Source organism: Bartonella sp. AD24XZML (assembly GCF_042196485.1).
Classification (GTDB): domain Bacteria; phylum Pseudomonadota; class Alphaproteobacteria; order Rhizobiales; family Rhizobiaceae; genus Bartonella.
The window spans coordinates 1-115343 of record NZ_JBHIQH010000015.1 but is presented as its reverse complement, the minus strand read 5'-3'; the positions used below and the strand labels follow the sequence as shown (position 1 = coordinate 115343).

Sequence of the window (115343 nt, the reverse complement as noted above, 5' to 3'; positions counted from 1 at the left end):
AACTTCATTATCCGCTGGGAAAGCACGAGATGTGACATCCTCTGCATAATTCTTGATTGCAATTTCCATGGCTTGTTCAAGATTTCCATAACGACGAACAAATTTTGGCACATGGGCACCATAACCTAACATATCTTCCATAACTAATACTTGCCCATCACATTGATTGGACGCCCCTATACCGATCGTAGGGATAGAAAGCTTATCTGTCAGTTTCACCGCTAAAGGTTCAACCATTGCTTCTAAAACAACAGCAAAAGCACCTGCCTCTTCAATCGCTACTCCATCTGCTTCAATTCTTTGCCAATCATTCTCCTTGCGTCCTTGTGTTTTAAAACCACCAAAACGATTCATTGCTTGGGGTGTAAGACCGATATGCCCCATCACTGGAATGCCACGTTTACACAAAAAATCTATTGTTTCGGCTATATAAACGCCACCTTCAAGCTTAACTGCACCACACCCCGTTTGTGCAAGAATGCGCGATGCATTAAAAAAAGCTTGCTCTGGACTTTCCTCATAAGATCCAAAAGGCATATCAATAACCACAAGAGCTTTTTGAGATCCACGCACCACGGCTTTCCCGTGTGAAATCATCATATCTAAATTAACAGGAAGCGTTGTCTCAAACCCATACACAACCATCCCAACGCTATCACCAACCAAAAGGATATCGCAATATGGATCAGCAATCCGCGCAGTATAAGCTTGATAAGCTGTTAAAGAAACAATTGGCTGTTGTCCCTTTCTTGCACGTATTTCGGAAGATGTTATACGCTTTACGGTTTTATGTACACTCATTTTCCACCCTTCTCTTGCAATATATATTGATCAATCAGCCTTACCTCACCAAAGCGGACAGTAAGAAGTAAAACTGCTGGTTTATTCAATGTTCCTCTAATCGCGCATAAAGTTTGCATATCCCGTAAATCTATCGCTTCAATGATTGCACGCGTTTCTTGTTGTAAAATATCATAAACAGTTTTGCATAATTTATCAACCGACCGTTCACCTTCATGGTAAAGCTTTTCAGCAGCTTTTCCACTTTCAGGAAGAATTTTGGCAGCTTTACGATCTTCTAATGTTAAAAGCTGATTGCGTGAAGAACAAGCTACACCATCTGACTCCCGTAGAATAGGAACTCCAACGATTTCAATAGGAAAAGCCAAATCTTCAACCATACGCCGAATAATTAAAATTTGTTGAAAATCTTTTTCCCCAAAAAAAGCCTTATCTGGTTGGACAATGTTAAAAAGTTTAGCAACAACGCTTGTTACACCACAAAAGTGCCCCGGACGTAATTTTCCCATCAAAATACGTGATAATTTTTTCACTTGCACAATTGTATCATTTCCTAGTGGCCACATTTCATCTACAGAAGGAGCAAAAACACATTCAACACCTGCTTCTTTTAACAAAGCACAATCGCCCTTCAAATCTCTTGGATATTGAGAAAAATCTTCATGAGGTCCAAATTGCTTTGGATTGACAAAAATAGAAACCACTACGCGATCACACATTGCTCTTGCATACTGTACTAATGCAAGATGACCATCATGCAATGCCCCCATTGTTGGAACAAAACCAATCGAAAAACCTAAACGTCGTTCCTCTGAAGTATATTGGCGAACTTCAGCAATTGTCTTTAAAATTCTCATTTTCCCATTCAATTATCATCAGATCAACAAATTAATGCCTGTACACCAAATTGGCGCTCAAACAATTGTATCAAATTCATGCGCACTGACGGCTGCTTTATATCTCGTGGCTCCCAGACATGACGCATAAGAAAAAAACCCGTCAGTATAAAACCATTTATTATATCACTAAAATCAGCAGGACGAGTCATTCTTTGTACAAGAAACTGTGGTAGAATAAGAAGCTTTTTTTTCCAAGGTTCTCCTGCTTCTTCACAGACAGCCCGACCAGATTTTGGTGATACGTAATGAAGCCTTTCCTGACGACCTGTTGCAGCACAACAAGATAAATCAAGACCAAAACCAAGTTCTTCAAGAAGCCGCATTTCAAAACGTACAAGCAATTCTGCATTTACAAATGGTTCATCAAAATTCTGCATAAAAAGGTGTAAAATATCATATAAAATGGGGTGCGGATCACGTTCGGGAAGAAGCCGCAAATGAAAAGCTATCAATTGCAAAGCATAAAGTGCTTCTGGTAGACAGATTAATCGTGCCGCATGTAAATCAAGAGCTTCAAGCCGGAAAAGTCCCAAATGTTCGTCTAAACGAGCCCACCATTCAGCCTCCACAAAATTTCCAGGTTGAAGAAGAGCTGCCATGCGACGCGAGCGCCCCCCTTTTACCACTCCCATATAACGACCATGTTCACGTGTCATAATCTCAAGAATAACACTTGTTTCACCATATTGGCGCGTACCAAGTATAACGGCTTGTTCTTTCCACTTCATTTTACTTTAATTATTTTTAAAAATCTTATTTTAAAAAATCCAATCCCATTTCACGATAACGTTCTGGATCGGTATCCCAATTATCGCGCACTTTCACAAAGAGAAAAAGATGAACCTTTTGATCCATAATTTCCATGAGTTCTTTACGTGCTGCTTGACCAATCGCTTTAATTGTATCGCCTTTTGCTCCTAAGACAATTTTTTTCTGACTCTCACGCTCGACATAAATAACTTGATTAATTTTAACGGAACCATCTGAACACTCTTCCCAGTTTTCTGTTTCAACCGTTGAGGAATAAGGAAGTTCATCATGAAGACGAAGAAAAAGTTTTTCACGCGTAATTTCAGCAGCAAGATGACGCATAGGCATATCAGAAATTTGATCTTCCGGATAATACCATGGTCCTTCCTGCATCATGTTACTCAACGCATGAAGTAAATCCTTGCAACCAGAACCGTTTAGAGCAGAAATCATAAATGTTTGCGCAAACTTTACACGTTCATTTATTTTAGTGGTTAACGCTAGAAGAGATGATTTAACAACTGTATCAACCTTATTAAGAACAAGAACTTTTTCTTGTTTCATATTGTTTACAATATCTAACATCATATCAACTTCATCCGAAAGACCACTTTGAGCGTCAATTAAAACAAGCAGAACATCAGCGCTCTTAGCCCCTCCCCAAGCAGCAGAGACCATGGCTCGTTCTAAGCGCTTATGGGGACGAAAAACACCCGGTGTATCGACCAACACAATTTGCACATCATCATGAATGACAATACCGCGGATTAAAGTTCGTGTTGTTTGTACCTTATGTGTTACAATTGAAACCTTTGTTCCAACCAATTGATTAACCAATGTCGATTTACCGGCATTAGGCATCCCAATAAGCACAACAAACCCAGAACGCGTTTTCATAACGTCACTCATGATTATTTTTTCCCACTGTTTTCCATACACCCTCTCGTCGCAAAATTTTTTCAGCTGCCATTCTTTCAGCATATCTTTTGGAGCTTCCCTGCCCAATCTCTGAAGCAAACCCAGAAATACTGACCTCTACCATAAAAACAGGATCGTGATCTGGACCTGAACGTTTTATAACCTGATAATGTGGTTGTGCATTGCCTTGGATATGCGCCCATTCCTGTAATTCTGTCTTGGCATCACGTCGACCAGCATCCATTTTCTTTGCCCTACTTTGCCAATATTTTTGAATAAAAGGGCGAACACTTTCCAATCCTCCATCGAGATATATTACGGCAATCAAAGCTTCCACGACATCTGCATGCATATTGATAAGTCGACGCCCCTCAAAATTTTTCATCTCAAAACCAACACGGATCATATCAGGAAGTCTCATTTCACGCGCAATATCAGCACATGTCTGTGCATTGACCAGATGATTTAAACGGACTGATAATTCACCTTCACTTGCCTGAGGAAAAAGTTGATACAGCATCTCTGCAATCAAAAGCCCTAAAACCCGATCCCCTAGAAACTCTAGTCGTTCATAATTCCCCTGTTCCGAATCTTGTACACTCGAGTGTGTTAATGCCTTCTTTAACCTCTCTTCATCTTTAAAACAATGCCCCGTCAGCTTGAAAAGCTGATCAATCATGAGACGTTTCATCGTTGTTTCCTTGCTTGATAAGCGGCAAATCATGAACCGTATTTATGAAAGAAAACAAACGTTTCCAACGCACATCAAATGGCCAGCGCCAAATCTGCCAAGCACTTGAACCATTACTGATAGAAAAGAAAATCACGCTCGCGCGACCAATAAGATTTTCTTCTGGAACATAGCCTACATCTAAACGACTATCATCTGAATTGTCGCGGTTATCTCCCATCATAAAGTAATGTCCTTGAGGAACTTCAAAGACTTCTGTATCATCAACTTTCGGGATGAAAGCTAAATCAAGTGTATCATAACTGACACCGTTAGGCATTGTCTCGCGATAAACCTCAACAGGATAGTTCACTTCCGTTATATCAGAATTATCAATCTCCCCCATAAAGTGACGTGAAACAGCCTCATCATTAATATAAAGGACACTTTGACGGACTTGTATACGATCACCTGGTAGCCCAACGACGCGTTTTATATAATCAATCTTCGGATTACTTGGTAAGCGAAAAACGACCACATCTCCACGTTGAGGTTGAGATGCCCAAATCCGTCCAGAAAAAAGAGGAGGAGAAAAGGGGATGGAAAAACGAGAATACCCATATGCATACTTAGAAACAAACAGATAATCTCCCACCAACAAAGTAGGACGCATTGAACCGGAAGGAATACTAAACGGCTGGAAAAAAAGTGTCCGAATAAACGCTGCTAAAAGCAAAGCCTGTATTAAAACAGAAATAAATTCAAGAAGCCCACCTTTTTTTTCTTTTTTATGCACTTTATCTTTTGGGATCATCACCAACTGCCTTCTCATCACAGATATAATTTTTTTCATCATAATATTCAAATAACAAAAGCACAATCTCTCACGCCATCTATCCACGTGGAAGTGCTTCGATAATAATAAATGCCTGTGCCCAAGGAAAATCATCTGTTATGCTAAGATGAATAACTGCATCATGATGAGGAGGTAATAACTTTTGAAGTTGCATTTGCGCACGATTTGTTAATTGCATTATTGGTTTACCAGATGGCAAATTAACTACCCCCATGTCTTTCCAATTGATACCACAAGCGATTCCCGTTCCTAAGGCTTTAGCACATGCTTCTTTCGCAGCAAATCTTTTTGCATAGGAAGAGGAGCTTTTTTTGAGATTTTCAGATCTATTTCTTTCAATATCCGTAAAAATCCGTTGGATAAAACGCTCACCATAACGAACCAACATTTTCTCAATACGTCGTATATCAACCAGATCATTTCCAAGACCAATAATCATAAGATATTACCCGATCTTTCTTACGATGAGCGCTTCTTTAAACGCCTTTTTTTATAATCTTTTGATATCGCTTTTGTTTAAAACGAACCGTTGCTCTGTAAACACCTATATAAGATAAACCACCAAAAACAATACCTAAAAGAGTTCCCCCTAAAATCATAGGACTCATAATTGTATCCCATGCGCCTTTAAAGAGGAGAGAGAGATTTGACAATGTCAAACCATTAAATAGAGCACGAATTTGCGAAAGAGAAATCTCTTTGACATCGCTAAAAAGTGATAAACAAAAATACCCTACTTTATAATCAGCCATGACAATCAATAAAAATGTGAGTGGATTAGAAAAAATTGTCCCAATGATTGCGGCAGCAAAGTTTGCACGCAAAAGCCAAGAAAAAAATATTGCCAAAATAATATGCAACCCAAAGAACGGTGAACAAGCTAAAAAAACGCCAACAGCAACCCCTAATGCTACTTCATGCGGTGTTGCTGATATACGCAAAATACGTTTATGTATGTAGCAAAATGAGCGAGAAAATGAACGACGTGGCCATAACCAAAGTCGAATACGCGTTACAAAATCTATTGGTTTTCGACGACGAAAAAGCATATGACTCTCAATATACATCTTTTGATGATGAAATAATCTATATCATCCAAATTAATCTTTTTAAGCTTTTGCACAAAAAAATAGAACGACAATTAAATATTTCGACTGCCTGGTTTAATCGCGGGAAGAACAGAAAGCTCTGCAGGAAGTGCATCACTAGCATAAGAGGTTATCTCGTATTCAGCAAGCGCAATCAATGGAACTCCAACATTGACCTTACCACCAGAACGATCAAGGATACATGCACTGGCCAATACCTCTGCTCCTGTTGTAACAAGCGCTTCAACAGTCTCACGAATGGAAAGACCCGTTGTTACAATATCTTCAACAATAACAACCCGTGCACCCTTCTTGATTTCAAAACGACGCAATTCAAAGATGCCATTTACACGCTCTACCCAAAGAGAAGGAACACCAAGGTGACGTGAAGTTTCATAGGAAGGAATAAGACCCCCAATTGCGGGACCAACAACATAGTCAATTTTTCCCTCGATAGATTTTTTGATTTTTTCAGCCAATCCACGACATAACTTTTCCGTCAAGTCAGCATGCATGAATACTTTCGCTTTTTGCATATAAGTCGCACTATGGCGCCCCGATGTTAAAATAAAATGCCCTTTTAGAATAGCATCTGCTTGTTTAAAAATATCAATGACATCTTGTGTATTCATTGCAAAATCTTTCTTTTTATCCATGAACCCGCCGTACTGTACTTACTGAACCTGCCTTTTTTAACTGAGAAAAAATACGATTCAAATGTTTTAAATCCCACACTTCCAAATCAATCATAATTTCTGTAAAATCTGGTGCTGTACGGATAAAAGATAAATTTTGGATATTGGCATCGTTAGCAGAAATTATTTGTGTAATTTCAGCCAAAGAACCAGGACTATTTACAACTAAAATATTCATCCGTGCAGGAAAACGTTCATTCATTTGGGCATCAATATCCCAGCGGACATCAATCCATCGTTCTGGCTGATCATCATACGCCATCAAAGCTGAAGACTGTATTGGATAAATAACAATCCCAGCTCCTGGCTGCATAATACCAACAATCCGATCTCCAGGTACTGCTCCTTCCGGTGAAAAACGTACGGGTATATCTCCACGGGTTCCTCTAATAGGCAAGGCTTTAGATTGATGATTCTCGACCATTGCATTCTTTTCATTTTCTGGAACTTTAAAAATCATACCTTGAGCATTTTCAATATTAAACCAACCTTCTTCCCCAGGCTTAAAAGATGACTTTTGTACCACACGGTGATCTTGATAATCAGGATAAACCGCTTTAATTACATCAGCGGAAAACAGCTCTCCACGCCCAACAGCAGCCAATACATCCTCTACATCTTTACGTGCTAAACGTGGCAAAACTTTCTTCAAAAGGTCTTTTGAAAATTGCTTTCCCATATATTCAAATGAACGCTCGAGAATACGATATCCTAAACCCGAATATTGTTTACGTACCGCTGCACGACTTGCTCGTCGAATAGCTGAACGTGCTTTACCCGTGACAACAAGAAATTCCCATGCTGCTGGCGGAATTTGAGCGTGTGAGCGAATAATATCAACCTCATCACCATTTTTTAATTTGGTCATTAAAGGCATAATACGACCATTGATTTTTACACCCACACAAGAATCACCGATATCTGTATGGACGGCATAAGCAAAATCAATAGGCGTAGCTCCTTTAGGAAAAGCAATTAATCGACCTTTCGGCGTAAAACAAAAAACTTGGTCTTGAAAAAGCTCAAGTTTTGTATGTTCTAAAAACTCTTCTGGATTATCTCCATCAGACAAAGATTGTATCGTTTGACGCAACCATGCATAGGCATTCGTTTCACTTGATAACTTCACAGTCGAATAATTGGAACCGTGCTCTTTATATATGGAATGAGCAGCAACCCCATATTCAGCAACTTCATCCATAGTAGCCGTTCTAATTTGCAACTCAACACGTTGTCTTGAAGGACCAACAATTGTTGTATGAATAGAACGATAATCATTTTGCTTTGGTATAGAGATATAATCTTTAAAACGACCAGGAACCATTGGCCATGTCGTATGAATGACACCAAGAGCACGATAACAATCATTCACGGACTCAACAATCACACGAAATCCAAAAATATCCGATAATTGTTCAAAAGATAATGCTTTACTTTCCATTTTGCGAAAGACTGAATAAGATTTTTTCTGACGGCTTTTAACATCTGCTTTAATGCCATGCTCGAAAAAAAGTTTTGTCAATTCATTTTCAATTGTGGAAAGCAAATCACGGTTGTGTTTCAATAATTCAGAAAGTCGATTTGTAATCGTACGATAACCTTCTGGATTTAAATAAAAGAAAGAGAGATCCTCTAATTCCTCACGCATATCCTGCATACCCATACGGCCTGCAAGTGGCGCATAGATATCCATCGTCTCCTCAGCAATTCGCCGACGTTTATCATCACGCATAACACCAAGGGTACGCATATTATGAAGACGATCAGCAAGTTTGACTAAAAGAACACGAACATCATCAGAAATAGCAATAAGAAGTTTACGAAGATTTTCTGCTTGTACGGCTTTCTTTGATACAAGATCAAGCTTATTAAGCTTTGTAAGCCCTTCAACCAACTTTCCAATTTCAGAACCAAAAAGCTGATCAATTTCTGCTCGTGTAGCGCTTGTATCTTCAATTGTATCATGCAAAAGAGCAACAGCAATCGTTGCCTCATCCAACCGCATATCTGTCAAAATAGCAGCAACTTCTAAAGGATGAGAAAAATAAAGATCACCTGACGCACGCTTTTGATGTGCATGCTTTTTCATTGCATAATCATAGGCCCTGTTTAAAAGAGCCTCATCTACGTCAGACTTGTAACGTTGAACACGCCCAACAAGCTCACACTGACGCATCATACGAGCATATCCTTTATCTTTTCACACCCCTAATCTTTATTGAACACGTCCTATTAATAAAAGACACGAAAAATAATTGCTCCTTACATGACAAAGTATCTTTACCCCTGTAACATAAATTGCTGCAATTAATAATCGTCACTTTTTTCTGGAACAACCAAACCTTCAATACCCGCTAAAAGCTCTTCTTCTGACATATGATCAAATGAAGTACCTTCTTCTTGCGACGACGTATTAAAAACACTTTCAGCTTCACCTGAATGGGTAATAAATCCACTTGCCATTTCTGGCTCATCTACTTCCACATGCTTTTGCAGCGAATGAATAAGGTCTTCCTTTAAATCAGCAGGCGACAATGTTTCTTCTGCTATTTCACGCAAAGCAACAACTGGATTTTTATCATTATCACGATCAACCGTAATCTGCGCTCCTTGTGAAATCTGACGCGCCCGATGACCTGCTAAAAGTACCAATTCAAAGCGGTTGTCAACTTTATCAATACAATCTTCTACCGTTACGCGGGCCATTTATGCCTCTTTCTCAAATAAAAAAATTTAATAGCGGATAAAGGAGTATATACAATAATCAAAATAAAACACAAGAAAAACAACACAAACTTTTATATTTTTTGATTAAAGAACTTATTTAAAAAAAATCTTGGAAAATTTATAAAAATGTATAACCTATTCATGCTCGTTATCAAAATTTCTTTTAAAAGCATTCCAATAGATTGACTTCAAACAAAGGACGGTCTTTCTTGACAAAATACTTGTCTGGAGTCCTTATCCTTTTAAAAAGAATACCTGCTGTTTAAATCCTTTGCAATAACAGCAGTCTTATACATACTTTTTATGATAATATCTTTATCTAAAGAGAGAATTTTTTCTTTGAACATCATGTGTATCGCACTCTTATTCATCGAATAAATTACTGAAAAATGACCTCTCTTTACACAATAATGAGCAATAAGTTTATATTAAACTTTCTGCTAAAAAAGTTTATTTATATTCATTATAGATTATAGATTGTTTATCAAAACATAACCCGTCATATACGCTATAAAGACTCAAAAAATAGAAAAACGATTGATGCCTAACACCATGAATAGCCAATTAACATCACTGTGCCCAGAACCACCCAAAAATTGCAATTTATGTCCGAGGCTTCATCAATTTATCGCTGGCTGGCGTGTAAAAGAACCAAGTTGGTATAACGCACCGGTGCACCCATTCTTTCCTTATAAAGGGCCAGATACAACACGCCTTCTTATTGTTGGGCTTGCTCCTGGATTACGCGGAGCAAATCGAACTGGACGTCCATTTACTGGTGATTATGCTGGGCACTTACTTTATTCAACTTTAAAAAAGTTTGGTTTTGCCCAAGGAACCTTTGAAGAAAGAGCAGACGATACTCTTGAACTTATTGATGCAGCAATTGTTAACTCTGTTCGTTGTGTTCCACCAGAAAATAAACCCACCGGTGCAGAAATTAACACGTGCCGCTATTTCTTCTCACCTCTTTTAACAAATCTTCCCAAACTTAAAGCCGTTATCACTTTAGGCACCATTGCGCACCATTCAACAATACGTGCCCTTAATGCAAAAGTTTTAGCTCACCCTTTTGGACACGGCGAAATCAATAACATCGGCAGATTACGCATCTTTTCGAGCTATCACTGTTCTCGTTATAATACAAATACTGGACGCTTGACAGACGCTATGTTTCACCAAATCTTTCAAGCAGCAAAAACATACTTAGATCAATGCTAAAACTGTTTTAAATAGCGCTATAAATAAAGGATATCTAGATCGCATCCGTCATCCATACCTTTTTAAAAGTCTTGCTTTTTCACGTCCCCAATCGCGTTTTTTTTCCGTTTCGCGCTTATCATGAAGCTTTTTCCCTCGCGCTAGAGCGATCTCCAATTTAACGCGCCCTCGTTCATTAAAATAAAGTTTGAGAGGAACAAGTGTCATTCCTTCACGAGACGTTGCATTAAAAAAACGTGCCATCTCACGTTTTGAAAGTAATAATTTGCGCAAACGTCGTGGTTCATGATTAAAACGATTAGCCTGCGTATATTCAGGAATATAGCTGTTTACTAACCATAATTCCCCATTCTCAAAACTCGCATAGCTTTCAGCAATATTGGCATGATTAGAACGTAAGGACTTCACTTCCGCTCCCTGAAGGACAAGACCAGCCTCGAGATTATTAAGGATTTCAAAATTAAAACGTGCTTTACGATTGTCAGCAATTATTTTCCGTACGGGCGCGTTCTTTTTTTTATTCATGGCTTTGTCAATATCATTTTATGCTTTTAAAAGACCAGCATGACTGAGGGCTGCATCAATAATCTTCTTTGTTCTTTCTGTTAATGGAACAATAGGAGAACGCACAGTATCACCACAAAATCCTAATTTTGCAGCAGCATATTTAATACCTGCTGGACTAGGTTCAATAAACACAGCACGATTAAGAGGCATCAAGCGATCATTTAATTCTCGTGCTGTTTTATAATCACCACGAAAACAAGCAGCTTGAAGCTCTGCACACAGCTTTGGAGCAACATTGGAGGAAACTGAAATACACCCCATACCTCCATGTGCATTAAAACCTAACGCTGTACAATCATCACCGGAAAGCTGTACAAAATCCTTCCCACACTTTTCACGTTGTTCACTAACGCGTTCAATTCTGCTCGTTGCATCTTTTACACCAATGATATTGTTAAAATCTTGATAAAGGTCTTTCATCGTTTCTACAGCCATATCGATAATAGAACGACCAGGAATATTATAAATTATAATTGGAATAGAAACAGCTTTGGCAATGGAAGAAAAGTGCTTGTATAAACCAGATTGATTTGGTCTATTATAATAGGGAGTGACAACCAAAACTGCATCTGCACCAGCTTTTTGCGCGTATTGTGCAAGCTCTACGGCCTCACTTGTGCTATTTGATCCCGCTCCAGCAACAACAGGAACACGCTTTGCAACCTGCTCAACACACAATTCTATAATCCACTTATGTTCTTCATGACTTAACGTTGCTGATTCACCTGTTGTCCCAACAGGGCTTACACCGTTAATCCCTTGTGTGATCTGCCATTCAACAAAATCACAAAACGCCTTCTCATCAATCGCGCCCTTATTATCAAACGGTGTGATAAGCGCAGTTATAGCTCCCTTGAGCATGATAAACTCCCTATAATGTTTGCTTTTATTTTTTTATAATCGCCTTTTATAAATTTTAAATAGAGCATAATCTTGCTCTATCATTGAAGCAAGATGAATTTCAAAAAAAGCCCCCATAAGATGAAAATGTCCCTCCTTAAATGTTGAACATTTCTTTAAAATAAGCCGTCTATATTAACGCGTTTTTCATGCTTGTGTTCTATAAATCCTTAAGTTTTTACAAAAAGCAAGGTCTCAAGGTCTTTTCTCTATGCGTGTATTTTCCACCTCTCTTTTCGTATCAACCTTTACTGCACTTATACTGGCAATAAGAATTTTATTTTCAAGTGCATACGCGCAAACACCACTTTTGCAAGGGAAAGTACCAATCCCTTTGGTTCGCCCTACTCCCTTTACCGCAAAAAAAGCTCAAGAATCTCTTCAACAGATACACACGACATCACACAATACTGCTACACTTCAGCAACTGAAAACTGGGCTAGATGCACTAGCAAACAACAATATTGCAAAAACAATAAATCTTCGTAATTCAATGGAAAAACATAGCCTTGATCGTCATATTTTGACATGGGCGCTGGGGGTGTCAAACCAAGCTAATATACCCAGTTCTGAAATATTTAATGCAATCAACATGCTAAAAGGATGGCCAGGTATAGAAACGATGCAACGCAATGCTGAACGTGCTTTTCTTAACGAAACCAACGTCACACGCGCAATCATCCAAAAATTTTCTCATCACCCGCCCCAAACAGCACAAGGGATGGCTCTTTTCGCTAAAGCACTTATCGCAACGGGACAAACCACTCGTGCCCAACACGTTATTGCGCCATGGTGGCATAAAACACAGCTTAATGCAAAAGAAGAAGTATTTGTTCTTAAAAATGCAAACGCTGCATTAAAACCTATTGATCATTTGAAACGCATGCAGTTTATGCTGTATGCACATCGTTTTGATTCAGCAGCACGCGTTGCAAAATTAGCCCATGCTCAATCTCTTTTTAATGCTTTTGTGGCCGTTGAAAAAAATGATCCTAGAGCTACACAAAAATTAAAAGCTGTAGAGAGATCTTGGCAAAAAGATCCTCTTTTTCAGTTTGCTCGAATACGCCATCTTCGACGAACAGAGCAATATGATGCAGCAGCAGCACTCATGATGAAAACATCAAAAGATGCATTCCGCCTTATGAACCCTCATTCATTGTGGAAAGAACAACGCGCCCTTTCTCGTGAAATGCTCGATTTAAACAAACCAAAAATTGCTTATCAACTTGTTACAATGCACACTGGTATAACATCTGCATTAGCCGTCGATGCTGAGTTTCATGCAGGATGGTATGCACTACGGTTTCTTCATAACCCTAAATTGGCAATGCAGCATTTTTCACGTATTCCTCAACTCTCTTCTTTACCTTTTTATGCATCACGTGGATATTACTGGATGGGACGAACAGCAGAAACGCTAAAAGAACATCAAAATGCCCAGCAATACTTTCATCGCGCAGCTCATTTTGGTGCAACTTACTATGGTCAATTAGCCGCTGCACGACTCAACCAAAAAAAGCTTAAAGTTTTCTTTCCCAAACCAACAACCGCTGAGCGACAACATTTTAGTGCACGAAAAGCGATCAAAGCAATTCAACGTCTTGAAGCAGCCGGCTATGCTGATTTTGCTAAATTTTTTTATAGAGAGCTCGGAAAAAAAATAGAAAGCCCCGGTGAATTAGCTCTTCTGGCTGTTATGGCAGAAAAAAATGGAGACTATTATACCAGCCTCAAAATTGGAAAAATGGCTGTTTTTCAGGGGAAAAATGTCGGTGCACTCTCTCATCCTCTGGGAGCTATACCAGCTTCTGCTAATATTTCTGTAGAAGAAAAATCGCTTATCTATGCCATTGCACGCCAAGAAAGCGAATTTAATCCAACAGCCATATCAAAAGTAGGTGCACAAGGTATACTCCAATTGCTTCCTACAACAGCAAAAGCACTAGCAAAAAAATACTCAATCGCATGGTCTCCTAAAAAATTTAGCAGTGATGCTCATTATAATGCAACATTAGGTGCCCATTTTCTCAATGAACAATTAGAACGTTTTAATGGATCCTATATACTAACTCTTATTGGCTATAATGCGGGTCCCCGTCGTGTCAATGAATGGATAAAACGTTATGGCGATCCTCGAGGACAATCTCTCGATAACGTCATTGATTGGATTGAACGTATTCCTTATACAGAAACACGTAATTACGTGATGCGTGTCATGGAAAATTATGGTGTCTACAAAGCAAGACTCACTGGGAAAATAGATATAAAAACCGACTTGCTTTCTGGTCGACGAAAATAATATGCCTTAACTTCCCAAATAGCATTTGAAAGCGTTGATAAGAAGTGTTTTTATTCCTTTTTAAATAGTACCCACATACCCACCTTTTTAGGACGTATAAGAAAGTAATTTTAATTGATTCAGTATTAATAAATTCGAAATGAGAAAACCCTACGCTATTTGGGACTTTTATTTTAAATACAAAATGATGAATTATCATTATAAATCAACAGGTAGTACAAATAATTCATTTCTTCTCAACATAGACGACAATATCATAGAGATTACAAATATAAGAGAAGAGTGAAACAAATAGCTCATCCTTTTACTGTTGCTTATTAGTCAATATTCAAATCTTGTGAAACAGCATCTTTTAAGACTATTTTTCCTGCTTATAACATTTCTATACCAAATAAGAGCACGTTATTATATATATCGTTTGGATTATCTCTGATAACAGAAAGACAGACTCATTGAGTTAGAAAGCCTTAAAGACAAACAATTCTCTTCTGCCCCTTCCCTTTTCATTCGGTTTTACGACTTTTAAATATGTCAATATCTTTTAATGATGAAGATGAAGCTTTGCTTTTTTTCTCATTTTTACATATAAGCTCACATCCTTCACACAAAACAGAGCATCCCCAAATAGTATGTTTTTCTTATTTATATTATTGTTTTATTTTAATGTTTCTAAGTCCATTTCACAACGGTGTATCTGAAAAGTACTTACGAAAATTCTCTCACGAATGGTATAAAAATCGATTAGACCTTTAATTAATAAAAGCTATAGCTCTATCATCCCTTAACTCCCAATGTTGCAAAAGCCCTTTCATTTAGAGCACTCATAAGAAGTATATTCACTGCTTTTTAGAAGTTTTTTATCCATGCTCCTCCTCAACTTGTATCATAAGTAAGCAGATGGTTTTGATTGATTCAACATCAAAAAAATTCGAATAAATTATATTAGAACTTTCATTAAAATTATAAACAATCATTATAAATCAATATATTATAAGAAAAGCGCCCCGCATAAAAAATCAGCTAAATATTAGGGATACTCTAATTGTTTTATTTACTTTTGATGGTGGTGGTGGTGGAAAAGAACCAACGCGTCGAAGGGCTGCCATCGCTAATCGATCAAGTTCCGGATCACCAGCAGAGACTGCTACACGACTAGAAAAAATACTCCCCTGCTCATGCACCATAAATTCTAACTTCACCGTTCCTTTTGTACGATTGGTGCGCTGTCCCACAATATAATTTTTTTGCCTTTCTAATTGTGACTGTACCTTTGCTAACCACTCCATTAACAACATATCTTCAAGCCCTGCTGTATCGCCGCCCTTGTTGATGGAAGAAGAACGTACCGCCTTTGCATTGGAGCGCTTTACTACAGCCTTTGGCATCGGTATTGTTTTTTTGATAAACGCTTTATGCTCCACTTTTTGAGGTAGGGGTTCTTCCAAAGGCTTTAAGTCATCTTGTTCTACTATATGCTGAGGTTCTTCCGATTGAACTTCATCCACGGATTCCAATCCTTCTAACTCCTGCTCTAGGAGATCAGACTGTAATACTTCTTGCTCTGTATTAATATCCGACTCTCTATGAATATCTGGCAAGTCTGTATCAACATCCGGATATACAGTTTCTTGCACAAAAGTCAGCATAATCTCCGACGAGAGCAAACCATTACTTATACCAGTACTTTGAAAATAAAACTGTGCTGCTAATAATATATGCAAAAAGAAAGCCCCAATAAATGCACCAATCCAAAGAGTTAATAATTGTTTCGTATTTGCAAAATTCATCGTTTCTTCTGCCACTATTTTAAGCTTAATATTGGTGTTCAATCTCATTAAAACAGGCTATTTTGAAATTGCAACTTTTTTCTTGACTGATTTTATCATGTTTAATATGGTCTTCTAATGATTTTGTGCCGTTGTCAAAATCATTCCTACTTGGCTGGCAAGTTTTAATCAGTGAGTCCAGCCTTTTTGTATTAAAAAATTTCAAAACAGAGAGGGGATGTTTAAAAGGGTTATGATGTGTTATGCAAATAAGACGAAAAAATATCTATAAAAGCTGTGTAATTTTAAGTGCATTATCGGTCTGTATACCTTCATTTGTTTTTGCACAAAATAAAGATGGAAGTGCTGTCACTGAACTTAAACCAATCCTTATTAAAGGAAAAAAAATAGAAGATGCTTCAAATTCAATAACCATTCTGACTGATCGTAAGACCAACAAGAATATTGATGAAAGACAAATAACTGATGTTTATGATGTGAGTCGTCTTAATCCTTCCGTATCCTATAACTCAGAAAATAACAGTTTCGTTATTCGGGGTCTAGATGCAAACCGTGTTCTTACGACAATGGATGGTATTTCTCTTCCATGGTTTAATGATATATTCCGTGGTGGAGGTGGAAACACAACTTTTGATTTCAATGCTCTTTCTACGTTTGATACTATTCAAGGATCAGATTCTAGTCTTTATGGTTCTGGCGCCTTAGGGGGAATCATTGCGTTGCGTACCCTTGATCCTGAAGACCTGATCGTGGAAGAAAAGAATTGGGGAAGCCTTATAAAAGGTGGTTATAATTCTGTTGATAACAGCTGGCGCATCGATCAAGCTTTTGCTGTGCGTAATTACCGGACATTTTTACTTTTTCAAGGATCTTATGTAGAAGGTCATGAGCGCAAAAATATGGGAACAGTAGAAGGGTATGAGGAACGCACGCGCAAAAACCCTTCTCACTTTGATAAAAATAACTTGCTTTTTAAAATTCATCAATATTTGAGTGATAATCACCGCCTTGGTTTTACCGCAGAGCGTTTTGGTCATAATAGTAACACACATGAATTAAATTCGTCTAAAAGATACGCTCCAGGTTCCGTTTATGAGCAGGATAATAAACTTCGTGAGCGCTTTTCTCTTTCTTATAATTATAATGGTAATGGTGATGCAGTTCTTGATGTGTTTAATGGGCAGCTTTATTGGCAAAGGCAATCAAGTCGTTACGTTATGACAGGCGTTCGTGTTTCAGCACCCAAAGGGGATTATTTGAGAGATAATTTCTTGCGTAATATCAATTATGGTTTCAATGCTGATGCCCTTAAAAAAGTGGATTTTGGCACTATAAACCATACGTTAAAGTTTGTAATGAATGTTTCGTCATCTAAATTTCATCACTATTTGTTAGGTAAAGACAATTGTCATATAAAAGAATACGCTCGGGGATGTCTTTTTGTTCCTGCTAATCGATCAGATTCACCAGACACAAATGGTTACAATTTAGGTTTTGTTTTTGAAGATGAAATTGGGTTGGTTGATGATCGTTTTCGTGTAATACCGGGAATCCGGTATGATTGGTACAAATATGTTCCTCAGAAAACACCTTCTTATGAGAAAGCACTGATTTCTGATAAATTCCCTCCAGAAAGAAGTGGTTCACGCTTTTCTCCTAAATTACGCGTGGAGTGGGATGTTCGTAATCAAGTAACGCTCTATGCTCAGTGGGCACAGGCTTTTCGTGCACCACGTATTTCAGAACTTTACGTCTCTTATATCAAACCTTCTGCTTATTATGTGAAAGGGAATCCTGATCTTCAACCAGAAACAAGCAATGGGTATGATGTTGGTCTACGGTATGGAAATGTAAATTTCGGTGGTTCCTTCAATGCCTTTTTCAATCAATATAAGAATTTCATAGATACTGAGGATAGAGGGCCATCAGAGGAATTTAGATTTGCGCGTCGGCATTACATGAATCGTTTTCACGTGCAAATTTTTGGTGTTGAAACAAAAGCCCATTTAGTTCTTAAAAATGGTTTTCATAGCAATGTTGCTCTTGCTTATTTACAAGGAAAAGATCTTGATAAAAAGGAGTATCTTAACTCAATTCCTCCTTTGAAAGCAGTTATCGGATTAGGATATGCAAAAGAGGTTTGGGGAAGCGATATTATCCTTACTTTGGCAGCTAAACGTGACAAAGTAGCCGGAGAATCTGATTACCAAAAAATTCCAGGATATCATGTCGTTGATATGACAGGGTGGTGGAAACCATTCGGTGAAACGGGACCTATTCTAAGAGCCGGTGTTTATAATCTTTTCAATACAAAATATTGGAATGTATCTGAACTTCCTTCAGGTAAAAGTTCAACACCAAAAGATTATTATAGCCAGCCTGGTCGTAACTTTAAGGTGTCGTTTGTACAAAAGTTTTAGTCACTTCTGTTAATTATTCGGTCAATAAAATCGTATTGATAAAAGGATTAATTATTGTGTTTCTATTTTCAACATCTTTTAAATTACAAAGATTTGGTAGAAAAGTTTTAATTCTTTCTGTTTTATCGTTTTTTGATTGCTCAGTTGTTGGCGATAGAGTGTTATTTTGTGATAGATTGAACTCTTAAAAGAATTTAATTTATTGCCTTGGAATTGTAAAATTTGAAAGTTAGTTTTTGAGTTAAGTAACATAAGGTAAATTCATGGCACATACAGCTGAAATGATTCTTCGTTTGCGTGAAGAAAAAAAAGAAATGCGAAACCGCGATTTTGCGGTTTCGATTGGTATATCTGAAGCAGAGCTTATTGCGGCTTATTGTACCATTGGAAAAGCAAAAAGGCTACAAACTGATGTTGCTACTCTCTTAGAAAATGCACCTCGACTTGGAACCGTCATGGTCTTAACTCGCAATGAATATGCTGTTCACGAAATAACGGGACGTTTTGAAAAAATTGTTCAAAACGAACATATTCCTATCACACTTGGTGAAATTGATTTGCGTATTTTTACAAAACAATGGAAGTTCGGTTTTGAATATGATGTCGTTATTCTTGGAAAACCTACAAAAAGTCTGCAATTCTTTGATCAACATGGCGTTGCTATTTTAAAGGTCTATTCTAAAGATATGACAAATATGGAAGAGTGGAATAAACTTGTTGAAAAGCTCCTTCTTGAAGATCAGTCTCCTGTTCTTAACATTCTTCCCGTTTCTCTTCCAGCCCAATGTGACATAACAGAATTGGATATTGAGAGTTTTCGGGATCGTTGGCGGAAAATGACAGATGTACACCAACTTCACAAAATTATTTCCGAATTTAAAATTAATCGACATCATGCTGTAAAATATGTTGGTAATGAATTTGCCGATGAATTACAGGTAAATGCTGTTGAAATAATGCTTACCCAAGTCGCACAACAAGAACTGCCAATCATGTGTTTTGTTGGGAATAAAGGGTGTATTCAAATTTTTAGTGGGACTGTAAAAAATATTAAGCAAATGGGACCTTGGCTTAATGTTCTTGATCCAAGATTTGACCTTCATTTACTCACGTCCGGAATTGCTAGAGTATGGCATGTTCGCAAACCTACCCGTGATGGTTATGTCAGTTCACTTGAAGTTTTCGATAAAGATGATGAGATGGTTATTCAATTCTTTGGCGTACGCAAGGAGGGTCAAAAAGAACGTGAAGATTGGCGTTCTTTATTGAATAGTTTGCCATCATGCCAAGAAAACAGCAGTAACTAAGATAAGATAAGGTTAGACATGTTCATATCTCTTTTACATAGGTTATCAAACCTTTTTCTTACGTGTTTACTGCTCTCTCTTACTTGTTTTTCTAAACAAGTAATTGCTGAACCTGCAACGCGTTTTCCTGAAAATGCTCGAATTGTTTCTATCGGCGGAGCACTTACAGAAATTGTCTATGCATTGGGAGCCCAAGATCAACTTGTCGCTCGTGATAGTACAAGCGTCTACCCACAAGAAGCGCTCAAGCTTCCTGTGCTTGGATATATGCGTGCTCTTTCACCTGAAGGTGTTTTATCACTTGCTCCAGAGGGTATATTGCTTGTTGAAGGAAGTGGTCCCGCTTCAACAATTGATATTCTCAAAAAAACATCGATACCTCTGGTGATTATACCAGAAGACTACTCTCGTGAAAATGTGATAGAAAAGATTCGCCTCGTTGGTCAAGCCATTCATCGGGAAGTGCAAGCCGCGGTGTTAATTGAGAAATTGAAGCGTAATTTTTTAGACAACGATGCGCTTTTGGCGAAAGTAACAACACCAAAGCGTGTTCTTTTTGTTTTCTCTGTGCAAAATGGACGCGTCATGGCATCTGGAACAGGTACTGCAGCTGATAGTATGATCAAACTTTCAGGCGCTATCAATGCTATCACCGATTATAAAGGATATAAACTTCTCAACGGCGAAGCATTATTGAAATCAGATCCTGATGTTATTTTGCTTGTAAAACATGGTGCAAGATCAACCAGCATTGATAAAATTTTAGCCATACCGGCAGTTCAAGCAACAACTGCAGCGAAAAATCATGCCATAAAACAGATGGATGCTATGTATTTTTTGGGATTTGGTCCACGTACTGCAGACGCATCAAGAGAGCTTATTGAGATACTTTATGGTGCACATCAAAACGGTAAGAGCTGATAAAAATGGTAGACGGTACATCCAGGATGCATTTACCTAAAGAAAAAGAAGGTAAAAAAATAAACCGTTCAAAACAGGGGAAGATTTTATTATTAAGCTTAATAATATTCCTTATTTTCAGTATTTTTGGTGGGCTCTTGAATGGTGCAGCAAAGGTTTCTTTCGTTGATCTCCTCCATGTGATGCTTACACAAGATTTTTCGGTAAGTAGTAAAACGCGTGATTACCTCGTGCTCATCGACATAAGGCTTCCCCGTGTTATCTTGGGATTATTGATTGGAGCAGCTTTAGCTGTCTCCGGTGTTCTTATGCAAGGGCTTTTTCGTAATCCTCTTGCAGATCCCGGAATTGTAGGTGTATCAGCAGGTGCTGGACTTGGAGCAGTCTTAGCAATTGTTGTCGGCATTGCTTTTCCTGTTTCTTTTGCACCTTTTCTAGAGCCTTATAAAGTTATCATAGGTGCTTTTTTTGGTGGACTTTTATCAACGATTATTCTCTACATAATAGCAACGCATAACAGCTTTACCTCTATTGCAACCATGCTGCTTGCTGGTATTGCTCTTGGTGCATTAAGCAGTGCTGTTGTCGGAACATTGATTTTTGTCGCAAATGATCAACAACTGCGTGATATCACTTTTTGGAGTCTGGGCTCTCTTGCGGGCGCTACATGGTTGAAAGTATGGCTCGTTCTCCCTTTTATCGTTATTGGTCTTCTTTTCTCTCCCTTTTTATCACGAGCACTTAATGCCCTTGCTCTTGGAGAAGCTGTTGCTGGCCATATTGGTTTCCATATTCAACGCGTCAAAAATATTGCTATTCCTCTTGTTGCTCTTATGTGCGGCAGTGCTGTTGCTGTCAGTGGTGGTATTGGTTTTATTGGTATTATTGTTCCTCATATTTTACGTCAGCTCATTGGTCCTGATCATCGCTATCTCATTCCTTGCTCTGCTCTCTTGGGAGCAGCATTACTTATTTTTGCTGATATGTTTGCACGCTTAATTGTTGCCCCCGCAGAATTGCCGATTGGGATTGTAACAGCACTTTTTGGTGCACCTTTCTTTCTATGGATCCTTATATGCAAACGAGGAACAGACTTTTCATGATTGAAGCGACAAATATTTGTGTTCAGCGCGGAAAGAAGCAGATTCTTAAACACATTAATCTTCAAGCTAAAAGTGGTGCATTTACCATTATTATTGGTCCTAATGGATCAGGAAAAAGTACTTTTATCAAAGCTCTGAGTGGTGAAATTCCTTACAGTGGAAAAATAACCTTAAATGGTTATAATGTATGCCAAACAAAAACTCATGTAATGGCAAAAATGCGCGCTGTACTACCACAATCAACAACGCTCGTATTTCCATTCTTAGTCCATGAAGTTGTAGGGCTTGGCCTTTCTGTAAACCAATTTAGCATTGCCAAAGCCGAATTGCAAAATCTTATCCAGAAAGCTTTAGAGTGCGTTGACCTTTCTGATTATGGCAACCTGTATTATCACCAATTATCAGGCGGAGAACAAGCTAGAGTGCAACTTGCCCGTGTACTTTGCCAAGTCTGGAAACCTGTTCATAATGGGATTCCTCGCTGGATGATATTAGATGAACCTATTGCTAGCCTCGATATTCAACATCAAATCATCGTTATGGATATTGCTAAACAATTTGCTCATTCTGGTGGCGGCGTTCTTGCTGTTCTTCATGACCTCAATCTCGCGGCACATTATGCAGATAACATGATCTTGCTCAAGGAAGGTAAGATTTATTGCGAAGGAAATGCAACTAATGTTTTGACAACACAAAATCTCCGCAATGTTTATCATTGTTCTTTAAACGTTTCTGAATTACCTAAAGAAGATATCCCTTTTATACTCCCTCAAACGACATCCTCCTATGAAATTAGATCTCTAAGCTATCGGCTTCAATCTAAAAACTAAAGTCCATAGCAAAATAAAACACGCAAATATTCAAGAATCTTTTTTATTTTTATATGAATTCCTTTTTGTCATCTATCATAAAAAAAGAAGACCAATTACCCTAAAGATATTTTTTGAAAAAAATACCAGTTTAAAATCTTTCAAGATTTTACGTAACTAAAAACATGTGAAGTTTTGTTTTGTTATCAAATTTTTAGATAATACGATTTATACAACATAAATATGCGTTTTCCCACTCTTTCTATCACTTTTATCTTTATAAAAATGATTCAAGAAATACATACAAATGCCTTTGTTATAATAACGGGTGTATTATTTATATCTTCTAAGGACTATATAGAAATCAAGTACCTTTCTCCCCTCCATAAAAGATTTATTTGTAGCTTTAATGGTAATGTTTTCTTTATAACACATATACTTTAGCTTTTTTTATAAATAAATATTGATTTACAATGATATTTTTACTTTTCTCTCTCTATTAAAAAATTGTTTATTGGCATATCATAAAGAATTAACCTATTGAATAAAAACTTTAAAATAAACTCAATAACGCTTCTTGTAAGCCACCTAATGCAAAAACAATACGGAATATAGGGATGAGGAGAGAGTATAGAAATAGCGTTGCTCTGCTGCTTCACAAGCATAACGATGATTCCACTCAAAGGGGTACACTATCATTTACAGATAAAGCCTCCTACCATGGCAATGCAAAGAAATGAAATCGACAACAAGGTGAAAAATATCTTTATAAGATGAATTAACTCATACAGGGGTATGCTATTTTTGCACAAAAAACGCTAAAAATATTGTACTTTTTTATGCCTCAGGTTGAATAATTTTATTACCTTCCCCTATCAAAACACCTTATGAAAAAATATATCTCCAGATCTCTTCACGGCACAGTTTAAATGATTTTTACACATTTTCCCTATGTTATCGTACAATTATAAAAAAGTTATGATTTTCTTTTTTTTATAATAAATTATATCCTTAACTCTTTCTTTCAATCATTTTAAAATTGTTTTTTGACTCTCTCAAGTATCCTATTAACAATATAGATTTCCTTTTCATATGCATAGAAAATAACGCGGAATTGCTCCGCGTTAACAAAATTATCAAGGTGTATAGATTATTATTATTACTTAAACATACTCATGATTTTATAGCATAGACAACGGTTGTATTAACAGGGCGCGTTTCTGCCTCACCCGTATGGGAAAGAGTTACCTTGTGTGTATGTGCACCAGCAGAAGCTGTTCTCCCTTTCAGGGTCGCATTATAAGTATAATGATTCGGGAGTCTCCCAATATCACCAACGGGCCATCCTACCCCTTGATACTCAAAATTATGCGCATGCTCGCCTGCGTTTTCAATACTCCCAATATGCGTATGTGATTTTATGCTATCTTGTTGTTCATCTGCAAACTTTCTACCACCATCTAAACCCCGACCATTATCAAAGCCGCGTAAAAACATACCTCTAAAATCAGGAACTTTAAAAGTTTTATTGCTGTCTTTTCCCCATTTATCACCTATTGCCTCGAATAACTGCGGATAATCTTCACGCTTATAGGCCTTACCATCACATAAAAGCCAACCATTTGGCACATTTTGCATAGCAAATGTTGCAATGAATCCAGAGGGGAAACTTTCTATCTTTGGTGGTGTAGGGTTTAATAAATACCAACCCTCATGCTCTTTTATTAAAACACCATTATTGTATACTATTTCATAAATGCCATCTGTTTGAAATTCTCCACCTTCTAATGGTATAACCCCCGTATCAGTGGCTTTATAGATAAGCTTTTCTCCTATATTATTAACAGTTATTGTTGTCACGCCAATATTTACACCACAAGCTTTAAAACGTATGACGATATCATTGTTGTATTTTTTTATAGGCGAAACTGTCTTTAAGGTAATTAATGTTGTTTTATCTTCCAAATTTACTATAAAGCTTGAATTAATAGATCCACCATTATCTGCAAGATATTCGCGCACGCGCTGCATCATCGCCCGTGCACTATCATTAACAGAACTAGGCGGCTGTCCTTCTGCCCAATTAATGATACTATCTGAATAAGCATTTTCATCAGCCTTTAGAGACCAATCGTAAATATTAGACATTTTAAATCCCCCATTATTTTCATAGTTTTTCTAACAACTTCTCGTTCTGTGCACTAAAATGTGCTGCCGCTGTTGACTGGTACATCATAACCACTGCACCATCCTTATTTACGTATTTTATCTCTCTTCACTCCTTCCAATTTTATAACCTAAATTCACCAGACGCTTTTCATAACATTAGTATTAATGCTTTCTCTTCTAATGTATAATCTAACTACCTCATCTGATGTTACTTAATATCTTGTTTTGTTGCTTTGCTGTTGTTATATAATTATTTTTTAAATCTTGCATCTTGTTGCAAAATTTATAAATACTATTCAAATTTTTCCTTATTATGGATTTCATATAACCATTACTGAATGTAATAACTTATCATCCACATAGAAAGTTTCTGACTTAAACATTATCTTTTTTTATTTTTTCAATAGCTTAAATCTATCTCGTCGATATTTTATACCATATATTTTAAACAAAGAAATTCTATCTTTTAGCTATCATTTGTATTAAAATTTTAAAAATTAGCTTCAAATTTTTTATATGCTTCATTATGTTTTTATTCCCACGCACATACTTTGTTCTATTTTATTCAATTGATTTCTGAAATTGTGTCACAAGATTAGCACCAATGTTTTTTTGAATAAGCTTTTGTTCAATCTAAAGGTATCACAGAAAATATATTCAATATGGACATTTGCTCCACACTTTCATTAAACTGGAAATAAAATACTTGGAAATATTAAATATCACACACCTTCACAAAATTTGAAGGTTGTATCCGATCCGGAAAAAATTAAAAAGCATAACCTCACCCCTCCTCCAATTTTTATGAACAATATCCTTGTTTTTTAAACGCCCCATAACCAACTTTTCCCCTCCCACACTTAGCACATCTCCCTCTATATATTATTATATGTATATTTTTTTTGCAAGAACAATAAATCATTCTAAACAACATCTTGCAATTATTGGTGTTCTTCTTAATTCAAGACAATATTATTTTTAATAATAAAGATTAGGTATTGTTTCACGCTTTTGTTTATCGCATTCTTAATGGGAACATCCCCCTCATGAAGAATAGAATACCCCAAACAAAATATAATGATATTGCATATTACGCACTTTTTAAGAAATATTGCTCAAAATATACTCCTTTCATTTTACGACAGCGCACGTCCATGATACAATAGCAAGCCATTATAGATCATCAGCTTTAAGATTTTGAAGATACAAGTGGAATCCATCATACATTTTGTTGTCCCCCACGTTTTGACAGCCTCACATCTTAGAATGTTCATTAAATGACATTTGGCTTCCTTTCTTCAAGTGCTTTGCCCTATACGCTCCCACTTATGACGTGCAAGGAAATGTTTTTATATGAAAAGATATATGATGAGAGGATCTTATGGTATTCTGAGTTATTATTTTAATATGAAAAAAATCTCAATCAGAGCCATAAACTATCTACTTTTCCCTGATAGTCCGTTTTTAACTTTATTCTGGTTTATAAAAGCTTCAATATCATAGTTTATCACTTCATAATATCTATTTTCACTCTTAAAAACAAACCAAAATTGTTTAAAATATATTTTTATGATTGACAATATAGATATTTAAGCCAACCATATTCGTATTAACAAAAATACTTCAAGTGGGAGGAGGCATGCAAATATTAGAATAGATATTGTTTCAGTTTTTCAAAATAATTTTTCTTGAGATGTATTGGGGTTTCTTTGCTATAAAGCAATACTATCCCTATTCTTCTGAATGCTCGTGAATGCTCGTAATTGATAATTTGAATACATCTCCATTAACATCATAACTCCATTAACATCGCAACCTATTTTTGAACTCTGTGTCTATAAGGAAAAAGTTTGTGCAGAAAAATACTCCATCAATCAGTTGTAGCCCCTTTCCCGCTTCACGCAAAATTTATCAACAGAGCCTTCTCTTTTCTGATGTGCGCGTACCATTGCGTGAAATTTCACTGGCTGATGGCAGTGGTGAAAAACCTTTAAACGTCTACGATACTTCTGGCCCCTACACAGATAAAGATATGATCATTGATATTACAAAAGGCCTGCCAGCAATTAGCTTGCCTTGGCTCTCTAAGCGGGATGATACTGAAACTTATCCTGCACGATTAGTTAAACCTGAAGATAATGGATTGACTTCTGATAAAAACCTTACACCAGCCTTTAAGCAAAAACGTTCTATTTTACGAGCAAAAAATGGCAAAGCAATTACACAAATGGCTTACGCACGCGCAGGCATTATTACCGAAGAAATGGAATATGTGGCTATACGAGAAAATGAAGGATTAGCAGTAGAAGAACGGCAGAATGTACCATCAAATGAAACATTTGCTGGATCAATACCAGAAATTTATACTGCGGAATTTGTTCGCAATGAAATTGCTTGTGGACGCGCCATTATCCCACAAAACATTAATCATCCAGAATGCGAACCCATGATTATTGGACGTAATTTTCGTGTTAAAATTAATGCCAATATTGGTAATTCAGCAGTGACTTCATCTATGGAAGAAGAAGTTGATAAAATGGTTTGGGCCATTCGCTGGGGAGCAGATACAGTTATGGATCTCTCAACAGGTCGAAACATTCACAATATTCGTGAGTGGATTATTCGAAATGCCCCTGTTCCCATCGGGACTGTTCCTCTGTATCAAGCACTCGAAAAAGTACAGGGTATTGCCGAAAACTTAACATGGGACATTTTCCGTGATACCCTTATTGAGCAAGCAGAGCAAGGGGTTGATTATTTTACCATTCATGCGGGATTAAGACTACCTTTTATCCCTTTGACCGTTGATCGGGTAACAGGTATTGTTTCACGAGGTGGTTCTATTATGGCAAAATGGTGTTTGCATCATCATAAAGAAAGTTTTCTTTATGAACATTTTGATGAAATTTGTGATATTGCAAAAACGTATGACATCTCTCTTTCATTGGGGGATGGATTGCGTCCTGGCTCTATTGCCGATGCCAATGATGAAGCCCAATTTGCAGAGCTTAAAACCTTGGGAGAATTGACAAAAATTGCTTGGAAAAAAGATGTACAGGTTATGATTGAAGGCCCTGGGCATGTCCCAATGCACAAAATTAAAGAAAATATGGAGCAACAATTAGATCTTTGTCATGAGGCGCCTTTTTATACTTTGGGACCTCTTACAACAGACATTGCTCCTGGTTATGACCATATTACATCAGCAATTGGTGCCGCTATGATTGGATGGTTTGGAACTGCTATGTTGTGTTATGTAACACCTAAAGAACACCTAGGACTGCCCGATAGGAATGACGTAAAAACTGGTGTGATTACTTATAAAATTGCTGCTCATGCCGCAGACCTTGCCAAAGGTTTGCCTAGAGCACAATTGCGCGATAATGCTCTTTCGCGTGCACGATTTGATTTTAGATGGCATGATCAATTTAACCTTTCTCTTGATCCAGAAACAGCCTGTGCCTTTCATGATGAGACAATGCCTAAAGAAGCCCATAAATTGGTGCATTTTTGTTCCATGTGTGGACCAAAGTTCTGTTCTATGCGTATTTCCCATGATATTCGTGAGGCAGCCGCAATAAGAAAAACAAAAGGGGAAGGTATGATCGCCATGGCCGAAAAATATCAGAAAAATGGTGACCTTTATATGGAAATTGTTCCTCCTCAAAAAAAGAAAGTAAATAGTTGAAGAACATTCTTATCAAAGGTGCAGGTGTAGGCGGCTTAACAGCTGCCTTTATGTTAAAGCAAAAAGGTGCTTCTGTTACTGTATCAGCCCCCTCTCATTCACCTATAGGAAGTGCTAGTTGGTATGCAGGAGGAATGCTCGCACCTTACTGTGAAAGGGAAAGTGCAGAACAAATTGTTGAAGATCTTGGTGTACAAGCTATACAATGGTGGCGTAAAACGCTCCCCAACCTTGTCATACAAAAAGGTACTTTAGTGGTTGCACCTACACGAGATAGAGGAGAGCTTGAACGATTTTCTGTGCGTACGCATAATCACAAAACCATAGATAATACAGAAATAGCTCATCTTGAACCAGATCTTGCTGAACGTTTTAACTGTGCACTCTTTTATGAAAATGAAGCCCATATTGACCCTCGCAAAGCACTTATGGCTTTAAAAGAAAAGCTTCTCAACAATGGAGCCTGTTTTGTTGATGTAGAGAAGGCTGAAAAAAATTTTGATATTGTTATTGATGCGACAGGAATAGCACGTTTAGGAAAAGATAAAAATATACGGGGCGTACGCGGTGAAATGCTTCTCGTGCGCTGCACCGATATTAAAATTTCGCGTCCAATTCGTCTTCTTCACCCACGGTTTCCTCTTTACATTGTACCTCGACAAGATAATATTTTTATGATTGGTGCAACGATGATTGAAAGTGACTTTGATGGTGCAATCTCTGTAAGATCAATGATGGAACTGCTCAACGCGGCTTATACTTTACATCCTGCTTTTGCTGAAGCAGAAATTATTGAATCTGGCGTTGGTGTTCGTCCATGTTATCCTAATAACTTCCCTTCTGTGCATAAAGATGGTAACTTTATTTCTATTAATGGATTTTATAGACATGGTTTTCTGTTGTCTCCAGAAATGGCAAAACGAGCAATGAAATTGGCATTGGAATAAAGCATGCAAATATTTGTTAATGGTGAAACAGTCCAAACAGAAGTTATGACTCTCGGTCTCTTGCTTGAAGAATTGGGGTATGAAGGGAATTGGCTTGCAACTGCTGTTAACGCTGAAGTTGTTCCTATAGATGCACGAAGCCAATTTGTCTTGCATGAAGGAGATAAAATTGAAATTTTAAGCCCAATGCAAGGAGGCTAAAATTATGCTGAATCTTTATGGACGACAATTCTCTTCCCGTCTTCTATTAGGTACAGCGCAATATCCTTCACCAGCAATCCTTCGTGATGCTATTCATAAATCGAATACGGAAATTGTAACTGTTTCCTTGCGCCGTGAAACTGCAGGAGGAAAACAAGGTGGACAATTTTGGCAATTTCTTCAAGATCTTGGGGTAACAGTGCTTCCTAATACTGCTGGTTGTTATACTGTTAAAGAAGCCGTAACCACAGCGCAATTAGCAAGAGATCTTTTTAAAACAGCTTGGATTAAACTCGAAATTATCGGTAATTCAGACACCTTACAGCCAAATATTTTTTCCTTAATCGAAGCTGCTCAAATTTTAAACAATGAAGGTTTCAAAATTTTTTCCTATACAACGGATGATCTCATTGTTGCTGAAAAACTTTTCGACATTGGTTGCCGTGTTATTATGCCTTGGTGTGCTCCTATTGGTTCTGCCAAAGGACCTCATAATACTGATGGATTGCGTTCTATTCGTGCTTACCTTCCTGATGCTACTCTTGTTATTGATGCCGGCATTGGACGCCCATCACATGCCGCCATTGCGATGGAACTAGGTTATGATGCAGTACTGCTTAATACCGCAGTTGCTAAAGCAGCTGATCCTGTCTTAATGGCTGAAGCATTTTCTAAAGCTGTTCAAGCAGGACGTATGGGATATAAAGCTGGCATGATCGAAGCACGCAATGTAGCAGTCCCTTCAACACCAATCATTGGAAAAGCGGTATTTTCATGAAACTGGATCCATTTTACCTCATCGTTGATAACGCTGATTGGATTGAACGTTTGCTTCCTCTTGGTATCAAGCTCGTACAATTGCGTATGAAACATGAAAATCAACAAATAATCCGTCAACATATTAAGCGTGCAAAAAACATATGCAATAAATTGGGAGCACAATTAATTATTAATGATCATTGGGAAATAGCAATTGATGAAAAGTGTAATTTTATTCATCTGGGACAAGAAGACCTGAGCAATGCTGATCTTCACGCAATTCGTAAAAGTGGTATAAAAGTTGGTCTTAGTACACATGATGAATATGAATTGGATACCGCACTCTCTGCTAATCCTGAGTATATTGCACTTGGTCCTATTTATCCGACAATCTTAAAAAAAATGAAATGGATGCCGCAAGGACTAGAGAAAATCAAACAATGGAGAAAGCGGATTGGTGCTTTACCTTTGGTGGGTATTGGTGGTTTAACACCAGAACGCGCAGTTGGTGTTTTAAAAGCAGGAGCAAATAGTGCTGCTGTTGTGACTGATATTATCCTCCATAAAAAACCTGAAGAACGTGTACAGCAGTGGATAAAAGTGACACAAACATGGCGTTGATACCTTCCATTCTTATTGTTGCGGGCACTGATCCAACAGGAGGTGCTGGTATTGTTCGTGATATAGAAACCACTGCGCATTTTCAAATAAAAGCAAATTTAGCAATTACTTGTGTTAACGTACAAGATGATAATCGCGTTGTCGAAATCATTCCAATGCGTGGTGACCTCGTCGCTGCGCAAATGCGTGCTGCCCTAGAAGCAAATCCAATAAGCGCAATAAAAATCGGTATGACGGGGACAAAAGCAATTATAGCAGCAATCTGTAACGTACTCAAAGACTATCCCCATGTTCCAGTTATTTTGGACCCTGTACTTGTCGCTTCATCAGGAGGAAAACTAATAACGGAAACAATCATCGACACTATGATCGATAAACTGCTTCCTCATGTTGATCTTTTAACACCGAATAGAGAAGAACTCTCTCTTCTTAGCCAAAGTCCATTGGTATCTCATGATAAGCAAGCAATACAACAAGCAAAAAAACTTTTGTCATTGGGAGCTCGCTCTATTTTAGTAAAAGGGGGACATGCAGAAGGTCCTCTTGCAATTGATAGCTTCATTGACAAAACTGAAGTCATAAATATCTCTACTCCACGTTTAAAAGGAACAATGCGAGGAACAGGTTGCATTCTTTCAAGCGCTATTGCAGCGCATTTGGCATTAAATGAACCTCTCATTTCAGCTGTAAAAAAAGCAAAAGCATATATCCACACATTGCTTTTAACCCATTGTAAAAATAGTTTATAACGTCTTAGTATTTTCTTATATAAAAGTAATATTTATATATTTCAATTAATATATTTAATATTTTTAATAAAAGTTATTAAAAAAATATAATAATACAATAATATAAAATTTATAATTAATTTTATAAATAAAATAATACAAAATTCACTTTCATTAAGTATTAAATATAGAATATAATAATAAAAAATATTATCACACCACTTGCGTTCAGTAAAAGATTCTTTTATTATGAGTGAGTTTAGTCTGTTTAAAAATTTGAAATAGCGCAATTTAAATAAATTATACATTTAAAGATGCATATAATCGCGAACATTCGCATTTTACGATTTGCCTTTTTTGTGAAAAGAAAGAATCCTATCAGCGTTCTTATACACTAATGGCTAGCGAATACATTTAATAAAACTTGAAGGATAATTTTGTTTGATCTATAATCGCTAGATCATTAGAAAAAGTAAAATGTTAAATCAAACGCCGTGCTCAATTTCCTATGAAGAACTCTTAAACTTTTATAAAGAAAGTGGTGCGGATGCCGTTCTGACAGATTTTCCTATTGATCGTTTTAAGCAGTCTGCTTGTTCAGAGAGAAAATTAATATCTGTTGTGAACATTTCTCATAATCAACAAGCATCTCCCAAAACATCTCCAACCGTAAAATTAGATCATCATCAGCTGCATAACTCTAGGACTATACAAAATGAATCCACTGCTATAGAGAGTGCAAAAAATGCAAAAACACTTGATGAATTAAAATCTGCTCTCCTTGCATTTAATGGCTGTTCATTAAAATTGACAGCAAAAAATACCTGTTTTTCAGATGGAACTGCAGGAAGCCCCCTGATGCTTATAGGCGAAGCACCAGGACGAGACGAGGATATACAAGGAATTCCTTTTGTGGGAAAAGCTGGGATGTTGCTTAATAAAATCCTCGCATCAATTGGCTTAACAAGAAATAATGTTTACATTGCCAACACTATTCCTTGGCGTCCACCAGGAAATCGTACACCAACACCAAGAGAAGTTGCCTTGTGCCGCCCTTTTATTGAACGGCACATTTATTTAGCGCGTCCTCGTGTTCTTATAGCACTGGGAAGCGTTGCTGCACAGTTTCTTACTGGATCTCAAAATGGGATTATCCGAACAAGAGGGAAATGGCATATCTATGAAAGCGAGGATAATATAAAAATACCTGTTATGCCAACTTTCCATCCAGCTTACCTTCTTAGAACCCCTAGTCAAAAGAAGCTTACATGGATAGACTTCTTAGAAGTAAAAAATCGCCTCGACAGCCTTTTGTAATTCTTTAATCCTATATTGCTTCTAAAATTAACACACCCTTCTTTAACTCTTAAAATACAAATGGGAAAAAACTATGAAACAGCCAATAACATCTATTTATCGTTTGGAAGACTACCAACCAACCCCTTACGTTATCCCTAAAACACAACTTTCTTTCCAATTAGCACCGACAAAAACCTATGTTACAGCCATATTGTCTATTGAATCCCGTCACGATACAAAAGAATTAACACCTCTAGTTCTTTCTGGTGATGATCTTACTTTAATTTCCGTTTCTATTAATGATGAGATATTAGCCCCAAACACTTATAAAGTGATGCCTTCACGTTTAGAAATTACAACGCCACCAACGGCTCCTTTTACATTGAAATTGGTTACGGAACTGAATCCTGAAAGCAACCGCCAACTTATGGGGCTTTATCTTTCAAATGGTGTTTATTGCTCACAATGCGAATCGGAAGGTTTTCGTCGTATTACTTATTTTTACGACCGACCAGATGTTCTTTCTACCTATAGAGTGAAAATTGAAGCAGATATCCAAACAATCCCAATCTTGCTTTCAAATGGTAATCTGGTGGAAACAGGAACTTTAGAGAATAATCGCCATTTTGCCATTTGGGAAGATCCTTATCCCAAACCATCTTATCTCTTTGCTTTAGTAGGTGGAGATCTTGATAAGTTAGAAGACCATTTTACAACTGTATCTGGACGATGTATCGAGCTTGGTATCTATGTAGAAAAAGGAAAAACCGAATGCGCAACCTATGCAATGGATGCTCTTAAACGTTCCATGCGTTGGGATGAACAATGTTTCGGACGCGAATATGATCTTGATGTTTTCAATATTGTTGCTGTGTCCGACTTTAACATGGGAGCAATGGAAAACAAAGGCCTTAACGTTTTTAATGATAAATATGTTCTTGTCGATCCTGAAACAGCAACCGATCAGGATTATAGAAATGTTGAACGTGTCATTGCACATGAATATTTCCATAATTGGAGCGGTAATCGTGTTACCTGTCGCGATTGGTTTCAACTCTGTTTAAAAGAAGGATTCACTGTTTATCGTGATCAGGAATTTTCATCAGATCAAAATGTACGCAGCCTACAGCGAATTGAAAATGTAAAAGCATTAAAAGCGACGCAATTTGCAGAAGACGCAGGACCTCTTGCGCATCCTGTACGTCCTCGTCAATATAGCCAAATTAATAATTTTTACACCACAACTGTTTATGAAAAAGGTGCTGAAGTTGTTCGCATGATACGAACTATTTTAGGTCCTACTCTGTTTCGTAAAGGCACTGATCTTTATTTTCAACGTCATGATGGACAAGCTTGTACAATTGAAGATTTTATTACCTGTTTTGCTGAAGTGTCTGGTCAAGACTTCTCCCAATTCATGCTATGGTATGAACAAGCAGGAACACCCAATGTAGAAATCGATAGTCATTATAGCGATGGTGTTTTAACAATTCATACAAAGCAACATATTCCCGCAACCCCACAACAAAATACAAAAAAGCCTATGCTTATCCCTATCGTATTTGGCTTGTTAGGATCTAACGGAGAAAACCTCACCTATGAAGCAGATACAGATATTCAATCAGATGTTATGCTTTTATCCAAGGAAAGCCAAACGTTTACATTAAAGGGACTGCGTGAAAAACCCGTTTTATCACTGCTGCGAGACTTTTCAGCACCAATCATTCTACACACTCCATTCAATGAAAGAGAACTTATTTTTCTTGCACAACATGATGACAATCACATCAATCGCTGGCAATCTCTTAATCATTTAATGACGCAAGCTTTGATTCACAGCATTCAAGATAAAACACAAGAAAAAGCAACACTCCCTTCTGCTTTGCTAAAGCTGATTGAAACGATCATAACAGATGAAACCTTAGAGCCTGAATTTCGTGCCTTCTGTTTAAATTTACCTAGTGAAGTTGAGCTTGCTCATACAATCGGTAAAAATATTGATCCAGATCGTATTCATTATGTCCGCCATCAGTTTTTAGCTTCACTTGCACAAACTCATCAAGATCTCTTAACAAAATTCTATGGACAAATGCAAACCCAAGAGCCCTATTCACCAAACACAGCACAAGCTGGAAAGCGAGCATTAAAGAATATCATACTGGATTACCTTTCCATTGCTGAAGCCAATCCAAATCGAGCTGCTATACAGTATGCAACAGCTGATAATATGACTGACCGTATGGCGAGTATCGCTGTTCTCGTGAAGCGTTTTAATGAAAGTGAGCAGGCACAAAATGCCTTAAATGATTTTGAAAACCGCTATCGGCATGACCCTTTGGTCATGGATAAATGGTTTTCTATTCAAGCAATGGTTGCTGGCACATCAACACTCGAGAATGTTCAAAAGCTCATGCAACATCCGCTTTTTTCACAAGATAATCCTAATCGTGTACGTTCCCTAATCGGTGTTTTTGCCTCTAACAATCTCACGGGCTTTAATAGGATGGATGGAGCGTCTTATCATTTTCTTTGCCAAGTCATTTTGGAAATTGACAAAAAAAATCCACAGCTTGCTTCACGATTATTAACAATGATGCGCTCTTGGCGACAATTAGAACCTATTCGACAACAAAAACTTGAAACTGAATTAAAAATGATTGCTGCTGCGCCAAAATTATCAAGCGATGTTGCTGATATCATCAACCGTCTGCTCACTTGAAACAAAAAAATATTTTAAATCAATATGCTATAATATTTTTTTAAATAAATTCTATAAACTATTCGATCATCATTAAATCTATAAACAGGCAATCTAAGCCTGTTTATAGATCACGTTTAAAGTACTTTTTTCTTTTCATATTCCAAAATCATAAAAGTAAAATTATTTTTTTTAAAAAAAAGACTGGACAGAAGACTCCTGTTTTGATTCATTGCACTCGATGGGGTTACTATGAATATCGAAGCAGTTTTTAAATCATATTATTCCAGAATTAAAGGAACGCGAGATGGCTAAATTGGACGCATATAATGCGCCAAGGGAGGTGTATGCTGATTCAAAATCAAGCGCTCAAAGTCGCAAGGAGCGGACAGAGCGTACCAATCTATTTTCTGGTTCTTCCTATAAAAAACTTCTTTTTATTGAACCTTGGCTGCGACGTTCACTCCCATTTGTAATTCTTGCATTTCTTGTTATACTAGCAGCAATCCGTTTCCTATCAATCTATGATTGGCGCAACACAATTGATAAAAACACGCATTCTACCATCACTCTCTTAGCTTCTCATATTACCAATACAATCGACCGTGACTTACTTGCCGCCACTCGACAAGGAAAAGCTGCTGCTCTTTCTCATAATCATTTACAAAATATCCTAACCAATTTTCGTAACAAAGGTTTTATAAAAACCAACGCTGTTATTGCTATTGTCGATCAAAAAGGCAATGTCCTAGCTTCATCAAGTTCCGAGATTGTCTTAGGAAAACCCTTACAGGATTTTACCTCTGAAAGCATTACTTTACAAGCTCTAGGAAAACATGCTGGAATCATGAAAATTACAATAGGAAAAGATATTCCTGCTCTTGCTTCCTTCCAGCAAACAGAAAATGGACAATATGGGGTATTCATCAGTGAAAAAATACAACATATTTACATGGAATGGCGGAAAGCTCTCTCGTTAAATATAACCATGTTCATTGGAACTAGTGGCGTTATCCTCGCTCTTCTTTATGCTTATTATAACCAAATTGTACGAGCACGCAAAACAGATCTTGTTTCAGAAAAAATTCAAAACCGTATTGATATGGCAATGATGCGTGGACGCTGTGGACTATGGGATTGGAATATGGCAAGTGGACGCGTCTACTGGTCACGAGCAATGTACGAAATGCTCGGCTATGTCCCTCAAGATGCATTGCTCTCAATTTCCCAAATTAGCGCCATTATCAATCCAAATGATGCGAATTTTTTTGACCTTGCTCAGGAATTAATGAGCGGTAAAAAAAAGCATATCGATATTAACGTTCCTATGCGTCATGCTGATGGTCATTATGTATGGATGCGCATTCGTGCCGAAGTGACTGAAGAAGAAGACCCCCATTTGGTTGGTATTTCTTTCGATATTAGTGAACAGCAACAATTGGCTGAACAAACGGCGCAAGCCGACCTTCGTATCCGTGATGCGATTGAAAACATTTCAGAATCTTTCGTCTTGTGGGATGCTGAAGGACGTTTAGTCATGTCCAACAGCAAATTTTGCGAATATGCCGCTATTCCTAAACAAATTCTACAATCAGGTATCCAACGTGCAACCGTTGAAGCCATGGCACGCCCTGCACTCAGTGAATATCCCCTTAAAGATGATGGTACTGGTAACTTAACCAGTATTCGCCAAACGGCAGATGGTTGTTGGCTCAAAATTAACGAACGACGAACCCAAGATGGAGGATTGGTTTGTATTGGTACTGACATTTCTGAGCTTAAACAACAACAGGAAAAATTTGAAGACAGTGAAAGGCGTCTTTTTTCTTTCATTCAAGAACTCAAGCGCGCGCGAGGGAGTGCTCAACAACGCGCAACAGAAGTTGAAAAACTTAATAAAAGTTTGAAAGCAGAAAAAGAACGCGCCGAAAGTGCTAATAAGGCTAAATCAGAATTTTTAGCCAATATGTCTCATGAATTGCGCACGCCTCTGAATGCTATTCTTGGTTTTTCAGACATCATGTTGCAATCAACTTTTGGTCCTCTTGGTTCACAACGCTATAAGGAATATATGCATGATATTTACAATTCAGGAACCCATCTTCTAACCCTTATCAATGACATCCTTGATATGTCAAAAATCGAAGCAGGAAGATTTACGCTTGATTGTAAAAATACCGATCTTGAGCCCATCATTAGTGAAGCAGTACGAACATTAACGCCTCAAGCTCAAGAAAAAAATATTGTTGTTACAACAAACATTACCCCAGAACTTCATGCTGAAGTTGATGGTCGTGCAATGAAACAGATTTTTCTTAATCTCATCTCTAATGCCGTTAAATTTACGCCTTCTGGTGGAAATATTGATGTCTGCGCTTTCAAGAAAAAAAATAATCTTATTTTTAAAATTACAGATACAGGTGTTGGTATTCCCCAATCAGCAATTAAAAAACTTGGGCAACCTTTTGAACAAGTTGAAAATCAGCTTACTAAATCTCATACGGGCTCAGGTCTTGGCTTAGCCATTTCACGCTCCTTGCTAGAACTCCACAAAGGAAAACTTGAAATTACTTCAAAAGAAATGAAAGGAACAACTGTAACGATTATAATGCCCATCACACAAAGTTAAATTTCTCCATTTTGTTCTCGTTGTAGTAAAATCTGTTTCCGTTTGTCCCCCCAACGATACCCTGAAATAAAACCATTTTTACACACAACACGATGACAAGGAATGATAACAGCCAATTCGTTACGTGCACAGGCATTAGCAACGGCACGAAAAGCTTTCGGCATACCAATACGGCACGCTAAGATCTCATAGGAAATTGTTTCACCACATGGTATATCACATAATACTGCCCATACTTGTCGTTGAAAAACTGTACCATTTATATCTAAGGGAAAATTATATTTTTTTACCAGCTTAGGTGTTTCTATCATGGCTATAATATGGGCAACTTCTCTCTTAAATGTATTGTCACCTACAACTTGTTGTGCATCACCAAAGCGTATCGTAAACTCCTGTAATAATTGCTCTATAGTGTCTCCTAACGCTATATGACAAATCCCTTTTTGAGACCTAGCCACCAAAAGCTTTCCTATTGATACATCTTTCAAACAGAATCTCGTTTGGGAAATGTTCAGCATTTTAGCCTTCTTTATATTTTAAATAAGTCTTGAACATCATCAATAAAGTAAAAGGAGAGTATTCACTATCTTTTAAAAACAAACAAAATCATTCTGAAATTATATCCTTAGCCATTGTATTAAAATACACTCTCACCCTTTTATGAAATGGAAAGATACATAGATTGACTGTCTTCCTACCCTAAAACGGAAACTTCGACCAGAGCCGATCTATCAACAATCTTGCTTTTTATATAACAGATTCCAACAGAAACCATTTTATATGGTTTATTTCATAAGCTCTCTACAGACAAATCTTGTCCTGAATTCTATCATACACTCTAACAAAAAAACACCTTAATGTGGTAAATTTTCATACCTTATATCACAGCTCTAAACGGCAGTATTTTACCGAACAACACGATAAGTTTCCTATTTCATTTTACGAAATCCCATCGAACCATAAATAATGGGCTTATGTCTTAGAAGCAACAGAAAAAGCGCGTGCTCTCTTAGGCAAAAAACGTCATAAAACACAAAATATGCAGGCAATGGATTGGAAAGATGTTCTGGCTTTTTATGCTCCACGTATGCTTGAATATTCTAATTTGTTGGAGCACTGTTATTATTTTTTTATCAAAGGTCATACTTTTGATAGACTGATGAGATGACTCAACTCAAAAAAGAAATTTATCTTCAATTTTATGAAAAAAAGCATGGAAAAGGTATTTTAATGCTTACTTTCTTTGTCACTTAACTTATAAAATGATTGTAGCCTCAGAACTGAAATATTTTGCCCGCAACAATCGCACATAGATTTGTCATAGGAAAAAGTCATGCCCAAACGCACAGATATAAAATCTATTCTTATCATCGGAGCAGGACCTATTATCATTGGTCAGGCATGTGAATTTGATTATTCAGGCACTCAAGCCTGTAAAGCATTAAAAGAAGAAGGTTACCGAATTATTTTGGTAAATTCTAATCCTGCCACGATTATGACAGATCCAGATCTAGCTGATGCAACTTATATAGAGCCCATTACTCCTGAAATAGTTGCCAAAATTATTGCCCACGAGCGTCCCGATGCCCTTTTACCCACTATGGGAGGACAAACAGCCCTCAATACTGCTTTATCATTAAAGCGTATGGGGATTTTAGACCGCTATCATGTTGAAATGATAGGAGCCAATGCTGATGCTATTGATAAAGCTGAAGATCGTGCTTTATTCCGCCAAGCGATGGCAAAAATCGGTTTGGAAACGCCACGCTCTATGTTAGCCAATGCAACAGAACTGAAAGAAGAAAATCGCCAACAACACGCAAAAACGTGTGCTGAACTTAAAGCAAAGCTTTCTGGTGCTGCGCTTGACAAAGCACTCGAAGAACTTGAGCGCAACTGGCGACATACCGAAGCTGATCGCAAACAACATTATATCGCCCATGCAACAGCAAAAGCAGTTCAAGCTCTTGATGTTGTCGGGCTTCCAGCTATTATTCGTCCTTCATTTACCCTTGGTGGAACTGGTGGTGGAATTGCTTATAACCGCTCTGAATTCTATGAAATTATTGAACGTGGGCTTGAAGCTTCACCAACAACAGAAGTATTAATTGAAGAAAGTGTTTTAGGGTGGAAAGAATATGAGATGGAAGTTGTTCGTGATAAGAACGACAATTGTATCATCGTTTGTTCTATTGAAAACATTGATCCAATGGGGATTCATACCGGTGATTCGATCACTGTAGCACCTGCTCTCACCTTAACCGATAAAGAATATCAATGTATGCGTAATGCTTCGATTGCTGTTTTGCGTGAAATTGGCGTTGAAACGGGGGGATCCAATGTACAGTTTGCTGTCAATCCTGAAAATGGGCGCCTCATTGTTATTGAAATGAATCCGCGTGTTTCTCGCTCTTCAGCGCTTGCCTCAAAAGCAACGGGGTTTCCCATTGCTAAAGTAGCGGCTAAACTGGCTGTTGGTTATACACTTGATGAATTAAAAAATGATATCACGGGTGGTGCAACACCAGCATCATTTGAACCTTCTATTGACTATATTGTGACAAAAATTCCTCGTTTTGCGTTTGAAAAATTTCCCGGTTCATCACCTGTCCTCACAACTGCGATGAAATCTGTAGGAGAAGTCATGGCAATTGGACGCACTTTTCAAGAATCATTACAAAAAGCACTCCGTGGACTTGAAACAGGGCTTACGGGTCTTGATGAAATTGTGATTCCAGAGCATGCTGAAGGTGATGAAAAAAGTTCTATACGCTCCGCCATTGCCATACCAAGCCCTGATCGTCTACGCTATATTGCTCAAGCCATGCGCACAGGCTTACCCTTAAACGAGATTCACCAAATTAGCAAAATTGATCCGTGGTTTTTAGAACAAATAGCCTCCATCATTGAAATGGAGCAGCGTATCCGCATTCATGGATTACCCCAAGACGCAGATAACTTACGTATGTTAAAAGCTATGGGCTTTTCAGATGCGCGATTAGCCTCCCTTACAGGGAAAGAACCTGATTATATCGCAGCTTTACGCAAATCACTGAATGTTAAACACGTCTTCAAACGGATTGATACTTGTGCCGCTGAATTTTCTTCTCCTACAGCCTATATGTATTCAACATATGAAGTTCCCTTTGCAGGTGTAGAGCACTCGGAAGCACACGTTTCTGAACGTAAAAAAATTGCTATTTTAGGCGGTGGACCAAACCGCATTGGGCAAGGTATTGAATTTGATTACTGTTGCTGCCACGCTGCTTTTGCACTGCGTGATGCAGGATTTGAAGCGATTATGATTAACTGTAATCCTGAAACAGTTTCAACCGACTATGATACCTCTGATCGCCTTTACTTTGAATCTTTAACAACAGAAGACGTTATCGCTATTTTAGAAGCAGAACAGGAAAAAGGAGATTTGGTTGGAGTCATCGTCCAATTTGGCGGACAAACACCCTTAAAATTGGCAAGCGCTCTAGAAAAACACAATATCCCCATCCTAGGTACTTCACCTGACGCTATCGACTTAGCAGAAGATAGAGACCGCTTTCAAAAACTGTTATTTAAACTTAATTTAACACAACCTCAAAATGGTATTGCCCACTCCATTGAACAAGCACGCCTCATTGCCCACGAACTAGGCTTCCCTTTGGTTGTACGTCCCTCTTATGTTTTAGGAGGACGTGCTATGCAAATTATTCGTGATGAACGTAGCTTACAAAATTATTTACTTGAAAGTGTCCCTGAATTAATTTCAGAAGATATCAAAGTCCGTTATCCTAACGACACAACAGGACAAATCAATATATTGCTTGGTAAAAATCCGCTTCTCTTTGATACCTATTTAACAGAAGCAATTGAAGTAGATGTTGATTGTCTATGTGATGGCAAAGAAACACTAATCGTTGGTATTATGGAACATATTGAAGAAGCTGGTATCCACTCTGGTGATTCAGCATGTTCTCTACCAGTCCATACGCTCTCAAATAAAATAGTTACTGAATTAGAGCGCCAAACCAAAGCATTAGCCCAAGCACTTCATGTTCGCGGCTTAATGAATGTACAATATGCTATAAAAGATGACACCATTTATGTCTTAGAAGTCAATCCCCGTGCTTCACGTACTGTCCCATTTGTTGCAAAAACGATTGGTCGCCCTATTGCTAAAATGGCTGCACGTATTATGGCAGGAGAAACGCTTCATGATGCTCTTCAAGCTTATGGTGGATTACCTTCTTTGCAAAAAAAACAACATATTGCCGTCAAGGAAGCAGTATTTCCTTTTGCTCGTTTTTCAGGTGTTGATACACTTCTTGGTCCAGAAATGCGCTCAACCGGTGAAGTTATGGGACTTGACTATGAATTTTCGCTTGCTTTTGCTAAAGCCCAACTTGGAGCTGGTGTAAAACTCCCTAAAGAAGGAACTTTGTTCGTTTCTGTAAGAGATGAAGATAAAAAACGCATCTTAAATCCTGTAAAACGTTTAACTGAGCTTGGCTTTTCTGTTGTCGCCACAAGTGGAACACAAAAATTTCTCACCGAACACCACGTTGAAGCAAAAAAAATCAACAAAGTTCTAGAGGGACACCCCCATATTGAAGATGCTATTCGTAATCGCCAAATTCAATTAATTTTTAATACAACTAGTACTGCCAGTGCCATCTCAGACTCAAAATCATTACGTTATGCAGCACTCATGCAAAATGTTCCCTATTATACAACAATAGCTGGAGCCGAAGCCGTCGTAGAAGCGATTAAAGCACTCAAAAAAAGGCACCTTGAGGTACGTTCACTACAAAGTTATTTTAGTTGATTTTTTTTCTACTTAACAAAATGTACACTGTTTTCTTATTTTTTCTTTATATAAAAATTGATTAAGACTTGCTTTTTGTTCTAAAAACTTTTATAGAGGTTTCATCGAATTTTCGGTTACGTGACTTTCTTTCCTGTGCAATCTGCACTTTCGACGAAACTTCTCCCACCTAATTTCGATCTACAACCGTATTGAAGGAATAAAAGCTTCAATGCTCAATATAATTATATATTCTAAGGAGTTTCCTATGTCTACAGGAACAGTTAAGTGGTTTAATACAACAAAAGGTTTCGGATTCATTCAGCCTAGTGATGGTAGTGCAGATGTATTTGTACACATTTCTGCCGTCGAGCGTTCAGGTCTAAACAGTCTTAATGAAGGGCAAAAAATCTCTTATGATGTTCTTCAAGATCGTCGTTCAGGAAAATTTGCCGCTGGTAACCTTGCAGCACTTTAAAGTTTAAATTCTGCAATATTTTATTTAGAAATCTTCGTCTGTAACGACGAAGATTTTTTATTTTGTATAAAGCATTATTTTACCTTGTTAAAATAAAAGACTGTTTATCTCCTTTGCACAATTCATCAAACCTCTTTTATACTTCCTCAAAAACTTTCATAAAATCTACGAAGAGATTATCTTGTAAAATATCTCAAAAAAGAAGAATATAAAGCCCGTGTAAGAGTATTTTGGAAGTTTTTTATTGCATACAATATAATCTCTTATAGAATATCCTTAAAGCAATAACCATTTGTTGATATAATATAAGGATTTTAAATTATGGCTTTTATTGCCGACAAACTGTCTCGTATCAAACCTTCTGCAACAATTGCTGCTTCTCAAAAGGCCCGTCATTTAAAAGCATTAGGGCGCAATGTTATTGCTTTAAGTGCTGGAGAGCCAGACTTTGATACCCCAGACAACATCAAAAACGCGGCTATTGAAGCTATTCGAAGGGGAGAAACAAAATACCCTCCCATATCAGGAATTCCAGAATTGCGCCAAGCAATTTCTGCAAAGTTTAAAAGAGAAAATAACCTTCTTTATCAACCAGAACAAATTATTGTTGGTACCGGTGGAAAACAAATTCTCTTTAATGCATTCATGGCAACTTTGAATAAAGGAGATGAGGTCATCATTCCATCCCCTTATTGGGTTAGTTATCCAGAAATGGTCGCACTCAACGATGGTACGCCTGTCTTTTTAGAAACAAAAGCCGAATTTTCTTATAAACTCCAACCACAAGAGCTAGAAGCTGCCATTACCCCCAAAACCAAATGGTTCATCTTTAACTCTCCTTCAAATCCATCAGGTGCCGCTTATACACATAATGAATTGAAAAAACTTACAGATGTTTTAGTAAAATATCCTCATGTTTATATCCTTTCCGATGATATATATGAACATCTCACATATGAGGGTTTTACCTTTGTGACTCCAGCTCAAGTAGAACCAGCGCTTTATGAGCGTACACTCACAATGAATGGTGTTTCTAAAGCCTATGCGATGACGGGATGGAGAATCGGTTATGCAGGCGGACCACAAGAACTCATTAAAGCTATGGATACCATTCAAGGACAGCAAACATCTGGAACAAGTGTCATTTCACAATGGGCTGCGGTTGAAGCACTCAACGGGCCACAAAACTTTATTGCTAAAAATAAAAGTATTTTTCAAGCACGCCGTGATCTCGTTGTCTCCATGCTAAATCAAGCTCCTGGCATTCACTGTCCAACGCCTGAGGGTGCTTTTTATGTTTATCCTTCTTGCACCGGACTTATTGGAAAGAAAACACCCAATGGTCAACGTATTACAAATGATGAAGACTTTGCCATAGCGCTTCTAGAAACAGAAGCTGTTTCTGTCGTCCAAGGATCTGCTTTTGGACTTGGATCAACTTTTCGTATTTCTTATGCAACATCAGAAGAATTACTTGAAAAAGCTTGTATACGTATACAGCGTTTTTGCAACAGTTTAATTTAAAATTTTGAATATCATCGCTTGTGATTGTTTTTTGCCGAATGTTAGTATATCCGAGAAAATATCTGAAACTGTGTCATGGTCTAAATCTATCGATTCAGCAAAAATATCTATGAATAAACACAAAAATAGATGCTGTAGATAAAGATCAAAAAAATCTAGCTATCAAATAAATGAATCGGTCTATTATCATAAGAGATGACAAACCTATTCTACTTTCTCCATTCAATTTATAACTCTAAAAAAGACCGAGCACTTTTAAACACAATTGCCCTTATAATCAAAGGCCCTTACAATAAAATCTCTTCTATTTCTCAGCTTCTTCTTCGTCCTAAAACGAAGAAGAAGCCACCTCCCATCGTTGTGTAAACAATCCAGTTTCCTTTAAGTTCTATTTAATAACTACTTGATTTACTTCATAGGCTTTATGAACAAGACCTGCCTTAAATATTCACCTCACATTCTAATAAAAAGCACTTCATGTATAAGGTTTTAAATATTTTATATCACGCCCCTAAAAGACAGACTTTTACAGTACAATAGAATACCCCCTCTCAAACTCCTCATTGAATTTTAGTATTCTTAAAAAATTATTGGATATCCACCAGTTTCGAAATTTTTTCTTTATCATCTTCCCATATATTGCAATTTCTAGGGACTCTTTCAAAAATTAAAAAAAAAGCCGGACATATATCCGGCAAATTTGGAAAATCCTCAGAGATAAAATCAATCTGATAGATCTTCGTAAGGGAACACTCAAGAAAACGAAACTGGGAGGCAACATAATCAAGAGATAGTATTCTATGTCATTTTATAAGGAAAAGCACAACAAAGACTTAAGCGTATCTGCTATGCAATAAACACATAGCTTTAAATTTGTCTCCATCATGCACCACTCTCTTTAATTAAATAGTAAAAATGTTAACTACACCATCACACGATTGTCCATTTTTCAATATATAATAACCCTCATGGTTGCTAGTATTCATAAAAAACATTTATCCCTCTTTTCAAAAATATTTACCCGCACAGCTAATTATTCCTTATAAATTAAGATATTAATATTAAAAAGACCACTGGCGAGCTTTTAAAAAAATATAATCTCGAAAAGCATTTAACCTTGCCAAATTCTTTAAATTATAAGGATAACAAAAAAAAGTATCAAAAGAAGGAATATCAACCATATCAGGAAAAAGACGCACTAAATGCTCATCATTATTGACGATATAATCAGGAAGCACAGCAATCCCAAGATCACGCATAAGCGCATTCTTTATTGAAATGATATTGTTGATTTGTAAAACTGAAACGCGCAATGATCCATCACTTCTACCAGCCTTTTCCAACCAATTTAAACCAGACAAATAAGGTGGAACAGGTTCACCGAACGAAATAATACGATGCTCATCGAGATCAGACAATTTTTCCGGCTTTCCATAATTTGCAATATACTTTTCCGAAGCATAAACATGCATATGAATTGTAAAGAGTTTTCTTTGTATAAGATCAGGTTGTTTGGGTTGATGTAAGCGAACAGCACAGTCCGCATGACACATTGTCAAATCAAGCTCTTCATCGGAAAGAAAAAGCTGAACCTGCATATCAGGATAAAGACTAAGAAATTCTGGCATACGCTCTGCAATCCACCCTGCCCCCATTCCAAAGGTCGAGGTCACACGCAAGTGCCCCGTTGGTTTTGCATAGCTTTCACTTAATTGCAAACGCACACTTTCAAGCTTCATCAAAACATCATGAGCTGTACGATAAAGAGTTTCTCCCTGTTCTGTAAGAATCAAACCACGCGCATGACGTTGAAATAAGGATACCCCAACCTCTTGTTCTAAAGCCGAAACCTGTCGTGAAACGGCTGATTGAGATAAATGAAGTTTTTGAGCAGCATGCGTAAAAGATCCCGCTTCTGCTGCAGCGTGAAAAACCCTTAACTTATCCCAATCCAACGGTGGCGCCACAATTAATTCTACCTCTATATTCTCTATGTTCTCAATGAATGACTAACGCCTGGGTATATCCAAAAACCGTTCTGCTTCCAACGCTGCCATACATCCTCTTCCCGCAGCTGTTACAGCTTGGCGGAATGTTTCATCTGTCACATCCCCAGCAGCAAAAACACCAGCAATGCTTGTTGCTGTTGAGTCCGGTGCTGTCCATAAATAGCCGCCTCGTTTTTGTTTCAGCTGTCCTTCAAACAGAGAAACAGCAGGATCATGCCCAATGGCAATAAATATGCCCTCTGCATTCACTTTCATCTCGTGACCTGTCTTAACATTTTTCAGACGTGCCCCTGTTACAACAGCGCCCATTGAATCTTGAGCTGGCAGCCCCACAATTTCTTCAACCACATGATCCCAAAGAACACGTACATTATTACAAGCCAGCAACCTATCTTGCAAAATTTTTTCTGCCCGAAACTGCCCCCGCCTGTGAACCACGCTTACACTTTTAGCCAAATGCGATAAATAAAGTGCTTCTTCAACAGCCGTATTTCCTCCTCCCACGACAATAACGTCCTTATCACGATAAAAAAAACCATCACATGTAGCACAAGCAGAAACACCTCCGCCCATAAAGGTCTGTTCACTTTCTAAACCAAGCCAGCGCGCTTGAGCTCCTGTTGCAATAATCAGTGCATCACAAGAATATTGTGTTCCTGAATCCCCATATAAGACAAAAGGATACTTCAACAAATCAGCCTTTATAATTGTATCATAGACAATTTTTGTCCCCATATTCTCAGCTTGTTTCGCCATTTGTTCCATCAACCATGGTCCTTGAATGGGATCTGCAAAACCTGGATAATTCTCAACATCAGTTGTAATTGTCAATTGTCCCCCCTGCTGCAAGCCCGTCACCAAAACAGGCTTAAGCATTGCTCTTGCTGCATAGACCGCCGCTGTATAACCAGCCGGACCTGAGCCAATAATCAGCAGACGAATATGCGATTGTACCATTAAATCCCCTTCACTTTATTATAAATTAATTATTCTATAAATGATAACGGAATGCAGCCTTTTAAAAAAATATTTTTCAAGAGCCCTAATTATGTTATATATACTTCTTTTCAAGTTTTATGAAAAGGTCTGATTACTAATTCATCAAGGCACGCTAATGTTAAGAATTAATCCTTATCCTATAAAGAGAAAAATGTAACTTCTTATGAGCACAAAACCATAATAAAAAGAGATACAAAGATAGGGAACGATCATTTTTCAATTTATTATCAATGTCTGTGCACGTTTTGCCTTAATCATGGGAGGAGCAATGCTTTTGCCAATTTTTGTGGATTTGCACGACAACAATCGTAATTGGATAAGCTTTCTCTATTCTTGTGCCATAACCACCATGTTAGCAACGCTGATTCTTCTAGCAACTAAGGGAGCTACTTGTCGTTTTTCAGCACGGCTTGGCTTTATGCTCACTGTTTGTCTTTGGCTTACAGGAAGCATCGTAGGTGCCTTACCTCTTTATCTTTCTCCTCTTCCCATTTCTCTAGCAGGAGCCATTTTTGAATCTGTTTCTGGAATTACAACAACAGGCTCCACAGTCCTTTCTGATCTTGATAATTTATCGCGAAGTATTTTATTATGGCGTTCTCTTATATGCTGGATTGGGGGCATTGGTTTTATCGGTTTAGCCCTCTTAATTTTGCCTTCACTGCGTGTGGGTGGCGTGCGGCTTTTTCATATGGAATCATCTGATAAATCTGAAAAAATATTGCCTCGCATCAACCAAATTGCTAACGGAATTATCATCGCTTATGTTGGGTTAACATTGGCTTGTATGCTTTCTTATTTTGCTGCAGGCATGAATTTATTTGATGCCATTAACCATGCAATGAGTACAGTAGCAACAGCTGGTTTTTCAACGCATGATGCTTCTTTTGGCTATTTTTCTGATACACCAGCCATCTTAATTATTTCAACAATCTTCATGTTGCTTTCTGCTTTACCCTTCGTACTTTATGTTAAATTAGTCCTTCCTGGACACTCCAAACGCTTCCTTGACCCACAAGTGATTGTTTTTCTCCATATCGTTCTCCTTTTCAGCTTTGCTTTAGCGGCATGGCTACGGTTTTATGATCATCGCGCATTCCACTTGATTTTTCTTGATGTCATTTTTCACCTTTCATCCATTATTAGCACCACCGGTTACAGCGCTGAAGATTATCAACTTTGGGGAGCGTTTGCGCTTGGAATTTTCTTTATTGTTTCTTTTACAGGCGGATGTGCTGGTTCTACTTCTGGTGGTATGAAAATCAATCGCCTCATTATTCTTTGGCGTATTACACAAACAAATATAGAAAAACTTCTTTCTCCTAATGTCGTTGTAAAAGCGCGCTACGATCACTCAAATATATCAAATGATGTTGCTCAAGCTGTTCTGTTTTTTGTTTGTCTTTATATGTTTTGCCTTGTTATCGGCACTGCACTTTTGCTTACAACCGGTCTTGACTTTACCTCTGCCTTTACGGGGGTCTTAACCGCACTTTCAAATGTTGGTCCAGGCTTTGGAGATATTATTGGCCCCACTGGTAATTTCTCTACAATCAACGATCATGCTTTATGGATTTTAAGTTTTCTAATGTTAGCTGGACGCCTTGAAATCATAACAATATTCGTCCTTTTTATTCCCGCTTTCTGGCGTGAACAATTCTAATGCATAGAGTATTTTATGCTACCATGATAAAAAATTTACAAGATAAAAAGGCGAGAACAGTATGCATCATAATATTTACCCCTTACTCAATCCACTGAAGATTTCCTAAAATTTCATACAAAACATCATATCAATGATATAAAATGGGCACCATCATTTTTACTTAAATAATAATAAGGTGCAAGTCGCTACTACAAAATAAGATATAAATTAGTACCACCATATTATTTTCTTTCTGCTAATATCGTAACAGCCTACATTTCAGACAATTTATAAGAAATCTCTTTACCCCCTGTCTTCAATAGTTTTTATCCACCACATGCCTTCTTCCAATTGTGATGTGCAAGAAGATAGCTCTCATTAATTTAATATCAACAGATTTTACATGAGAAAATCTTACGGTACTCAAAGCTCTTATTCAAATTGAAAAGGTAAATTATCTATAAAAATCATATATATATATATATGATCTTAAATCCATCTTATTATGAATTTATTGAAAATATGTACGACTATTTTATTCATGGAGATACCATCATTATCTTTTTAAGACAAGAAAACGTTTTTTTGCTATCTATTTAAGTCTTACAAAACGAACAATATCAGTACGACACCGTATAAGATAGTGCATAAATCCCCAGACTTGAGTTAAAGCATTATTTTCTTATTCTAAAATATCAATGAATAAAAGTAGCTTTCCTCTCTCTTAGTATGCTTTATCATAAACTACATATCGCTCTCAAGCGTATACATTTTTAATATTTTATCCAAATTTTGAGAACTTTTTATAGCGTGCTACTAAAGACAATATAAATTTTGTAAAATAACATTTATATCATTGAGCTGTTTTCTTGATGACTATGAAAAACCTTTAAGGAAAATACTTTTATCATTCCTCAAAAAGATTTTTGATATAATAATCAAAGTGTTTTTTCTGCAAACAGTTCTTTGTAAACACTTTCAATCTTGCTTGCCTCTTTTTCCAAAGGAAAGTGAGTACGAACATGGGTTAAAGCTTTCTTTCCGGCTGCCAATGTTTTTTCTACATCAGCAAAATAAGGTTCAATTGCTGCTGTTAAAGCCGCTCCATCTCCTGCTTGAACAACCGTTCCTGTTCCCTCGACCACCAATTCTTTAAAAATTCCTACATCACTCGCCACTACAGCCGTCTGTGATGCCATTGCCTCCAATGGTGTCAGACCAAAACCTTCCAAACGAGAAGGAGTTACATAAAGTGATAAACGGCGATACCACACAGGTATATCAAGCCTTTCACCAAGAAAAATAATGCGGTCGTTTAAACCAGCTTCAGCAATCTTCTGTCGTAATTTCTTTTCAAAACCATAATGCTGTTCTGTAGTCCGACCAGCGATAAGTGCTGTCCATTCGGGATAGTCAGGCAATAATGCTATCATCGCGTCCACAAACAAATCAGTACCCTTTAAATAGCGCACGCGCCCAAAACATCCTACCGCATATTTTCCTGGCACCCCAGTTGCTGGAAAGTAATCATCAGGAATTTTGGGGGGTGAAAAACGCCTAATATCCACTCCATGCATAATAACCTTATGAGGCACTTCTAGATAGGTTCCCGTACATACACTAGTAGCGATAACTTTATCCATACGACGAAGCAACCATTTGGTAAAAGGCTTGTGTTCGCGTCGAGATGCCGAAGTAAAGATGAGTTTAAGCTTCATTCGCAAAACATCGCGCAAAAAGATCCCACAAAGCATCTCAATATTGCGTCGTGCATGCCAAATACGAAATGGCTTCCCTTTCGGACTTTTCCAAAGTCCGAAAAGGTCCTTAAAGGCGAGTGTCGGTAAAGTTCGTGGTAAACCAAACCCCAAAGTGGATATACGCACACCCTGTTCGCGTTGCAGTGGAATAAGCTGAATAATCGTAGATGTTACTCCCGACAAACGCCTTTTCAAGTGAGGCGCAATAATCTCAGTTTCGTCCAAAGATACACGCATAATAATCCATATGTTATTTAGATGTACTGAACCTTAATGATCTCGTAATTATGCGCACCACCTGGTGCATTCACCTCAATCACATCACCTTCTTGCTTGCCAATAAGTGCACGTGCGATAGGCGAAGAAATAGAGATTTTACCAACCTTTACATCAGCTTCTTGATCTCCTACGATCTGATACACTTTTTTTTCTTCAGTGTCCTCATCCAAAAGTTTAATGGTTGCGCCAAATTTTATTTTGTCACCTGAAAGACGCGAGACATCTATAACTTCTGCTCGTGCGATATAATCTTCAAGCTCATTTATACGCCCCTCATTATGACTTTGCGCTTCTTTAGCTGCATGATACTCAGCATTTTCAGATAAATCACCATGCGCACGCGCCTCAGAAATTGCTTCAATAATTCGCGGACGCTCCTGTTGTTGACGCCAACGCAACTCTTCTTTAAGACTCTCAAAACCAGCTGTAGTCATCGGAACTTTTTCCATAATCCGTCCCTTTCTATTACACGGAAGGTTTAATAAAAATACAAAAAACGGCTTCCAAAATTACTTTTGGAATCCGAAAACTACGATCTTTTTTATTATATAGTACAGTATCGCTGTTTTCCATACAAAAATAAATAAAGGAAACAAAACATGCACAAATAGTGATTAAAACATCTCATTTTGGTGTTTAAAACGTTAAACTTCACTCTTCTCTTTAAAGTATCCTAAAGAAGAAAGAATTGTATTTTTTTCTGTTTTATCATAATCTAGTAAAAGAAATCATATGGAATATGAAGAGAGAAGGATAGAAAATCTCTAAAGAAATTCTTTACAGAAAAATGAAAAAAATCGTCATTTTTTTTATGTTTGGCTCTTTCTTTTTAGCCACAACAATATCAGAGGCAGCAGATGCTTTTGTTACGAGAAATCTTAATTTTAGAACAGGTCCCAGCACTCAGTATGCACTTTGCGGCTTAATCTCTGCTGGAGAATTAGTTTTTGTTAAAAACTGTGAAGGAAATTGGTGCCATATCCGATATAACACTCAAATAGGTTGGGTGTCATCTCGTTATCTTTCATTTAAAGATGGAAATGATCTTTATCACACATATACAATGTCTTTAATGCCCAAACGTACCGATTATTCTCCATAACAGCCATAATAACTTATGCCCTCTTGAATATCATCATGGTAAAAATGCAATAGTGTTCACGAACAACAAAAAATATGCTCCTTCCAAAGAAATACTTCGAAGAATTTGTCTCATAAAAACTTGATCAATATCCTAATGAAAGCTCTAATAAACCAAAATAAATCTGTTCAATAACGTTTTGCTGTTGTCGTAATAAATTTGTAAAAATTAGTATTTTCTTTAAAATCACCAGCACTTTTCTATCAAAGGATACAACAATGAAAAATGGTGTTACTGCAACAGTAGAAGCTCTTTCTGCTCTTATTGCTTCAGGTAATCCTCTTTTTAAGAATGGTGCATTATGGACACCTCACCGCCCTATTCGTCCTGAAAAATCTGAAGGTGGTATTCCATTTCAACTCGAAACATCTTTTAAACCAGCGGGAGATCAACCTCAAGCCATTAAAACTCTGGTTGAGGGAATTCAAAAAAATGAACGTACACAAGTGCTTTTGGGTGTTACCGGCTCAGGAAAAACCTATACAATGGCCAATATCATTGAAAAAACACAGCGTCCAGCTTTAATATTAGCTCCCAATAAAACTTTAGCGGCGCAGCTTTATGGGGAGTTTAAAAGTTTTTTTCCCCACAATGCCGTCGAATATTTTGTTTCCTATTATGACTATTATCAGCCAGAAGCCTACGTTGCACGCTCTGATACCTATATTGAAAAGGAATCCTCAATTAATGAACAAATCGACCGTATGCGCCATGCTGCAACACGTGCTGTCTTAGAGCGTGATGACGTCATTATTGTCGCATCTGTATCCTGTATCTACGGGATTGGTTCAGTAGAAACTTATACTGCTATGACCTTCCAAATAGAAAAAGGGGACAAACTCAATCAACGAAAACTCTTGGCTGATTTAGTCTCTCAACAGTATTATCGACAAGATATCAATTTCATTCGTGGTTCCTTTCGTGTTCGAGGGGATACAATCGAAATTTTCCCTGCCCACCTCGAAGATCGTGCTTGGCGTATTTCGCTCTTTGGCGATGAAGTGGAAACAATTACGGAATTTGATCCTGTAACGGGTCAAAAAACAGGTGATCTTCAATCGATTAAAATTTATGCCAACTCACACTACGTAACACCACGCCCAACACTTAACCAAGCGATGAAATCGATCAAAATGGAACTCGTTCAACGCCTCGATGAATTAAATGCGGCTGGACGTCTTTTAGAAGCACAACGTTTAGAACAACGTACAATTTTTGATTTAGAAATGTTGGAAACTACCGGCTCATGCTCTGGAATCGAGAATTATTCACGCTATTTAACGGGACGAAAACCCGGAGAACCACCACCAACCTTGTTCGAATACATTCCAAATCATGCTCTTGTTTTTATCGATGAAAGCCACGTAACCATTCCCCAAATTGGTGGCATGTACCGAGGTGACTTTCGTAGAAAAGCAACCTTAGCAGAATATGGTTTTCGCCTCCCTTCTTGTATGGATAACCGTCCTTTGCGCTTTGAAGAATGGGATGCTATGCGCCCACAAACGATTGCTGTCTCCGCAACACCTGGACGGTGGGAAATAGAACAATCTCACGGCACTTTTGCAGAACAAGTTATTCGCCCCACAGGGCTTGTTGACCCACCAACAGAGGTTCGTCCAGCCAAAAATCAAGTCGATGATGTTGTGAATGAAATTCGTAAAACAATTCAAAAAGGCTACCGTACATTGGTGACAGTTCTCACAAAGCGTATGGCCGAAGACTTAACTGAATATCTCCACGAACAAGACATTCGTGTACGCTATATGCATTCTGACATTGATACATTAGAGCGCATTGAAATTCTACGCGATCTTCGGCTTGGCACCTTTGATGTCCTCATCGGTATTAACTTGCTCCGAGAAGGCTTAGATATTCCAGAATGTGGTTTTGTTGCCATTCTAGATGCCGATAAAGAGGGCTTTTTGCGCTCTGAAACTTCCCTCATACAAACAATCGGACGTGCTGCACGTAACGTAGATGGCCGTGTTGTCCTCTATGCAGATACGATCACTGGTTCCATAGAACGAGCCTTACTGGAAACACAAAGACGTCGACAAAAACAAATAGCCTATAATGAAGAACACCATATCACACCGAAAAGTATCAAAAAAAATATCGGAGATATTCTTAATTCAGGCTATGAAAACAACCATATTCATACAAATATCCCTGATGTCATCGAGAAAAAAAATATGGTTGGCAACAATTTAGCATCTCATATTAAACACCTCGAAAAATTAATGCATGAAGCAGCTGCTGATCTTAATTTTGAAGAAGCAGCACGCCTTCGCGATGAAATCAAACAATTACAAAAGATAGAACTAGAACTCGCGGAAAATCCCTTAACACATCATAGCGAACAATCCACCCATGAGCGCGTATTACAACCAAGTCTTTTCTCCAAACCAGACCTTGCACACATGGGACCAACCATGGACACTGGTATTTTGGAAAATCAAAAAGGAAAATCTCGTAAAAACACCCCTAATCAAGCAACAATAAAACGAAAAAAACGCAATCAATGAAGGAGCAAAAAATTTCAAACCGCATAAAATAATCTTCAGCTCTTCTAAAAAAAGACGAAAGCTCAAAAGTAAACAGCGTTATCCGAAAAATAGACAACCTCCAACATCAAGGGTGCTTCAATTTGTCTAAAACAACATGAGAGAGAACATTTTATAAAAAAATTCTAAAATATATTATCTTTATACAGTTATACTCTGATATATAACTCAATATTATTTATCCTTACAAGAAAATATTCAAATAGGACACTGTTCTATAACACAAATAAAGTAAAATAAGACTTTCTCATAGAACCATAAGCCTATGATAAAAAATGATAATTTTTATTCATATCCCTATTGTTCAATTCATATTGTACCAAACAATAAAAAATTATCCCTAAATAAAGAGTTTATATCCCATAGTAAAAATCGGGTACTACAAATACAAACTTATTAATTAACCTCAAGAAGAGTACATTAATTGAAATCAAAATTCTGTTATGATTTCATTTTACTGTCTCCGCGATAGATTTAACTAAATAAATTTTTATTTTTTTTGTCACAATAAAGCCCAAAATTGTTCAGGCTCTATTCAGTTTGAAACGTGTAGGATGTGAAAAATACGAATTTACACAAGGAGCATCATTATGAAAAAAGTGATCAGGTTAGCGGTATTATCAGCAATGTCAACTGTGACCGTTTTGATGCCGCTAAATGCAACGCTTGCGGATATGGCATGGAATCGTAGTGACTCTATCTCGAGAGAAATAGATGATATGATGAGGAAGATGCGTAAAGAAACAGATGATGCGATAAGGGAAATGAGGAAGAAAGCTGATATTCTGCCTTACGGTTTTTCTCGCTCCCATTGTTCTGATAAAAAACGTGGCTTTTTTTCTGATGATTTCCAAAAGTTTGTTGATGATTTCCACAAGAGTTCTGATGACAACAAGAGAAGATTTAAAGCCAAACATGAAAGGTCTGTAGCCAAACAGAGTAAGATGGAACAACAACAACACCATCATCACCACCACCATTATCATCATGTTGAAAACAAAACATATCATTACGTCGAGCGCAAAAAGACAAAACACAGTAATATTCATATAGACAACTCAGGAGATGCTTTAGCGGTAGGTATTCTTGGTCTTGCAACAGGTACGATTCTTGGTACAATTTTAAAAAAACCAGAACAGCCACAAGTGGTTTATCAAATAGTACCGCAAAATCAAAGAGTTTATCAAGTGCAGCAAACAGTGGCATATGAGCCACTCCAGCAATCATTAGAATCTGATTGGCTTAACTATTGCAAGAAAAAATACCGTTCCTTTAACCCTAAAACAGGGACCTTTCGAGACCGTAATGGTTTGGAACACATTTGTTATGCCCCAATAAATTAACTTCTGTTCCGTCCTACTAAAAAGTCTTAAATGGCAAAAAAACGCTTCAAAGCGTTTTTTTGTTTGCTCATATATTAAAATCTTGAAGAAAAAGATTATTTTGGCGCCCATAGCCTATACTACTTTTGGGATCATGCCCACAGATAAAACAAACATCATCGCCTAAGGGTAAAACTTTTTCTCGAAGGGATTGCATCAATTTTTCATAAGAACAGAAGTGGAAGTCCGTACGTCCAATAGAACCACAAAAGAGAACATCACCCAAGAGGGCTAAGGCTCTTTTTCATTGAAATAAATAACATGACCAGGGGAATGTCCTGGGGTGTGAAAAACCTTAAACACATGTCCAGCAAAATACACACCCTCACCATCTTCTAACTATATCGAACAACGCACCACGATGCTTTCGGGTGTAAGCCATGATTTAAGATCCATTCTCACCCGTTTTAAACTTCAGCAAGCGTTAGCAAATACTGACTTTGATATCAAGCCGCTTGAACAAGATGTGAGCGACATGCAAAATATGTTAGAAGATTACCTTGCTTTTGCCCGTAGTGAAGAAAGTGAGTATGTTAAAACTTTTGATTTAAATGCTCTCATGCAAAAATTCTCTACCGATGCGCATCTTCACAAACGTCAATTTTCCTACACCATTGAAAGCCCTACACAAATACAAGCACGCCCACGTGCCTTCACGCGTCTCATCAGCAATCTTGTGTCAAATGCATTTTGTCATGCCAATACTGTCAAACTAACAGCCATATCCCAACAAGAATGTTTCCATACATCAAAAAAAGTTCCCGCAATTATTATATTTATACAGTTATAATATGATATCGAACTCAATATTTAGCCTCACAAGAGAGTAGTCAAACAGGACTGTATTCAATCACACAAATAAAGTTCTATCTTAGCACCATAATCCTATAATAAAAAACGATAAATTTTATTCATACACCTATTGTTCAATTCATATTGTATCAAGCAATAAAAAATTACTCATCAATAAATAATTTATAACCAATAGTAAAAAATCTGTTGCTCTAAATACAAGCTGCTTAATTAACCTTAAGAAGAATACATTAATTGAAATCAAAATTCTGTCATGATTTTATTTTACTGTATTAATAATAGTTTTAACTAAATGAATTTTTATTTTTTTGTCACAATAAAATCCAAAATTGTTCAGGCTCTATTCAGTTTGACACGTGTAGGATGTGAAAAATACGAATTTACACAAGGAGCATCATTATGAAAAAAGTGATCAGATTAGCGGTATTATCAGCAATGTCTACTGTAACCGTTTTGATGCCATTAGATCCAACGCTTGCGGATATGGCATGGTATCATAACTATGACATGAAAAGGGAGGCTGGTTTACCGTCTCACAATTTTAGCTCCCATTTTTCTCATAGTGAACATCACTCTTTTGATAACCCCCACACGCGTCATTATGTTAGCCATAAATGGGGAGCACAACAACACCAACATGTTGAACACAAGACATATCATTATGTCGAGCGCAAAAAGACAAAACACAGTAGTATTAATATAAATAACTCAGGAGAAGCTTTAGCAATGGGTATTCTTGCTCTTGCAGCAGGTGCACTTCTCGGCAAAATTTTTAAAAAATCAGAACAACCAAAAGTTGTTTATCAACCCCTACCACAGCATCAAATTGTATATCAAAAGGTTCCACAAGAACAGATAATTTATGAAGCTCCGCAAACGGTGGAATATGAGCCAGTACAACAATCATTAGAATCTGATTGGCTTCAATATTGCAAGAAAAAATACCGTTCCTTTAACCCTAAAACAGGAACTTTCCGAGACCGTAATGGTTTGGAACACGTTTGTTATGCCCCAATAAATTAACTTCTGTTCCGTCCTACTAAAAAAGTTTTAAATGGCAAAAAAAAAACGCTTCAAAGCGTTTTTTTTTATTTGCTCATATATTAAAATCTTGAAGAAAAGGATTATTTTGTCGCTCATAGCCTATGCTACTTTTGGGACCATGCCCACAGATAAAACAAACATCATCGCCTAAAGGTAAAACTTTTTCTCGAAGGGATTGCATCAATTTTTCATAAGAACAGAAGGGGAAGTCCGTACGTCCAATAGAACCACGAAAGAGAACATCACCCAAGAGCGCTAAGCGCTCTTTTTCATTGAAATAAATAACATGACCAGGGGAATGTCCTGGGGTGTGAAAAACCTTAAACACATGTCCAGCAAAATGAACGTACTCACCATCTTCTAACCATTGATCAGGAATACAGATGCAAGCATCAGTGATACCATAATTTTTTGCGCTTTCGCTCACGGCATCCATCACAGGCTTATCATCGCGATGTGAACCAATAATTTTTACATTAAGCGCTTCTTTCACTTGCATTGCTGCTCCCACATGATCAAAATGACCATGTGTTATCCAAATAGCCTCAACGATAACACCATTCTTTTCGATTACGTCTTGAATCCGCGGCCAATCACCACCAGGATCAACGAGAACCCCCGTTTTACATTCACTATCAAAAAGCAAAGTACAATTTTGTTGGAATGTTGTAACTGGAATAATATGTATATTAAGACTACCCATAATATCCTTTTCAAAAATAACTTTTTTAAATTTATAAATAAAACTTTCTCTCTTTTAAGGTAAAGGTGCTTCTCGACAGCTTTATACAACTTATGTAAACTTGCATTTTGTGTAAACTAAATTTTTATCAAGGTTTTTTTAAGAATGAGCAATCACGTTCAAGTTTTGTGTGACGATGCCCCTCACCTTCTTGTGATTGATGACGATACACGTATTCGCAATCTTTTATTTCAGTTTCTCATTAAAAATGGATTTCGTGTTTCAGTTTCAGCCAATGCGAATGAAGCAAGACGACTGTTGGCAAGTTTAGATTTTGATCTTCTTATTGTTGATGTCATGATGCCTGGCGAAAACGGTATTGATCTCACTCATTCACTCCGCCAAACAAAAGATGTCCCTATCTTTATGTTAACAGCTTTATCAGAAATAGACAATCGTATCCGTGGATTAGAAGCAGGGGCAGATGATTATCTGGCTAAGCCGTTTGACCCTCGTGAACTTCTCCTTCGCATCAACGCCATTTTACGACGTGGTTTTCCCCCTCACCAACCCAAAATTGAGCAAATAGTTTTTGGTCCTTATATATTTTCAATTTCACGACGCGAACTCAAAAAAGGAGGAGAAATTATTAAATTAACAGATAAAGAACAAGAAATGATGGTCATGTTTGCCGAAAATGCAGGCGATACAATTCCGCGCCATAAATTCGCGATCGATGACAGCAATATAAGTGAACGTGCCATTGATGTGCAGATCAACCGCCTTCGTCGTAAAATCGAAAAAAACCCAGCACTGCCTATATGGCTCCAAACCGTGCGAGGAATAGGGTATAAACTCTCTATTGAATAGGCACAAGAATGATCAAACCTTTAAGATTTTTTCTTCGATGGTTAACGAAAAAAATGCCTAAACGGCTTTATGCTCGCTCTTTGATCATTATCATCGCTCCCATGGTGCTTCTGCAAACGGTCATTGCTTATGTCTTTATGGAACGCCATTGGCAAATGGTAACCGAGCGTCTTTCAACGGCTGTCGTGCATGATATTTCAGCCATTATTGATATTCTTGAAACATATCCCCAACAAGATAACTATGAAGATATCAAGCGTATTGCACAACAACGTATGGGATTAAATATTTCTATTCTATCTCCTACCTCCTTACCCCCTCCAGGACCTAAGCCATTTTTTGCAATTCTTGACTATTTTTTAAGTGAAGAAATCACCCGCCAAATTAACCGTCCCTTCTGGATTGATACCGTAGGAGATTCTGATCTTGTTGAAATCCGTATCCACCTTGGTCACAACATCTTACGCGTCTTTGCTCCACGCAGCCAAGCCTATGCTTCCAATACTGCTATTTTTTTAAGCTGGATGGTAGGAACAGCTCTTGTTTTATTGCTGATAGCAATTTATTTTTTACGCAATCAAATCAAACCGATTCAACAATTGGCTGAAGCAGCAGAAAGCTTTGGCCGCGGTCGTCCTTTACCAAAAGGATTTCAACCACAAGGAGCTGATGAAGTCCGTCGTGCAGGCATCGCTTTTTTACGTATGCGAGAACGTATTGAACGCCAAATCGAACAACGCACCATGATGCTCTCAGGAGTAAGTCATGATTTAAGAACCATTCTTACACGTTTTAAACTTCAGCTAGCATTAGCAAATACTGGCTTTGATATTAAACCGCTTGAGCAAGATGTAAGTGACATGCAAAATATGTTAGAAGATTATCTTGCTTTTGCTCGTGGTGAAGGAAGTGAAAGTGTCAAGACTTTTGATTTAAATGCTCTTATGAAAAAATTCTCCGCCGATGCTCATCTTCACAAACGTCAATTTTCTTACACTATTGAAGGTCCTACAGAAATACAAGTACGTCCCCGTGCTTTTACACGCTTGGTCAGCAATCTTGTATCAAATGCATTTTGTTACGGCACGACCGTTAAACTAACCGCTAACTCTCAACAAGAATCTTTTATATTGATAATCGATGATAATGGACCTGGAATTCATAAAAATATGCGCACAGAAGTTTTTAAGCCATTCTTTCGACTTGATAAAGCGCGAAATCAAGATGCAAGTGGAACAGGGCTTGGTCTTTCTATTGCTCAAGACATAGCACGCAGCCATGGTGGCAATATACAATTAGATGAGAGCCCACTCGGGGGATTGCGCGCTATTCTTGATATCCCCCTATGAGCAATATTTCAGCAAACCATCTGTAAAAATAACAAACTGTATATTTTAGGCATTCCCTACAGTTTCAAACAAAGTGTACTGCAATGCCTTGTAAGCACTTTCTCCCGACAAAGCAACCATCTGAAATGCAACATAATGGCTTTCACAGGCTTTAAGTGCATGTATCAATAATGTTTCAACCTGTATATGAGATGGATGCATCCCACCAGCCAAAAGAAGACCTTGTCGATAAATAACTGAATTATTCCTTTGCCAGTAATCAAAATGTCCCAACAACAACTTTTCATTAATTGCTAGCAATAAGCGCTGTATTTCAGCTGTTCGAGCATTTTTAATAGAAAGATCAAACGAACAAGCTAAATGAAGTGCTTCATGCTCTTCCATCCATGAAAAAGCAAGACGATAGTTTGCGCGTTTTCCTTCCACACAAACGCTAATTTCATCTTGTGCATCCCGCTCAAACGACCAATCATATTCACAGGCAATCTGTTCGATAAAGTCAACAGGGTGCTCTTTTCTTTCTGTGGCGCAAAATGCAAGCCTCATCACAATCCTCAATCATCTTAAAACATTGTCAACAGAATATAAACCGTCTAAACTGTAACAATATTTTGCTACAATCAGAACTTTTACACCAAACAAATACACATAAAAACATCGACAGTACACAAACACCCAGAACACAATCGCGCTGTTTAGGGCAACCTGATAGTCATAAAACGAATCATCAAGTCTTTTCAGTGTATTGATACAATTTCATAGCGCCAGTCCCCCTGATTCAAAAAAATGTATTTTACCCAAAAAAAAATCAAAAAAAAACAAATGCTCCGCTCTAACAGACTCAAGATTAAGCATTTTTTAGTTTCACGCATCATATTGAAAAATTGGGGATATTTTTTTGAAGATTCTTTTTTTTAAACTATTTTACTTTTTTGTGTCTGCGTTTTTTTAATCATCTTTTTTAAAATCATCAAGGCGTCTTTTCAAATCAGCGTTATCAGCATGGATTTTCAGCACCATCTCCTTAAAAGTCTCAAACTCTTCGCGAGAAACAAGATCAAGTTTGTTTGCTATCTTTTCAGCCTGCACACGAAAAGCTGTTCCAGCTTCACGTCGTATGCCTTGCGCAACGTCAGCAGCATCCGTTGCTAATTTTGCTAATTCATCAAGAATACGATTTGATCCATTACGCATAACCTTTTTCCTTAAATTTTAATTATTGACGCACGCATTATAGCGTATTCTCATAACATTCAGATACTGTAATTTGTTCCTTTTACTCTATATTTTACATACTGTGCAGATTTTTCATAATGATTTTGTTTAAGATTTTTTAATATTCCTTTTATCACCATATTTTTTACCACGATAAATCAGTGGAAATCTCCCCCCCTTTCTGACTAGCCTCCCTACTGACTTGACCATTGTGTATTCATCTGTCATTTCTGACCATCAGAGTCACTTCATATTCATCTCGTATAATGTAAGATGCTTAACTCATGAACAATTTGTCTTGTCCAGCCATTGCTTTTCCGTCTTTTCTTGATCCTGTTATTATCCAGCTAGGTCCCATAACACTTCATTGGTATGGACTTGGTTACGTGCTGGGTATTCTTTTTGCTTGGTGGTATGCGCAAAAATTATTAAAAAAAACATCTCTATGGTATAGAAACTGTCCTCCTATGGATAAAGAAAAGATCGGAGATTTTGTTGTATGGTCTGCCATAAGTGTTGTTGTCGGAGGGCGTTTAGGACAAGTTCTTGTATGGGATCCCATTTACTATTTTAACCATCCAAGTGCTATTATTGCCGTATGGGATGGGGGAATGTCCTTTCATGGCGGACTTATTGGTATTATCATTGCTATGATCTGGTTTGCCCGTAAAAATCATATTAACATACGAGCCATGTTTGATATCATTGCTGCAGGTGCTCCTATTGGTATCGGCATTGTACGAATCTGCAACTTCATTAACCAAGAATTATGGGGTAATATTACTACACGTCCTTGGGCTGTTTGTTTTCCTCTCGATCCTTACTATTTACCGCGCCATCCAAGCCAGCTTTACGAAGCATTTATGGAAGGATTTCTTCTCTTCATCATCCTGTGTCTTCTTATTTTTGGGTTCAAAGCATTAAAACGTCCCGGTACTGTATCAGGAACATTTATTATAGGCTACGCAGTAACACGCAGCATTTCTGAAATTTACCGTGCGCCTCAAGAAGATCCAGAATGGTTTTCGACTCTTTTCCATTCTACTGGTTTTACCTATGGCATGGCTTTATCTCTTCCCATGCTTCTTGTAGGGTTTTATCTTCTTCTCCACGCCTTTAAATATAAACCGACAGAAAATGGCCAATCTCAAAGAAAAAATTAAAGAAATTATTGTCCTTAATGGACCAATCACTGTTAGCCAATATATGACGTTGGCACTTACAGATCCTCAATTTGGTTATTATCAAACACAAACACCTTTCGGACGTGCTGGTGATTTCATTACAGCACCTGAAATAAGCCAATTATTTGGAGAAATGATTGGCATTTGGACTCTTGCAAGCTGGAAAGCTCAAGGTTATCCTCATCCTTTTATCATCGCTGAGATAGGTCCAGGACGTGGAACTTTGATGGATGATATTTTGCGAACTATCCAAAAGCTTTCTACAAGAGCATTTAATGCTGCTGAAATTTTTCTGATCGAAATAAGCAAAAAACTTGCAAAAGAACAAAAAAAGCGCCTTTGCTCTTATCAAAAACAAATCCATAGCATTGAAAATTTTAATCAAATTCCTTCAAAACCTCTCTTCCTCATTGCTAATGAATTTCTCGATACACTCCCTATCAACCAATATATTAAAATCAATGGAGAATGGAAAGAGCGCCGCATTACAGTCAATCAAAATGGAGATTTCATCTTTATTGCTGCCCCGCATAAACTTCCCTCTTCTTGTCTACAAACCTATTGTTCTAAAGTGCCTGACGGAACAATTTTTGAACATGCCCCCTTACGGCATCAATTCATGCAACAAATCAGCCACCATTTAGTGCAAGTGACAGGTTCTGCTTTACTTATCGACTATGGTGCTTGTGAGCTTGCCTTTGGCGATACCTTGCAAGCACTCTCAAAACATAGATTTCGTGATGTTTTTGATGCCCCTGGTGAACATGATTTAACATCCCATGTTGATTTTTCTTTTTTAAAAAACATAGCTCTTGAACAGGGCTGTTTTGCTGAAATCTTAGAGCAAGGAGAGTTTCTTTTTAAAATGGGGCTACTGGAGCGCGCAAACCAGCTTGGAGTTGGCAAAAGTGCTCCTTTGCAAGACAAAATCCGCCAAGACATCGAACGGCTCGCTGGTCCAGATCAGATGGGAAAATTATTTAAAGTTTTACATTTCAGTGATAAATATATCTCCATACCTCTCCAATTTTAATGATCGGCGCTTTTGTCAATAAACACATCATTATCTGAAATATTCATTGACAAATATGAACATCTCCATCCTCACTTTAAATAATCTCCATAAGGAACTTTTATGAAATCTATCCCTCATCCCATTCTTGCAAAAAATCTTTCTACTTTACACACCCATGGAATAAAACATGGATTTTTTACACGTCAAGGTGGTGTTTCAAAAAATCTTTATCATAGTCTTAATGTTGGGAAAGGTTCAAATGATCAACTTGAATATATTGTACAGAATCGTCTTTTGATTGCCAATTATTTTTCTATTGAAGCGCAAAATTTAGTCACAGTTAATCAAATACACTCCTGTAACGTTGTCGTAGCTCATCAAGCAACTATCGGTGCACCTCCTCAAGCTGATGCTCTCGTTACAACCACCCCAGAACTCGTTATTGGGGTTCTTACAGCAGATTGCGGACCCATTCTGTTTGCTGATCCACAAGCTAGAGTCATCGCTGCAACTCATGCTGGCTGGCGTGGAAGCTTAAATGGAATTATCGAGAAAACAATTGCTGTTATGGAAAAACAAGGAGCCAAAAGACAATCAATAACAGCAGTCCTGGGACCTTGTATTGGCCCTTATCACTATGAAGTAACAAATGAATTTTACGACCAATTTATTGATTACCACAGCAAATACCAAAAATATTTTTTAAAAACAGACAAAATAAATCGCTTTTATTTTAATCTATGGGCATTTATTATAAACCAACTCAAAGAAGCAGGTGTTAATGCTTCTTGTTTAGAGCTTTGTACCTATCAAGATGAACAGCGTTTTTTCTCCTATCGCCGTGCAATACACCGTAACGAACCCGATTACGGACGACAAATTTCTGCTATTATGCTGAAAAACAAAAGATGAGCCCCTTTTATGCTTGAGAACAATACCAAAACTGCAAAACTAAACTTTTTACCCAAATGGAAAAATAAGCCCCATTGTACTTTGCTTTTTTCACGAAATTATCTACCAGCCCATAAAATATGATAGCCTTCGCTATGATCATTTTCAATGTTTGGTTATAATGATTGAAGGCAAGATGATACTTCTTTTTATTACTCCCCTTCATTCATCTTAAATATGAAACATTCCCCATATTGAAAGTATTTTTATAAAGTAATAACTAAAAAGCTTAATCAATATGTATTTCTTTGCCGCATGGAGAAAAAACTTTGCTCTAAAAGTAACAAACTTTTGGAAAAAGAGAAAACATACTGCATAGCTCTTTAATAATAATCAATAAAATTGTAAGGCTTTTGTAATTGTTCTCTTGCAATTTAATAAAAAGAAATTAAAAACCGTGTCGCATTCCCACCATGATGATTCAGAGGTTCTACTATGAAACTTTTCTGCGGAAATTCTAATCCACGCCTAGCTGAAGATGTTGCAAATTATTTGAACATCCCCTTAGGCAAAGCAACTGTAAAGCGCTTTGCTGATCAAGAAATTTTCGTAGAACTGCATGAAAATGTACGTGGACAAGATGTTTTTGTTTTGCAATCTACATCCTATCCCGCAAATGATCATTTGATGGAATTACTCATCATGATTGATGCCCTTCGTCGTTCTTCTGCGCGTCGTATTACAGCTGTTATCCCCTATTTTGGCTATGCCCGCCAAGATAGAAAACCAGGACCACGGACTCCTATTTCTGCAAAACTTGTTGCCAACCTAATTACGGAAGCAGGGGCCCATCGTGTTTTAACATTGGACCTTCATGCAGGACAAATTCAAGGTTTTTTTGATATCCCTACGGATAATCTCTATGCTGTTCCTGTCATTTCTCGCGATATCAAAGTGCATTATTCTCTTGAAAATGTTATCGTTGTTTCACCTGATGTGGGTGGTGTGGTGCGCGCTCGCTCGCTCGCCAAGCGCTTGAACAGTTTGCTCGCTATTGTGGATAAACGTCGCGAAAACCCCGGTGAATCAGAAGTTATGAATATCATTGGAGATGTATCGGGAAAAGATTGCCTTTTGCTTGATGATATTGTTGATTCAGGTGGAACTTTATGCAATGCAGCAAGTGCTCTGCTTAAACATGGTGCCAATAGTGTCACGGCTTATATCACGCACGGTGTTCTTTCTGGTAATGCAATCGAGCGAATTGCCAATTCAGAGATGAAAGAATTGGTTATTACAGATTCAATTATGCCAACACAAGCTATTGAGAAAACCCATAATATTCGTGTTTTGCCCATTGCCGACCTTATGGGAGAAGCAATAGCAAGGACAGCAGCAGAACAATCGGTTTCCAGCTTATTTGGTTAAAGTGGTTCCCTGGGGTCTCCTGGTGCTGTTTCAACACCAAGATCAGGAAATGCAACAATACGTTGACCACTAAAATGCGTGTGAATAACAATAAGTCCACGCTCTTCAAAGTAGGTTAAAAGTCGGCGTGCACGGCTTAAAGAATGAGTCCCATAAAGCCGTGCTAAAAATGCATCAGATGGACATGGCTTTCCCCCTAATGCGGCCTGTGCCACGTTCAAGAAGACTCCTTGAACATCTTCTTCCAAACTTTCTGATATCTGCAAAATATGTTTCCAATGTTCACTGACAGCCGTTTGTTCATCAACAAAAGCCTGAGCAATAGCCAATTTACGCCGAAATTGTGAAAGATTAAAAGGAACCTTTGACATACCATGGATACGACAACGAACTGAAAAATCTTGATAAAGCACCGCTGTTGAACGATAAAAAGCTTCAGAATCCTCAAGAATTTCCCGAATAATATGTTCTGCTTGCCCGTCACGCTCAACATCAGAAAGTTCAGGAAATAAACTTAGATTTTCTTCCAACAACTCTTGTTTTTTATGCACTACCTCCTCTAACATCTCGTGCATTGACTTTTCCCTCATCGGCTCTCGTGTTTGTTTAAATGGCGTTAAAATTTCCTCTGGTGAAGCAGTAAAAACGAGCTCTTGCACATCATCCCGCTCTGTTGGAAGTGGCATTAATTTAGGGCTAGAAGAGCGTGCCAAAGTTTCAACAGAACCGATAATGATTGGTAAGGGACGTCGTGATAAAGCAGGTCCTAAAGCTATAAAATTTCCCCGTTCAAGATCTCTAAACATTTCCGCTTGACGACGCTCCATTCCCAAGAGATCAGCAGCGCGCACCATATCAATATCTAAAAAAGTCCGCCCTATTAAAAAGTTTGAAGCTTCCGCAGCAACATTTTTGGCAAGCTTAGCCAAACGTTGTGTCGCAATAACACCAGCAAGACCACGTTTACGTCCTCGACACATAAGATTGGTCATAGCGCTCAAAGAAATTTTACGCGCTTCATCAGAAACTTCTCCTGCTGCAGTTGGAGCAAACAATTGTGCTTCATCGACAACGACAAGCATAGGATACCAATAATCACGTTCTACATCAAACAGTGCCCCAAGGAAAGCCCCTACAGCACGCATCTGTTGTTCAGTATCCAAGCCTTCAAGATTAAATACCACTGAAACTCGATGTTGTCGAATGCGATGGGCAATACGAGTCAATTCTAATTCACTACGTTGAGCCTCTACAATAACATGACCAAATTTATCTGCCAAAGTTACAAAATCGCCTTCTGGATCAATTACACAATGCTGCACCCACTTAGCACTTTGCTCCAAAAGACGGCGTAAAAGATGTGATTTTCCTGAACCGGAATTACCTTGTACAAGAAGACGTGTCGCCAATAATTCTTCCAAGTCAAGAAGTGCTGGCATCGATTTATGCAAAGCACGACTCTCTGACATCTCACCCAAGGCAATCTCAACCTTCATAACATCTCCAGTGTTTGATTTTGAACATATCAGCGCCAGCACATATTGGTTGATTCTCCATCCACACCGTAATTTGTAACATTTCCTCCTTTTTAACGGTAGAAATCATCGATTTTTCCCACAACTCTTGCATCTATGAATAGTTTGAACTATAGAACAAACTTCTGCGTAGACACCCTTGGAGGCAACGCAGAATGGAGTGATCGCTGTTGGTTAGCGCATATCTTCATATCCATGCAAAAACTATTACTGTTTTTGAAGGATCTCCAATCATGTAAAAAGGACTTAAATTATGAGCAAAAGCTACACTCTTAAGGCTGAAAAACGCGAGCGGGTTGGTAAGGGGTCCTCCCGTGAACTTCGCCGCAACGGTCTTATTCCTGCTGTCATTTATGGTGAAAAACAACCACCCTTGGCAATAACAGTTCCCTATAAAGAAATTTTCTACAAAATTCATGCCGGTGGCTTTCGTACCACCATTGCAACGATTATTCTTGACAAGCAAAAAATTATGGTTTTGCCAAAAGATTATCAATTAGATCCCGTGCGTGACTTTCCCCTCCATGTAGACTTTTTGCGCATCTCAGAAAAATCCGTTGTAGAAGTGAATATTCCTGTCCACTTCCTCAATGAAGATACGGCACCTGGACTTAAAAAGGGTGGTGTCCTCAATATTGTTCGGCACGAAATTGAATGTACAGCTCCAGCAAGTGCTATTCCTGAAGCTATTGAAATTGATCTCTCCAGCTACTCTATTGGTGATTCTATTCACATTTCAGCAGTGCAACTGCCAAAAGATGTGACTCCCATCATCCAAGATCGAGACTTTACCATTGCAACCATTGCAGCTCCTGCTGGCATGGATGTCAGCGATGAAACTTCTGAACAAGAAAATGATGAAGAAGACACGGAAACTTCATAAAACTCAAAAGGCGGGAATTTTTTCCGCCTTAATTTATGAGACATTACCCTTACTCATACTTTGACTGAAGATACACATGTGGCTTATTGCTGGTCTTGGCAATCCTGGTTTACAATATCAAAATAACCGCCATAATATCGGTTTTATGGCTGTTGATGCCATTTATCAGTCCTTCTCTTTTTCTCCATGGTCAAAGAAGTTTCAAGCAGAAATCTCCAATGGTTTCATAAATAATGAGAAAATTTTTCTTATAAAACCACAAACTTTCATGAATCTTTCTGGTCAAGCTATCGGTGAAGCTTTGCGATTTTATAAATTAGATTTAAAGAATTTGATCATCATTTATGATGAGCTAGACCTGTCACCGGGGAAAGTTCGTATAAAAATTGGTGGAGGAAATAATGGGCATAATGGCATTAAGTCTATTGATGCCCATTGTGGTACTGACTATTGTCGTATACGCATAGGAATTGGTCATCCTGGAAGCAAAGAACTTGTTCATCAGCATGTCCTGGGAAATTTTACCAAATCTGATCAAGAATGGTTATCCCCTCTTTTAGAGACAATCGCAAAAAATATCGCTCTCCTTATAAAAGATGATAAATCCCTCTTTATGAATGAAGTTTCACAAACGATAAAAAACAATTAGAACCATTGGCTTGCATGTCCCAGTCGCGTGAAGAATATGAATAAGAACTCTTAAAAAAATCCTCTTATAAACTTAAGGCAAAATCTGTTGGCAACGTGAGAAGCTAAAAAATAGAACAGAATACAAGCTTGTATACACCTTTGAAAAAGAAAGGCTTTTATTCTCTTTTGAGAGAAAGAGAAGATTGAACAGCAAACCAAAATACTCAAACGGCTCTCTCCAATCTTCTCCCCTAAATTAAAAAAAATCATTTGGCTGAATGGTCGACTGTAGCGGATCGTAACCATTTGATTGTTGACTATAAACTGTAGGAATACTCCTATTGTTTTGCAATACCACAACACGCGAACCAACGGAAACACGATCATAAAGATCAATAATATCTTGATTAAGCAAACGGATACACCCACTTGAAATAGCACGCCCAATTGACCACGATTCGTGTGAACCATGAATACGGAAAAGTGTATCTTTCCCATTTTTGAACAAATAAAGTGCCCGCGCACCTAATGGATTATCGGGCCCTGGTGGCATTCCTTTCCCAAGATGACCATAACGTTCTGGTTCTCGAGCCATCATAGCTGCAGTAGGAGCCCAATTTGGCCACCGACGCTTGCGCTGTATAACCCCCTCACCTTCAAATGCTAGGCCTTCTTTACCGACACCAATCCCATAACGCAAAGCTTTTCCATTTTCACCAATAAGGTAAAGAAAACACTCTTGCGTATCGATAACCAATGTTCCAGGCGCATAAGATGTATAATAAATCACCTCTTGTCGCCAATATTTTGGATCAATTGTCGCAAGATCAACAGCAGGTAACGAATAGGTCTCATTCGTTACAGGACCATACAAAGCCTGTATTTCTGGTGGAATGTATCGAACTTGTTGAAAAGGTACCGATGACATATCTGACTGACGTGTAGCACATCCAGCCAAAGCCAAAAGTGCTGCAATTAAAAAGGCACAACGAGATAACACTCTTCTATTTTCTCCGATTAATTATTTATGCAGATTTGCATACCATGAAAAACTTAGCACAATATTAACATTAATTCGAAGTTTTCTTATCCTTGTAACTAAGGAGAACAATAAGGCAAGAAGAACTAAGGTAAAAAAGTAGATACCTACTACTTTAGACTTTTTTCTCACTTATCGCAAGACAAGGACTATAACTCTTCTGAAAATATGCTATAAAAAGGAAGCTTTATCTTGACCATAAAATCAATAGAAAAGAAAGATTCTCATGGGCTTTAAATGCGGTATTGTCGGATTACCTAATGTCGGGAAATCAACTCTTTTTAATGCATTAACAAAAACAGCCACGGCACAGGCTGCCAATTATCCTTTTTGTACCATTGAACCCAATACCGGTGAAGTTGCTGTTCCAGATTTACGAATGGAAAAAATTGCATCAATCGCTGGTTCAAAAGAAATGATTCCTACACGCATTAACTTCGTCGATATTGCGGGGCTTGTGCGAGGAGCTTCAAAAGGCGAAGGTTTAGGAAACAAGTTTTTAGCCAATATTCGCGAAGTCGATGCCATTGTCCACGTTTTACGCTGTTTTCAAAATGAAGATATTACCCATGTAGAGGGACGTATTGATCCTGTTTGTGATGCGACAACGGTTGAAACCGAACTCATGCTTGCGGATCTTGAAAATCTTGAGAGACGAATCATACAAATCCGTAAACGAGCAACCGGAAAAGACAAAGAAGCTCTCACAATTTTACCTATTATGGAAAAAGCATTAAACATACTGCAACAGGGAAACCCTGTCCGGTTATTACTCAAAGATATTTCTTCCGATGAACACCATATTCTTAAGAGTTTGAATCTTTTAACCTCCAAGCCTGTACTTTATGTTTGTAATGTAAGCGAAAATGACGCCGCTCATGGAAATAGCTTTACCCAAACAGTTGAAAAAATGGCAACAAAGCAAAATGCGCAAAGCATTATCATTTCTGCTTCTATCGAAGCGGAAATTACACAACTGAGTGATGCTGAAGCATCAGAATATCTCAATGCTCTAGGACTCTTTGAACCGAGTCTCAATCGCCTCATTCGCGCTGGTTACCATTTACTTGATCTCATTACTTACTTCACCTGTGGACCTAAGGAAACACGAGCATGGACAATTACACGTGGTACAAAAGCTCCCCAAGCAGCTGGTGTTATTCATTCAGATTTTGAGCGCGGTTTCATTCGTGCGCAAACCATCAGCTATAATGACTATATTGCTCTGGGTGGAGAAAGCGGTGCAAAGGAAGCAGGGAAAGCCCGCGATGAAGGAAAGGAATACATTGTGCAAGATGGCGATATCATGTTATTTAAACATAATACTTAAATCTTCACTCTGTCTTAATAGTTTATCTTGAAAACTTTGGTAATAGCTCCTTGGAATCTTGTCGTAAAAATTCTCAAAAGTTTTTAGAACAAAAAAGCTGTTGCTAGCATATGATTGTGATAGCAACAGCTTGATCCATTAAAGAATAGAAATATAAAATTAGCGTGTCCAACGCCCTTCGTATTTAAATGTTGGAGCGTTCTTTAAAGAATCTTTTGTCGCATTTGTAATGAGTTTCCATTTACCATAATCATTTGTCATCTGGATTGTTTCTGGAGAAACGACCACATAACTCTCGCCTATGCCAAGAAAACCACCAACAGCAATAACAAATCCTGCAATATTATTTTCACGTAAAATAATATCTTTTACTTCACCAATATTTTCATCTTCTATATTATATACATTGGCGCCTATAAGACTGGAAGCAACAAAATCCGTTGCTAAAGGTGTCACATAACGCACAGACTTATCTATCCCTACCTGTACAATACCCGTCGAAGAGATCATTTCAGGTTTTGAAGGCACTTCAAAAGACTGAGCATAAGTACTAGAAACCATCAAAATTGACATAAGAGTAGTACATGCAATTTTTTTCATTTTAACATCTCCATTTTTACTTTGCTTTTACTTTATAAAACCTCAATGCATCATAAAAAGATTTGTTCCTTATGCTCTTTATACTCTATATTCTTTTGAGCCTTGTCGCTTTACCCTTTTCTCTTTATTTCGTCTTTTATTTCTTTCTCTAATTCTTCTTCTAAACCACACCAAATACGATTTTTTAAAATATAAACAAACCCTGCAAAAATGATTAAAAATAAAATAACACGAAAACCGGTTTTTTTACGAATTTCCATATGAGGATCGGCAGCCCACATCAAAAAAGCAGAAACATCGCGCGCATAATGTTCAACGATTTCTGGGGTCCCATCTTCATAAGCAACCATACCATCACTCAAAGGAGGAGCCATAGTTAAAGAATTACCAGCAATAAAATAAGGATTATACCAATAACCATTCGCAATTTTTATCTCCTTCGGTGCCTTCTGATATCCTGTTAAAAGAGCTGTAATATAATCTGGACCAGCTGTATCATAATGAGTCAATACATCAGTAATTAAAGCAGGAAACGGCAAAAATACCCCACGTGCACGTGCCATCAATGTCAAATCTGGAGGATAAGCACTATTCAAAACAAATCTTGCTTCTTCTTCATGTGAAAAGGGAGAAGGAAAATAATCCGTTGCAACCCCAGCACGTTTAAAAAATTTTCCTTCTCGATTAGGACCATCGCGCACTTCATATTGCCCCGCCAAAGCTTTGACCTGTTCTTGATCATACCCAAGATCTTTTAAATTGCGAAAAGCCACATATTTTAGCCCATGGCAGCTGGAACAAACTTGTCTATAAACCTTTAATCCGCGCCTCAATTGCGCCTTATTATAAAGCCCAAATGGACCTGAAAAACTCCATTCTTGTTTTTTAGGAACCTGTAAAGGAAAAGAAATAAATCCCTCTTCCTGATCAGAGGCATCACTCGCTAAACTCTGAGCAGAAAAACTCATAGCAACAATAACAACCAGCCCGACAAAAACATTTACCATAGTCTCTTTTTTTTCTGTTTTAAATCTTGCATAATTGAAGAAGGAAGAGAACATTTTTTTTCAAACGCTGGCAAAATCGGCAAAATAACCAAAAAAAATATAAAATAATAAACCGTAGCCAATTGTGTCCATAAAAGAATTTTGTCACTTATTTCTCTTGACCCCAACCAACCAAGAAAAATGACATCAATAACCAACGCCCAAAAGAAAATTTTATAAACAGGTCGATATCTTGCTGAACATATTTTAGAGCGGTCTAACCATGGCACAAAAATTAAAATGCAAATCGAACTGACGAATAAAACAAAGCCAACAAAGTTTGAAGAGAAAATACCAATATCAAAAGTTATAGCACGAAGCATCGCATAAAAAGGCAAAAAATACCATTCTGGAACCACACGAAGAGGTGCCTTTAAAGGATCTGCCACACTATAATTTTCAGCCTGCCCCATATAATCGGGCATATAAAACAAAAACCAGGCAAAGAAGATGAGAAAAACAGTAATAGCAAAAATATCTTTGATAAGCGCATAAGGCGAAAATGGAACCGTTTCCTTATCTGATTGTATAGCAAGACCTGTTGGATTGCCTTGCCCAACACAATGAATTGCCCAAATATGCAGCCCCACAAAAAGAAGCAAAATAAATGATAAAACATAATGGAAAACATAAAAACGATTCAACGTTGGTTGTCCTACGACATAACCACCCAGAAGTGTCTCATGCAACCATATCCCCGCCAAAGGTATCGTTTTTAAAAGCCCTGCAATCACTGAAGCCGCTGAAATAGACATCATCCCCCAAACAAGCACATAACCCAAAAATGCTATTGCCATCATGATGATATAAATAAAAATACCTGTAACCCATACCATTTCTCGCATATTTTTATAAGAACCATAATAAAGTCCACGTGCCAAATGGATATAAACAGCAATAAAAAAAAACGAAGAGCCTACACAATGCCATGGACGAAAAAGCCAACCAAACTGCCCTTCACGCCGAAACCGTTCACTAGTTTCAAAAGCCAAATGAATATCCGGAACATAATGCATAGCCAAGACAATACCAGTCAAGAGCTGTGATAAAAGCATAATAGTTAAAATACCGCCAAATGTGTAAAAGTAATTAAGATTATGCGGAACAGGAAAAATCACAAATGCATTATAAAAAAAACGAGGAAGAGGAAAACGCTTATCAAACCAACGAGCAAGAGCACTTTTAGGACAATAAGGAGGAAACCTTATCATGACTTTATCCTATTTTGAGCAAAGTATCAGAAAGAAATTGGTAAGGTGGAATAGTCAAATTATGGTTAGCTGGACCTGACCGCACTCTTCCAGCAGTATCATAAACAGACCCATGACATGGACACAACCATCCTCCAAATTTACCCGATTGCCCAAGTGTTACACAGCCTAGATGCGTACAAAGATTAATAACAATAAGCCAATTTTCACGTCCTTTACCTGCTGAACGCGCAAAATCTGTTGCTTCCTTTTCACCTTCAAGATTAGGATTGCGCGCTTGACGATCTTTTAGAAGTCTCAATTCAGTAGCGCGAGCATCAGCAATTTCTTTTGCCGTACGATTTCGAATAACAACAGGCTGTCCTCGCCACTTTACCGTTACCGACATCCCCTCTTCAATACCAGAAAGATCAACCTCAACAGAGGAAGATGCCAAAACAGCTTCATCTGGACGCAACTGACGGATAAAAGGCCACATAACCGCTCCCATTCCAACTGCTCCTGCAACAGCTGTTACCAAAAACAGAAAATCCCGCCTCGTTTGCTCACCCATGGCCTTAACTTAAAGAGACACTTTGCTAAAACATTCTTTTACCATACCCTCTCCCATTGTACAATGCTTGATCACTCAGTTACCTCAACCATAAAAACATCCCCGTAAAAAACTCCTACCATTTGTATGGTTTATACAAAAAACTGTTTTATAATGATAATTCATCGTTTTACAGAGTGAATGAAATCCCTAAACACCGTAAGGTTTTTTCATTTCAAACCTATTCATATCAATCAATCAAAATTACTCCCCCGCCCGTGAAAATCAGAGATAGCATGTAAATAAACACTTCTAAAGAAAGAAACATAGTCTTGTTATGACCATATCTCAGTAAACAAGTTGAGCTTATCAGTCATTTCTTTAACACATTTACAGCATCTCTCCCTCCCTCAATTCCAACTGGTTTCATGAGTATTTTTTTCGCTTCTGTTTTTGCATAAAAAGCATATTTTGTTGATTTTAATTAAAATTGATGATCTAGCCTCATTAAATATCCCACTTTTCAACATAATGAGCCAATTCATTTATGGATGGCTCAATAAAAGGAAGTCCCTAATAGGGAGCTTCTCTCTTATCCCAAACAGACCTGTATACATAACTTTTTCCCTGAAATTTAAAGGGAATAAAAATTAACCGTAAAAAACATGTATTTCTCAAAGCATATTTTTCGAATAAATTGTGGTGCTTCTTTACAAAGTCGAAAGAAAAATCATATTACAGAGAACATGACACTTCATATAGCTCTTTTCCAACCTGATATTGCTGGTAATACTGGAACGATTTTACGTCTTAGCGCTTGCTTTGGTTTACATGTGCACATTATTGAACCTGCAGGCTTTAATCTGTCGGATCGTAATCTCAAACGTGCAGGATTGGATTATCTCGAATATGCTTCCTTAGAACGACACATTGATTGGCAACATTTTATAAGCTCCATGAAACACTTTAAACGCCGCCTGTTGCTTTTAAGTACAAAAGCAAAAACATGCTATACGCAGATATGCTATCAAAGAAATGATGTTTTACTTTTTGGTCGTGAAACAGCTGGCGTTCCCGATTATGTTCATGAAGCGGCCGATTACACATTAAAAATTCCCATGCAACCACAGGCACGCTCTCTAAATCTCGCCATGAGCGTAGCCATAACAACAGGAGAAGCATTACGCCAAATTGGTTATCATGAAAGAAACTGTATCTATAAAAACATAAATTATCACGAAAAACAATAATACAACATATAAAGAACAGTTGAGCGTATAATGCCTATTATTTTCCAACAATTAAGTGCTGATAAAATAAACATTTTTTAGTGCCTAGCACATCCATTTCACATCACCACCTATAAATGATTAAATACTCCTCATAGTAAAAATCCATTGGACATCACCCTATTTATGCTCATACAAGGTGCAAACCGCTATCACTATTCTCTATTCGTTCTCATTTTTGAGAATCCTTATCTTTGAGATGATTCATAAGAGACATTTTTCCTCTCTGTAATTATTTTTCCTCACTTGTGACGTGTAAGGCAATAATTTTGATTGATGTAATATGAACAGGTTTGAAATAACCTTACAATATTTTGAGCTCTTATTTCACATGAATAATGATTATTATAAATTAATATGTTGACTTAAAAAATATAAACAACAGTGGGTTTATAAACAGATATATTATAAATCAATTTTTTCTAATAGTGCATGACGATCCATTAAAAATCCGCTTTCAACCCATATCATTTCTAACTCTTTAAGCTTGTTTCCTAAAAGTAGACCTTTCGTAAAACCTTTCTTTATTAAATCGTTACCATTAATAGGAAAAGTTGGAATTTGCCATTTTTTGGCAAGTTGATAAAGCTTGACATAACCCTCTGCTTTTTGCAAAGCATCACTTTTTTCCAGATGATCAAGATGTGATGCAGCGACAGACAATGATAATTGATCTAAAACTGGCTGTCGTCCATGAAAATAAATCAGTTTTTGCACAAAATGATCAGAACAGTTTTGGTTTATTATTTCTAACTCTGCCCATTCTTTTAATCGCGTTGTTTCCTTAAGAGAAAAACGCAAGCGCTGTGCCATTTCATGAAGACGTATGGGGTCAGGAGGAAGAAGGCTTTCTAGCCGTAACAATGGATCAACTTTCCAACCAAGAGCCTGTTCTGTCTTCACCAATGCGTGAATTGCATCAATGCCCCATCGTTCTGTTTCAGGAAAAATGAGTGGCAAAATTCTGCTTTGTCGCATCCATAAAAGAGCACGCATTGGATCAAACGCCGCAAGAAGCTTTTTCATTTCTGCCCAAATACGTTCAGAAGAAAGTTTTTTTAAACCGTGTTTTAAACGAACACATGCCTTCAATCCTTGCACATCAGGTCGCCCTGCTCCGTACCACGCAAAAAAGCGAAAAAACCGTAAAATACGCAAATAATCTTCGCCAATACGATCTTCTGCAACCCCAATAAAACGAACTGTTCGGCTAGCAATATCACTCAAACCTCCCACATCATCATAAAGGTTGCCAGCAGCATCACAATAAAGCGCATTTATCGTAAAATCTCGCCGTTCAGCATCTTTTTTCCAATCACGACCAAATGCCACTTTTGCATGACGACCATCTGTTTCAATATCGCAGCGAAGCGTTGTAACCTCATAAGAACATGAATGAGCAACTACTGTTATTGTACCAAAAGCAATCCCTGTAGGAATAGCTTTAAATCCTGCTTCTTCTACACGTGCAATAACCTGTTGCGGCAAACAGGTTGTTGCAATATCAATATCACTAATAGGCTGCCCTAGCAGTTGATTGCGCACTGCTCCCCCTACAATACGCGCCTCTTCCCCCTCCACAGACAAAACACGAAGAAGTGTTTGGATATCACTTTGTTGTAACCACGCAACCTGTTTGAAGTTCTGTCTTATACTCACCCTTTAACCTTTCAAAAAAGTTGTCTTCATTGCTTTAAAAAACTCTCTTCATAAAACAAATTTTTTAAGACATCCCTTATAAAGCACGTCTATTTCTTCCAAAGAAACTTTTCTCTTCTTATATACGAATATAAAAAAACGGCATATGATACTTCATTTCTTCTCATTTTCTGTTACAAACAATAAGATATCCATTATCATGCAGAGAAAATTACCATTTTTGCGACAAACGCCTTAAGGAAGAAATATGAGTCAACATGATCCATCATCCAATTCTATAAAAAAGGTCAATATCAATCATGAAGCTCAAGTCATTATTGATGATATTGATACGGCACACAAAGAATTGGATATTTTACAAAAAGAAATTGACAAAGTTATTTTTGGGCAAAATCAGGTAATCGAATATGCTTTAATCGCTATTTTCGCTGGTGGTCACGCCCTTCTTGTCGGTGCTCCAGGACTTGCAAAAACACGTCTTGTTGAAACATTGGGAACAGTCTTAGGGCTTGATGAAAAACGCATCCAATTCACTCCTGACTTAATGCCATCGGATATTATTGGTTCTGAAATTATGGATTCCGATAAAGACGGTAAACGTTCTTTTCGATACATTCAAGGTCCTATTTTCACGCAACTTCTCATGGCCGATGAAATCAATCGTGCTTCCCCACGGACACAGTCAGCCCTTTTACAAGCTATGCAAGAATATCATGTTACTGTTGCAGGTAACCGTTATGATTTGCCACAACCTTTTCATGTTCTTGCAACGCAAAATCCTCTCGAACAAGAAGGGACATATCCACTTCCTGAAGCACAACTGGATCGCTTTTTGATGCAAATCGATATTGACTATCCTGACCTCACAACAGAACGACGGATTATTTTAGAAACAACAAAAGAAAAAAAGTCAAATGCAAAACCAATTTTATCCGGCAAAAAATTGCAAAAAATTCAAAATATCGTTCGCAAAATGCCTCTTTCAGAAAATGTGATTGAAGCTATTTTAAAAATTGTCCGCTCATCTCGCCCTCATAAAGACAATAGCCTTGCTAATACTTATGTTTCTTGGGGACCTGGTCCACGGGCATCACAAGCCCTTTCACTTTGTGTTCGCGCCCGTGCTCTTTATTATGGACGCTTAGCTCCTTCACTTGATGATGTTGAAGCATTGGCCTATCCCGTATTACAACACCGCATGGCTCTTAATTTTTCTGCCCATGCTGAAGATATAACCGTAAAAGATATTATCAATAACCTTGTGAAAGATGCTCTTTGAATGGCACTTGGCAAAAAAGTTTTACAAAAGCCTCCATTGTCGCTGGCAAATGAACTGCATAAGGATACTGGCAAAATGCCATATTTCCTTTTACAAGCGCGTCATATCGCTAATACATTGATAACCGGGTGGCATAGACAACGTAAAAGCGGTAATGGGGAAAACTTTTGGCAATTTCGTCCCTATATGGAAGGAGAATCCATTATCCGCATTGATTGGCGTCGCTCAGCGCGTGATGAAAATACGTATCTCCGTGAACACGAATGGCAAACGACACAAACCGTTTGGCTTTGTCCTGATCAGAGCGCATCAATGCATTACTGTTCGCGCTTTTCTAAAATCTCTAAAGGTAATCATGCCACTATTCTTACCCTTACCTTGGCATCCCTTCTTGCACGCAGTGGCGAACATATTGCTATTCCCAACTTAATGTCCCCCACAATGACATCCAATGTCGTAGAACGAATAGCCTTTGCTTTAGAAAATCATTCAGATGAAAATTTATTTCCGGATTTTTCAACGATTACACGCTTTTCACATGTCATTATAATGAGTGATTTTCTCGACTATCCTGAAAAAATCATCCAACATTTAACCGTTTTAACTACAAAACAGGTGACAGCTCATTTAATTGAAATTTCTGATCCCGCAGAAGAAAGCTTTCCCTACACAGGTCACACAGAATTTTTGGATCCTGAAACGAAAGAGAAACATGTTTCCACTAAAGCAGAAGATCTTCGTAAGAACTATTGTAAACTATATCACGCAAGGCGACAAGAATTGGTAAATTTTTGCGCACGCCAAGGATGGTCTTATCACGTTAGTACAACAGATCAACCTTTAACAGAGACCATTTTTCATCTTGCAAATACAATGAGCGACTCTCCATTGCAAAAAAGGAGGGCACTTTGAGTTTTGCTGCTCCCTTTCTGTTACTAGGGCTTTTGTTCCTACCGGTCATTTGGTGGCTGTTGCGGATAACTCCTCCATCTCCGCGTAAAGAGCTTTTCCCCCCTTTTCGCTTCTTACCCAAACCAACTCATCAACAAGAAATAGCAAAACATACACCTTGGTGGTTGCTCTTGTTGCGTTTAACCATAGCGGCACTTGTTATCATAGCTCTAGCACGCCCCACTTGGAATCAAAAACCAATAAGCTTTTCCGGGTCTCAACCCCTTGCACTCATTATTGATAATGGTTGGGTTTCTGTAAAAGAATGGAAACAGCGCATCTCTATCGCTGAAATACTCCTTGCACAGGCAGAAAAACAGCAAAAAAATATTTATCTTGTTGCAACGGCTGAAAATAATATCTCCAATATAGAGCCCCAACCAGCCAAGATTATAAAACAGCATTTAATGCATTTGCAACCGCGTCCTTGGTCTGTCAACCGCGTGCATGCCTTCAAAAAACTCAGCAAAATAACCAAAGGAAAACCTCTTGATATTGCTTATTTAAGTGATGGATTACAAACAAATGAAGATGAGCAAGCTTTTGCTCTTCTTGAAGAATTAAAACCTAGAAACTTCTTGTGGTATTTGACTGATATTTCCGATTTAACCGGCATAACATCCATAGAAAATAACAATGGAAACATGGGCGCGCGTATTATCCGCTCAACAACACACAGTAACACTCCCGCTATACTCAGCCTCTACGATTCAAATAATCAACTTCTCGGACAATTTACGAACAATTTCTCTGAAGGAGAAACAACAGCACTTGTTCCTTTTAATGTACCACTTGAACTACGCAATGATATCGCTTGGATAAAAATAAACAATCAAAACCATGCTGCTGCAACCTTCTTGGTAGACAGCCATAACAGGATAAGCCGTGTTGCTCTTCTCTCACCCGATACCAATGAAATGGCACAGCCTTTACTTGCTCCATTTTATTACATTATCAAAGCCTTACAAGGTCATACACAGCTTATAACAGCCGGTGGAAGAGAACTTTCAACGGATATTGATCATTTGCTTAAACAAAATCCATCTGTTTTGATTATGGGTGACATTGTTAACATACCCCCAAAAGCAGAAAAAAAACTTTCTGATTTTGTGAATAAAGGGGGAACACTCATCCGCTTTGCAGGAGAAAAACTCAGTAGCGCAGAACATTACGATAACCTTCTTCCGATACCACTACGCCCAGGTCAACGTTCCCTTGGAAGTATTATGTCTTGGACAAAACCACAAAAGCTTGCCCCTTTTGCAAAAAATAGCTTTTTCTTTGGTCTTCCCTTTCCAGGAGATGTTACTGTCTCGCGCCAAATCCTCGCAGAACCAACCCCAGATCTTTTTGAAAAAACGTGGCTTAGCCTTTCGGATGGAACTCCTCTTATTACCGCAGCAAAACGTGGTAAAGGAACCCTCATTCTCATTCATGTTGCTCCTGATCCAACATGGTCTAACCTTCCTCTTTCTGGCTTTTTTGCACAAATGCTGCAAAAATTAATCACATTAGGTTCTAACGAAAACACAAACCTAACACACAGAGAAAAAAGAACAGTGGTACAAAACCCTTGGCGAACTATAGCCGTTGACGGACAATTACAAGTACCACCCTCTGATGTTGTTCCTTTGATCTTTGACTCTCAAAATCCACCCCATCCTTCCTACCATACTCCCCCAGGACTTTATGGTGTCAAAAACGATTTTTATGCACTCAATCTCTTAACTCATTCGTCGCACTTGATGAAACAATCATCATTGCCAACATCTCTTAATAAAAGCCCTTTATCTTACGATACAAAAGAAAAAAATCTTATCGGCCCACTTTTAGGATTAGCCATCTTATTATTCGCCTTTGACAATTTTCTCATTTTATGGATAGGAGATATTTTTTCTTTCATGAAACGGCGTAATATGTTTCTCCTCCCCTTTATAAGTCTTATTGCCTTGTTTTCATATGATCCAACTCTTCATGCACAAACGAAAGAAAATCAATATGATAGTGTACAAGCTGCTGGTGCAACACATCTTGCCTATGTTATAACCAATAATCATGAAATTGATACAACGAGTAAAAGTGGTCTAGAAGCATTAAGTCAATTTATCGCAGAGCGCACAACGCTTACCCTCGGCTCTGTTACAGCACTTGATCTCGATAAAGATGAACTCTCTTTTTATCCTCTTATTTACTGGCCAATTGATGTTAAGAGTCCTATACCAACCCCCAAAAGCCTTGAAAAAATAAATAACTTTATGAAACATGGGGGAACAATTTTATTTGACACGCGCGATCAGATAAAGAGCAATCTTAATCTTGAAGGAGATGCTACTCCAGAAACGCAAAGATTACGAGATATCTTAAAAGAGTTAAATATTCCATCCATTGAGCCAGCATCAACGGATCATGTTGTTGCACGTTCTTTTTATATTATGCCAGATTTTCCTGGTCTCTACCGTGGTTCACCTTTATGGATTGAATCCTCATCAACAAACAAAAAAAATAAAAATTCCCTTGCCAGCGGCGATAATGTAAGTTCTCTTCTCATTACTGCCAATAACTTTGCTGGTGCTTGGGCACTCGATAAAAAAGGGTCATGGAAATATCCCCTTGTTCCCAATGATCCAATGCAACGTCTATGGGCATTTCGTGCAGGTTTAAATATTGTCCTTTATGTTCTTACAGGAAACTATAAAGCGGATCAAGTTTATGTTCCAGCACTCTTGGAACGCTTTAAAAGAGAAAGAAGGCAATGATATCATTTTTCACTTTTCAGCCTTTTTTACCACTCATTTGGATTCTGTTCTTAAGTGGAATATCGATTCTTTTTGTCGTTGTTGGTCTTGTTACGCAACGGCAAGGTTCTTTATTTCGTCTGATGGCATTAAGCGCCCTCATCCTTGCTTTGCTCAATCCAATGATCATAAAAGAACAGCGTGAACCACTGAAAAACACAGTAGGAATTGTTATTGACCGCAGCAAAAGCCAAACATTTGGAACACGTACAAACGACTGTGATGAAGCGCGCGCGCAATTAACTCAAGCATTGGCGCATTATCCACAATTTGAACCACGCTTTATTGAAGCTGGAAAACTTGCTGATAATCAGTATGCGCCCTCAACGAATTTGTTTGAGGCTTTAACACAAGCAGTATCTGATGTACCGCTCTCTCGTTATGCAGGAACCATTTTTATCACCGATGGACAAGTGCATGACATTCCTGACCTATCAGACCTTCATCATGAAGCACCTCTCAATGCCCTGATTACAGGGCACTCAGATGAATTTGATCGCCAAATCAAGTTTATTTCTCCTCCACGCTTTGCCCTTGTCAACAAACCACAAACGCTCTCCATTTTGGTAGAAGATAAAGGCCCCGCCAAAAAAACAATACCACAGAAAGCAAATATTACACTAAGCGTCAATGGACAAGACATTGGCCATTATTCTGTGACTCCTGGCGTGATTTTTCAAACTGAAATTAGCCTTCCTCATGCTGAAAAAAATATTATCCAAGTTATAACTGATCCACACAAAGGTGAACTAAGCTTTAAAAACAACCGCGCCATAACAATTATTGAAGGAATCAGAGAAAATTTACGCGTTCTTCTTATTTCAGGTGCTCCTTATAATGGAGAACGGACATGGCGAGACCTTTTGAAAGGTGACTCTAATATTGATCTTGTTCACTTTACTATTTTGCGTCCCCCCACCAAAGCAGATAATACGCCCTCAAGCCAATTATCCTTAGTGGTCTTTCCCACAAGAAAACTCTTTGTTGAAGAAATTAATAACTTTGATCTCATCATCCTTGATGGCTACCAGCACTCTACTGTTCTCCCCTTAATCTATTATGATTATATCGCCCAATATGTACAAAAGGGGGGTGCATTGCTGATGGTAACAGGACCTGAATTTACCCAAAAAAACTCACTTGCGAAAACACCTTTAATAAGCATTCTACCGGCATTGCCCAATGGAACTATTATTGAAAAACCTTTTCGCCCCACATTAACCAAAGAAGGTGAGCGCCATCCTGTCACAAGGGGTCTTGCAACACTTAACCTTCCCGCTTCTCAATGGGGGCAATGGTTGCGACAAATTGCTATTCAAAACATAAATAACGGAATCGCCCTCATGAAAGGAGCCGATGAACAACCACTTTTACTTCTCTCGCATGTTGATAAAGGACGTGTAGGCATGTTGCTTTCTGATGAAAGTTGGCTTTGGGCACGAGGTTTCGAAGGCGGTGGTCCTTATGCTGCTCTTTATCGTCGTATTGCCCATTGGCTCATGAAAGAACCAGAACTTGAGGAAGAAAAATTAAGTGCGACCAGCAGCCATCATCATTTAACAATTCGCCGCCAAACTCTAAAAAACCATCCAGAACCCACTGAAATAATCTTTCCCTCTGGAAAAAAAGAAAATATTACTCTGACCAAAGAGAAAGAAGGCCTTTTTACTGCAACTGTGACCACTGATGAGACAGGAATTTTTACCATTAAAAATGGCGGTTTAACAATACTTTCTTCTGTAGGGATGCTCGATAATCTTGAGTTGTTTGACTTGATTTCAACACAAGAAAAACTAGCTCCCATTATTAAGCACACTGGTGGCTACATCGGACGTTTACACCCTGAGGGAAAAGAAAACATTCATCTTCCTCCATTCAAGCTGATTCAATCAAAAACAAGTCCGTCCTCTTCTCCAGCACATTCAATTGTTCTGAAAGAAGCAACAGAAACCCGTTTAATCAATACCTTTTACTTTTCGGTATTTTCTGGTTTTTTTGCACTGCTTGCTTGCCTTTTACTGTTGAGCAGCATGTGGTATTATGAAGTCCGTTAAAAAGTCTGAGATTTCGTATAATAGTTTTTAAATTTAGCTTATCTTTTTACGTATTTACTTGTCTTTTATAATTATATAACGTATTGATTTATAACTCAAAATACAATGGAATTCTCCTTATTTCCAATGTCCTCATATTAAAACAATAAAAACATTCTCTTGCGTATTATTAGAAGAGATGCTGTATGGATAGAAACCATTGAAGAAAAGAGTGAAATACCTCTTATGAATCCTCTGAAAGCAAAGCAAGGATTTTCATAAAATTGGGGGAAAATAGTATGATGTTTTTTATTTGCTCCTTGTATAAGCGTAGAGATGGTAGTGTACAGTAAGCCCTATATAGTTCACAGAAGCTTTCCATTATAATATCGAGTACCGTCGTGAAGTTAGCTCAAACGCATTGAGAAATGTTTTTTTACAAATATGTGAATCTACAACACAATGATATTTTATTAGGGATATTCTATTTGGAACATTCCGCTTGAGACGTGCTTTTTTGCAAGCTAATTTTCATTTTACAATCTTTCTTGCCTTTAAGCACTAACTTATCTTATGTTTATTCTTTAAATCGTTTTTAATCCTCTACGAGCTTTTATGTTTTATCTTGCCCATATATCGGATGTACATCTTTCCCCTCTCCCGCAACCTTCCCTTTTTGAACTTTCTGGGAAGCGTCTTACCGGTTATCTGAACTGGCAAAAAAAACGTAAGAGTCAGATGGCAACAGATGTCCTAGAAACTGTAATAGATGCCTTGAACAAAAAAAAACCTGATCACCTTGTGATCTCTGGTGATCTTGTAAATCTTGCTCTCGATAAAGAATTTGTACAAGCTCATCGTTGGCTACTTAACCTAGGAAAACCTCAAGATATTTCTTTAACATTTGGAAATCACGATGCCTATGTCCGCGGCGCTTTACAAAAAGCATGCACTCTTTTTAAACCTTGGATTACAGGTGACATCCCTCAAAAAAGCGTCTTTCCTTATATGCGCATTCGCAAAGATGTTGCCATCATAGCAGCTTCTTCAGCCATTGCGACATTGCCTTTTCAAGCTTCTGGCTATTTTGGTAAAATGCAAGCGCAAACTTTACCGCTCTTTTTAAAGGAAGCAGCACAGCGCAACCTTTTTCGTGTCGTCATGATTCACCACCCCCCCTTTCCAAAGGCGACGTCTTGGCATAAAAAACTACGGGATATAAAACGTTTTCTAGACGTTATCAAATATCACGGTTGTGAGCTTATTCTTCACGGACATACTCATTTACCCACATTGAATTACATTGAAGGACCAATTAAAAAAATTCCTATTGTTGGTGTTCCTTCCGCATCACAAGCTTTTGGTGATAAAAAACCACCCGCAGGCTTTAATTTATTTTCCATTGAACGCTTACAAAATCAATGGCATTGCCAATTACAACGTTATAGCATTATCAATCCTCAAAACGAGATTGCATGTACTGAAACAATTAATCTTTAAACACCTTCATAGTTGCCAAAACAACAAAAAACGAAAATATTTTTATTTCATATTCCTTTGAAAATCATAATTCTTATTTCCCTTTTTCTCCTTAAAAGACAAAGTTTCACCTTCTCTGTCAATAGATCAATTTTTCTCAGACAGTTCCATCTGCTGCCCCACTTATGTGACTAGCTTTTTACAAACTTATCGGTTTTCTTCCTTCCCGCCCTAAAGAACGAAAATTGTACCACATCTGATTTATAAATAATCCGGATTCTTGTCTCACGGGTTCCAGCTGCTAATTGCGCATGTGATTTACTTCACAAAGCTCTACACATAAACCCTGCTTTGAATTTCATCATACACTCCTCCAAAAGCATCTAATGCGTAAAATCCTTATATTATTACAATGATGATATTTTATAGAATAATAGAGAAGCTCATTCAGCATCTATACCTGAAAATCAATGCCTAAAAAAGCCAAATAATAACTAAAGTATATAATTTCAATAACCCAACCTACTTGTGATTCATAAACAAATGATGTTGATTGATTTATCGTAAATAGATTTGAAATGATCCATTACTATTTCACTCGACATTTATTATCGTACATTAAAAAAGTTATAAAAAATAGTAGATTATATTTCGATAACAGACATAGGTAATAATGTTTTTTATGTCTCAATAAATTCCTAATTTTCTCTCTATTTTTTCCTATAAATCACTTTATAATACTCTTTATAATTATTTTATTATTGAATTACATTGCGGATGTAATTTTACGTGCTTTAGAATTTTTTTGCGATCTTTTTGTTATTAAATAAAATATTTTACGATACCGCAAAACAGAAAAGTTGATTGTATGAGAGATCTTTCAAATAAAATAAAATGCCATTAGCTTGCCAATTCACATGTTTGTTTTAAAAAGCATCTTTTAAAGCACCAAAACCCATTTCCCGACGGCACCTATGAATGATGTAATGATAAGTCCATTTAGCAACACCATCTTCACGTTTATGGAAAAGCAAGCTAGTATCAAATCTCATACTTTGCCACCCCCTAATGTAGCGACAGCCTTTAGCACTTAAGATAGTTCATAAGAAGCATTTTTATTCTTTCTTTAATGTTTTTATCTCACGACTCCCCCTCTTTTTGACGTGCAAAAGACATGGCTTTGATTGGTTCAATATAATATAGGTTTAAAATGAGAAAATCTTATGACACTCGGGGCTCTCACTTAACATGACAAAAAGTAATTTATATTTATAAATCAAAGTATTGTTCGAATAAAATAGTAGCTCTTTTGAGTAAAGGATATTTACTAGAACATACCTGAAAAATAAAAGCCTCATTCGAAAATGAGACTTTTGAAGTGTTTTATTCTGCAAAAAATTAAAATTTATAAGCTACACCCACGCGGAAATCATTTGTTTTGTAGCCCATTTCAAATTTATCCTGTATGAACTTCTTTTTGCCAAAATCTGAATAACGATATTCTGCACGCACAATAACATTATCAGTCATTGCAAAATCAATACCACCTCCAAGGGTATAACCAATCATGGTCTTTTTTTCATCATGCAACCAATCAGAAAAATCAACTTCTCCATTTTTGCTATCAGCTACTGCCGCAAAAATATTCTGAAGCTGCGTATAAGCAATCCCTCCGGAAACATAAGGCATCATACGCTCAATCGCAAAACCAACTCTCACCCGTGTAGCACCAGCCCATTTTTGTTTTAAAGTATGACGTACAGCTTTAATACGCCTTGTTGAATCATTCTCCTGCAAATCTCTTGTTAGACTTGTTTCTTCTATAGGTTTTGGTGTTTCTTCAGTTGGACCTTTTTTTGGTAGATTGACATCTTTAGAATCCTTTTTACCAGACCACATAATATCTGTATCAATACCTATAATAAAACTATTATCGATATCAATATTGGAACCCGCATAAACTCCCCCGATAAAACCAGAAAGTTTAGGTAAATTCTCCTTTCCAATTGGATTCCATATCCCTGTCTCATGTTTTAAATAACTTGCAGTTGTTTTACCTGAAAAGTTACCAATCTGTCCTCCAAGATAAAATCCTGTCCAAGACAAAGCAGGCGCTGGAATAACAGGAACAGGTTGTTCAGGAATAACGATATCCGACGCCTGTACTACAGAAATTGAAATTAAAGAAAATAGAGATGTTGAGGCTAAATACTTTGTAATCATAATTGCTCCCCTAAAAGCTAATGTGATACATAAATAATGGTAAATCGTTTCACAATTTTTTGAAAAAATCTATAGCAAAAATGACACAGTTAAAAAATTAAAATTAGTTTTAAATAAAGCTTAAATATTATTTATAATTTCCAGAAACTATTAATCTATAGCAGCTTTTATAGCTTCATATTGATCATCATTATATTCAATAATATAAATAATTATAATGTCAATTTTTTGAAAAAATGAGATAACGCTCATAAAAAATATGATTCACTAAATTAATCACTCATCGCTTTTTGTATAAAGAATGATACCTAGAATGGAGAATTTTTTCATCACACTTGAAAAACCAGTAGAGAACTTCACTCTAACCATCCCAAGCGTCTATGAAATGAAAGACAAAAAATTAATATATAAAAATGGAATTAATAATTTTTATTTATTCTTATAGAATTATTTTAATGTTTCATGATTTTTGTAAAAACTGAACAAACCAATTGCCCAGTTTCTGCAATTAATTTTTCAACACGAAGCAAATCAGGTTCCCCAACACTATTCAACAAAAGGTCACTTAATCCAGGTGGCATATCATTGGGATCAAGAGAATCATTTAAGCAAAGCCGTATAATTTGACTCAAATTTGTATAAAGACGATAGGCATAATGTAAATCAGCAATACATGACTGATTAAGAAAACTGTTTGGTAAGTGATCTAAAATATCCGCTGTCGTCGCTCCAATTTGAAACTCAATGACATGCGTAATAAGAGAAAATTGAGCAATAAACTCCAAATCCATAATGCCACCAGACATCGTTTTTAAATCCCATTGATTTTTTGGCGGCTTTTCTTTTGCAATCAAGGCACGCATTTCACATACTTCTTTTGCAACTTCCTTCTTATCACGAGAAATAGCAATAATTGCACATACTTCATTTTCTAGCTTTTGTAAAAAATCAGGGTCTCCTGCAATGCCTCGAGCCCTTGTTAAAGCAAGATATTCCCATATCCATGCTTCTTGGCGATAATACTTTTTAAAAAATGGAAAAGAAACAGCAATAGGTCCTTTATTGCCTAATGGCCGTAACCTTAAATCAACGACATAAAGAATACCTTGGCTTGTAAGAGTGGATAAAGCAGAAACGAGGCGCTGTGCTAAACGCGTATAATATTGAGAGATATAAAGAGGCTTTTCTCCATCAGATATTTCTGCATCATTATCGTGTTCATAAAGCAAAACGAGGTCAACATCGGAATCTGCTGTTAATTCGCGACTTCCAAGCTTCCCCATACCCAATATGCCAACACGCCCCCCTTTAATACGACCATGAAGACGAGAAAATTCCTCTTGAACGGTAGCAAATGTTTTTGTAATCATAAGATCAGCAAGCGCAGTAAAAGCAAAGCCCGCTCTTTCTCCTGTAATTGTACCGTTTAAAATTCGAATACCAATCAAAAAACGTTGTTCATCTGCAAAAATCCTTAAATGGTCAAGAATTTCCTCATAAGAAAGAACATTTTCAAGAAAATATTCAAGCCGTTTTTCTAAGTACGTTTTGGTCGGTAATTCTGAAAGAATATTCGGATCTAACATTCCATCAAAAACATGGGACCTGCGTGCAATAATTTCTGCAAGACGTGGAGCAGCCCCCATAATAAGGACAAGCATATCCAAAAGAGAAGGATTAGACTGCAAAAGACTAAAAAGCTGAATTCCTGAAGGTAAGCCCTGTAAAAAACCATCAAAACGTAACATCGCCTCATCAGCTCGTTTTGTCCCACCAAAAGCTTTCAAAAGAGCTGGTGTTAATTCCGTTAATCTCTCGCGTGCTTCGGCTGATTGCGTTGCTTTATAACGACCAAAATGGAGCGTGCGCATAATACGACAAATATCACTTGCTCTTTCGAAACCTAAACGGCTTAACGTTATTAATGTCTCTGGATCATCTTCTTCACCTGTAAAAACTAAATTACCAATTTCTAAACCAAGTTCTTGCTCATTCTCAAAAAGTGCAGCATAATGTTTTTCAACAACCTGAAGTGTTTTTAATAAATCACGGATAAAACTGTTACTGTCTTGATAACCCATTAAATAGGCAACACTCGTGAATTGAGCAGTATCATTTGGAAGAAGATGTGTTTGTTCATCGAAAAGCATTTGAATACGATGTTCTACATTTCGAAGAATAGCATAACTTTTTATAAGGCTATTTCTCGTTTTCTCACTGATCCAACCAAGCGTGTGAAGTTCTGCTAACATTGCAACTGTCTGACGTCCACGTAATTGAGGAAAACGTCCACCAGCAATGAGCTGCTGTGTCTGAACAAAAAACTCAATCTCACGAATACCACCACGACCTAACTTTATATTATGCCCATAAGCTGCAATTTGACCATAATTTTTATGCGCATGAATTTGACGTTTGATCGAATGAATATCAGCAATAGCAGCGTAATCTAAATATTTCCGCCACACATAGGGAAAAAGCTCTTTGAGAAAGTTAAAACCTGCCCTCTTATCACCAGCAACTGGACGTGCTTTAATCATGGCTGCTCGTTCCCAATTTTGCCCACGCCCTTCGTAATAACGCAATGCAGTCCTTACTGGTAAGGCCAAAGGGGTTGATCCTGGATCTGGACGAAGACGAAAATCAAGACGAAAAACATATCCTTCCGCAGTGCGTTCTTGAATGATACGGATTAATCGGCGTACCATTTTAGAAAATATGTCAACACTTTCAGAAAGATTACCAATATGAGGTGATGTTTCATCAATGAAAACAATAAGATCAATATCAGAAGAATAATTAAGTTCCCCTGCTCCTAACTTTCCCATCCCTAAAATAATTAAACCACAGTCTTTTTCTGGATTCTCACGGCTTAATAAATTGATCTTACCATGATCATGCGCTTCTCTTAATAGAAAACGTAGTGCTACACTTAATGCTGCTTCGCCCAAACGTGTCAACCAAGCACATGAAACTTCGTAAGTAAAAACACCACCCAAATCAGCTAAAGCAATAAGAACATGCGCTTCTCGTTTTTTGCGCCTTAAAGCAGCCATCAATGAAGTTTCATTTATAGCTTCATCCTTATCAATAGCTGTAATATCATCTATAATTTCGCTCAGCCTTGTTTCTATATCAACATTTAATAAAGCACTAAGATATGATGGGTTGGCAATTAAAACCTCACGCAAAAAAGGAGATAAGGTCATAACCGAACTGATAAAATCAATCTGCGTTCCACTCTCTGAAATGATGGAAACAAGCGATTCTAAACCTTCTTTCCTTGCTTGTTCTTCCATGTCTTTTAACCATTGGGAACCACTTTTATCGAGAGGACATAAAGAGAGAAGCTGTGTTTTAAAAAAAGCTTGTTTCGTCTGCGCTCCCTTGAAAAGCATTTTTCTTTCCTTTCTATTGCTTTATACTTTTAAAATAGTTGTTACGTATGAAAAGAGAAAAGTGAAGAAAAATATCTTTAAGGAAATAACAAAATAGCCCTAAGCCCTGGATTTGCATTTTCAAGTAACAATTCACCCCCGTGAAGCTTCATAACCGCTTTTGCTATACTTAAACCAATCCCAAACCCAGGTTGTGTGCGGCTTTCTTCAAGACGAACAAATCGTTCTGTCACTTTTTCACGTTTATCCTCTGCTATTCCTGGTCCATTATCGCTCACAACAACTAATAAATGTGCATCACGATATTCCATTGATAAGCAAACCTTCGCTTGCCTTCCACCTTTAGGCGCATATTTAATTGCATTATCTATAAGATTAAAAATTGATTGTGCAACAAGCTCACGATTCAATTTTAGCTCTTTATCAAATATATCTCCCAACTGAAGTAAAACACCTGACTCCTCAGCAAAAGGTTCGTAAAGCTCAACAGCATCCTCAATGATCAGTTTCATATTCATCATTTCAAGATGTTCAATTGCACTGCTGGCCTCAATACGTGAAATCATTAAAATCGCATTGAACGTACAAATAAGTTGATCTGACTCTGTAATAACCCTATCAAGGACCTGACGATATTCAAGCTTTGTCTTATTTCCTGAAAGTGCCTCTTCAGCGCGATTTCTAAGACGCGTTAACGGCGTTTTCAGATCATGAGCAATATTATCTGATACTTGACGTAAACCAATATTTAACTCTTCAATGCGGTCTAACATAACATTAAGATTGGTTGACAATCGATCAAACTCATCCCCTACTCCAGAAACAGGTAAACGCCCACTGAAATCACCATCCATCAAGCGCTGTGATGCAGCCGTTACATGATCAATCCTTTGTAAAGCTCTCCTGCCAACAAAAAACCATATGAGTAAAGCGCCTCCAACCATTGCAGCAAGTGCAATGATCACAGCTTTGCGAATAACAACAGCAAAACGTTCTGGCTCATCCAAATCACGTCCTATAAGAATCTTCATAGCATTAGGCAAATCAACAATAACCGCCAAAGCGCGATGTTCACTTGTTTTGCCATGTTCTCCAAAACGGGAATACAAAAAAGAGGTAGAAATAAAACCACTCTGATTCAAAAGACCTAATTCAATACGTGCTACATTTCCTGCTAAAATACGCCCCATAGAATCTGTAACAAGATAAAGAAATGCTCCTGGTTGTCTTGAACGATAATCAATAGTGCGCATTAATAAGGATAATCCCCCATAATTATAAGCATTTTCAATATACTTTAATTCTTCATGTAAAGCCTGTTCAGTTTGCTCTGTTAACAATGAAGCAGAAAATGCCGTCATATAAATAGAAAGTCCTGTTGCCACCAATCCAAACAATAAAATGTAAAGTGCTGAAAGCCTTAGCGCCGTCGTGCGCATTATATTAATCAAACGATTCATGCTTTGTTATCTGGTACTTTCAGCATATATCCAGCTCCACGCACTGTATGGAGAAGGGGAACATCAAAATCTTTTTCAATTTTGGCTCTCAAACGAGAGATATGGACATCAATGACATTCGTTTGTGGATCAAAATGGTAATTCCAAACGTTTTCCAAAAGCATAGTGCGTGTAACAACCTGCCCCGCATAACGCATCAAATATTCAAGTAAACGAAACTCTCGTGGTTGCAATAGAATGTTTCTATCACCTCGTTTTACCGTATGTGCTAACCGATCAAGCTCAAGATTACCTACACAGTAAACAGTTTCTGCTTCTTTAGGATTTTTCCGCCGTTGTAAAACTTCAACACGCGCAAGAAGTTCAGAAAAAGCATAAGGCTTTGTCAAATAATCATCTCCCCCTGCACGCAGCCCCGTTACACGATCATTAACTTGCCCTAAAGCAGACAGAATAAGAACCGGTGTTTCATTGCCTTTAGCGCGCAATTCAGCAATAATAGAAAGACCATCACGATGCAAAAGCATTCGGTCAACAACCATAACGTCATAATTTTCCGTGGTTGCTAAAGCATATCCCGTATCCCCATCATAAGCAACATCAACAGAATGCCCTACTTCCAAAAATGCTTTTTCGAGATAATGCCCCGTCTCATGATCATCTTCAATAACGAGTATCTTCATAAAACGTATCTCCATTATTTTATTATGTTGTAGGACAAATATTTAATAAACATTTGTTCTACAACTAAAGCCTTATTTTTTGAAAATTGGAAGAGCAACAAAACGATTTTGATCATTTGTTCGCACTTGTAAGAGTATAGCCTTTCGTCCTAACTGCTGAGCATTTTTGATTGTGTTAATAATATCAGAGACTCGTTTAACCGGTTTATTATTTACTGTCACAATGATATCACCAGGGCGTATCCCTTTATCTGCAGCATCTGAATCGGTATCGACATCCGTTACGACAACCCCTACACCATCATCAGAAGGCATAACAATCAAACCATAATTTTCCAATGTTTCATCTAAATCACTATGTCCATTTGAATATTTTGAAGTCTCTTTCTTACTTTCATCTTCAGACATTGAAGCGAGTTTAACCTTTATACTCTCCTCCTTACCTGATCTCCAAATCCCTATGGTTACCATTTCTCCTGGTTTAATATTTGCAATACGTTTCGCCAACTCACGCGCATCAGCAACTTTTTCATTATTCACTGAAATAATTACATCACCCGCTTTAATACCAGCTTTTTCTGCCGGTCCTTTTAACGGATCAGTAACCAAAGCACCTTTGGCTTCTTTCAATCCTATTGAATCGGAAATCTCCTTTGTTACCGGCTGAATCTGAACACCTAACCAACCACGTTGAACTGAACCTTTTTCAATAAGTTGTTGTACAACCTGTTTTACAGTCGCTGCTGGAATAGCAAAAGCAATCCCAACATTTCCTCCAGAAGGAGAAAAAATTGCTGTATTAACCCCAACAACCTTTCCATTAAGATCAAACGTTGGACCACCAGAGTTTCCTCTATTAACAGCAGCATCAATCTGAATAAAATCATCGTATACACCAGTGCCAATATCACGTCCACGTGCAGAAACAATACCTGCTGTCACAGTTCCACCAAGACCAAATGGATTCCCAATGGCAACAACCCAATCCCCAACACGAAGCTTTGAATCATCACCAAAATCAACATAAGAAAATTTTCTTTTATCATTCACTTTTAGTACGGCAAGGTCGGTTTTGGGATCTTTCCCAATGAGCTTTGCATTCAATTCTGTACCATCATCAAGAACAACAGTATAACTTGTTCCATCAGAAATCACATGATCATTGGTCACAATGTAACCATCAGATGAAATAAAAAAACCCGATCCAAAAGCAACAGGACGGAGTCTCTGCGATTGGTGCGGAAATTTATTTTTAGGTTTATCAAAATCATAAAACTCTTTAAAAAATCTTTTTAAAGGATGCTGATCTGGTAATTGATCAAGTCCTGGACCACTAAAAAAGTTGCTAAAGAACCTATCTTCTTTCTTTTTATTACTCTTTACTTGTACTGCTACAACGGCTGGTTTCACTTGAGCAACAATATCGGCAAATCCCTGTTGTTGCATTAACGAAGTAAATACAGAACTTGCATGAGCCTTTGTCATCCACAAGCTTGATGTACATCCATTAAAAAACAGTCCACTTTCCAATATCGCAGAAAAACTCACTGCGACAAATGTTTTAAAGAAAGCCTTTTTAACCATTTATTCTATGCTCCTATTCAATCATACCTTTATTCCAATTCCGATCACTTATAAAATACCACACCTTACCGTTTTCTGTCTAAATTATTAAAGTTTTGTAAGGTTTCAGTATTCCCTAATATAATTACAATAAGATTGTCTGCTTATTGCAGATGATCTGATTTTTTTCTTTTATGTAACATTTTTTTAATGCAATGACATTTTTGACTGTTCTTTTTCATTCACATAACGCATGATTATTTCGTTTGAAATGGAAAAATATGATACTTACGCCAATGATAATAATGATCAAAGGCGAGAACCATAAAAACCAAGTTATCTTATTCAATGGTGGTTTCAAGAGAATAAATTCACCATATCGCTCAACAAGAAAGTCAGTGATTTGCTGATTACTATAGCCCATTTTTAGCCTTTCCCGAATTAAAAGCCGTAAATCACGTGCTAAAGCAGCATCTGAATCATCAATTGATTGATTTTGACAAACCGGACAACGTAAATGCGATGAAATATGGCGTGCTCGCGCTTCAAGAATCTTATCCTTTAAAATCTCATCCGGCTCTACTGCTATTGCTAATCGAAAAGGAAACGTTGCAATTAAAAAAAATACAATCCAAAGAATTTTTTTCATCTCAATATCTTTTCCCAAAATTTAAAGCAAGCACTACCTTATTGTACATGCCAATGCGAAACCAATACCCCAAAAGAGAAAGACATCCCCCCATAGCCATCATGAATGCCCCTAACCAAATACATATTACATAAGGCTTCCACCATACGTGCACAACGAGACCCCGATTATCGATATGTCCCGGTACAATATATAGCTGTGATAAGCCATGATTTTTAAGACCAACTTCTGTTGTTGATGTATTTTGGCTTGAATAAAATCGCTTTGAGGCTGTTACATGACCTACAATGTTTTTATTTTCATATATTTTAAAATAAAACTCCATTGTCGAATAATTCGAACCAACACCATCATACACTGCATCAAAATGAAGCGTTTTATCCGCTATCGTCACCCTATCCCCTACGTTCATGATTAAAATACGTTCTTGCCCAAAACTTGCCACGCAAACAATACCAAATAATGTAACGCCTAATCCCATATGTGCTATTGCTGCACCAAAAGTAGACCATGGCAATCCAAGAAATCTCTTAACGCGTACTGAAAAAGCTCTCTTGCCATATCCACTCTTTCCCCATAGATCCGCTAAACTGCCTAAAAAAACAAACGCTGAAAGCCCAATCCCTAAAACTGCAAAAATATCACGCACAGATGTCGCATAAAATATTATAAAACAGACGATACCAACCAATACAAAAACAAACCACAACCGTTCAAAAACTGCAAGAAAATCACCGCGTTTCCATGCCATCATTGTTCCAAACGGAACAAACAACAACAGCAAAACCATTAGCGGTCCACAGGTAAGGTTAAAAAAAGCAGCCCCTACAGAAATTTTTTGCCCTGTTAATATCTCAATAAAATAAGGATAAAGCGTACCAATCAATACTGTTGCTGTTATTGTTGTCAGTAACAAGTTATTTAAAACAATAAACCCTTCACGTGAAATTGGTTGAAAAAATCTTTCTGTTTTTAAAATAGGGGTACGCAAAGCAAAAAGAAGAAAAGCAGCTCCCGTAAAAAAAAATAAAAGAGCAAGAATTGCTTGCCCGCGTGCTGGATCAACAGCAAAACTATGAACAGAAACTAAAAGCCCAGAACGCACAAAAAAAGTTCCCATCAGAGAAAGAGAAAAAGTAAGCAGCGCTAAAAACAGAGTCCAACTTTTCAATATTTCTCGTTTTTCGAGAACAAGAGCAGAATGTAAAAGAGCCGTTCCTGAAAGCCAAGGCATAAACGAAACATTTTCAACAGGATCCCAAAACCAATAGCCCCCCCATCCTAGCTCATAATAAGCCCAATAAGAGCCAACCATAATACCCAATGTCAAAAAACACCAAGCAAGTAAAAGCCACGGACGAATCCCACGCGCCCAAATTCTATCAACATGTCCCATAATCAATGCCGCAACGGCAAAAGAAAAACAAAGTGAAAAACCGACATAACCTAAATAAAGTAGCGGTGGATGAATTGCTAATGCGATATCTTGTAAAAGAGGATTGAGACCATTTCCCTGCAATGCTGGTGGATTCACACGTAAAAATGGGTTGGATACAAAAAGAATAAATAAAAGAAAAGCAGTTGTAATCCAACTTTGGCAAATTAAAATAAGCGTCTTAAAATCTTCTGGCAAATGTTGGCTAAAAAAAGCCATCAATGCACTAAAAAAAGCAAGACTTAAAACCCACAACAACATAGAGCCTTCGTGGTTACCCCAAACACCTGTAATTTTATAGAGCATCGGTTTTTCTGAATGAGAATTCTCAACAACGTTCAAAACAGAAAAATCAGATACGACATAAGCATAAATTATCACTAAAAAAGATAAAAGCAGTAATGTAAAAGTAATATATGTTAGAGGAACAACTGTTTGCATTAACAAACGCTCTCTCCACCAAAAACCTAAAGCAGGTAAAAATGCCCCTAATAAGCTTACTGAAAATGCTGCAGCTAAAAAAATATGACCCAGTTCGACAAGCACAATCGAATTATTTCTCCATAATGTAATATTTTTTCAAACGATCAGCTGTTTCTTTAGGCATATAAGTTTCATCATGTTTTGCTAAAATACGCATCCCTATAAAAAAGCCCTGTTTATCGAAATGCCCTTCTACAATCACCCCCTGACCTTCACGAAAAAGATCCGGTAAGGCACCATTGAAAACTACTTTTTCATGTTTTTTGTTATCCGTTACAAAAAAAACAACGCCTCTCTCTCCAACATATTGAACAGTTCCCTTTTCAACAAAGCCACCCAAACGCAAAGGGCGCTCCGTTAAAATATCTTCTCTTGTAATTTCAGAGGGCATTCTAAAAAAACTGACCGCATGACGCATTGCATACACTATGAGACTTGCTGCAATTGTCATAACCAAACAACATAATAATATGATCAGTAAGCGCCTTTTTTTTCGCTGTTCTAAAATAACCTTCCATGAGGCAGAATTCTTTAAAGATTGACTGTTCATAGACACTCTGCGAAAAAATTTTAAATACGTTATAATTAAGTATCAATATTTTATTTTTTAAGAGCTTTGCACATCTTCTACATAGGTGCAAGATTTCTTTTCTTTGTATGCTCACTCGATAAACCACGTAACTGAATCATCATTTTTTTAACACGTGATTGTCCTGAAAAATTTTCAGGCATTGTATCAAGAAAGCTTTGTAAAAATTGCACTGCCTGCGCAGTTTTTCCTGCTTGATGCAATGCATCGGCTAACAATAAACGTGGATAAAAATCTGTTGGCGCTAAATCTGCTGCTTTTTGAAAAGCATTTTGCGCTTCTTGCGTTATCACTCCCCCTTCATAACCAACCAATGCTAAACCGTATCCTACAAGCCTTGGAGCTGTTTCTCCATTCAAACGAAGTGCATCTAAATAAGTATTCACTGCTTCTTGAAAAAGGCTTTCTTCGAGATACCCTACCGCTAACGCATCTGCTAGCTTGCCATCATGAGGTGCACGGAAAAAAAGCACTTGTAAACGAATAAGCTTTTCTTGCTTACTAAGAGTTTGCGGATCCTTATCCATTAATTCGCTAAAAAAATAACTTTTCACTTCTGGATTGCCTGTCAGCCCATAAATATTCCATGTCATAAGGAGAACAAACAAGATACTTAAAGCCTTAAGAATATTTCTTTTTTTATAATGCATATAAAGCTTGTTAAACTCAATCATACGCTTATGGCTTCTATAACCATCCACGGTTTGAACTTTCCATTCTTTTTTTATCTCATCGTCAAAACGTAGTGAAAGAAAAAGAACACTTGCCAGAAAAATCAGAAAAAATGCTGCAAAAATTAATAAGAGCATATCGTTTTTTCCAATACGAACAGAGAATAACTCGCTTACATTTTATCCTCTTCATGAGAAAAGTGATGTAAATTAATTAAAATTCATTTTTTCATGGAGAATATTATAAAATCTATTATATACATCAATTAAACAAAGAAACTAAAAACAATGTTTCCCTACTCTGTTGATGTGTTGTCTGAAAATACTGCTTTACAAACTTTATAGACATTTCTTGCTTAAGGAGAAAATATGTTATTCTCCCATCTTAGGTAATAAAACTTTTGCATACAATCCACCCAAATCAGAACGTGATAAAAAGAGATTGCCACCATATTCACTGACCATATCTGAAACAATTGCTAACCCTAAGCCTGACCCTAGTTTACTTTCATTAAACCGCCGCCCTCTTTTTAATGCTTCATCAATTTTGTCTTCTGTTAAACCAGGACCATCATCTTCTACAAAGATACTAAAATATTCTGTTTCTTCAGCATTTTCTTCTAAACAACAAGAGATCAAAACCTTTGCGCGAGACCACTGAGTAGCATTTTCAATCAGATTCCCTATAATTTCTTCTAAATCTTCCTTCTCTCCAGAAAAAACAATATCATCAACATCCATAATAAATTGAATTTGTTTTTCAGGATTAAGCTTTTTCATAACCCGCACCAAGCGTTCAAGCACACTGCGAACAGACGTATGATAGACAACACTATCGCATTGTGCTGCAATCCGCGCACGCTGAAGATAATGATTGATTTGAGCTTGCATTATTTGCGTTTGCTCTCTCAACAAACTAGCCTTTTCTCCGCGCATCTTATCTGTCTCATTCATAATCACGGATAGAGGCGTCTTCAATGAATGCGCGAGATTACCAACCTGTGTGCGAAATCGCTCAATAATACGCTGATTATTATTAATGAGAGCATTCATCTCTTGTACAAGCGGCATCACTTCGCTTACTAAATCCGTATTCACATAATGAACTCTTCCTTCGCGAATATCATTCAATGCACGTCGAATAAGCTTCAACGGTTGAAAACTAAAGAAAATAATAGCAATATTAATAAGAACACTCCCGATACCGAAACTCCAAAGAAAAATTTGCAAAGTTCGCTTAAATTCCTTTACCTGGGCATGAGCTTCATCGATATTCCCAACAAGCCGAAAACGTGCAATATGATTTTTATTATCAAGAACAACATCACTCTCAATCACTTGTAGCTTTTGACCATTGTTCCCCGTTATCCGATAAGAGCGAAAGAATTTATTGTTAAAAGGTATATCAACATCACTTGGTGTAAATATCTCGCCTGTTCCCAATGAGGGGGATGTCAATCTTCCTTTTAAATTATGGGATATCGCAACAACTTCCCAATACCATCCTGTTGTTGGATCAGAATAACGAATATCATCAATCCCAGCCCCTCCTCTTAAAGTACCTTCTGATGACACCGTCACTGTTGCAATAAGACTGTAGAGTTGAGCAGAAAGGATACGCTCTAGACTTTGTTCAGTTGAACGCTTATAAAATAAAATACTTACTGCAGAAATCGATAAAATAGAAATAACAACCCATAATGTTGATAAGATCATAACACGTAAACTGAGAGATCGAGTAATTACAAAAAAGAACCTCCTATACCAATTATTCTCTTCAAAAACATTCATTAATCACCTCGCGTTCTCACGCGATATCCCATTCCTCGAATAGTTTCAATCAAATCCACTCCAAGCTTTTTCCGTAACCGACCTACAAAGACTTCCACTGTATTCGAGTCCTTATCAAAATCCTGATCATAAAGATGTTCAGTAAGCTCTGTTCTTGAAATGACCCTGTCACAATGATGCATGAGATACGAAAGCAGTCTGAATTCATAAGATGTTAGTTTAATCAATTGACCATCCACAAAAACACGAGACGTCTTTGTATCCAACAAAACATTTCCGCAACATAATGCACTTGTCGCATGTCCCGTAGTGCGACGAATTAATGCTCGCAAGCGCGCCATCACTTCCTCCAAATGAAATGGCTTCACAACATAATCGTCAGCTCCAGCATCAATACCGTGCACCTTATCAGACCAACGGTCTCGCGCTGTTAGCATTAAAACAGGCATGGAGAGCCCTTCTTGACGCCACTTTTCAACAACACTAATACCATCAATCTGCGGTAAACCTATATCAAGTATCACCGCGTCGTAAGACTCTGTGCTACCTAAAAAATAAGCCTCTTCACCATCGAAGGCACTATCGGAAACATATCCTGCACGTCTTACAGCTTCTGCTAATTGATGGTGAAGATTCCGATCATCTTCAACGATTAAGATACGCATCACAACACCATCTGCTAAAGACTAATCAGCAGGAACAAAAAACTCAACACGACGTAACTTTTCACCATTACGGGCTGGTACAACAACCACAATTGCACACATGTCCTTTCCCTCCTGAACAACCGGTTTTGAACGGACGAGAACCCCGCTCTCTTGCGCGGCAGCCTTCTTACCTACTTCAGCACACCCAGAAGCTCGAACAGAATCTGCTCCTAAAAAAGCTGCTATTATTACGAACAAGATTTTTTTTTTCATCATAAATACTTCAATAACCCATCTCTTCTCTTCCTTGATAAAGGATAAAAGAAATAATGGTTTTTTTTAGTCGATTAAAAAATTACAAATGAAAACAATTTATCCTCTATCTTACAGAAGTAACATATTAACATTACTCCAAATTTTTAAAAAATCAAAAAAATATTTTTAATAATGAGAATAAAAATTATTCAATAAAATAATAAAATATTAATATACTATCTTACAAAAAATGCATAATTCTAAAACAAATTCTTTCTCTGTTAGAACTATAGAAAAAAAATACTTCTACTCCATATAATTATGGTAGATTTGTTTGGTTGTATTGCTTTGCCATAGGCTCTCTTTAAATGTTTGATTTTTTTAAAAAAAAGAAAGGGCAACACCGTAAGCCATTTCATAGTCCTGCTCTCATTGAATTAGACGCACGATTAGACACAGCGCTGTATCACATTCATTCTGCTAACAGTTTTTTCTGGAAAAAGGCAAAAATCGTCTCACAAAATTTTCATCTTCAAGGATGGAAACGTTTTATCGTTGAAGTTCTCGATGAAATACTAACATTAGGGTTGATGGGATTTACTCTTTTTACCATTTTGGGCATTTCTGTTTTTGAACTGACCAAAACAGATTGGTCTTCTCCTAAAAACTTTTCCATTCTTTTTCTAGATCGCTATGGAAATTCCATTGGGCACCGTGGTGCACTGCCGGCAATCTCTGTCCCCGTTGAAGAAATGCCTGACACTGTCATTAAAGCGGTTCTCGCTACAGAAGACCGTCGTTTTTTTGATCATTGGGGTATTGATTTTCAAGGACTTACACGGGCAATTTCACAAAATATGCAAGCTAAAGGCGTGGTGCAAGGTGGTTCAACTCTCACACAACAATTGGCTAAAAATTTATTTTTAACAAACGAAAGAACCATAACACGTAAAATCAAAGAAGCTTATCTTGCTCTTTGGCTAGAAGCAAATTTTAGCAAAAAGCAGATTTTACAACTTTATCTTGACCGAGCCTATATGGGAGGAAACAATTTTGGTATTGCCGCAGCGGCAAAATTTTATTTTGGAAAAAACATACGCCATATATCTTTAAGTGAATCTGCTATGTTAGCAGGACTCTTTAAAGCTCCAACAAAATATGCTCCTCATAGTCATCTCTTTGCTGCTCAAACACGTGCCAATGTCGTCCTTTCTAATCTTGTTAATAGTGGCTTTATGACGAAGAGCCAAATTATCAATGCGCATCGCCACCCTGCTAAGGCACTTCCCCAAATAGAAAATAATCAGCCAGATTATTTTCTTGATTGGGCATTCGAGGAAGTCAAAAAAATGCGTAATCAACTTCCAAGCCATAGTTTAATTATTCAAACAACCCTTGATCCGAATATTCAAAAAGCAGCAGAAGAATCAATCGCATATCATTTACATCAATATGGTCAACAATATCGCGTAACCCAAGCTGCCACCGTTATACTCGATAATAACGGTGCCGTATGCGCAATTGTTGGAGGACTAGATTATAAAAAGAGCCAATTTAACAGAGCGACACAAGGCGGACGGCAAACTGGTTCTTCATTCAAACCTTATGTTTACGCAACCGCACTGGAACACGGACTGTCTCCCTCGACAATCGTTTTAGATGCTCCTATCAATTGGGGAGGTTGGACACCCAAAAATAATTCTGGTCGTTATTTGGGGAAAATTGATTTAGCAACAGCTTTAGCTTTTTCCATTAATACAGTCCCTGTGTATCTCACCTATCAATATCTTAACCGTGATACCCAACCCATCATAGATCTCATCAAGAATATGGGAATTAACGCGCATATTTTATCACACAAAACAATGATTCTTGGCACTTCCAATATGACCCCCATGGATCAAGCAACTGGCTTTAATGTCTTTGCCAATGGAGGAATAGCTGGTAATCGTCATGGGTTCACGCAAATCAGAACAATCGATGGGCATGTGGTATGGGATTTCGAACATAACAGAAATAAGTTACACCGAGTTCTGAGTGAACAATCAACAGCTTATATGAACCAAATGATGGTGGGTGTCACGACACGAGGATCTGGTAAGCGTGCTGCTCTGCCCATGACTCTCGTCGCAGGGAAAACTGGAACATCACAATCTTATCGTGATGCTTGGTTTGTTGGCTTTACAGGCAATTATACGGGAGCCGTATGGATGGGAAATGATAACTTTTCACCGATGAATCGTGCTTTTGGGGGTGGCGTTCCTGCCATGATATGGCATCGCATCATGCTTGCTGCACATCAAAATATCATGCTCAAACAGCTCTATGGTGTTAAAGATTCTCTCCTTCCTTATCAGCCCCCAATACTTTCCTCCCATGCAGATTCTGAAGTTCCTCCTCCAATACCTTCTACACTTTCTCCTGAAACATTAAATATCGTGCGATTGATTAACAAAGATCTGAAAAAAACATCTGCAATTTCTTTGAAAATGAAAACAACTGGAGATTCAACATTTTGAATTCAAGATATTCACTGATGTTTTTTAATATCACCATTTTCTTTTTTATCTTCGCTTTTTCCATTTTATGTGGAAAACTGAGTGTCGATTATGTGCTCAATTCCTTTCCTCATTTTGGACGCTTTAGAATTGGAAAATGGAGTGCTTATCCACAAATGGGAACAGCCAATATGGATCCTTATAACCGCGCCCGCACCGCTAAACAAGGCATTGTTTCACTCGGACGAACTGAAGGTATTCAATTCCAGATTTGGCAAGATAACCAAGGGCGTCCACTTCATCATCACTGTCATTATTTGCTCAAAGGCACCATCCCTGAAACCCGTCTTTTTACCCTTTATACAGCTGACAAGTCCCTTAAACCCTATACTTCATCCAAAGAAATACCTTTTGAACTCTACACTGACAATATTATCTATGAGCATGATGGCTCATTGCGCATTAATATTTCACCCACACCGCAAACCGGCAATTGGCTTGCAACAGTTAGTCAAAAAGAATTCGGGCTTATTCTTACTTTATACGATACCCAAATCATCTCAGCAACGGCATTACAAACGCTTACAATGCCATCAATAGAACAAATCCCATCAGGACAAATAAATTGTGACTAGATTTATTTATACCGCACTTCTTGCAATCATTGGCGCTATTATCGTTCATATTTGCGTTCTCTTTCTGATCCCCTATTGGGCACAGGATAATATATGGACAGCACTTAAAAAATCCGGAGCCCCTTATCAATTTGTTGCTTTTACTCCCGATAATCCTATTCAACAATCTGCTGATCCCCTCTTTCTTCTTAAAGTCTGTAGATTTAACCTTGAAAATGGACCTGTTCATTTAAAAGCTGTGAAAACACAACAATTTTGGTCACTAGCAGCCTACACACACGACGGAATTATTTTCTATAGCCTTAATGACCGAACAGCCCCTGATGCGACACTCGATCTTATCATTGGAAAACCAATACAAATCATAGAACTCAAAAAATCAAAACCTAAAAAAAATACCAATTCAGTTTTGGTTGCTAAAAATTTGAATGAAGGGTTTGTTATTTTACGTACTTTTGTCCCTTCTTCCCTTGCGAAAAAAGAAAGTGAAGCTTTCCTTTCATCTGCGACCTGCCGTATATTTTATGAATAAAAACCGACTAACCTCTCATTTGTACAACACCTTACTTTCTATACAAAATACATGAAGCCTATCAAAATGGTTATCTTTTTTCTCTATTAATTGAATATTCAAATTTATCTGATTATAAATCCCTCAATTTTTTATTGATATATAATGAAATCTCTATTGCACATCATCATATCCTATTTGATACGCATTATCTGACAGAAAAAACTCCCCGCAATCAGAAGAGAAAAATCAAGAGTAAAGCTCTAAAAAAATATGCTGCTAACAATTGTAAAACTTGTTATTTGAGTTTATTTTTTTTATTTACAAACATTCCCATAAAATTCGCATCAATGACATGATAAACTATAGAAGAAATACTGTTTACCTTCAATAAAGTGCGAAAATAATCGCTGGAAACTTATAAGACATTACGCATCCTTGACCTCAAAAATAAGTGCTTTATTTTTCTCTTATAAGCAGAAGCTTTTTGTACGATAGGCACTCTGAAAAAACTTGGCTTATAGTTTACAATTGAGGGGAAAAAACTTCATGAAGAAGAGATATGTTCGGTTCGTTTCAAGAGCAGCAGTATGGTCCCCTCGATTTGGTGGATTGTCGTTCTTTATTTTATTATTTTCAGTCATTTTACAACGTTTTTCCGTTATTAACGTAACCGATTTCATAATTTTGATAGGTATCTCTACTGGCTGTGTAATTATTTCTCTTTTTCTGGCTATTAAAGCACTTCATAGTTTATGGTTATATGGTGCTCTAGGGGGAATGAAAGCTTTAAAAGGGATCATTTATTCATTAATAACGGCTACACCACTGATGCTCTTTTGGGGACTTTGGTTTACCTTACCGGCTCTTTACGACGTTTCTACCGATACACAAAAACCGCCGGCTTTTTTTCGCACAATACGTCCCAGCGATGCTTTACCGCTCAAAAGTGTTTTGACTGAACAAGCAGCAATACAGATGTCACAATGGCCAGAAATATCGGGGCGCCGTTATGATGGCTCACCTAACCGTATTCGCGAATCCGTTCTTAATGTTTTAGCTGCGTATGATTGGCCTGTTGTAGCGCAACGAGAATTCAAAGGCGAAGAAAATGAAATTTATATCGAAACGAGAGCAAAAACTTTTTACCTTGGCTTTATTTTAGATATTGTTATTCGTTTAACTGATGAAGGGGATACAACTTTTGTTGATATGCGTTCTGCTTCTCGTTATTTGCCAAGAGATTTGGGGACAAATGCTGCTTTTATTATCGATTTTATGGATGCACTTGATACAGAAATCGCCTCACTTCCTCTTTCTGAAGATAATGAGTAGAGGTTAGAAGTATAGTAAGTTACATTTACTAAATTAGCTTATTTCAAAAATAAATTTTGAGACGTGCAGAAACGCACAAAACATTTATCGTCTCTCGACGGCCATAAGCATTACTGACAAGTTCTTTAAACACCCAAAAGCAACTTATAGCCTCTTTTTAGCGCGTGACATATAGATAAAATATTTGAATTCAAATTCTAAACTTAAATACTATAATTGATTTTACATATATTTTTTATGCTCAGAAATCTCATCATAAAAGTAGGAAAGAAGACTTATCTAATAAGGAAATTAAGCATTTCTTACAGGCGCATTTTTCCAATGAAAATAGAAAAATACACCCTCATCAAGAAAGATGAAATACATTTATCATAAAATATGATGCATATGTAATATAGTTACAGAAAAAATTAACAATAAAATACACATAAATTAATCTGTATTTTACAATAAATGATTATTTCAATTTTATAAAGAAATTTCATAATAATAAAAAAAATATATATTATTACAAATAATAGAAACTTATTTAAATGAAAATAATTTTTTATCAAACATAATTTAAATATAAATACTAATATCTAATATATTTAAACGCAACATAAATAAAACAAAACGCCCAAAATAACAAAAAGAACCCACTAAATGTCTTAATTGCTTCCTTTATACTATTTTTCCAACTGTCACCACTGTATCTATAAATTAATGAAAATATAAAAACAAATATTGAAAATAAAATATCAAAAACATTATTATATAAAGATAATAAATAATCATTTTTCATATAAATAACGTATACAAATAAAAACTGTTATAGAAAGTAATATAACAAATATAATGAACAAAAATGTGCTTAACAACATTTTTTTCACAATTTCCTTGTTACTATAACATTTAAATTTATACCGTAAAAACATTGCATAGAAAAATATAAAGAAAGCACATGTAGAATATAATAATTCTGCAATAATACTAATAATATCACTCATAAAAAAAATCGAAATTAAATATATATAAAAACAATAAACATTAACATATATTATATCATACAAAAGTTAATAAAGTAAAATAATATAAAAAATAAAATTTCCAAATTAATCTATAATTATAAATTAATAATGAATAATCATTGTTCATAGAAATAACGTATATAAATAAAAAATGTTATAGAAAATAATATAACGAACAAAAATATTCTTAACAAAATTTTTTTCCAAATTTCTTTTTTACTATAACCTTTAGATTTATAATATGAAAACAATGTATAGAAAAATATAAATAAAGCACCTATAGAAAATAATAATTCTACAATAATACGAATAAGATCATTCATAAAAAAAATCCAAATTAAATATATAATTTTGTAAAATTATGCACCTAAACCTTCCTGTCAAGTTTGTAGACACATAATTATGCCTACAAGCTTGTTCATTTTAGAAATATCTGCTGATTTTTATATTAGCGATAACATCGATAGGCTGTATTTCCTATACCTGTGGCAAATCCTACTCCAGAGCCAACTCTTCCTCCTAACCATAAACCTTCCGCAGCGCCTATTGGTCCTCCAGTTACCCCCCCATAACTCCACCAATTACCACTCCCATATCATGTCCCCTATGTCCCATTGAAAATCCTGCAGAGAGATAATCTCCAACAGTACACCCAGGTCGTGATCCACTGCTTGAAAAATTCATTGATGAAATATTTGACCACGTATTAGAAACATGAGACCAACCATTAGAAAAACTAGAACCAAATGGACGAAACATATAAAACCTCTTTAATTATTGTTAAAAATAACTGTATCATAATGATGCAGCTGGAATTTCATTATTGTTCATTTTATAATAAGTCAAACATAATTTGTATAAATAACAATAAAAATACTTTATAAATAATAAATACATTATATTTATATTATAATCTACAAAATGTATATTTTGTATAAATATAATACTATTTACAATACTGTTTAAATATGCGACATCCATCGCTCTTTCTCTTAAACAAAATCATAAATTCAAATGAGTCATTCACAAGAAAAACTAGTATCGTTCTCTTGGTTTACAAGAACAACAAAGAAATATATCTATTATGTCATCGAACTTAGTTGCGTTGCTGTTGTTTTGCGTTTGCTGGGCTTGGTGAATCCTTTTATTTTTCAAGCGATTATCGACCGTATTCTCCCTTTTCAGCGTATTGAAAGTCTCTATGCTATCGTTGTCTTGATGGTTGCTATCATGCTGTTTAGCACGGCTCTTAGCACTCTATCAGGCTACTTAGGAGCTTATTTAGCCAATCGGCTTACACTAGAATTTGGACGGCGCATTTACACCCATGTGTTAAGCCTTTCCTTGCCTATTTTACGCACTTGGCAAGTGGGGGAACTGTTCACGCGAATCGGAGAGATTGATACAATTCGCGGGTTTCTAACAGGAACCATCGCCACAACTGTGCTAAATGTTCTGTTCGCAATCATTTATCTTGCTGCACTCTTTTCCATTAGTCCAAAACTGACCTTTATTGTCCTTATTGTTTTACCTTTACAAATGGGTTCTTTAGCGCTAGTCGGTCCCTTCTTACGCCGCCAATTACGCCGTGCTTTCACTCTGCAAGCCGCCCATCAATCGCGCCTCATTGAAAGTTTTACCAATCTTGAAGCCATAAAAGCGCATGTAAAGGAGCTAGCTCATACAATACGCATGCAAGAAACTTTAGCCCCTAGTTTAGATCAAAGCCTTACGACCAGTAAATTGCATCTTCTCAATGGAGCCATGAGCCATATTTTTGGTGATCTTTTCACTATTTTTATTATCTTTTTTGGTGCTCAGGCAGTTCTTCAAAACCAGATTACACTAGGACAACTTATTGCCTTTCATCTCCTCGCTGGAAATGTTTCTGGTCCTATCTTAAGCCTTGCATCCCTATGGGAAGAATGGCAGCATTTGAAAATCTCTCGTCTTCGTTTGGGCGATATTCTTAACTCCCCTTCAGAATGGGAAGAAGAAAAGCCGTCTCTTCAACTCAGCGCTCCTCCTCATCTTGAAGCCAACGATCTCTGTTTTTCTTATGGAGATAAGTCCATTATCAATCATCTTAATGTCTGTTTACAACCTGGGCAACCAATTATGTTACTTGGTCCTTCAGGGTGCGGAAAAACAACCTTGGCGAAGCTCCTTTGTGGTCTCTCCCCCCCAACAAGCGGAAAGATATTGATTAACGCCCAACCTTTACAGAATTTTGATGTCCGTAGCGTGCGTAAAACAATCGCGTATTTTCCTCAAAATCCTTGCCTTTTTTCCGGAACTATTCTTGAGAATATGCTTCTTGCTAAACCAGATGCCACTAAAGATGAAATCGATGCTGCACTATATGTTAGTGCTTGCCATGATTTGATTGCTCAGTTGCCTCTAGGACTCAATACTCAAGTAGGAGAGCAAGGTGGTTTTTTATCAGGTGGTCAGCGCCAACGCTTGGCTTTGGCTTGTTTCTTTCTGATAAACCCAAGCCTGCTTATTTTGGATGAACCTACTTCCGCATTGGATGACGCTGTCAGTGCACAAATTGTTGAGCATTTATATAAACTTTCGCAAGATCGTATTGTTCTTGTTATTACCCACAAAAGTGACCTCTTCCCTCAGCATGCAACCGTCTTAAACTTTACTGATTTGGAGGCAAAAAATGGCAGATAAAGCTCCCTATTTGCGCCCTTTGTCACCAACGCTTCATATGGTGGTTGCTGTTTTAGTCACCTTATTTCTCTTTATTGTGATCGGCAGCTTTATCGCAAAAACAGAGATTGTTGCACGGGGGCAAGGAAGTGTTATTCCCACCGCTTACGTTCAGCTGGTCCAAGCGCAAAATACAGGACGCATTGAGAAAATTCTTGTAAAAGAAGGGCAATTTGTTCATCAAGGCGATCTCCTTATTCAATTAGATCCCCGTGAAGCCCTCAATGAATGCGCACGTGTTCAAGCAGATATCGCGCAACAAACCCTTCAAGCACAAATCGCAACAGCTATTTTAACAGCTTTGCATGAAAGTGATCCTTTGGATAAAGATTTTGTAGCCAAAGGGCTTGCCTATCTGCCAGCTCCTCCTTCTGGCAACACGACTGCAAGAATAGAAGGGGAAAAACTCATTAGCGCTACCCTTCAATCTCTCCAAGATAAATTAAGAGCGCTAAAAGCACAAGCGGACCGCGTCGAGCGCAGCGGTTCAACACAACATGCGCAATTAGATAGGTTGGAAGATGATCGTCAATTAAGCCAAGGAAAATTAAAAGCTGCAAAAAGCCTAATGGAAACAAAAGTCATTAGCCAAGCGGTTTATTTAGAGCGTTTACATGACTTTAAAAATGTCGAGCATGAAATTTTAACCAATCAAAGGCGTTTGGAAGAAAATGCCGCCGAAATAAACACCCTCCGCCAACAAAGGCAAAGTCTCATTTCCGATGAAATCGCCCGCTATCGGCAACTTTCGCGTGAAACAGAACTGAATCTTCAAGGATTAAAAGCAAAACTTGATAGCACTCAATACCATCTTGACCACTTATCACTTTATGCACCTGTTGATGGACGTATCGATGATTTAAGTATCCATACTTTGGGTGGCTTTGTAGAGGCTGGTAAAACGCTCATGCGCATTGTCCCTGGTGCGGACGGTCTCATTGTTGAAGCGTTTTTTGATAATCGAGATATTGGTTTTTTAGAAAAGGGCCAACGTGCTTACATCAAGTTTTCTGCCTTTCCACCTGAACGTTTCGGTGTTATCCACGGTACAGTCGTTAATGTAGGCGCTACAGCGCGCTATGATAAAGAAATTAATAATGGTGTCTACGCTGTTTTAATCAAAATTGACCAAGATCATATCACTTTGAATAACAAACAACTTAAATTTATCCCTGGCATGACTGTGACAACGGATGTCATTACCTCAAAACGGCGTCTCATTTCTTATTTCTTTGAACCTATCACCAAAATTTTAGAACAATCTCTAAAGGAAAGATAATGTCTGTAAATGAAAATTCATCACCTTCACTCATAGATCCTCTTACAGCGTTAGGAGCTATGGTTGTTTTAATGCTTACATCTCCCTTATACCGCCGCTGGCGAATCTGGGATATAGATCGAAATTTAGGACCAGCTTTACAGACTGGGCAATATAAACTCTATAAAAATGAACGTGGAGAATTTTGCGCCTTTATCACTTGGGCTTTTTTAGATGAGAAAAATCATCAATCTATGCTTGAAAAGGGAGAGCTTTTGTCCGATGCGGATTGGCAAGGCGGAGAATATATGTGGTTTATTGATTGTGTGGCACCCTATGGACATGCTGCTGGTATGGTACATGACATGCAGCGGCATGTGTTTCCTAATCAGCATTATTGCTACGCTGTTCGGCGTAATGAAGATGGTGGAATACGGAAAATCACCCGCTGATGTTGCTATAGAGCAAAAAATCCAGTCAAATAGTTTTTCTAAAGCAAGTGCGCATAAATCATTTCCCCCTCGTCTTGTAGAAAAGAATCTTTTAAAAGAGCTCTTTAAGCGATAGCTATAGTAAAAGAAAACCTTACCATATTTAGAGCTAACCCGCTACAAATGGGTATTTTTCAGCTTACAAAACTTGCTATGAATAGCAACAGATGGTTAAGGGGATTGATCCACTCTCAAGCTGAAATTTGATTAACTAATTTCACTAGAATTGGCTGGGATACCTGAATTCGAATCTAAATTTAATTGCAATAAACTATTGATTTTATTTATATTTTTTAAGGTTATGGACCATATAATTAGGTTCGGGAATAGGATTTTTACACTTTCCTTTACAAAATGCATTCTTTTTGCCAGCTTTCTCTAATAATTTTTTTAATAGTTCTAAATCTTCTTGTGAAATAATGTTTACTCAGTCTAGAAAACATACCAACAGTTTCACATCTGAAAGTATCAGAAGGCTTTATAATAAAACTTTTGCGACAAGAATAGGCTTCTTTTTTTAAGAGAGAAACCATAGCTTTATCTAAAGCATAGAGTTCAATTATCTTTTCCTCCAGCCCTACAGGAACAGATCTTTTGCCAATTTCTACAGATGATAAAAATGCTACAGATACATCTAATTTTTTAGCCATATCTAAAAGGCGTTCTGAATGATCAATGCGAAGTTTGCGTAAGGTTTTACCAAATGGTGTTGGCATCTAAAAAATCCTATTAAAAAAGAAGCTCTCTCGTGATTCTAGCAGAAATTCTCAGGTTTTCGTTAACTGATTTTTTACTATAATGGTTTTTTTAATTTTTTGAGAACCACTGCTTTAAATGTGCAATGACATTATCTAGCGCATCCATAAGACGAGCAAAATCAAGGATAAGCAAAAAGATAAAAAACNTTGAGAACCATTGTTTTAAATGGGCGAAGATATTGTCTATCGCATCCATGAGGCGTGCAAAATCAAGGATAAGCAAAAAAAGAAAAAATGCTATCCACTTCATCAAGCGAGACATCATTTTCACGCTTTGATAGGTGATGATCATTTCTTGAAGCATTTCTTTTTCCGATTCTGTAAGCTCTATATCGTCTTGTGTTTTTTTTCTAGCCATGTTTCCACCCACACAAGCGTTGACCCTGCTTGTTATGCTTTAAGATCTCTCTTGCTAAGTTTGAGCTAATGGTGTTC

The 115343-nt window shown here is 37.4% G+C and carries 90 protein-coding genes and 4 pseudogenes (1 of these 94 running past the window's edge); 47 read left to right on the top strand and 47 right to left on the bottom strand.

Annotated features, from left to right (window positions below; all coding sequences use genetic code 11):
• The 11 genes from panB to rpoZ all read right to left on the bottom strand — a co-directional run.
• Positions 1 to 801 carry the 5' portion of a 3-methyl-2-oxobutanoate hydroxymethyltransferase gene (gene panB / locus ACFIMX_RS01800; RefSeq protein WP_375693939.1) on the bottom strand. It extends 15 nt beyond the left edge of the window, so only the first 801 of its 816 coding nucleotides appear in the window; it begins with the start codon at positions 799 to 801; the stop codon falls past the left edge of the window.
• A complete protein-coding gene (panC, locus tag ACFIMX_RS01795; RefSeq protein ID WP_375640559.1) occupies positions 798 to 1658 on the bottom strand; it encodes a pantoate--beta-alanine ligase in 861 nt (286 codons plus the stop codon). The genes panB and panC overlap by 4 nt, the downstream gene beginning before the upstream one ends.
• Positions 1659 to 1681: 23 nt before the next feature.
• The gene (recO, locus tag ACFIMX_RS01790; protein WP_375617640.1) at positions 1682 to 2428 is read right to left on the bottom strand and encodes a DNA repair protein RecO; all 747 of its coding nucleotides are present in this window, start codon (positions 2426 to 2428) and stop codon (positions 1682 to 1684) included.
• 25 nt (positions 2429 to 2453) lie between these two features.
• Complete coding sequence (gene era, locus ACFIMX_RS01785; protein WP_375693938.1) at positions 2454 to 3359, bottom strand: GTPase Era; 906 nt, start codon at positions 3357 to 3359, stop codon at positions 2454 to 2456.
• The gene (gene rnc, locus ACFIMX_RS01780; protein WP_375617639.1) at positions 3352 to 4059 is read right to left on the bottom strand and encodes a ribonuclease III; all 708 of its coding nucleotides are present in this window, start codon (positions 4057 to 4059) and stop codon (positions 3352 to 3354) included. Before rnc ends, era begins: the two co-directional genes overlap by 8 nt.
• Entirely contained in the window at positions 4040 to 4852 is an 813-nt protein-coding gene (gene lepB, locus ACFIMX_RS01775) for a signal peptidase I (RefSeq protein WP_375640607.1), read from the bottom strand. The genes rnc and lepB overlap by 20 nt, the downstream gene beginning before the upstream one ends.
• A 79-nt stretch (positions 4853 to 4931) precedes the next feature.
• On the bottom strand, positions 4932 to 5333 hold the full coding sequence (gene acpS / locus ACFIMX_RS01770) for a holo-ACP synthase (RefSeq protein WP_375606308.1): 402 nt from the start codon (positions 5331 to 5333) through the stop codon (positions 4932 to 4934).
• A gap of 37 nt (positions 5334 to 5370) precedes the next feature.
• Positions 5371 to 5943, bottom strand: a complete 573-nt coding sequence (locus ACFIMX_RS01765; protein ID WP_375617637.1) for a DUF2062 domain-containing protein — start codon at positions 5941 to 5943, stop codon at positions 5371 to 5373.
• Between the two features lie 92 nt (positions 5944 to 6035).
• Entirely contained in the window at positions 6036 to 6614 is a 579-nt protein-coding gene (pyrE, locus tag ACFIMX_RS01760) for an orotate phosphoribosyltransferase (protein ID WP_375640608.1), read from the bottom strand.
• Positions 6615 to 6630: 16 nt separating this feature from the next.
• Positions 6631 to 8856 (bottom strand): RelA/SpoT family protein, encoded by a 2226-nt coding sequence (locus tag ACFIMX_RS01755; RefSeq protein ID WP_375617636.1) that lies wholly within the window; start codon positions 8854 to 8856, stop codon positions 6631 to 6633.
• Between the two features lie 128 nt (positions 8857 to 8984).
• Positions 8985 to 9383, bottom strand: coding sequence for a DNA-directed RNA polymerase subunit omega (rpoZ, locus tag ACFIMX_RS01750; RefSeq protein WP_375617635.1), 399 nt, complete (start codon positions 9381 to 9383; stop codon positions 8985 to 8987).
• 573 nt (positions 9384 to 9956) lie between these two features.
• Between rpoZ and ACFIMX_RS01745 the strand changes: the two genes are divergently transcribed.
• Positions 9957 to 10625: a uracil-DNA glycosylase gene (locus ACFIMX_RS01745; protein WP_375617710.1), complete on the top strand. Its 669-nt coding sequence runs from the start codon at positions 9957 to 9959 to the stop codon at positions 10623 to 10625.
• Between the two features lie 48 nt (positions 10626 to 10673).
• Here ACFIMX_RS01745 and smpB read toward each other — a convergent pair whose 3' ends face one another.
• The gene (gene smpB, locus ACFIMX_RS01740) at positions 10674 to 11150 is read right to left on the bottom strand and encodes an SsrA-binding protein SmpB (RefSeq protein ID WP_012231306.1); all 477 of its coding nucleotides are present in this window, start codon (positions 11148 to 11150) and stop codon (positions 10674 to 10676) included.
• A gap of 18 nt (positions 11151 to 11168) precedes the next feature.
• Positions 11169 to 12053, bottom strand: coding sequence for a 4-hydroxy-tetrahydrodipicolinate synthase (gene dapA, locus ACFIMX_RS01735; protein WP_375617634.1), 885 nt, complete (start codon positions 12051 to 12053; stop codon positions 11169 to 11171).
• A gap of 250 nt (positions 12054 to 12303) precedes the next feature.
• On the opposite strand from dapA, the gene ACFIMX_RS01730 reads away from it, so the two are divergent.
• Positions 12304 to 14394, top strand: coding sequence for a lytic transglycosylase domain-containing protein (locus ACFIMX_RS01730; RefSeq protein ID WP_375617633.1), 2091 nt, complete (start codon positions 12304 to 12306; stop codon positions 14392 to 14394).
• 1016 nt (positions 14395 to 15410) lie between these two features.
• Here the strand turns inward: ACFIMX_RS01730 and ACFIMX_RS01725 are convergent.
• Positions 15411 to 16181: an energy transducer TonB gene (locus ACFIMX_RS01725; protein WP_375640610.1), complete on the bottom strand. Its 771-nt coding sequence runs from the start codon at positions 16179 to 16181 to the stop codon at positions 15411 to 15413.
• Between the two features lie 242 nt (positions 16182 to 16423).
• Here ACFIMX_RS01725 and ACFIMX_RS01720 point away from each other — a divergent pair, with 242 nt between their 5' ends.
• From ACFIMX_RS01720 to ACFIMX_RS01700, 5 genes are all read left to right on the top strand, one after another.
• Positions 16424 to 18601 carry a TonB-dependent hemoglobin/transferrin/lactoferrin family receptor gene (locus tag ACFIMX_RS01720; RefSeq protein ID WP_375693937.1) on the top strand — a complete coding sequence of 726 codons (2178 nt, stop codon included), beginning with the start codon at positions 16424 to 16426 and terminating at the stop codon, positions 18599 to 18601.
• A gap of 263 nt (positions 18602 to 18864) precedes the next feature.
• The gene (locus ACFIMX_RS01715) at positions 18865 to 19908 is read left to right on the top strand and encodes a hemin-degrading factor (RefSeq protein ID WP_375617631.1); all 1044 of its coding nucleotides are present in this window, start codon (positions 18865 to 18867) and stop codon (positions 19906 to 19908) included.
• A gap of 18 nt (positions 19909 to 19926) precedes the next feature.
• Positions 19927 to 20829, top strand: a complete 903-nt coding sequence (locus ACFIMX_RS01710) for a hemin ABC transporter substrate-binding protein (RefSeq protein ID WP_375640560.1) — start codon at positions 19927 to 19929, stop codon at positions 20827 to 20829.
• Between the two features lie 5 nt (positions 20830 to 20834).
• Positions 20835 to 21932, top strand: a complete 1098-nt coding sequence (locus ACFIMX_RS01705) for a FecCD family ABC transporter permease (protein ID WP_375617630.1) — start codon at positions 20835 to 20837, stop codon at positions 21930 to 21932.
• Complete coding sequence (locus ACFIMX_RS01700; RefSeq protein WP_375634176.1) at positions 21929 to 22762, top strand: heme ABC transporter ATP-binding protein; 834 nt, start codon at positions 21929 to 21931, stop codon at positions 22760 to 22762. The genes ACFIMX_RS01705 and ACFIMX_RS01700 overlap by 4 nt, the downstream gene beginning before the upstream one ends.
• 1152 nt (positions 22763 to 23914) lie before the next feature.
• Here ACFIMX_RS01700 and ACFIMX_RS01695 read toward each other — a convergent pair.
• Positions 23915 to 24889, bottom strand: a complete 975-nt coding sequence (locus tag ACFIMX_RS01695; RefSeq protein ID WP_375617628.1) for a tail fiber protein — start codon at positions 24887 to 24889, stop codon at positions 23915 to 23917.
• A 1873-nt stretch (positions 24890 to 26762) separates the two neighbouring features.
• On the opposite strand from ACFIMX_RS01695, the gene thiC reads away from it, so the two are divergent.
• The 9 genes from thiC (at position 26763) to ACFIMX_RS01650 (ending at position 38480) form a co-directional block, all read left to right on the top strand.
• Positions 26763 to 28598, top strand: a complete 1836-nt coding sequence (thiC, locus tag ACFIMX_RS01690) for a phosphomethylpyrimidine synthase ThiC (RefSeq protein ID WP_375617627.1) — start codon at positions 26763 to 26765, stop codon at positions 28596 to 28598.
• Positions 28595 to 29545, top strand: coding sequence for a glycine oxidase ThiO (gene thiO, locus ACFIMX_RS01685; RefSeq protein WP_375617626.1), 951 nt, complete (start codon positions 28595 to 28597; stop codon positions 29543 to 29545). Before thiC ends, thiO begins: the two co-directional genes overlap by 4 nt.
• Before the next feature lie 3 nt (positions 29546 to 29548).
• Entirely contained in the window at positions 29549 to 29746 is a 198-nt protein-coding gene (gene thiS / locus ACFIMX_RS01680) for a sulfur carrier protein ThiS (RefSeq protein ID WP_273791115.1), read from the top strand.
• A 4-nt stretch (positions 29747 to 29750) separates the two neighbouring features.
• Complete coding sequence (locus tag ACFIMX_RS01675; RefSeq protein WP_375693936.1) at positions 29751 to 30524, top strand: thiazole synthase; 774 nt, start codon at positions 29751 to 29753, stop codon at positions 30522 to 30524.
• Positions 30521 to 31126, top strand: coding sequence for a thiamine phosphate synthase (locus tag ACFIMX_RS01670; RefSeq protein ID WP_375634178.1), 606 nt, complete (start codon positions 30521 to 30523; stop codon positions 31124 to 31126). The genes ACFIMX_RS01675 and ACFIMX_RS01670 overlap by 4 nt, the downstream gene beginning before the upstream one ends.
• Positions 31117 to 31875 carry a hydroxymethylpyrimidine/phosphomethylpyrimidine kinase gene (locus ACFIMX_RS01665; protein WP_375617623.1) on the top strand — a complete coding sequence of 253 codons (759 nt, stop codon included), beginning with the start codon at positions 31117 to 31119 and terminating at the stop codon, positions 31873 to 31875. The genes ACFIMX_RS01670 and ACFIMX_RS01665 overlap by 10 nt, the downstream gene beginning before the upstream one ends.
• A gap of 456 nt (positions 31876 to 32331) precedes the next feature.
• Positions 32332 to 33171 carry a uracil-DNA glycosylase family protein gene (locus ACFIMX_RS01660; protein ID WP_375617622.1) on the top strand — a complete coding sequence of 280 codons (840 nt, stop codon included), beginning with the start codon at positions 32332 to 32334 and terminating at the stop codon, positions 33169 to 33171.
• Positions 33172 to 33244: 73 nt separating this feature from the next.
• Entirely contained in the window at positions 33245 to 35872 is a 2628-nt protein-coding gene (pepN, locus tag ACFIMX_RS01655; RefSeq protein ID WP_375693935.1) for an aminopeptidase N, read from the top strand.
• 286 nt (positions 35873 to 36158) lie between these two features.
• The gene (locus ACFIMX_RS01650) at positions 36159 to 38480 is read left to right on the top strand and encodes an ATP-binding protein (RefSeq protein ID WP_375693934.1); all 2322 of its coding nucleotides are present in this window, start codon (positions 36159 to 36161) and stop codon (positions 38478 to 38480) included.
• On the opposite strand, the gene ACFIMX_RS01645 is transcribed toward ACFIMX_RS01650, so the two are convergent.
• Positions 38477 to 38998 (bottom strand): methylated-DNA--[protein]-cysteine S-methyltransferase, encoded by a 522-nt coding sequence (locus tag ACFIMX_RS01645; protein ID WP_375693933.1) that lies wholly within the window; start codon positions 38996 to 38998, stop codon positions 38477 to 38479. The two genes, ACFIMX_RS01650 and ACFIMX_RS01645, sit on opposite strands and share 4 nt — an antisense overlap.
• 815 nt (positions 38999 to 39813) lie before the next feature.
• Between ACFIMX_RS01645 and carB the strand changes: the two genes are divergently transcribed.
• The 3 genes from carB to ACFIMX_RS01630 all read left to right on the top strand — a co-directional run bounded on the left by carB (position 39814) and on the right by ACFIMX_RS01630 (position 45280).
• On the top strand, positions 39814 to 43299 hold the full coding sequence (gene carB / locus ACFIMX_RS01640) for a carbamoyl-phosphate synthase large subunit (RefSeq protein WP_375611195.1): 3486 nt from the start codon (positions 39814 to 39816) through the stop codon (positions 43297 to 43299).
• Positions 43300 to 43546: 247 nt separating this feature from the next.
• Complete coding sequence (locus ACFIMX_RS01635; RefSeq protein WP_012754908.1) at positions 43547 to 43756, top strand: cold-shock protein; 210 nt, start codon at positions 43547 to 43549, stop codon at positions 43754 to 43756.
• Between the two features lie 321 nt (positions 43757 to 44077).
• Positions 44078 to 45280, top strand: coding sequence for a pyridoxal phosphate-dependent aminotransferase (locus tag ACFIMX_RS01630; RefSeq protein ID WP_375617618.1), 1203 nt, complete (start codon positions 44078 to 44080; stop codon positions 45278 to 45280).
• A gap of 1061 nt (positions 45281 to 46341) precedes the next feature.
• On the opposite strand, the gene ACFIMX_RS01625 is transcribed toward ACFIMX_RS01630, so the two are convergent.
• Entirely contained in the window at positions 46342 to 47247 is a 906-nt protein-coding gene (locus ACFIMX_RS01625; RefSeq protein ID WP_375640567.1) for a LysR family transcriptional regulator, read from the bottom strand.
• 42 nt (positions 47248 to 47289) lie between these two features.
• Positions 47290 to 48246: a thioredoxin-disulfide reductase gene (gene trxB / locus ACFIMX_RS01620; protein WP_375638079.1), complete on the bottom strand. Its 957-nt coding sequence runs from the start codon at positions 48244 to 48246 to the stop codon at positions 47290 to 47292.
• Positions 48247 to 48556: 310 nt separating this feature from the next.
• Between trxB and ACFIMX_RS01615 the strand changes: the two genes are divergently transcribed.
• Positions 48557 to 49951: a TrkH family potassium uptake protein gene (locus ACFIMX_RS01615; RefSeq protein ID WP_375617616.1), complete on the top strand. Its 1395-nt coding sequence runs from the start codon at positions 48557 to 48559 to the stop codon at positions 49949 to 49951.
• Between the two features lie 920 nt (positions 49952 to 50871).
• Here the strand turns inward: ACFIMX_RS01615 and ACFIMX_RS01610 are convergent.
• Positions 50872 to 51930 (bottom strand): glycosyltransferase family 4 protein, encoded by a 1059-nt coding sequence (locus ACFIMX_RS01610; RefSeq protein WP_375617615.1) that lies wholly within the window; start codon positions 51928 to 51930, stop codon positions 50872 to 50874.
• A 17-nt stretch (positions 51931 to 51947) separates the two neighbouring features.
• Entirely contained in the window at positions 51948 to 52421 is a 474-nt protein-coding gene (gene greA, locus ACFIMX_RS01605) for a transcription elongation factor GreA (protein ID WP_007347010.1), read from the bottom strand.
• Between the two features lie 338 nt (positions 52422 to 52759).
• Between greA and ACFIMX_RS01600 the strand changes: the two genes are divergently transcribed.
• From ACFIMX_RS01600 to ACFIMX_RS01590, 3 genes are all read left to right on the top strand, one after another.
• A complete protein-coding gene (locus ACFIMX_RS01600; protein ID WP_375612971.1) occupies positions 52760 to 53074 on the top strand; it encodes an SH3 domain-containing protein in 315 nt (104 codons plus the stop codon).
• Between the two features lie 257 nt (positions 53075 to 53331).
• Positions 53332 to 55641: an excinuclease ABC subunit UvrB gene (gene uvrB, locus ACFIMX_RS01595; protein WP_375640568.1), complete on the top strand. Its 2310-nt coding sequence runs from the start codon at positions 53332 to 53334 to the stop codon at positions 55639 to 55641.
• A 629-nt stretch (positions 55642 to 56270) separates the two neighbouring features.
• On the top strand, positions 56271 to 57023 hold the full coding sequence (locus ACFIMX_RS01590; protein WP_375693932.1) for a BA14K family protein: 753 nt from the start codon (positions 56271 to 56273) through the stop codon (positions 57021 to 57023).
• Between the two features lie 67 nt (positions 57024 to 57090).
• Here ACFIMX_RS01590 and ACFIMX_RS01585 read toward each other — a convergent pair.
• Positions 57091 to 57401: pseudogene (locus ACFIMX_RS01585) on the bottom strand (MBL fold metallo-hydrolase); the annotation flags it as partial.
• 4 nt (positions 57402 to 57405) lie between these two features.
• On the opposite strand from ACFIMX_RS01585, the pseudogene ACFIMX_RS01580 reads away from it, so the two are divergent.
• Together ACFIMX_RS01580 and ACFIMX_RS01575 are read left to right on the top strand one after the other, a co-directional pair.
• A pseudogene (locus ACFIMX_RS01580) lies at positions 57406 to 57804 on the top strand (sensor histidine kinase); the annotation flags it as partial.
• A gap of 470 nt (positions 57805 to 58274) precedes the next feature.
• Positions 58275 to 58898 (top strand): BA14K family protein, encoded by a 624-nt coding sequence (locus tag ACFIMX_RS01575; RefSeq protein ID WP_375640571.1) that lies wholly within the window; start codon positions 58275 to 58277, stop codon positions 58896 to 58898.
• A 73-nt stretch (positions 58899 to 58971) separates the two neighbouring features.
• Here the strand turns inward: ACFIMX_RS01575 and ACFIMX_RS01570 are convergent, their stop codons facing one another.
• Positions 58972 to 59622, bottom strand: coding sequence for an MBL fold metallo-hydrolase (locus ACFIMX_RS01570; protein ID WP_375640572.1), 651 nt, complete (start codon positions 59620 to 59622; stop codon positions 58972 to 58974).
• Positions 59623 to 59766: 144 nt separating this feature from the next.
• Between ACFIMX_RS01570 and ACFIMX_RS01565 the strand changes: the two genes are divergently transcribed.
• The gene (locus tag ACFIMX_RS01565; RefSeq protein WP_375617609.1) at positions 59767 to 60471 is read left to right on the top strand and encodes a response regulator; all 705 of its coding nucleotides are present in this window, start codon (positions 59767 to 59769) and stop codon (positions 60469 to 60471) included.
• Between the two features lie 8 nt (positions 60472 to 60479).
• Positions 60480 to 61820 (top strand): ATP-binding protein, encoded by a 1341-nt coding sequence (locus ACFIMX_RS01560; protein ID WP_375617608.1) that lies wholly within the window; start codon positions 60480 to 60482, stop codon positions 61818 to 61820.
• A gap of 45 nt (positions 61821 to 61865) precedes the next feature.
• Here the strand turns inward: ACFIMX_RS01560 and ACFIMX_RS01555 are convergent, their stop codons facing one another.
• Together ACFIMX_RS01555 and ACFIMX_RS01550 are read right to left on the bottom strand one after the other, a co-directional pair.
• Positions 61866 to 62366 (bottom strand): YbjN domain-containing protein, encoded by a 501-nt coding sequence (locus tag ACFIMX_RS01555; RefSeq protein WP_273724125.1) that lies wholly within the window; start codon positions 62364 to 62366, stop codon positions 61866 to 61868.
• Positions 62367 to 62768: 402 nt separating this feature from the next.
• Positions 62769 to 63014 (bottom strand): accessory factor UbiK family protein, encoded by a 246-nt coding sequence (locus tag ACFIMX_RS01550; protein ID WP_375617607.1) that lies wholly within the window; start codon positions 63012 to 63014, stop codon positions 62769 to 62771.
• A gap of 305 nt (positions 63015 to 63319) precedes the next feature.
• On the opposite strand from ACFIMX_RS01550, the gene lgt reads away from it, so the two are divergent.
• The 4 genes from lgt to ACFIMX_RS01530 all read left to right on the top strand — a co-directional run bounded on the left by lgt (position 63320) and on the right by ACFIMX_RS01530 (position 67553).
• Complete coding sequence (lgt, locus tag ACFIMX_RS01545; protein WP_375617606.1) at positions 63320 to 64198, top strand: prolipoprotein diacylglyceryl transferase; 879 nt, start codon at positions 63320 to 63322, stop codon at positions 64196 to 64198.
• On the top strand, positions 64173 to 65252 hold the full coding sequence (locus ACFIMX_RS01540; RefSeq protein WP_375693931.1) for a class I SAM-dependent methyltransferase: 1080 nt from the start codon (positions 64173 to 64175) through the stop codon (positions 65250 to 65252). Before lgt ends, ACFIMX_RS01540 begins: the two co-directional genes overlap by 26 nt.
• A gap of 102 nt (positions 65253 to 65354) precedes the next feature.
• The gene (pgeF, locus tag ACFIMX_RS01535; protein ID WP_375640575.1) at positions 65355 to 66146 is read left to right on the top strand and encodes a peptidoglycan editing factor PgeF; all 792 of its coding nucleotides are present in this window, start codon (positions 65355 to 65357) and stop codon (positions 66144 to 66146) included.
• 474 nt (positions 66147 to 66620) lie between these two features.
• Positions 66621 to 67553 carry a ribose-phosphate pyrophosphokinase gene (locus ACFIMX_RS01530; protein ID WP_375640576.1) on the top strand — a complete coding sequence of 311 codons (933 nt, stop codon included), beginning with the start codon at positions 66621 to 66623 and terminating at the stop codon, positions 67551 to 67553.
• Here the strand turns inward: ACFIMX_RS01530 and ACFIMX_RS01525 are convergent.
• A complete protein-coding gene (locus tag ACFIMX_RS01525) occupies positions 67550 to 69049 on the bottom strand; it encodes a helicase HerA domain-containing protein (protein ID WP_375693930.1) in 1500 nt (499 codons plus the stop codon). The genes ACFIMX_RS01530 and ACFIMX_RS01525 overlap by 4 nt on opposite strands.
• A 292-nt stretch (positions 69050 to 69341) precedes the next feature.
• Between ACFIMX_RS01525 and ACFIMX_RS01520 the strand changes: the two genes are divergently transcribed.
• Entirely contained in the window at positions 69342 to 69971 is a 630-nt protein-coding gene (locus ACFIMX_RS01520) for a 50S ribosomal protein L25/general stress protein Ctc (RefSeq protein WP_375617601.1), read from the top strand.
• Between the two features lie 76 nt (positions 69972 to 70047).
• On the top strand, positions 70048 to 70620 hold the full coding sequence (gene pth, locus ACFIMX_RS01515) for an aminoacyl-tRNA hydrolase (protein WP_375617600.1): 573 nt from the start codon (positions 70048 to 70050) through the stop codon (positions 70618 to 70620).
• 237 nt (positions 70621 to 70857) lie between these two features.
• Here the strand turns inward: pth and ACFIMX_RS01510 are convergent, their stop codons facing one another.
• On the bottom strand, positions 70858 to 71601 hold the full coding sequence (locus tag ACFIMX_RS01510) for a L,D-transpeptidase (RefSeq protein ID WP_375617599.1): 744 nt from the start codon (positions 71599 to 71601) through the stop codon (positions 70858 to 70860).
• Between the two features lie 265 nt (positions 71602 to 71866).
• Here ACFIMX_RS01510 and ychF point away from each other — a divergent pair, with 265 nt between their 5' ends.
• Positions 71867 to 72970 (top strand): redox-regulated ATPase YchF, encoded by a 1104-nt coding sequence (ychF, locus tag ACFIMX_RS01505; RefSeq protein WP_375617598.1) that lies wholly within the window; start codon positions 71867 to 71869, stop codon positions 72968 to 72970.
• A gap of 159 nt (positions 72971 to 73129) precedes the next feature.
• Here ychF and ACFIMX_RS01500 read toward each other — a convergent pair whose 3' ends face one another.
• The 4 genes from ACFIMX_RS01500 to petA all read right to left on the bottom strand — a co-directional run bounded on the left by ACFIMX_RS01500 (position 73130) and on the right by petA (position 76380).
• Positions 73130 to 73570: a PRC-barrel domain-containing protein gene (locus tag ACFIMX_RS01500; RefSeq protein ID WP_375611176.1), complete on the bottom strand. Its 441-nt coding sequence runs from the start codon at positions 73568 to 73570 to the stop codon at positions 73130 to 73132.
• Positions 73571 to 73680: 110 nt separating this feature from the next.
• Complete coding sequence (locus ACFIMX_RS01495) at positions 73681 to 74577, bottom strand: cytochrome c1 (protein WP_375640579.1); 897 nt, start codon at positions 74575 to 74577, stop codon at positions 73681 to 73683.
• The gene (locus ACFIMX_RS01490; protein ID WP_375617596.1) at positions 74571 to 75827 is read right to left on the bottom strand and encodes a cytochrome bc complex cytochrome b subunit; all 1257 of its coding nucleotides are present in this window, start codon (positions 75825 to 75827) and stop codon (positions 74571 to 74573) included. Before ACFIMX_RS01490 ends, ACFIMX_RS01495 begins: the two co-directional genes overlap by 7 nt.
• A 4-nt stretch (positions 75828 to 75831) precedes the next feature.
• Positions 75832 to 76380, bottom strand: a complete 549-nt coding sequence (gene petA / locus ACFIMX_RS01485) for a ubiquinol-cytochrome c reductase iron-sulfur subunit (RefSeq protein WP_375640581.1) — start codon at positions 76378 to 76380, stop codon at positions 75832 to 75834.
• Between the two features lie 725 nt (positions 76381 to 77105).
• Here petA and ACFIMX_RS01480 point away from each other — a divergent pair.
• Complete coding sequence (locus ACFIMX_RS01480; protein WP_375617594.1) at positions 77106 to 77609, top strand: tRNA (cytidine(34)-2'-O)-methyltransferase; 504 nt, start codon at positions 77106 to 77108, stop codon at positions 77607 to 77609.
• A 444-nt stretch (positions 77610 to 78053) separates the two neighbouring features.
• Here ACFIMX_RS01480 and ACFIMX_RS01475 read toward each other — a convergent pair whose 3' ends face one another.
• Complete coding sequence (locus ACFIMX_RS01475; protein ID WP_375640582.1) at positions 78054 to 79307, bottom strand: CCA tRNA nucleotidyltransferase; 1254 nt, start codon at positions 79305 to 79307, stop codon at positions 78054 to 78056.
• 247 nt (positions 79308 to 79554) lie between these two features.
• Here ACFIMX_RS01475 and ACFIMX_RS01470 point away from each other — a divergent pair, with 247 nt between their 5' ends.
• The 5 genes from ACFIMX_RS01470 to ACFIMX_RS01450 all read left to right on the top strand — a co-directional run bounded on the left by ACFIMX_RS01470 (position 79555) and on the right by ACFIMX_RS01450 (position 87865).
• Positions 79555 to 80586, top strand: a complete 1032-nt coding sequence (locus ACFIMX_RS01470) for an AAA family ATPase (RefSeq protein ID WP_375617592.1) — start codon at positions 79555 to 79557, stop codon at positions 80584 to 80586.
• Complete coding sequence (locus ACFIMX_RS01465; protein WP_375640583.1) at positions 80587 to 81498, top strand: DUF58 domain-containing protein; 912 nt, start codon at positions 80587 to 80589, stop codon at positions 81496 to 81498.
• Complete coding sequence (locus tag ACFIMX_RS01460; RefSeq protein WP_375693929.1) at positions 81495 to 84293, top strand: DUF4159 domain-containing protein; 2799 nt, start codon at positions 81495 to 81497, stop codon at positions 84291 to 84293. Before ACFIMX_RS01465 ends, ACFIMX_RS01460 begins: the two co-directional genes overlap by 4 nt.
• The gene (locus tag ACFIMX_RS01455) at positions 84290 to 86386 is read left to right on the top strand and encodes a glutamine amidotransferase (protein WP_375640586.1); all 2097 of its coding nucleotides are present in this window, start codon (positions 84290 to 84292) and stop codon (positions 86384 to 86386) included. The genes ACFIMX_RS01460 and ACFIMX_RS01455 overlap by 4 nt, the downstream gene beginning before the upstream one ends.
• Before the next feature lie 594 nt (positions 86387 to 86980).
• Positions 86981 to 87865, top strand: coding sequence for a metallophosphoesterase family protein (locus tag ACFIMX_RS01450; RefSeq protein ID WP_375617588.1), 885 nt, complete (start codon positions 86981 to 86983; stop codon positions 87863 to 87865).
• A 905-nt stretch (positions 87866 to 88770) separates the two neighbouring features.
• Here ACFIMX_RS01450 and ACFIMX_RS01445 read toward each other — a convergent pair.
• From ACFIMX_RS01445 to ACFIMX_RS01385, 13 genes are all read right to left on the bottom strand, one after another.
• Entirely contained in the window at positions 88771 to 88896 is a 126-nt protein-coding gene (locus ACFIMX_RS01445; protein WP_375617587.1) for a hypothetical protein, read from the bottom strand.
• Between the two features lie 346 nt (positions 88897 to 89242).
• Positions 89243 to 90067 carry an outer membrane protein gene (locus ACFIMX_RS01440; protein ID WP_375640587.1) on the bottom strand — a complete coding sequence of 275 codons (825 nt, stop codon included), beginning with the start codon at positions 90065 to 90067 and terminating at the stop codon, positions 89243 to 89245.
• A gap of 452 nt (positions 90068 to 90519) precedes the next feature.
• A complete protein-coding gene (locus tag ACFIMX_RS01435; protein ID WP_375640588.1) occupies positions 90520 to 93465 on the bottom strand; it encodes a bifunctional [glutamine synthetase] adenylyltransferase/[glutamine synthetase]-adenylyl-L-tyrosine phosphorylase in 2946 nt (981 codons plus the stop codon).
• 77 nt (positions 93466 to 93542) lie between these two features.
• Positions 93543 to 94925, bottom strand: coding sequence for an ATP-binding protein (locus tag ACFIMX_RS01430; RefSeq protein ID WP_375640590.1), 1383 nt, complete (start codon positions 94923 to 94925; stop codon positions 93543 to 93545).
• Positions 94922 to 95608 carry a response regulator transcription factor gene (locus tag ACFIMX_RS01425; RefSeq protein ID WP_273791552.1) on the bottom strand — a complete coding sequence of 229 codons (687 nt, stop codon included), beginning with the start codon at positions 95606 to 95608 and terminating at the stop codon, positions 94922 to 94924. The genes ACFIMX_RS01430 and ACFIMX_RS01425 overlap by 4 nt, the downstream gene beginning before the upstream one ends.
• A gap of 72 nt (positions 95609 to 95680) precedes the next feature.
• Positions 95681 to 97192, bottom strand: a complete 1512-nt coding sequence (locus ACFIMX_RS01420; protein WP_375640591.1) for a Do family serine endopeptidase — start codon at positions 97190 to 97192, stop codon at positions 95681 to 95683.
• Positions 97193 to 97409: 217 nt separating this feature from the next.
• Positions 97410 to 97820, bottom strand: a complete 411-nt coding sequence (locus ACFIMX_RS01415) for a cytochrome c-type biogenesis protein CcmH (RefSeq protein WP_375640592.1) — start codon at positions 97818 to 97820, stop codon at positions 97410 to 97412.
• Position 97821: 1 nt separating this feature from the next.
• A complete protein-coding gene (locus ACFIMX_RS01410) occupies positions 97822 to 99801 on the bottom strand; it encodes a heme lyase CcmF/NrfE family subunit (protein WP_375640593.1) in 1980 nt (659 codons plus the stop codon).
• A gap of 7 nt (positions 99802 to 99808) precedes the next feature.
• Positions 99809 to 100288, bottom strand: coding sequence for a cytochrome c maturation protein CcmE (ccmE, locus tag ACFIMX_RS01405; RefSeq protein ID WP_375693928.1), 480 nt, complete (start codon positions 100286 to 100288; stop codon positions 99809 to 99811).
• 77 nt (positions 100289 to 100365) lie between these two features.
• Positions 100366 to 101136 (bottom strand): tetratricopeptide repeat protein, encoded by a 771-nt coding sequence (locus ACFIMX_RS01400; RefSeq protein ID WP_375617579.1) that lies wholly within the window; start codon positions 101134 to 101136, stop codon positions 100366 to 100368.
• Positions 101137 to 101370: 234 nt separating this feature from the next.
• Positions 101371 to 102789: an ATP-binding protein gene (locus ACFIMX_RS01395; RefSeq protein WP_375617578.1), complete on the bottom strand. Its 1419-nt coding sequence runs from the start codon at positions 102787 to 102789 to the stop codon at positions 101371 to 101373.
• The gene (locus tag ACFIMX_RS01390) at positions 102789 to 103454 is read right to left on the bottom strand and encodes a response regulator transcription factor (protein ID WP_375606371.1); all 666 of its coding nucleotides are present in this window, start codon (positions 103452 to 103454) and stop codon (positions 102789 to 102791) included. Before ACFIMX_RS01390 ends, ACFIMX_RS01395 begins: the two co-directional genes overlap by 1 nt.
• Positions 103455 to 103475: 21 nt before the next feature.
• Positions 103476 to 103712, bottom strand: coding sequence for a hypothetical protein (locus ACFIMX_RS01385; RefSeq protein WP_375617577.1), 237 nt, complete (start codon positions 103710 to 103712; stop codon positions 103476 to 103478).
• 347 nt (positions 103713 to 104059) lie between these two features.
• On the opposite strand from ACFIMX_RS01385, the gene ACFIMX_RS01380 reads away from it, so the two are divergent.
• From ACFIMX_RS01380 to ACFIMX_RS01365, 4 genes are all read left to right on the top strand, one after another.
• Complete coding sequence (locus tag ACFIMX_RS01380; RefSeq protein WP_375617576.1) at positions 104060 to 106210, top strand: transglycosylase domain-containing protein; 2151 nt, start codon at positions 104060 to 104062, stop codon at positions 106208 to 106210.
• A gap of 17 nt (positions 106211 to 106227) precedes the next feature.
• On the top strand, positions 106228 to 106824 hold the full coding sequence (locus tag ACFIMX_RS01375) for a DUF1214 domain-containing protein (protein ID WP_375640595.1): 597 nt from the start codon (positions 106228 to 106230) through the stop codon (positions 106822 to 106824).
• Positions 106817 to 107356, top strand: a complete 540-nt coding sequence (locus tag ACFIMX_RS01370) for a hypothetical protein (RefSeq protein WP_375640597.1) — start codon at positions 106817 to 106819, stop codon at positions 107354 to 107356. The genes ACFIMX_RS01375 and ACFIMX_RS01370 overlap by 8 nt, the downstream gene beginning before the upstream one ends.
• A gap of 528 nt (positions 107357 to 107884) precedes the next feature.
• Complete coding sequence (locus ACFIMX_RS01365) at positions 107885 to 108670, top strand: DUF1499 domain-containing protein (protein ID WP_375640598.1); 786 nt, start codon at positions 107885 to 107887, stop codon at positions 108668 to 108670.
• A 1568-nt stretch (positions 108671 to 110238) separates the two neighbouring features.
• Here the strand turns inward: ACFIMX_RS01365 and ACFIMX_RS01360 are convergent.
• The gene (locus tag ACFIMX_RS01360) at positions 110239 to 110439 is read right to left on the bottom strand and encodes a hypothetical protein (protein WP_375640599.1); all 201 of its coding nucleotides are present in this window, start codon (positions 110437 to 110439) and stop codon (positions 110239 to 110241) included.
• 255 nt (positions 110440 to 110694) lie between these two features.
• Here ACFIMX_RS01360 and ACFIMX_RS01355 point away from each other — a divergent pair, with 255 nt between their 5' ends.
• The 3 genes from ACFIMX_RS01355 to ACFIMX_RS01345 are packed head-to-tail and all read left to right on the top strand — an operon-like array spanning position 110695 to position 114111.
• Positions 110695 to 112362, top strand: a complete 1668-nt coding sequence (locus ACFIMX_RS01355; RefSeq protein WP_375693927.1) for a peptidase domain-containing ABC transporter — start codon at positions 110695 to 110697, stop codon at positions 112360 to 112362.
• Positions 112352 to 113680 (top strand): HlyD family type I secretion periplasmic adaptor subunit, encoded by a 1329-nt coding sequence (locus tag ACFIMX_RS01350; RefSeq protein WP_375693926.1) that lies wholly within the window; start codon positions 112352 to 112354, stop codon positions 113678 to 113680. The genes ACFIMX_RS01355 and ACFIMX_RS01350 overlap by 11 nt, the downstream gene beginning before the upstream one ends.
• Positions 113680 to 114111 (top strand): toxin-activating lysine-acyltransferase, encoded by a 432-nt coding sequence (locus ACFIMX_RS01345; protein WP_375640603.1) that lies wholly within the window; start codon positions 113680 to 113682, stop codon positions 114109 to 114111. Before ACFIMX_RS01350 ends, ACFIMX_RS01345 begins: the two co-directional genes overlap by 1 nt.
• Before the next feature lie 319 nt (positions 114112 to 114430).
• On the opposite strand, the pseudogene ACFIMX_RS01340 reads toward ACFIMX_RS01345, so the two are convergent.
• Both ACFIMX_RS01340 and ACFIMX_RS01335 read right to left on the bottom strand, forming a co-directional pair.
• Positions 114431 to 114866 (bottom strand): annotated as a pseudogene (locus ACFIMX_RS01340) (helix-turn-helix domain-containing protein).
• A gap of 190 nt (positions 114867 to 115056) precedes the next feature.
• Positions 115057 to 115266 (bottom strand): annotated as a pseudogene (locus tag ACFIMX_RS01335) (hypothetical protein); the annotation flags it as partial.
• Positions 115267 to 115343 lie beyond the last annotated feature (77 nt).

Coding starts and splice junctions, on each gene's coding strand:
- panC (WP_375640559.1), bottom strand. CDS start 1,658: ATGAGAATTTTAAAGACAATTGCTGAAGTTCGCCAATATACTTCAGAG.
- recO (WP_375617640.1), bottom strand. CDS start 2,428: ATGAAGTGGAAAGAACAAGCCGTTATACTTGGTACGCGCCAATATGGT.
- era (WP_375693938.1), bottom strand. CDS start 3,359: ATGAGTGACGTTATGAAAACGCGTTCTGGGTTTGTTGTGCTTATTGGG.
- rnc (WP_375617639.1), bottom strand. CDS start 4,059: ATGAAACGTCTCATGATTGATCAGCTTTTCAAGCTGACGGGGCATTGT.
- lepB (WP_375640607.1), bottom strand. CDS start 4,852: ATGATCCCAAAAGATAAAGTGCATAAAAAAGAAAAAAAAGGTGGGCTT.
- acpS (WP_375606308.1), bottom strand. CDS start 5,333: ATGATTATTGGTCTTGGAAATGATCTGGTTGATATACGACGTATTGAG.
- ACFIMX_RS01765 (WP_375617637.1), bottom strand. CDS start 5,943: ATGCTTTTTCGTCGTCGAAAACCAATAGATTTTGTAACGCGTATTCGA.
- pyrE (WP_375640608.1), bottom strand. CDS start 6,614: ATGAATACACAAGATGTCATTGATATTTTTAAACAAGCAGATGCTATT.
- ACFIMX_RS01755 (WP_375617636.1), bottom strand. CDS start 8,856: ATGATGCGTCAGTGTGAGCTTGTTGGGCGTGTTCAACGTTACAAGTCT.
- rpoZ (WP_375617635.1), bottom strand. CDS start 9,383: ATGGCCCGCGTAACGGTAGAAGATTGTATTGATAAAGTTGACAACCGC.
- ACFIMX_RS01745 (WP_375617710.1), top strand. CDS start 9,957: ATGAATAGCCAATTAACATCACTGTGCCCAGAACCACCCAAAAATTGC.
- smpB (WP_012231306.1), bottom strand. CDS start 11,150: ATGAATAAAAAAAAGAACGCGCCCGTACGGAAAATAATTGCTGACAAT.
- dapA (WP_375617634.1), bottom strand. CDS start 12,053: ATGCTCAAGGGAGCTATAACTGCGCTTATCACACCGTTTGATAATAAG.
- ACFIMX_RS01730 (WP_375617633.1), top strand. CDS start 12,304: ATGCGTGTATTTTCCACCTCTCTTTTCGTATCAACCTTTACTGCACTT.
- ACFIMX_RS01725 (WP_375640610.1), bottom strand. CDS start 16,181: ATGAATTTTGCAAATACGAAACAATTATTAACTCTTTGGATTGGTGCA.
- ACFIMX_RS01720 (WP_375693937.1), top strand. CDS start 16,424: ATGCAAATAAGACGAAAAAATATCTATAAAAGCTGTGTAATTTTAAGT.
- ACFIMX_RS01715 (WP_375617631.1), top strand. CDS start 18,865: ATGGCACATACAGCTGAAATGATTCTTCGTTTGCGTGAAGAAAAAAAA.
- ACFIMX_RS01710 (WP_375640560.1), top strand. CDS start 19,927: ATGTTCATATCTCTTTTACATAGGTTATCAAACCTTTTTCTTACGTGT.
- ACFIMX_RS01705 (WP_375617630.1), top strand. CDS start 20,835: ATGGTAGACGGTACATCCAGGATGCATTTACCTAAAGAAAAAGAAGGT.
- ACFIMX_RS01700 (WP_375634176.1), top strand. CDS start 21,929: ATGATTGAAGCGACAAATATTTGTGTTCAGCGCGGAAAGAAGCAGATT.
- ACFIMX_RS01695 (WP_375617628.1), bottom strand. CDS start 24,889: ATGTCTAATATTTACGATTGGTCTCTAAAGGCTGATGAAAATGCTTAT.
- thiS (WP_273791115.1), top strand. CDS start 29,549: ATGCAAATATTTGTTAATGGTGAAACAGTCCAAACAGAAGTTATGACT.
- ACFIMX_RS01675 (WP_375693936.1), top strand. CDS start 29,751: ATGCTGAATCTTTATGGACGACAATTCTCTTCCCGTCTTCTATTAGGT.
- ACFIMX_RS01670 (WP_375634178.1), top strand. CDS start 30,521: ATGAAACTGGATCCATTTTACCTCATCGTTGATAACGCTGATTGGATT.
- ACFIMX_RS01665 (WP_375617623.1), top strand. CDS start 31,117: ATGGCGTTGATACCTTCCATTCTTATTGTTGCGGGCACTGATCCAACA.
- ACFIMX_RS01660 (WP_375617622.1), top strand. CDS start 32,332: ATGTTAAATCAAACGCCGTGCTCAATTTCCTATGAAGAACTCTTAAAC.
- pepN (WP_375693935.1), top strand. CDS start 33,245: ATGAAACAGCCAATAACATCTATTTATCGTTTGGAAGACTACCAACCA.
- ACFIMX_RS01650 (WP_375693934.1), top strand. CDS start 36,159: ATGGCTAAATTGGACGCATATAATGCGCCAAGGGAGGTGTATGCTGAT.
- ACFIMX_RS01645 (WP_375693933.1), bottom strand. CDS start 38,998: ATGCTGAACATTTCCCAAACGAGATTCTGTTTGAAAGATGTATCAATA.
- carB (WP_375611195.1), top strand. CDS start 39,814: ATGCCCAAACGCACAGATATAAAATCTATTCTTATCATCGGAGCAGGA.
- ACFIMX_RS01635 (WP_012754908.1), top strand. CDS start 43,547: ATGTCTACAGGAACAGTTAAGTGGTTTAATACAACAAAAGGTTTCGGA.
- ACFIMX_RS01630 (WP_375617618.1), top strand. CDS start 44,078: ATGGCTTTTATTGCCGACAAACTGTCTCGTATCAAACCTTCTGCAACA.
- trxB (WP_375638079.1), bottom strand. CDS start 48,246: ATGGTACAATCGCATATTCGTCTGCTGATTATTGGCTCAGGTCCGGCT.
- ACFIMX_RS01615 (WP_375617616.1), top strand. CDS start 48,557: ATGCTTTTGCCAATTTTTGTGGATTTGCACGACAACAATCGTAATTGG.
- ACFIMX_RS01610 (WP_375617615.1), bottom strand. CDS start 51,930: ATGCGTGTATCTTTGGACGAAACTGAGATTATTGCGCCTCACTTGAAA.
- greA (WP_007347010.1), bottom strand. CDS start 52,421: ATGGAAAAAGTTCCGATGACTACAGCTGGTTTTGAGAGTCTTAAAGAA.
- ACFIMX_RS01600 (WP_375612971.1), top strand. CDS start 52,760: ATGAAAAAAATCGTCATTTTTTTTATGTTTGGCTCTTTCTTTTTAGCC.
- uvrB (WP_375640568.1), top strand. CDS start 53,332: ATGAAAAATGGTGTTACTGCAACAGTAGAAGCTCTTTCTGCTCTTATT.
- ACFIMX_RS01590 (WP_375693932.1), top strand. CDS start 56,271: ATGAAAAAAGTGATCAGGTTAGCGGTATTATCAGCAATGTCAACTGTG.
- ACFIMX_RS01575 (WP_375640571.1), top strand. CDS start 58,275: ATGAAAAAAGTGATCAGATTAGCGGTATTATCAGCAATGTCTACTGTA.
- ACFIMX_RS01570 (WP_375640572.1), bottom strand. CDS start 59,622: ATGGGTAGTCTTAATATACATATTATTCCAGTTACAACATTCCAACAA.
- ACFIMX_RS01565 (WP_375617609.1), top strand. CDS start 59,767: ATGAGCAATCACGTTCAAGTTTTGTGTGACGATGCCCCTCACCTTCTT.
- ACFIMX_RS01560 (WP_375617608.1), top strand. CDS start 60,480: ATGATCAAACCTTTAAGATTTTTTCTTCGATGGTTAACGAAAAAAATG.
- ACFIMX_RS01555 (WP_273724125.1), bottom strand. CDS start 62,366: ATGAGGCTTGCATTTTGCGCCACAGAAAGAAAAGAGCACCCTGTTGAC.
- ACFIMX_RS01550 (WP_375617607.1), bottom strand. CDS start 63,014: ATGCGTAATGGATCAAATCGTATTCTTGATGAATTAGCAAAATTAGCA.
- lgt (WP_375617606.1), top strand. CDS start 63,320: ATGAACAATTTGTCTTGTCCAGCCATTGCTTTTCCGTCTTTTCTTGAT.
- ACFIMX_RS01540 (WP_375693931.1), top strand. CDS start 64,173: ATGGCCAATCTCAAAGAAAAAATTAAAGAAATTATTGTCCTTAATGGA.
- pgeF (WP_375640575.1), top strand. CDS start 65,355: ATGAAATCTATCCCTCATCCCATTCTTGCAAAAAATCTTTCTACTTTA.
- ACFIMX_RS01530 (WP_375640576.1), top strand. CDS start 66,621: ATGAAACTTTTCTGCGGAAATTCTAATCCACGCCTAGCTGAAGATGTT.
- ACFIMX_RS01525 (WP_375693930.1), bottom strand. CDS start 69,049: ATGAAGGTTGAGATTGCCTTGGGTGAGATGTCAGAGAGTCGTGCTTTG.
- ACFIMX_RS01520 (WP_375617601.1), top strand. CDS start 69,342: ATGAGCAAAAGCTACACTCTTAAGGCTGAAAAACGCGAGCGGGTTGGT.
- pth (WP_375617600.1), top strand. CDS start 70,048: ATGTGGCTTATTGCTGGTCTTGGCAATCCTGGTTTACAATATCAAAAT.
- ychF (WP_375617598.1), top strand. CDS start 71,867: ATGGGCTTTAAATGCGGTATTGTCGGATTACCTAATGTCGGGAAATCA.
- ACFIMX_RS01500 (WP_375611176.1), bottom strand. CDS start 73,570: ATGAAAAAAATTGCATGTACTACTCTTATGTCAATTTTGATGGTTTCT.
- ACFIMX_RS01495 (WP_375640579.1), bottom strand. CDS start 74,577: ATGGTAAATGTTTTTGTCGGGCTGGTTGTTATTGTTGCTATGAGTTTT.
- ACFIMX_RS01490 (WP_375617596.1), bottom strand. CDS start 75,827: ATGATAAGGTTTCCTCCTTATTGTCCTAAAAGTGCTCTTGCTCGTTGG.
- petA (WP_375640581.1), bottom strand. CDS start 76,380: ATGGGTGAGCAAACGAGGCGGGATTTTCTGTTTTTGGTAACAGCTGTT.
- ACFIMX_RS01480 (WP_375617594.1), top strand. CDS start 77,106: ATGACACTTCATATAGCTCTTTTCCAACCTGATATTGCTGGTAATACT.
- ACFIMX_RS01470 (WP_375617592.1), top strand. CDS start 79,555: ATGAGTCAACATGATCCATCATCCAATTCTATAAAAAAGGTCAATATC.
- ACFIMX_RS01465 (WP_375640583.1), top strand. CDS start 80,587: ATGGCACTTGGCAAAAAAGTTTTACAAAAGCCTCCATTGTCGCTGGCA.
- ACFIMX_RS01455 (WP_375640586.1), top strand. CDS start 84,290: ATGATATCATTTTTCACTTTTCAGCCTTTTTTACCACTCATTTGGATT.
- ACFIMX_RS01450 (WP_375617588.1), top strand. CDS start 86,981: ATGTTTTATCTTGCCCATATATCGGATGTACATCTTTCCCCTCTCCCG.
- ACFIMX_RS01445 (WP_375617587.1), bottom strand. CDS start 88,896: ATGAGATTTGATACTAGCTTGCTTTTCCATAAACGTGAAGATGGTGTT.
- ACFIMX_RS01440 (WP_375640587.1), bottom strand. CDS start 90,067: ATGATTACAAAGTATTTAGCCTCAACATCTCTATTTTCTTTAATTTCA.
- ACFIMX_RS01435 (WP_375640588.1), bottom strand. CDS start 93,465: ATGCTTTTCAAGGGAGCGCAGACGAAACAAGCTTTTTTTAAAACACAG.
- ACFIMX_RS01430 (WP_375640590.1), bottom strand. CDS start 94,925: ATGAATCGTTTGATTAATATAATGCGCACGACGGCGCTAAGGCTTTCA.
- ACFIMX_RS01425 (WP_273791552.1), bottom strand. CDS start 95,608: ATGAAGATACTCGTTATTGAAGATGATCATGAGACGGGGCATTATCTC.
- ACFIMX_RS01420 (WP_375640591.1), bottom strand. CDS start 97,192: ATGGTTAAAAAGGCTTTCTTTAAAACATTTGTCGCAGTGAGTTTTTCT.
- ACFIMX_RS01415 (WP_375640592.1), bottom strand. CDS start 97,820: ATGAAAAAAATTCTTTGGATTGTATTTTTTTTAATTGCAACGTTTCCT.
- ccmE (WP_375693928.1), bottom strand. CDS start 100,288: ATGAACAGTCAATCTTTAAAGAATTCTGCCTCATGGAAGGTTATTTTA.
- ACFIMX_RS01400 (WP_375617579.1), bottom strand. CDS start 101,136: ATGCTCTTATTAATTTTTGCAGCATTTTTTCTGATTTTTCTGGCAAGT.
- ACFIMX_RS01395 (WP_375617578.1), bottom strand. CDS start 102,789: ATGAATGTTTTTGAAGAGAATAATTGGTATAGGAGGTTCTTTTTTGTA.
- ACFIMX_RS01390 (WP_375606371.1), bottom strand. CDS start 103,454: ATGCGTATCTTAATCGTTGAAGATGATCGGAATCTTCACCATCAATTA.
- ACFIMX_RS01385 (WP_375617577.1), bottom strand. CDS start 103,712: ATGATGAAAAAAAAAATCTTGTTCGTAATAATAGCAGCTTTTTTAGGA.
- ACFIMX_RS01380 (WP_375617576.1), top strand. CDS start 104,060: ATGTTTGATTTTTTTAAAAAAAAGAAAGGGCAACACCGTAAGCCATTT.
- ACFIMX_RS01375 (WP_375640595.1), top strand. CDS start 106,228: ATGTTTTTTAATATCACCATTTTCTTTTTTATCTTCGCTTTTTCCATT.
- ACFIMX_RS01365 (WP_375640598.1), top strand. CDS start 107,885: ATGAAGAAGAGATATGTTCGGTTCGTTTCAAGAGCAGCAGTATGGTCC.
- ACFIMX_RS01360 (WP_375640599.1), bottom strand. CDS start 110,439: ATGTTTCGTCCATTTGGTTCTAGTTTTTCTAATGGTTGGTCTCATGTT.
- ACFIMX_RS01355 (WP_375693927.1), top strand. CDS start 110,695: ATGAGTCATTCACAAGAAAAACTAGTATCGTTCTCTTGGTTTACAAGA.
- ACFIMX_RS01350 (WP_375693926.1), top strand. CDS start 112,352: ATGGCAGATAAAGCTCCCTATTTGCGCCCTTTGTCACCAACGCTTCAT.
- ACFIMX_RS01345 (WP_375640603.1), top strand. CDS start 113,680: ATGTCTGTAAATGAAAATTCATCACCTTCACTCATAGATCCTCTTACA.